The organism is Paenibacillus sp. LK1 (assembly GCF_002750415.1).
Taxonomy (GTDB): Bacteria; Bacillota; Bacilli; order Paenibacillales; family Paenibacillaceae; genus Paenibacillus; species Paenibacillus taichungensis.
This window is the reverse complement of record NZ_PEII01000004.1, coordinates 230,687-346,029: the sequence shown is the minus strand read 5'-3', so window position 1 is coordinate 346,029 and position 115,343 is coordinate 230,687. Positions and strand designations below refer to the sequence as shown.

The window sequence follows — 115,343 nt, the reverse complement described above, 5'->3', positions numbered from 1 at the left end:
ACCTGAATTATCCAAATCATCAGAGTCGAAGCTGGAGCATCGACAGATTAGCTATCGCCGTTTCACGGCTATATGGAAAGGAGTACTCTGTCTTCTGTTCTTGCTGTTATGTGTCACCCTGTTATGGATCATCTATGACGATCATGCTGGACAACTCGAGACGTTGTATTATTCCATCGCAGCCATTCTTGGCATGTGGTTTATCGGGCCTTTATTTTTTATGTTTCTATCCCGCGCAATCGCGAGTTCTCCTGTGTTATTATCCTGGAATGATGAAGGACTTCATACCCTTAAACGGACCATTCCCTGGAATGAGATTCGTAAAATTGAGGTTGGCTCTCCCGCCTTCAGCAAATGGATATTGTCTGCTTCCCCCATGATTGCCCTGTATTTGAAAGACGGCACCCGGCGTCATATCCAGACCGATCATTTACTAACCAAAAAAGAGCTCAGTCAAGCAGTTGTCCTTCTGCAGGAGACGCTCCGAGAGAAACAGCAACAGGACATCTGAAATCCAGCTCACATCATTCCGACTTTTCGATACCAACAGACAGGTTCATTCTATAATTTCCATACGGCAAAATGGCTTCCAGCAAACTGCCAAGCTGCTCCATTGTTCCTGTGCGTACGATCATCAGATAACAGCCCTCTCCGCTGACACGGTGAACCTCCACGATGTCTTCACGCGCAGCCATAAATTCACGGAAGGCGGCATGTCGGTCGCCGGAATTCAGCAAAATCGTTACAAATGCCTGCAGGCCCAAGCCGAGGCGTTCCGGGTTCCATTTTACCGTATAGCCTTCAATCACACCCAGATCATGCAGCTTACGCACTCTCGCACCTACAGCCTGTCCGGTCAGATGCACCTCTTCGCCGATCTCTTTGTGAGAGCGTTTGGCGTCCCGGATCAGGCTTTTCAGTATGCGTATATCTGTATCATCAATCGTCTCATTCATCTATTTTGCAATCCTTTCAACTTGAAATTAAAGTGGTCTGTTTTCTTTCAGTGTGTTATTTACGCCCATAAACGGGTTGTATAACATATAGGATAATAACATTAATTCCCGAAGGAGTGCAGGTTCGATGAAAATTCAATTGATTCGTAATGCTACATTATGGTTGGAATATGGGGGTCTGAATATACTGGTTGATCCCATGTTGATGGATAAAGAAGTGATGCCTGCTTTCCCGAACACGCCCAATAAATTACGCAATCCTAGAGTCTCCTTACCCGAGACGGAAACGGATTATATGAATCCGGATCTGGTGATCGTTACGCATACCCACCCCGATCACTGGGATGAAGCAGCAGCGAAGCAGCTCCGCAAGGATGTACCTCTTCTGTGCCAGCCAGGAGATGAAGCCGTGTTCAATGGAGCCGGATTTACTAACGTTACCGCCGTGGATGAGAAACACGAGTATCATTCTGTCCGTTTTGCCCGCACTTCAGGACAACACGGAACCGGAGAAATCGGCGAACGTATGGGCAAGGTGTCTGGTTTTGTATTGGAAGCTGACGAAGAACCTGTCGCCTATATCGCCGGGGATACCATCTGGTGCGAAGAACCAGCCGAAGCCATTCGTCAATATCAACCTGAGGTGATTGTGGTGAATGCTGGCGGTGCCCGCTTCCTGCAAGGAGATCCGATTACGATGGACGGGCCTGACGTCGCTGCCGTGAAACGCCATGCACCGGATGCACATGTGATTGCTGTGCATATGGATGCCATTAACCATTGCATGATGTCCCGTGTGGACCTCGCCAGTTATCTGGCATCCGAACAATTGGACGGACAGGTGCTCATTCCACGCGATGGCGAGAGCTTTGTGTTCGGACCGGATACGGAGTTAAAATAAAGTAGTTCATTGATGAGATGAGTGATTTTTAACAAATGGAGTCTTCTCTAGTAGTTCTCTCCAAGAAACACGAAAAAGCTGGATGTGATTTGTTCGCATCCAGCTTTTATTTACGTTTATAGTTGAGGAACACAACGATCCCAAGTTATCTCCACCACCGGAGTGCTCAGTGTAACCCTGAATGATTCCTCGACTCATTTCACCTATTATTGAACTTTCAATCGAATTACGTTCCACGAAGCTTTGGCCAGGCTTGCCGTGATCAGTGTATCAGATACTTCTGCATCACCACGATTATGCGGAGCAACGCGATTCGGCTGTGCTGCGGTATTGGCTGCTTTTAGATCATCACTTTCCAGCACAATATGCTCAATCAAGCGGCACTTCCCAAAGCTGCGCAGATCCACTTCAAGTGGAAGTGATTCTTCCAGATGGCGGTTTACAGCGAAAACAGTTACTTCACCCTGCTCTTCGTTATGCACCGCAATGCCCTCCAGATAAGGAACATCCGTAATTTGTTTGGTGTCATATTTCGGGGACTGGATCAACGGTACAAGTGCTGTTCCACGTCCAAACACGGAAGCATGCATGAACGGATAGAAGATCGTCTGTCTCCATGCAGCACCACCATTATCGGTCATGATTGGAGCGATCACGTTGACGAGCTGCGCCAGACACGCCATCTTAACTCGGTCCGCATGTTTCAGCATGCTGATCAGCATACATCCCACAAGCAGGGCATCTTCATGGTTGTATACGTCCTCCAACTGTGGCGGAGCAATCTGCCACGGGTCCAGCTTCTTGTCACTTTCATTAGAGTGGTACCAAACGTTCCATTCATCAAAGGACAGGAACATCGTCTTCTTGCTGCGCTTCTTCGCTTTGATATAATCGCAGGTCGCTTTTACCGTATCAATAAAACGATCCATCTCAAGGGAACGCGCAAGGAATGTCGGCGTATCCTGCTCAGCATTACCGTAATACTGATGGAGCGACAGATATTCAACATGATCATACGTATGATCCAGTACCGTTGCTTCCCATTCCGGGAAGGATGGCATACCCAGGGATGAACTTCCGCAAGCGACCAGCTCAATCGTTGGATCTGTCCACTTCATCACTTTTGCCGCTTCAAGTGCAATCCGTCCATACTCTTCTGCTGTTTTGTGACCAATCTGCCACGGACCGTCCATTTCGTTGCCAAGACACCAGGTTTTGATGGCATGAGGCTCTTTGTATCCATGTTTAATACGCAAATCACTATAGTAGGAACCTTCAGGATGATTGCTGTACTCCACAATGTTGCGGGCTGCGTCTACACCCCGTGTTCCCAGATTGACGGCCATCATCACTTCCGAATTCGCCTGTTTGGACCAATCCACAAATTCGTTAAACCCAAATTCATTGGTCTCGATTGTTCTCCAGGCGAGTTCCAGTCTGCGTTTGCGTTCAGACACAGGACCAACAGAATCCTCCCAATTGTAACCGGATACAAAGTTACCGCCAGGATACCGCACAATCGGGACCTGCAGCTCCTTAACCATCTCCAGCACATCTCCACGGAATCCCGCTTCATTCGCTGTAGGATGACCCGGCTCATATATTCCACCGTATACGGCACGTCCCAGATGTTCAATAAATGAACCGTATAAACGTTTATCAACTACGCCAATTGTGAAATCCTTGTCTACCGTCATTTTTGCTTTTTCCATCGTGAAGTTCAGCTCCCTAAGATTAATATAAAAATTAATTGATAATCTATGGATCAACGTTCATATTTATATTAAAATCGATTACGGCACCAATTTCAACCTGAATTTTGCAAAATGTTATTCTTTTGACTGGATTTATGTTTAACTTAATTCTATAAATCAAAAATGGAGGAACAGATGTGATTAGAGCAAATACCGATGCAGAATGGTTGCCCCTATACGAAGCACTCGCGAGTGAAGTGCGTCTGCAGATTATCAGACTTGTCGCGGAGACCCCTATGAACGTGAAGGACATTGCCGCATCACTCGGCCTGAGCAGCGCAATTGTAACCATGCATGTTCGCAAGCTTCAGGATGTGGGCATTATTCAATCTAAAATGATTCGCAAGGATGGCGGCACGCACAAAATGAACAGCCTGGCAGTCGACTGGATTGGCATCTCTATGCCACAGGAAACGGGAGCTTCCCGCAAGCTTCATGAAGTGGCAATCCCTGTCGGGCATTATACCCATTTTGATGTGTATCCAACTTGTGGTCTGGCTACATCCAATCAGGTCATTGGACAATATGATGATCCACGCTATTTTCTGGATCCCGAACGCATGCATGCCCATATTCTCTGGTTTGGACGCGGATTCGTAGAATACAAAATCCCAAACTATATCTTGTCAGGTCAACAGATCAGTGCCATTGAATTGTCACTTGAAATAGGTTCAGAGGCCCCTTCGGTCAACCCAAATTGGCCCTCGGATATTACCTTCATGCTCAACGGAATTCGACTAGGTGAATGGACAAGTCCTGGAGATTCCGGAAATGGACGAGGCATGTTCACCCCGGAATGGTGGAGCGACAGTGTCAATCAATACGGCATGCTCAAAGTGCTGCGTATTACCCATGAGGGCACATTTATTGATGGACAGCTTATGTCCGAAGTTACGCTTGCTGATATTCCCGTGGAACGCAATCAGTGGACATTACGCCTCTCCGTGGAGGAAGATGCGCAGCATGTGGGCGGGTTGACGTTGTATGGTCAAGGATTCGGCAACTATGATCAGGATATTCTGTTCCGTCTGTACTACCAGGACTAATAAACAACAAAAAGAACCTTCCATCCCCCGTATAAGCAGAGATGGAAGGTTCTATATATGTTCATTATTTAATAAGCGTGCTGGAACTTAAAGTGCACTCCCACCAAACAGGAAACGGTACTCCCAATGTTTGCCGGAGATATCACTAATCGTTACACCGCCGCCAGCATTGGAATAAGTGTGCAGAATTTTGCCATCACCCAAATAAATTCCCGTGTGGGTAATCGTAGCAGTGGATTTGTTCACACTAGAATACGATGAAGCCGAGCTGCCTTTGTAGGACATAAAGTACATCAGGTCACCACGCCTCAGATTTTTCCAATTGGTCTGAACGGTACCATTAGCTTTCACATAAGCACCTTGTTTACGCGAATCGGATGGAAGCTTGATTCCAAGTGCATCAATAAATGCCTGGCGGACAAAGCTTGAACAATCGAACGTAGCCGTACTATTACGACTTGCCCCAAATTCATAAGGCGTTCCCCAATATTTCATACCAGCAGCTATGACTTTCTCTACAGAAGCACTGCCTGTAACTGAACTTCCTGTTGTCGTGTTGCCTTTCACGGCTTGTGTATATTTTGAAGAAGATGATATGTATCCTGTCCGGTTACCGGAGTCCGTAACTTTATACCAGCCTGATCCGGATTTTTGCACTACCGTGACAGTCTCTCCTTTTGGCACCAAACGAACAATGCTTGCGGAAGAAGATGGCGATGTACGCAAATTAACGCCCCAGATGACTTTAACTTTTGAATTATCAACTGCCGCTGCTGATGCAGGTGTCGTTAATGCTCCTGTTGTCAGACTTCCCATCAGCATCGTTGCTGTTACACTTGCAGTAATGATCTTGCTTTTCCAGTTCATGATGTCGTGTTCCCCCTGATGTTACAGAATTTTAACCTGGCCTCATTCGCCGGGCTTGCCCCATTGTAAAACGGGCTGTCCATAACGATCATCAGTCCAAAGTCCTGTATTCGATCAGGCAGGCTTGAGCACTAAGAATCAGGGATACCTCTCACATCAGTTGGCTAAAACTGCCGCAAATCTCTTCTTTTTCAAAGGTTAAATTATTGTAACTATTTGCTGTGCTTCGTTTTAAGCAGAAATGAGACCTAAACCGAGCATCACTTAGGACATGCGCCATACGACCTATATTTTAATGTTTAAATTCTATATTTGGTAAACATTACTATGGTTCATTTCCCGATTATGAGTACCTGTTATCTCAAAATCATCACAAAAAAGCCGGAGATCTCTCCCCGGCTTTACTGTGTCTCAATATAAATCGATTATGGCTCAATCCCCCAAGCATTAACTCCGCCAATATAAGCGGTCACTTTATTCCAGGCGCTAAAGGACGTTTTGGAAGCATCGAAAGAATAGTCATTGGTCTGATCAAAATTCGTCCAGTTGTTCTTCGAGAAGCGACCCTGGATAATTCCCGTCTCTGCTCCGGCAGCCAGACTGCCTGCCCCGGATTTGAAACCAATCTCCAGATACGTATCCGCTGTCCCTTTAGCCGGATCTACCGTCACAAAGTGAGCTTCAACGTTGGCGCTGCCAATCTGAGCGTAATCACACCAGAAACTCAGATCGGATGCACTATCCTTTGTAAAGTAATACCGCACCTTCACCTGGCTCAGATCCACTGCTGTCGTGCCTGTGTTCTTGATATTGAACTGTGGGGTCACCGCGTTGCCTGACGTCCCTGAACCACCATTGCGGTATTGCACTTCAAGTGCACCTGTCGTTACAGGAGGCGCTGTGGGTGTCACCGTCACTACATTGGACAAGGTCTGACCGCTTGCATTCACTGCCACCACTCGGTAATTGTATTCGGTACCGTTCACGGCCGTGGCATCTGTGTATATCAGTGCCGTCAGACCTGTAGCCAGATCGGCGTAGGTTCCACCTACAACCGAGCGTTGTACCTTGTAACTTGCAGCCCCGGTTGATGCGGTCCATGTTAGCACAGCCTGATTATTGCCTGCCGTTCCTGTAAGGGTTAACACTCCCGGTATGGATGTTCCCGCTTGCGGTGTTGCAGAGGCCTGAGCAGAAGGTGCAGATTCACCTGCCGTATTCACTGCGGTCACCACATAATAGTACGTTTTGCCATTAGTCAGTCCTGTATCTGTGAAGGTCGAGCCAGTAACCCCCGTTGCTACGGAAGTATACGGGCCACCGTTTACCTCTGCACGTTTTACCGTGTAAGAAGCGGCACCAGTGGATGCTGTCCAGTTCAGAACAACCTGTTCACTGCCTGCTGCAGTTGTCAGACCAGCTGGAGCTCCCGGCACCTGAATTCCTGGGTTTCCGGCTTCACCCAGGAGACGATCATATTCTCCATACGCGGTAGCCATATCTACCTGTGACCAGAAACGGTGATACGTAAAGGTTGGTGCGCCATTTTCCCATTTTTTCGTTGTTGGATTATAAGACGTTTTGTACAGATTATCCAGATAAGCCCAAGCCGGATCTTGCTTGATGGCCGGACGCAGGTCAGAGTAACCAATGTATACGCCATTACCACCTTTGGCGGGGTCAGAAGGTACGCCAGCTGTACCCGGTATCGTGTTCCCTTGCCCGAAGGTTCCCGTCCAGTTCGCCGGAATGTAGATCTCTTTGGCGAAGAAGCGGAAGTAGTCTTTACGGACTTCTTCGGTGACAATTCCCACACCATCATTGTAATCCCAGGCTGTATTCAGCAGTTTCTCGGCCATATCTTTGGCTTCCTGTCCATTGGTACTGAGTACGCCTCCTTCGGCTTGAGTCCCTGCAGCAAAGAACGTCAGGGCTTTGATATAACTCCCCAGTACGCCTGTGTCCTGAGCAGGATCTTTGGTTACCACATGGAAATTAGGATTATTCGTAAAGGAACTGAACCCATTCCATTTATCCGGTTGCCCCTGCCATTCCTGGCTGCCTGGTATCCAAAATTCGCCTGGTGCAGGTGTAGTTGCAACCTGTGCATTGGTACCACCAAGAATACGCTGACCTGCCGCATTCAAATAATATCCTTCAGCATCTGTAACTGGACGTTCATCCACAAACACATAATCCTTGGACCAGTCAATCCACTTGGTAATGACTTTTTTGGCCATCTGGAAGTTCTCAGAGCTGAGGTCCCCGCTCTCGGCAAGAATGTAATACATCTCAGCTACACGCTCCAACGACCAAGCCTGGAAACCAAACCACGTGTTGGAGTCCGGGTCCCGATAGACTGGAGCTTCCTGATAAGCCATGTCGTAGAACGTACTGGTTCCAGTAGGATAAGCTTTGTAAGCGCCATCAAAACTGTTCGTCGCTCCCCCTCCAATCGCTCCTTCGTGAGACTGTAGCCAAGTGTAGAATTCCAGTTGGCGCTTCAACGATGCATTCCAATCTGCCTTGGCAGTTGCTGATTTTGGAATCAGGCCGCCTTCCGGATCAGATAAGGCATACGCTGCCACTGGATTCTGGTAAGCCTGATGCGTGTGACTGGCTCCAATCCGCCAAGCCCAGTTCCCACCCTCGCCAAGGCCGCCGCCCCATGAGGTATACCACGCCATCAGATACATATTAGAGTCTTTGCCTGTACCGGCAGTTGGTGTACCGTTCTTGGCACTTCCGATCTTCTGAAAGTACTTGTCGTGCATCCCATAGCGCAGATAGTCACCCATCTTCTTCGCTTTGTCCAGATACGCTGTATTGGTATAGCCCATCTCCTTCGCCCAATACAGTACCTGTACCGCACGTGCGTCAGCATCCGTTGCGTTGGTATAACGCCACTGGGCTGCTGGCGCCTGGGTCTCCTTGGTGAACAGGCTCATGAAACCTTCGCCCGTTTTGCCAAACGTTTTATTGTCCTGGGAAGGATGAGGGATGGCCTCCCATACAGACTCCTGCTCCCCACGCTGGAATGTATTCACATAAGCTGCCGTATGATTCGGATTCAGCAGGTTACCATAGCCGTACCAATTATCCACATCCAGCAGCCAATGCATCAGGTATGTCTGATTGTTGCCGTAGGAAGCTTTCAACTCGGCATCAAGTGGGTCTTTTCCGGCAGCATATTGACCATTAATGGCAGAAGGATATTGATCCGGATAAGGTTTTTCCGCTGCATAGGTGGCCGGGCTGTTCGGATTGTAATAACTCATCGTAGGCTGCTCTTCCTTGCCGTCACCTTCATTGACTGGGATGATGTATTTCTCCATGCTGTCCCAAGCGGCTTCCAGTTTGGACCAATCACCCGTATAGTGACCGTACATTGTTTCCAGCCAGAGCCAGTAACTGTATGCCTCGGATGTCGTCATGTGCCCATAATCCGGTGCCTCGCTCATCAGCGTTTCAATCGAGTGATACGGAATGCCCTCTGGAGAAAAATAACCGTTCGCCGGGTCCTTCAGTTGATCATACAATTGCAAAAATCGAGCTTCGTTTATTCCGTCCGCCTGAGCATCAATGGTCTGCTCTTCGGCATAAACCGTTTGGGGACCCGCCCACAAGCCGGTGTACCCGGTTAACATAACGGTGCCTGCTAGCATGGCAGACAAACTTTTTTTAGCAGCTGATTTCAACATGTACTTACCTCCCTGGAATGGTGAAATTCAATTAGAATTACTGCGGGTCTGCCCTTGCTGTTGAACTCCCTTAGGTTACGGCTCCATACCCCAGACTTTCGTATCTCCCTGAAACCCAGTTACCTGATTCCAAGCGGTAAAAGCCGTTTTAGTTGCATCATAGGAATAGTCGTTGCTCTGATCGAAATTGCTCCAATTGTTCTTGGAAAAGCGCCCCTGGATCACGCCCGTCTCCGCTCCAGCAGCCAGGCTGCCAGCCCCGGATTTGAAGCTGATCTCCAGATACGTATCCGCTGTCCCCTTTGCCGGAGTCAGCGTGACAAATTTGCCTTCAATATTGGCCGTGCCGATCTGAGCATAATCACACCAGAAGGTCAGATCGCCTGCACCGTCCTTGGTAAAATAATATCGGAGCTTCACGGTACTCAGATCAATCGCCTGAGTGCCTGTGTTTTTCAGATTAAACTGCGGAGTCACCGCATTACCGGAAGCACCTGACCCTCCGTTACGATATTGCACCTCAAGCATGCCCGTCGTGGCCGGAGGCGCACTCGGTGTCACCGTCACGATGTTGGACAACGTCTGTCCGCTCGCATTCACAGCGGCGATTCGATAATTGTACGCCGTTCCATTTACCGCTGTTACATCGATATAATTCAATACTGCCAACCCAGTTGCCACATCGGTATAAGCACCACCTACAACTGAGCGCTGTACCTTATAAGACAAAGCTCCCGTTGCTGCCGTCCAGGTCAGAATCGACTGTGCATTGCCTGAAGTACCGCTTAATGTCAGTGCACCAGGCAGCGATGTTCCAGCCTGTGGCGTGGCAGAGGCTTGTGCAGAACCGGGAGATTCCCCGGCTGAATTAACAGCCGTCACTACATAATAATAGGTTTTCCCGTTCGTGAGCCCCGTGTTCGTGTATGTCGATCCATGCACACCTGTCGCTACAGAAGTATATGGACCGCCATTCACCTCGGCACGCTTCACGGTGTACGATTCTGCCCCAGGTGATGCTACCCAGTTCAGGATTACCTGAGCATTCCCTGATACAGCCTGCACTCCCGAAGGTGCAACAGGAGTGACGACCGGTGTAACACCTGGTTCCTGACCGTATATCCGTATTCCCGCATCGTAGACTGGAAGATATACACTCGTGGCCACATTGCCTGTACCCAAGCCCTGGAATGAATGATCATTATTCGCATGCCAGGCGCCTTGCGGGCCGGTAATGCGGAACTGTACCTCTTTGCGATAATGTCCTTCCCCGCCTGGATATATCTTGGTTCCAGTAAAGTCCGCTGTAACAGCGTAGATTCGTTTCGCTGCATCAAACACAACCGGTTGGGATACAGTAGCCCCCTCGGCATATGCGGTTGTAACATGGACATCGGAAACGGTGTATCCTGCAGCATAAACTTCACTCAGATCCAGGAAATAACGAAAAGACAACTTATCCCCCATCCGCGCAGGCCAGCCTGAACGATTGTTCAGTTGAGCCTTGATTTCCGTGTAATTGGAACCGGATGCCTTCACAGCAGCTTCGACAAAGAACTCATCTGTCTTCACTTCCGGAGCCGGAAAATTCGCGATGGGCTGATCATTCTGGCCGAATAACAGATTCATTTTGGCTAACGCGCCTGTAAAACCTGCATTGTAATCGGTTGCCACCTCATTGCTGACATAGTCCCCAATGGAATCGGTATAGGCATCCGTTCCATCCGGTCCCCCAACCATCGCGCCGTATAACGTGTGACGGTGCTTTGAAGGTACATTTTCATTGTTCGTCCATGAACTGTGGGAGGTCCGGTGATGAGGGTGCTTAGGCGGATTCTGACCATAACCGACCACATAACTACTTTGGCGAGGATTATCTCCCAGAATGTAGTTCATTTGAGAGACGGCAAAGTCCTGATACCTCGCCTTCTTCACCGGATCACTGACCCAGTCGGAGTACACAAAAGCAATAAACGATGCATTCGCTGCATACCGGAGTGATCCCCATGTATCAAGCCAGGCAAGCCCGCCCGGTGTATACTTAATCCTTTGTCCATTCGTGCCTACAGACCAATAATCCAGATTGCGCTCCGTGGATTGAATGAACCGCGTCGCTTCCGGCATGTTCAGACTCGAAGTAATGCGGGCCAGCAGAATCTGTGCTCCGTAATGTTTGTCATCCCAGCCTTGGGTCCATGTATAGGCCCAGTTCCCGTTCTGTCCATCCGCTTGCCACAGATTTGCCGTAGCAATCGCTTTGGACAAGTAAGCGCTATCATTTGTCGCCATATATAACCATGTTGCTGCCCAGGCGAGTTCATCATAGTAACCTGTCCATGAATTGTAGAACGATTGAGCATCTGTAATGCAATCCGAGTATTTGCCTCGATACGTATCCGCGAAGTTGTAAAGTTCCTTCGCATGCTGAAGCAGTTTGTTGGCATAAGCCGGGTCACTGTCACGGAACACAATGGATGAAGAAGCGAGTGCAGCTGCAGTTTCTCCCGCAAGTTCACTTCCCGGACAGGATGCATCGATCTTATAAGCAGGACGGTTCATCTGCATCACTTCAGCAGGGCCCCACCAGGCATGGTCTGTATTGCCTGCTCCAACCTGTCCCCATAATTCATTTGGTTTCGTATGCGCTTTCACAAAATAGTCTGTAGCCCATCTCAAGTTATCCTTAATCTGCTCCAGTTGCCCTGCCTGCTCGTATCCCTCACGGTATTCCACAACAGACCAAGCTAACATCGTAGCCGAATAGGCCATGGGCAGACCAAATTTCACATGATCTCCAGCATCGTACCACCCTCCGGTCAAATCAACCCCAACATCCGCTCCGTCATTTAATCCAGAATCACCACGCCATTCCACCCGATTGTCTTCGGGCAAAATCCCTGAACGCTGTGTTTCATAGAAATAAACCGCCTTTTGTAATGCCTCCGCATAGTTATGATTCCCGGCAGCCGCATCTGCCTTACCACTCCATGCCTGTATGGATGTACTTCCTGCCAGTAGCCCTACCGATAACGCGAGGATAGCGATTCGTCTCCACCAGCTTCCCTTCATCTTCAACCATTCATCTCCTTTTGCAATAGTCGTCTCGTAATTTTCCAATTACACTGATGTAATGACCCGCTCCTTTCTATGGTGTGACTCCATGTATTTCCACCATTAATTACCATTATATCCTTTTGCTCCAGTTGCAATATCAGCGCTGGTGACTTCTGAAATAACATTGTTGTGACATGTTTGGGTAGTGATATGACAAAAAAGACTGTTTCTCATATCGCTTGAACGCAATATGAGAAACAGTCCTGATATTTTGAATAACCCGTGCTACAGGTTGCATGATGATCCATGGTACTATCCAGTCTGAACACCCTACTTTTGGATCGTTTACACTCTGAATTTGTTGATTTGCTCCTGCAACTCTTCAGCCATTTTGGACAAAGAACCTGCGGAGGAAGCGATCTCTTCCATCGAAGCCAGCTGCTGCTGGGTTGCTGCGGATACATTATGCACCCCACCTGCTGCTTCTCCAGCGATGTTAGAGATCTGATCCACATACCCTACAACTTCATTCGTACTTGCTGACATTTCCTCCGAACCTGCAGATACTTCCTGGATTTCACCAGCGACCTTGTTCACTGCATCCGAAATCTGCTCAAAGGCTTGTCCAGCCGCTGTTACAATCTCAATGCCGGCTTCCGTTTCATTGCTGTTCACTTTCACAGCCTGCACGGCATGATCTGTATCCTTCTGAATCAATTGGACAAGATCCGTAATCCGCTGCGCGGATGTAGAAGACTCCTCTGCGAGCTTCCGTACTTCTCCGGCTACAACTGCGAAGCCACGTCCGTGCTCACCTGCACGTGCCGCTTCAATTGCTGCATTCAATGCAAGCAGATTAGTCTGACGGGCAATATTGTTGATAACCTCGGTAATGGTACCAATCTCTGCGGAACGTTCTCCCAACCCTGTAACCAGTTCTGTCAGTGATGCAATGGAGTTGCGAACAGATCCCATCTGTTCAACAGCCTGCTGAATAATCATATTTCCTTCGGCTGACTGATTCGCTGCATCAACAGCAGATACGGATACACTTTGAGCAAGCTCAGCGATTTGTTCCGAACCAAGAGCCATCTCACTCATCGCCTGTGAAGAACGTTTCACCATATCTACTTGATCCGATGTGCCTACAGCCAATTCCTCAACCGTCTCGGAGATCTGTTCCGACGCCCTTGTATTCTGCTCAGCACTCGCGAGAAGTTCTTCCGAGGAAGCGGCTACCTGTTCGGATGTCATCGATACAGATTGAATCATCTCCCGCAGGTTGCCAGTCATCACATTGAAGGAATCGGCCAGCGTTCCCAGCTCATCCTTGTTCTTGAGAACAATCTTCTCACTGGTCAGATCCCCATCTGCAATCAACATCGCTGCTGCATTCATCTTCTGAATTGGACGCGAGATGATGCTTGCAATGAAGAAGGCAATAAACATGGCCACCAGGAAAGCAACAATAGTGACTCCCAATATAATATTAAATGCTTGTTCAGCAGACTCAACCGATGTATTCGTTGCTGCATCCGACAGTGAGTTCCCCATCGTGATTAATTGGGCAATGGTATCATTCGCTGTATACCATAACGGATAGGCCTCTGAATGCAATCTGCTGGCTTCTTCGTAATTGTTAGCCATGCCCAATTTCATAAATTCCGGCATTTTCGCCAAATACGCCTCATAGTTCGTGCTAAATGTATTGTACATTGCCACTGCTTCGGTATTGCCTGCGATAAGTGAAACCAGTTCCTTGCGCTCAATCGCAATCTTGGCTTGGAGCTGTTCCAACACTTCATTCATCTTGGTGATTTCAGTTGGATTTGTTTCGACAATTACGGCAAGAGCAAGCCGCTCAACGTCCGAAATATCACCATTCATCATCCCAAGCAGGCTCACACTGGGCATCCACATCTTATCGATTTCATCGGCCTTTTTGGACATATCATGAATTTGGGTTAACGCATAAATGCTTACAAAAGCCAGTAAAGCCACTACCATTAGAAATCCAGTCAGTAATTTCATTCGAATTGTTAATCTCAATTTCCCCTTCACGTTTCCCCGCGTATCTTTCATGTTCCCCACTCCTCAACTAGTACATATTTATAGTATATCGACACGTATCGTCATGAATTGTATATATGAGAATTCGATTTTTTGTAAATTTCAGTTAACTTCGAAATAAACACAAAAAAAACCTTAAGTCTTTGGCTCACCAAAGACTTAAGGCTTTCATATCCGAAACTTCTCTTCCAATCCCTACTATATTCAACCATTTCTAACGGAAAATCCGCCGATGAATGTTAATGAAGAAATCAGGAATCGACTTGGTATAATTACGCGTAGCAATCAAGATTACACTGACCAGGCTACCCAGAATAAATCCACCGAGGATATCCCCAGGATAATGTACACCTACATAAACCCGCGACACTCCTGTCAGCACAGCAAGCAACAGCATCCACATACCGAAGCGACGTCCAATAAAAAACGAAGCTGCAGCTAGCGCAAATACAAAGGAAGCATGTTTACTTGGAAAAGATGGATCTGGCACATGCGGAACCAGTTGATTCACCGTGCCTTCCATAAACGGCCTTGGATGACCTACCACAGGTGAAATTCCCCATTTTGCCAGAACAAGTGCTACGATTGAAGCTACACACGCATAAAACACAATTCGTTGCTTCGACGGGTTGCCAAGAAACCACACAATCACAAGAAGCCCTATCATAACCCAAACGGCATATTCAGCGGATGTAATCATAAACCAGTCCAGAAACGGAATACGATCAGCAAACTGGTTGATCCAATTAAATACAGATTGATTCATAACAGTCGTTTAATACCTCCATTACACAAATCACGATTATTTTTTACATAATAAATATACACTAACTATTTGTCAAACATGTAGCCTAGCAACCGAACTTTCGAAATCAAAGAGGACATTTCTCTTACTTTTTGTTAAACTAGTTTGGGTTACATAATAGTTCATTCATAGAAAGGTGAAGATTATGCTTAAGAAATGGTTATGGGGAACATCCCTAACCCTGGCACTTGCCATAGCCGGTGTCATTGTATATTACGGATACTCGATCGTTCATTTTGCCAATAGCATCTCAACTGCTTCCGAGACTTCCACTTCTGACACAAACCAAAATACGGACACTCCAACCACCCCTGTTCCTAAATGGGAAGGGAAGGAACGAGTTAACATTTTGCTGCTTGGAGGTGACACCAGAGGGGATGATGCCGGCCGTTCAGATTCGGTCATGGTCGCTTCCATTGATCCGGTATCCAAGAAAGCCCATCTCTTCTCTGTTCTGCGTGATACATATGTTGATATTCCGGGACACGGAAAGAGCAGACTCAACGCGGCCTTCTCCTACGGCGGAGCGGAATTAACCAAACAAACGGTCGGTGACTTGCTCGGCATCCCTATCCAGCACTACGTGTATACCGATTTTATCGGATTTATGGCGCTGGTTGATGCTGTAGACGGGATCGATATTGATGTAGAGAAAGACATGTATTATACCAGCAAAGCAGATAAACATATGTACGATATTGATCTCAAAAAAGGACTTCAGCATATGGACGGTAAGACCGCCCTCCAATATGTCCGATTCCGGCATGATGCCACATCAGACTTTACGCGTACCGAACGGCAACGGATTTTCATGACTGAGCTGGCCAAGAAGATGCAAAGCACGACTTCATTCTTCAAGATTCCTGAAATATTGGAAGCTGTCGCTCCATATATCGAGACAGACCTCAGTCCAACACAGATGTTAAAATTAGCTTCGCTCGGATTCGATATTAACGTGAATGAAATCGATAAACAGCAGATCCCTCCTAACAAGCTGCTTACCAATGAGCTTGCAGGCTCTGCCCAGGTACTCGGTGTTAATAAACCGAAACTTCAAGCATACATTCAGAATTTGTTTGAGGAAGATGCAAAATCTTCAGAGGATGAATCAACAAAAGTACAAGACTTAAACTAAATGGAATGGAAACAAAATGAGGCAGGTATCGCAAAGATACTTCGACTAAAAGATGGCTGCTGCCATCTTTTTTTGTACCTATTTCCCCCATTTAATGCAGTCTTAATGTTTAACAGGTACCCTTAAATGATGAATTCCGGTTACACGAAGGAGGGTTACACGTGAATAAACCGCGAATCGTGGAATGGACTCAACTGCGCGCCCTTGCATTTCTCGCTATTGTGATGCAGCATAACATTGCAGAATATATATATCGCGCTGATATTGAACAACCTGATTCCATCATGCTGACCATGATTTATCATCTGACTCGTTTTGGTACACCGACATTCGTCTTTCTTTCCGGTGTAATGCTGTTCTATCATCATAGTCATACCAAACCGGATTACCCCAAGTTTATCCGTAAGCGGTTTGGAGATATCTATGTGCCCTTTGTGGTATGGACATTCATCTACTGGTTGTTTGTCCGAATATTCACGCCAAAGTTCTGGAATTCGGGTATGCCAGACTTCCGTAATCTTGTTCGTGAACTCTTCCTTCCCCAGACGGGATATCATCTGTGGTTTGTGATTATGGTGTTTCAGTTCTATATTCTGTTTCCCCTGTTTCTTGCGGGAGCCAAGTTCATTCAGAGACGTATTGAAAAAGTTACACGCTTCACCCCGATGCAATCCGTCATCACGCTGATTCTCATTGGGATGGCATTATACACTTTACTTATGAAATGGTCCTACTACGATATGGGCGGATGGACAGCTTCCTTACCCCAACCTTGGTCGGGTTTGCTGCAGTATCGCTCTTATTCATGGGTTATGTACTGGTTTTACTTTTTGTTGGGCGCAGTCTGTGCCTGGTCAGTGGATAGTTGGAGAAGTTGGACCGCAAAAGTATTGCCCTGGATGGTCTGTCTGTTTATCGGCATGTACATGTGGCTTGGGTATGATGTGCTGCGGGGATCGGGTGATGTCGTTAACCTGAATATATCAACCTATCTGAAACCAACAACATTCATCATCATCATGGCCCAGATGTTCATGTTCTATGGGTTCCTTGTACTGCTGCGTGGCAAAGATTCACCATTTCAGCGTCTCCTGACGTGGATTGGCCGATATTCCTTTGGTGGCTATCTGGTTCATGCACTGGTTATCTACTGCATTGCGTATATTACCCGACCACTTACGCTAACCGGATGGCATCTACCGATTACATTACTTTCGTTTCTTGTCACCGTGGCAACGTCTCTTGCAATCAGCTGGGGACTTTCCCAACTTCCTGGCTCTCGCTTCACCATAGGATTACAACGGAAGAAACGCCCAAGTCCCCGTTTGCATGATACTGTTTCTGCAATCAGAACAAGTTCCCCCCAGCGTAATCCGTCAACTAGCGCAAAACGCAGTCTGGAAACCAGATAATCCTGGTTGAATATAGAAGAAGCGTCTCCCTTCGTGGAAGACGCTTTTTTCTTACTTCACTTCTGTGGAAGCGGATCGACCGGGTACAGGTTCGTGAGGACCAGGAGCTTGATGTGCATTGCCCTTCTGATTAACGAACCTTTTCAGGTCACCCGTCAACTGCTCCTTCAGCTTGTCTACCAACTGCGTTTCACTGATGCCTTTTGCCTGAGCAATCTCAGCTAGTGATTTCCCACTTTGAAGCTGCTGATGGAGCTGCTCCGGGGTGATGCCGAGAAAACGTGCAATAGCGCCCTTGTCCATCATTGAATGTCTGTTGCCATGGTGAGCGAACTCACGTCTTAACTCCCGCAGTGGTGTGTTGATTACCTTCTTCAGCTTTGTATCCATACCTGCTTTGGCTGCTGCTGCCTGCTCTTTTGTGAGACAGCCTTCTTCGGCTGCTTTATCCAATCGCTGAGAGAGTGAAGGCTTCAGCTTCTCCAACAATTGATTTTCACTAAGTCCCTTGCGTTCCTTAGCAATCTGAGTCAACGTTTTGCCAAGCTCCATCTGTTCCTTTAAATCACGTAGCCCAATACCGAGCAGGTCTGCGGTTTCTCCAATCATAAACAGGCCATGACCTGCTTGCATGCATGGCTTCTTCTGGTTTGTGGAGGAGGATGGTGTAGCCCCATCTTCAACAGATCCATTTGGATCAGCGGATGCCGTATAGCCGGTTGATGCTGTTATAAATACGGCTGCCAGTCCGGCTGCCACCCATTTTTTCCATCTGTATTTCATTTCTCTTCTTCCTTTCATATGTCAAAATCTTGTGCTCTCTTAGTTTGAGCCTAACTTCCGCTTTTTTATGCCATAAAAATACAAAATGTCATTGTTTTTTTCACAATTCATCACAAAACCTCCTATTTTTTTCAATTCATTTCCGGTATACTGAAAGTAACTTCATGATCTAGTCGAAAAGTCCTTAATTACTTTATTATGGGAAGGGCGTAACCAAACGATGCGGAGAGAATGGTTTGATCCGTTTAGATCCGATGTGGAGGTGGTGTTCGCTGCAGCAGAGCAGCTGGTACAGAAATATCCTGAACCAATGTCAGAACATGCACTAGAACAACTTCATTTGGTCAATCCGTTGTTACGAGATTCAGGTCACAGCTACATCGGCTACATTATTCCATTGTGGATGCAGCTCTCAGATGGTCTACCTCCAGAGAAGGCACACAAACTAAGTACTGCTTGTCTCCTGCATATGCTATATTTTCTGAATCAGGATGAAGTTATGGACGAACAGCCAGAAGATGTAACACTGAAATTATCACTGGGTAATCTTTACTACGTGGATGCGATCTGTGCCTATTCAGAGCTATTCAGCCTTTCTTCCCCGTTCTGGACGTATTTCAGACAGTATGTGGAGGATTGGGCCATGAGCGTCACCGGTGAGAATTCCATCGATTATTTCAAGAGAAGCCCGCTATTAATCGCCCAAAAAGCCGCCCCACTTCAACTTGGAGCTGCTGGCTCACTCCTTCTTTTGGAACAGGAGCGTCGCATTACTCCGGTATGTTCTGCCGTCAACATTGCACTGATGACTCTCCAGATGACAGATGACTTCACAGACACGAAACAAGATGCTGTGCATGGAAATTACAACAGCTTCCTCTCCCACATATCCGCAGCACTGGAACATAACTACCCAGCTCATCCTGTAAGCGAACGTGTACATGATAATGTATACAATACCCAATTGATGAACTCCTATGTAGACATTGCTCAGCAATATAACATCAGACTAACATCTTCTAACTCGGGAATTTCGCATCTCGAAGCATTTAATTCCTACTTATGCGGCATTCTGGGACAAACTGTTCACGACATTGAACAACACAAAAAAATGCTTTTTCAAGGCGGGTTTCATTACTGGATCAGCGAGAAACAACATTTGTCCTAATCACCAAAGAAGAGCTGATACAGTTGAATTTTAAATATGAAGGGAATGTTGACGATGATGGTATCAGAGAAAACGTTGCACGAGGATATTATTGAAAAGGCCTGGACTGATGAGCACTTCAGACAACAACTGCACTCCAACCCGAAGCAAGCGCTTCGCGAAGCATTTGGCATTGATATTCCTGAACACATTCAAGTCCGTACCGTTGAAGAACAACAGAACGATTATGTTCTCGTGATTCCTCCCAATCCATCCAAAGTGGATTATGACGTAAATTGCGGACCGTGGAGAAGCTAAACGGATTAGATTGAATATGTGATTGATCGACATCAGGGGTAGCGAACCAAAAAGCCATCGTACACTTCTGCCGCTCGTCATTCGACGAACGCAGCAAAAGATACAACGGCTTCTGTTCCTACCCCTTTTGTGCTTGTAAAGCTGATCTGTCCATGCATGGCTTCAACGATTCGGAAAGTCACCATCATGCCAAGGCCTGTCCCCTTAATTTTATTCGAGAAATAAGGCTCCCCAAGGCGGACCAGCGCTTCCTCATCCATGCCCTCTCCATTATCTCTAACATGTACCTTGATGATCCCGTCTTGGGCATAAGCCCAAATATCAATCTGACCCTCTCCTTGCAGAGCTTCTATACTATTCTTAATAATATTAATAAAAGCCTGTTTGAACTTGGACGAGTTCCCTCTAATCCATAGATTTGGTGGAATATCAGTTGTTATTTTGCCACCTTCCAGATTAGCCATCGGTACAAGAATGCCTTCAATATGATCAAATTCATCCGCGATATTTAGAGAGACAATATGATCGAACTCCGGTTTGGCAAAGGTTAGGAAGTCGGTAATAATGCCGGATGCCCGATCAAGCTCCTCCAGAGCTATCCGCACATACCCTTTGTTTTTGTTGTCTTCCTGCTCTGTCATAAGCTGAAGGAATCCTCGTGTCACCTGCAGTGGATTACGAACCTCATGAGCAACCGACGCCGCCAGTTCGCTAATGATCTCCATTTTCTCGGATCGCTGCAATTCATTATTGAACAATTCCAACTCTTTCGAGTATTCAAGCACTTTGGTATGTTTTTCAGCAAATCGGCTTCCCAGTATGGCAATAAGTGAGATAATAAAAGCAACCATGGACCATTTCCACCATATCAGATGATATGTTCCATTACGCTGGTAATACCAGAGTAGTTCAGCAACACTGATTAAGGCAAATGTGCCAAATCCCGTAGCCAGCAAAAGAGCTTCCCGGCTCCGTTGAAGTGCTTTGGAGATGGTGCCGATCATTAAGATGCTCAACAGGATTACGAGAACAAATCCAATTACATTCTGAACCAACAAACTATAGAGCATGTCCCATTGACCGCCTGAAATAAAATCAATCATCAGGGCAGCCACAGCTACTATAGAATAGATGAATTGGAATTTTCTTAGTTTGGTAAAGATGCCATAACGACCTGGTCCGATAATTTGTTCAAAAAAATAACAGAGTGCAGGCATGCCCATCAGCATAGCCAGGTCAAACAATACGGAATACAGATTACCGTAAACCTGATAGAACGTATATAAAAACTGTGAATAGGTGATAATCATCGTTCCGATTGAACCCATCACGATACATAGCGAAATCCACAACCCTGTATGGAATTTGCCCAGGAAAAAAGTGCAACTCAGCATCGTTAGAGCCGTGAACACAAAGGTCGCTCCCAATATTACATCAAGCAGTCCATTGTGAATGTATTTTTCCTGTAATGTAGCATAAGGCCCAACCTGAACTGTTCCGTAGATGCCAAGTCTGCCTTTTTCATTCTCGGACCATACATACAGTTTGCTACCTGAATTCTCACTCGAAAGGGGTAACAACACAGCGTTGTTATCATAATTGTAATGATAATTCTCATACACCCTACGATCATCCAGATAGATTACAATGTGGTTCCCTTTAATATTTTCAAAACGGATTGCCGAGCTATCTTCATTTATTTTTGGAATGGTCAAACGAGTCCACATGGAACCCGAAGGAGCCTCTTCGCTGCTATATTCCAGCTTTTCTGCACCTTGCTTCTCCCAGATCTCCTCTGAACCTTGAACCTCACTGATGAATCCCTGATCGTGTACGTTCCCCCATTTTACTTCCCATCCCGTAATGGATACAGGTTTGTCAACTTCTCCTGCAGTCGCTGAGACGAAATCATGCGGCAAGCAAAGAATATTCAACATACTTATCCATAAGATGATGATAGCTTTGGGCACATTTTTCATTCACAGCACCTCAAAGTTCTTATTTTCTCTATCCCTCAAGTTCTCTCATTTATCATTCGCCACAGTTTGACGTGTCACCTTCTTGTAGGGAAATGAAAATTCACATTTTAGTAGATTTATAGTTTTATTTCCATTTTATTGATAGATTTCGAGTGTTTTCTCCATTATCCGCGCAGATCTTCGAACTGGTTCTCAATCATTTCGCGCTCTTTCTGTTCAATCTTCGTACGATATTCCAACCACTGCTCCGTCTCCTCATCGTCATAGATCGTCCATATATCCGAGAAAAGATAATCCCGCAACTGGACAATCTGTCCTGACCATATCCCGCCTACCCAGAACAGCCCGTCCGGTCGGCGTATAACGGTACGGGAAAACCCGGGCGTAGACGCTTTTTGCCCGATTCGGATTTGAATGATCATATTGCCCAGCGTATACCAATCCAATTGGAATCCCTCCCTCATATATCCATGTTTCATCATATCATAGGCCAAAGATGAAAAGCTGTAAAACTGATCTCTGCGATTCAATCGTCCCTTCCGGGTGTAATGTTCCTCAAAGCAAACACTTACCATTGAGGAGTGATTCAAATGAATGAGCCACACAGAACGGTAGAGGTAGAACATAAGGATGTCCAACACAAATCGGATTCAAGTATGGTCGCTTCCACGTTTATCAAGTATGCGGCTTATATCATTATTTTCTTTGGATTTCTGTACTTTCTGGTCAAATATGTATTTCCAAAATTTTAAAGCCTATACGTTGAATCTGTAATCCGTACATTGTTCACTTTCATCTTATATTCATATTTTGGGAACACAAGGGAATCATAAGTTGTGCGAGATTACAATGTTAGCCCTTTGGGTAACTACCGAATAAGAACCTTTACTAGATAACTGCCCAATTAAACAAACAACCATTAAATATAATCCACTAAAAAGGAGTGCTACTTATGTCAGACAGACCGATTAGTAATGAAGAGAGCGAACGTTACTACGACCGTTATCAGAGGTCACGTGATATTCCACTGGAAACCGAAGTTCCTGAAGGTGACATAGACACTTTTGATGAAGTTACGGGGAAACGTATCGATACCGAAAATACAGTGAATCCGCCACTTGTAGCAGCTACGGAAGAACCGGAATTGGAGTCACGAACAGCGGAGCCTGCACTCGAATCCGTCCCTGATGCTGATCTTATCCAACCGAATAGTCCAGTTGATCCTGCCGCACCCGATCCCAATGCGCTTCACGGGACGGACCTGTTAAACGGCGCTGGGGCAGATGCCAAACCGGAGAGCGATATTCCACCACGGCGCTAATCCTCTTGTCACAGCCTGAATTAGGAGGTGCAGTCACGATGAAGGATAATCATAAGCGACAAGTACATGAGCCCGATAATCTGGTAACCGAACGGGATATTGATCCGAATTTTGGATTATTCACGGAAGATTCCTTTCCGGAAGCCCTAGCAGATGAGGATCAACTTGATGCTGTTGAACATGCCATTCCAAAGGAAAACAATGAAGGCGTTGAAGGTCCACGAAAAGATTCATCCTTGGATGAATAGGAACGCATTACAGATTCATTAAGAATATAGGAAACCTCTTGCTCAAGAGGTTTCTTTTTGCTTTAATTTCGTAATAACAAAGGCTGTATCCTGAAAAAGAGATGGCTACCGTATCCGTACGGTGCCATCCCTATCTCTTCTATCTGATAAACCGTTTAACGTTTTACGTTTTTGATTACTTCGCCAAAGGTTTGCCCGATCCCGGCAACTTCTCCTCCAGTCGGGACCATTTCGCTACAATCGCGGTAATCAGCAGCGCCACTCCATTGATGATAAAAATCCAACGAATCGGCAACCAGCCACCCAGAACACCACCGATTATCGGCCCCGCCATCGTACCGATCTGGGAAGCCGACTGATTCAGGCTGAATGCTCTTCCCCGGAAGCCAGGTTCAGTCACTTGCACAATCATTGCATTAATCGCCGGGAACACCGCAGCAAAGAATAATCCATACACAAAACGCAAGATGCCGAATCCAATATAACCTGTAGTGAAAAACTGCAGCAGGTTACCAATCGCCCCACCAACGAGGCCAATGATCAGAACTTTGCCATATCCGATTCGTGAACCGATCTTACCCCAGCGCGGCGCCATAATAACCGTAGCTACACCAACCGCAGAGAAAATAATTCCCGAGCTAAGAGAAGCACGATCGGGCTGAATGCCCATTTCCATCACGTATACGGTCAATAATGGCTCCAGAATCATCACGGAGAAGGTACAGATGCCCATCATGCCAAGCACCGTAATAAACAATCGATTGGCCCTGGCTTCACGGATGTCATCCATCACATGAGAACGTGCCTTGTTCCTGTTGAAGTTCTCTTCTTTGACCCAGAAGGTTGCGATCAACGCCGAGACCAACACTACGATGCTGGAAAATAAAAACGCATTCCGGTTGCCATAATAGTGGCTTACGACCCCACCAATCAATGGACCGATTATACCTCCTGTTGCCCCGGCTGTTGACATGATACCAAGTGCATACCCTGTCTTCTCTTCCGGTGTATTGGTACCGACCAGTGCAATCGCCGCCGGAACAAACCCCGCGAGCAACCCCTGAAACAAACGAACCACGATTAGTGAATAGGGGTCCTGCACAAAATAATTGATCAAATACAAAACCGCAAGGCTGTACCCCGACCGGATCAGCATTGGCTTGCGCCCGTATTTGTCAGCCAGTGATCCCCAGAAGGGAGACACCAGCGCACTTGCCAGAAACGTGATGCCAAAGGCAAGCCCTGACCAGAACTCCAGGTGATCACGAACGCCCAGATCGCCACTCAGAAACAAAGGCAGAAATGGGATGGAGATTGAATAAGCGGTGCTACAAAAAAACACACCAATCCACAAAATCACCAGATTACGCTTCCACGAGAAGTCCATATACCCGCACGCCCTTTCCGTTAATGACGTCGGGACTGCCGTGTATTGGAGCGGACGGAACAGACCCGTACGTCCCTGACTGCGGAAGCATTTTCCTTATTTTACACCTCTGTAAGCATTTACACCATCCCTTATCTCCCATAATATCCTGCCTTGCATTGCCATCTTGTCCGCAAAAACGGTATGATAGTTGAGGGATTATCCGAAAATAATTCTGACTAAATATATTATGCAGAGATGCAAGGGGGAACGTTCTCATGTCTTTTCGGTGGAAAAAAACAACAGCTGTGTCGCTGGTTCTAGCGATGCTGCTTATCGTCATTAGTGGTTGTGGGCGCCCTGCAAGCAGCGCGACGGAAACACCTGCTCCAGTAGAGCCTTCTGGTCCAAATCCTGTAGCCACAATTGAAATGTCAGATGGACAGAAAATTGTCATCGAGCTCTATCCGGAGATTGCACCAAACACGGTGAACAATTTCATCTCACTCGCCAATAAAGGTTTCTATGACGGCCTGATCTTTCACCGCGTCATTCCAGGGTTCATGATTCAGGGTGGTGATCCCGATGGCGACGGTTCAGGAGGTCCTGGTTATGCCATCAAAGGAGAATTTACATCCAATGGTCATAAAAACCACCTTAATCACACGCGTGGGGTTATCTCCATGGCGCGGACAAATGATTTGGACTCCGCAGGCTCCCAGTTTTTCATCATGTTAGCTGATGCCGATTATCTGGATAATGCATATGCCACATTCGGTAAAGTTACAGAAGGTATGGAAGTCGTTGATGGAATCGCTGCTCAGGAAATAGGCGCACAAGACAAACCGGTTACCGATCAGGTGATGAAAAAAGTCACTGTCGACACCCACGGTCTGGAATATCCAGAACCGGTAAAAATGCCTTAACCTTTGGAACGGATTTTAGTTATCCAACTTAATTCAAAAACCTGTAAGACAAACAAAAGCTCTGTCCTGCGTATTCACGCAAGGCAGAGCTTTATTCAATGTTAGCGTTTACATAAATGACTTTATATAAAATGTCCTCTTCCGGCACAACTCTATATGCAGCAGCTCTGCAACCCGCTGATCTCAATACATCCATCCCATCAAACGCAACCAACCGATGATCGCAATCCATAGCGGACAGCTGAAAGCAATACCCCATGCAAGCCCTTTCAGTAAACTACGGTTTACTTCCACGAACAACGACTCCTTTCTCCAGGGAATAGTCGCAGTATCGGTAATAATATATGAATTTATACCCGTTTTCATTCGTCAAGTAACCTCCTATTTCCTGCTTTTGTCCCGCAGTTTCATGGAATGGGTTTGGTGAACCTGATATAATAAGTTTACTGAACGATAATGGAAGCTGATTCATGTTTTTGAGAGGAGATTATTCTATGGCAAAATCTAAAAAACACACCCCTGCTCCCAAAGCAGCACAGGATAAACCGACTACCCTAAAGGATCTGCTGAGCAGTGATGTGTTAGAGAAACTGAAAGCTCAGGCCGATGAAGCCAAGGCTGCGGAGGCAGACCGGAAAGAGCAGGAACGCCTGCAGGCGGAAGAAGCGCGTAAAGCTGAACAGAAGCGAAAAGATAATGATTTTGAGTACCTGTTGAATAACAGTTCGATGGACTGGAAGAAACATAAGTAACTTTTGTAGCAATCAGATCATCATGATATCTAAATGATAGAAACAGGGCCGTTGAACGGTCCTGTTTTTTTGTATCGTACATTTGATTCATCACTCTTTAGTCGGGTATGTAGAAGTAGAGAGAGAGTTACTGATAATTCATACGATACGGAGGGATCAGGATGACAGAACAACGTTTGCAAGGGAAAGTTGCGATTGTAACCGGAGGTGGCTCAGGAATTGGTCAGGCAACAGCCATTCGTTTCGCTGAGCATGGGGCCAAAGTGTTCATGCTGGACCGGACCCCGGAGAATGCGAAGGAAACCAAACAGACGATTGAGAACGCAGGCGGAGAAGCCCACGTCATTGAATGTGATATATCCAAACCGGACAACGTGCAAAAAGCAATCAATCAGGTTGCGGAGCAAGCTGGACAGCTCGATATTGTATTTGCCAATGCGGGAATTAATGGCACGATGGCTCCCATTGAAACGATGGAACCGGAGGACTGGGATCAGACGATGGGCATCAATATGCGCGGCACGTTCGCAACTGTGAAGTATGCCATCCCCCATTTGAAAGACCGCGGAGGTAGCATCATTATTACGAGTTCCATTAACGGTAACCGTGTATTCTCTGGAATCGGGTTCTCTGCATACGCTTCCAGTAAAGCAGGTCAGACCGCGTTTACGAAGATGGCTGCATTGGAACTGGCCCGTTACAAAATCCGTGTCAACGCGGTCTGTCCGGGGGCCATTGATACCAACATCGGTGACAACACCTATCCTTCGGACGATCTGAAAGAAGTACAGATTCCAGTTGAGTTTCCGGAAGGTCATGAACATCCACTCAAAGGTGAACCCGGAACGTCGAAGCAAGTCGCCAATCTGGTGCTCTTCCTCGCTTCCGATGAATCTTCCCATGTGACCGGTACCCGGATCTACGTGGATGGAGCGGAATCTTTGCTCCGTGGATAAAAATTAGAAACATGTCCCATGTGGAGTTAATAGCCAAACATCCCGCAAACGATCTGGATATCCAGACCGCTGCGGGATGTTTAGTTTGAAATATATCTTTATAGAAGAACGAAGAACAGCTCCCTCTGCCTACCATTGGTATGGGATGACTTTTAACTAGAGCGCAGAACTCTTTCCTCTCTTCACTCGATTATTCAGCCGCTCCGGAATCGCAAAGAGCAGGACGTACATTAGGGAGAACATGACTAACGCCAGTACCTCTTCCCCAAGAATGTACAAAGGATAAGGTCCCAGCATGTCGAGAACTGAAGGTGTATCCGGTTTGTGTCTCAGGAACATATAATTAGCGTCAAGCAGGACGTCCACACCGTATACAACTAACGCAGCCACATTCACAAATATCATCGACCCCACAACAGTTCTCCAGCTTGGACGAAGCTGTTCCACCCAAGTCATATAGAGCAACGCCAGAATAATACAAGCGTGAGCCGTAAAAAATTGAATGAAACGAAAATGTTCATAAGCATAGCCAAGATTAGGCGTTACGATCGCCATCAAGGCACCAGCTATTCCTGCGAACAGCAATGCAGAATGCAGCAGTCTGCTGCGTGTCAATAATAGCAGCGCAGATAACAATAGTGACAAACTGCATAACTCCAGCGGCAATGAAGTCTTTAGACTCCACACATCCCCATATATGTACCATATCTGAAGCACAATCTCACAGCCGAACATGACACATGCCAGAGCAATCCGAAAGCTACGGCGTGTGTTCGGTGCCCAGGACCGCAGCCAATTCCGAAACAGGAACATCAATATAATTAATGCAGCAATAAGGCTAATCGCCCATAGGTGCGAAGTGGAAAACAGTATAAACGGTTCTGCGTCATAAGGGTCCAGCCACGGTGGATAAGCCACGCTCCTCTTCACTCCTTTATGTTACACAAACACAATATATCTCTTTAATGTTAACTTTTTCATTTTGTCATTGAATGAGTGTACTGTCCAGATGGAATTCTAAATTAGGATTGTATTTTAAATATCTTTATGTTAAGATAAATTCAACAACAAAACAAACTAAAAGTTAGTAACTTTCTTAACGGAATATTATAAAAAATAAATTAACCACCAGGAGGAATTTATAATGCAAATCAAAGGACTTCATCATGTATCTGCACTGACCGCACACGCCGCTGAGAATTATCGGTTTTACACCAACGTCATGGGTTTGCGATTGATCAAAAAAACAGTCAATCAGGATGATGTTTCGGTCTATCACCTCTTCTATGGAGATGAAAAAGGGAATCCCGGTACCGAGCTTACTTTCTTTGAAATTCCAATGGCCGGACAGACACGTGAAGGCGTGAACAGTATCTCAGCAACGTCACTTCGTGTTCCTAACGATGCAGCCCTTACGTACTGGCAACAGCGTTTTGACGAATTCGAGGTTCCTCATGGAGAAATCACTGAACGTGGGGGGCGCGCCACTCTCTCGTTCACGGACTTTGAAGGACAACGTCTGATCCTTGTTTCTGATGAACACAATACAGGTGTTGCCGGGGGCAAACCTTGGGATCAAAGCCCTGTGCCTGTAGAGTATGGCATTGTCGGCTTAGGCCCAGTCCATCTTACCGTTAGAGATGCGTCCCTTACCGCTCCAGTTCTTACCGAACTACTCGGCTTCCGTCAAAAAGGAACCTATCCTGCTTTTGTCGCAGGCCAACCCGATGTACTCGTCTTCGAATCCGGTGAAGGTGGTAGCGGCTCCGAGGTGCATGTCGAAGAACGAAATGACCTTACCCAAGAACGCCCTGGACGAGGCAGTGTGCACCATGTTGCCTTCCGCGTCGATAATGAAGAAGAACTGAAACAATGGGTAGAACGGGTTCACAATTTCCGATTCCCGAATTCCGGTTTCGTAGACCGTTTCTACTTCCGCTCCCTGTACTTCCGTGAAGCTAATGGCATTCTGTTCGAGCTGGCAACCGATGGTCCCGGCTTCGACACGGATGAAGAACTGGCTTATCTTGGAGAGTCCCTGGCATTGCCTCCATTCCTTGAAGGTCGTCGTGCAGAGATTGAAGCGAATCTCAAACCGCTCGATACCGTAATTCGCTAATCTGATCATACGTCCCAAAAGAACAAAAAAACGATTATCGTTATGCCAGTCCGGAATAACCGTCCGGCTGATGCATAGGCGATAATCGTTTTTAATATCTCGTTTATTTTTTGGTTAAATATGAGGTCGTCAATGGAACAAACAGAGAGGAGCCCGGGGCCTCATCAACGATTTCAACAAAGATGAAATCCGTGCTTGCAACATCCACCTCTACACCAATCAATCCGTCTTCAGGGGCAAGCGATACTGTCTTGAGCGTTGTATTGTTTTCGTCCATAATCTCAATCTTCTGTGAACCGCCAAGAACAGCCAAATCGAGATGCAGCTTGGCATACTTTTTCTGGGTCATGACTTGGAAGCTCTTGCCTTGCTTGGCTGTGTCGGTATGCAGGTATACATCTTTGTAATCTTTGCCTTTATATGCCGTTTCGGCCGGATCCTTGGTATGCCAATCCGAGGTGCCCAAGGCTGCAGTTCCGAGCGAACTTAATGTCAGCTTGCCGGTTTCGGATGGTGGTACAGATCCATTATTGCTGCCAATGTTAACGGATGAGGTTACGCTATCATACGTAATTTCTGTACCCAGTAGCGTGCCGACTGCACGCACTGGCAAATAGGTCGTTCCGTTATAAGTAATTGGCAATACCGTTTTGCCATTGGCATCTTTGGCTGTTACCGTTGTCCCATTTAATTTCAAAGATATCTTGCTGTTCAAATACGCTTTGATCGGTTCCAGACCCGTTGCTGCAAGTGCCCCAGTGCCGATGCCGAGTGTTAGTGTACCCACCATTAAACCCAATACGACCTTCTTCTTCATGAATGATCCCTCCTAAAAGTATGAAATAGATGAGTTCCATCCTTTATACATTTAAACGACTAAAGTGCTTGTGTCAACCATTTCATGGTAAATTCTTGGAATGAAATTCGATTTTGGATAGCACAAAGTGAGGCTAAAAGTACATCATTTTTTTCAGCCTCACCCGTTTCCCTCTGTCATTTCAGATCGTGGGGACATATTTTTTTATCATTGTTCTCAGCAATCCCGCTCTTCTCTAAACACTCGATTCAATCAAAAGATTCATAGTATTCATCTTCATACTCTTCCGTACTGTATTCCAAGTCCACGGCCTGCCACTCGCCATCTTTATAGTCATAGGCAAAGTTCAGATCACCGTCATACAAGCCCATACCGTATGCTCCAGATGCCGACACAAACAACTTGCCATTCTCCACACTGTAATAAACAACACCGCCGAACTTGAGCTGCTCGTTATACACTCCCTCGCTCGTGTCTTCCTCCATCAGGGAAGGTTCTGAATGAACACCATCAACGGTAACGTTGACCGTCACCTGACCTGGTTTAATACTGACTTTCGAATTTACATGCTGCTTCACAATCTCATCCAGTGATTGCATCTTCATCTCTTCCAGCGTTTCTGGATCGATAATATGCGCTTCACCCAGATAGATGCCTGTTCCATGACCGGCTGTAAACAACACAACAATCTCCTTCTGGCCATCTCCATTCAGATCCAGTTCGTGCACTTCGGGTTTGTAGGATCCGCCTTCTCCTTGCCATTTACTGAATTCACGTTTCTTGCCGTTCACTTCTAGCACCATTCCGTTATATATATATCCTGAACCTTCAACTTTCATGGGGTATAGTCTTACATTCTCATTTTCCGGAGCAACCGAGACGTACTCTCCCTTAACAGGAATTGATTCCTTCGTTGTAAACGCTGCTTCATTCATTGTTTCTATATTGGAAGCCACGACCGCTGAGGTCTGGCTGGATTGATCATCTATGTTAAGCTGTTTTTGCGATTCATTCATGGTTCTGGCAGACGAAGTTGTACTAATCGTCGCTACCGCCAAAATAATCATCAGCAGGATACCTGTCCAAGTTTTCAATATGCTGGGCTCCTTAATCTGTAGTGGAATACTACCATTATATCTTCATTTATCGCCCAAGCGTTGCGAATTTGTTAATGTTTCATAAAAAAATCTTTACATATTTCAGTTTCTACGAAAGAATGTTCGGCTTTAACCATAATAAGCAAAAAAACACCCCGGAAACAGCTCAAGGCTGCATCCGAAATGCTTTCGTTTTGTCCATTAATCGATCTGTTAACTGTCTCAGCTCTTCTGCCGAGGATGAAATCTCCTGCATGATTGCCGTCTCTTCATGTGCTGCATCCATAATCCGTCTCGCCTCATCCGAGAATGATCCGGCTTTCCCTTGAATCTTTTTCACATGACCGTGCGTTTGTTCTACGCGGCTGGTCTGTTCCCCAATTTTGGATCCGATTTCATAAGCGCCCTTCATAAACACTTCTACCGTACCTGTAAGTTCCTGCAACGTCTGATCAACAGAGATCGTGCGCTCGGATTCATTCACGACGAGGCCATGCTGTTCATGAATCAGTTGAGCTGTATCTTTAATCCGCTGCTGTACGCGGCTGATCAGCTCATTAATCCGATGCACCGATTGTTTACTCTCATCTGCCAGCTTACGAATCTGCTGAGCAACGACAGCAAATCCTGCCCCCTCTTCTCCCGCACGCGCAGCCTCAATGGAAGCATTAAGGGCGAGTAGCCCTGTTTCCTCTGCGATGTTTTTGACGGACTGAGTAATGGCTTCAATATCCGAAGCTTCCTTCTCGAGCAGCACCATGATGTCCCGGGAACGGTTGTGAGATTCCGTCAGCTCGTCCATTCCTTTCATCAAAGAAGAGAAGGTCTGCTTCGTATGATCTACCGAACGTTCCATCTGGCCGGACATCTCTGTCATCCCAATCGACTGACTGTGCATACGCTGAAAATCGTTCAACATCTCATCTGCTGTAATCAACGATTGATGTGAAGTCGTCTTCTGCTCCTCCACACCCACAGCAATATGATCCACCGCATCAGACATCATCTCGATCTGCTCCGCTGCCTGGGCAATTGCTTCGCTTAGTGACTGGGCATTCTGAGAGGTTGTACGTGTACTATCTGTAATATCGTTTACAATACTTCTCAAATTGAAAACCATTACGCGAAAAGCATCATATAATACAGTAATTTCATCCTGTGTTCGCCGCTCTGGAATCTCGGCCGTCAAATCCCCCGATGAGACTTGTTGAGCCGCACGGGACAAATGCACAATTGGACGAGTCAACCACCGAGAGGCAAACCAGCCCAGGATCGCGTTCCAGCATACGCCCATGACAAGTACGATAGAGATATATAACCAGCTTGGCATGGAGAACGAGAGCCAGTCCTGAAGGAAAAATATAAAAAAGCCGCTAGTTCCGTACGTAATCAGTGAAATCAGTACCAAACCTGCGACGGTTTTTGCGCCTAAAGTCCATTTCATATTCACACCTCATAGTCCTTTTTTCCTATTTTACCAGTAGATAACCAAATAACATGTGATTTAGATCACTGAAAACGACAAATTAACCCCCATCTTATTCTTCATGCATGACTTCTCCTCTAAGTGGAGCATAATTGATAAGACGAGTTTTGACTGACTGGTTCCTTTGTAGTCTGCCAAGGTGATATCCTTAATTTAAATTATTTATCGGCAAGTAGGGTGAAATGATTTAGCTTGGCATCCATTTTGCTTAAATGATATACTGAGTGCGCTTCGGCATTGCCGGGGCTGACCTATTTTTGGATGCCACTGGAGGCGAACGAAATGTCTACATTGTCCACAAGGACGGAGAAAGATTTTATTGGAGAAAAAGAAATTCCTGCTTATGCTTATTACGGAATACAGACGGTTCGGGCTGTAGAGAACTTCCCGATTACCGGCGTTCCTGTACACCGGGAGCTGATTACAGCTCTGGCTGCGGTGAAAAAGGCTGCAGCAATCACGAATATGGAGCTGAAGATGCTGCCACGCAAAATTGGCGATGTCATCGTCATGGCTGCTGAAGAAATGATGAAAGGCCATCATCTAGATCATTTTATTGTTGACTCCATTCAGGGCGGTGCAGGCACCTCCATGAATATGAATATGAATGAAATTCTGGCCAATCGCGGACTGGAACTGTTATTGCAGAACAAGGGTGACTATTTCCACTGTAACCCGAATAACCATGTGAACATGTCCCAATCCACCAATGACGTAATCCCAACTGCACTGCGTATTGCTGCGTATCGGTTGTCCGAAACGCTGCTGGATACGATGAAACGTTTGCAGGATGCGTTCCGCAAAAAAGAACAGGAATTCAACGATGTAGTTAAGGTAGGTCGGACACATCTTCAGGATGCTGTGCCTATTCGCCTTGGACAAGAGTTCGGTGCCTATGCGCGCGTTATCGGACGTGATATTGAGCGTCTTGAGTTCGCAAATCGCCGCCTGCTCACCATTAACTTAGGTGCGACGGCTGTAGGTACAGGCCTCAACGCGAAACCGGAATACATCGTCAAAGTCACGGAGCATCTGTCTGATGTGACAGGATTGAAATTGCAAACGGCCGAGGATCTTGTGGATGCCACACAGAATACAGATGCTTATTTGGAATTGTCGGCCGCACTGAAAGTATGTGCTGTCAGTCTGTCCAAAATCTGTAACGATATTCGCATGATGGCTTCTGGCCCACGTGCAGGATTCAATGAGCTGCGTCTTCCACCGCGTCAGCCAGGTTCGTCCATTATGCCAGGCAAAGTGAATCCGGTTATGGCGGAAGTGATCAATCAGGTATCATTCCAGGTTATGGGCAATGACCATACGATCTGCATGGCCTGTGAAGCCGGTCAATTCGAATTGAACGTCATGGGCCCGGTTATTGCGTTCAACTTGCTGCAATCGCTGAAAATCATGAATAACGGCATCGACGTCTTCACTCGTTATGCCGTTGAAGAAATGGAAGCGAACCGTGAGCGTTGTGCATTGATCATGAAGCAGAGCTTTAGTGTAATTACAGCGCTCAATCCACATCTGGGCTATGATGTGGCAGCCTCCATTGTGAAGGAAGCGTTGAAGACTGGAAACACCTTGCAAGAGATTATTCTGGAACGGGGTCTACTGACACCGGAAGAACTGGAAGAAATTTTGCATCCGGAGCAGATGACTACTCCTGGTATTGCAGGTGAGCACTTCCTGCACAATATGGAACGTTAGTACGCTGTTTAAATTCAACTAATGAGTGTTTACATTGACACTTCGATGATAGAACAACCTTCCGATCGCTGTTAAGTCGGAACAAGTAACCCCCGCAGACCGTTACCACGGCTCGCGGGGGTTACTTGTTTAGAATATATAATGAAGGCATACGTCATTCATGCCCAGCGCTTCCGTTCAAGTGAAGGCAATATCTGAAGCTCTTCCCTGTATTTCGCAACCGTTCTGCGGGAGATAACGATGCCTTCATTCGCGAGCAATGCCGTGAGTTGGCTATCCGAGTATGGACGTTCCGCCCGTTCAGAACGAATCAGCTCTTTTAATCTGAGCTTCACCGCCGGCGCAGAGGCCATTTCTCCGTTCATTGTTTCCAGACCTGAGGCAAAAAAAGCTTTGAGTTCAAAGACACCATGCGGTGTCTGAACATATTTGCCATTGACTGCACGGCTCACCGTCGACTCATGCATGCCGATGACCTCGGCAATAATCGCCAGATTGAGCGGCTTCAAACCGGCAGGTCCTTCACGCAGAAAAGATTCCTGTTCAGTCATGATCGCCGCCAGAACACGCATCAGAGTTCGGCGACGCATACGCACGCTGCGAATGATCGCTCTCGCCTCTGCTGCCCGGCCTGACCAGACCTCATCTGCATCAATCTCCCTGATCCAGCGGCAACAAGCTTCGTTCAAGGATACCCGCGGCACAACCGCTGAATTTAACCTTAGCGAAAGCTCACCATTTCTTATCTGCACAACGGCATCCGGAATAATATAATGTTCACGTTCCGTACACCCGATGGATCGGCAAGGTTTCGGGTCAAGACAAGCAATATAGTCATAGGCTGCCTGAGCCTGTTGTGACGTAATCCCCAGTCTTGTTCCCGCTCTGCCTGGATGGAAACGAACCAACTCTTCCAGACCTTCCTCCACCATGTGCTCCGCATGATGGTTAGCGAATGGATCACGCCTAATCTGAAGCAACAAGCATTCACGCAAGTTACGCGCTCCTACACCTGCCGGGTCCAGCGACTGGAGTATGTCCATGGCTGCTTCAGCCTGAGGCATCGATATTCCCCTTGCTGATACAACCTCAGTCATTTCCATCGTCAGATAGCCATCTTCATTGACACAACCAGCCAAATATACAGCTGTTTTCTCCATTGCAGGCGGAAGATTCTGCAACCGAAGCTGAGATATCAACAGTTGTTCAAGTGTAGGTTCGGCCCCTTTCATCTGCAACAGCGGATCATAAGAGGAGAACCTCTCCTGATTCAATCGTCGGGGAAGACGGGGGCGCAGGGTAAAGGGCTCTTCTAGCTCAAGCACCGGATTTTCATCCGCGGCTTCCTGCAAATAACGAGCCAATTCCTGACCCGATAAGGTCAGCAGATGAATGGATTGCTTCATCTCCGGCGTAATAGATAATCGAATACGCCCCTCCTGCACCAACTGAAATCCTAACATCCGTCTCCCCCCTTAAGCGCTGCTCAAGCTACTACAGTATACTGACGAACAAAGACTATTTTCAGGAAATGATAGCATACAAACCAAACGATTGTCAGCGGGCCCAAACCCAATTTCTCAACTTAATATTTCTCCGATACCAACTTCGCTTGGGTGAACAGCAGCAAGTAATCCCTTCCCCCTGCCTTGGAATCCGTTCCCGACATGTTAAATCCGCCAAATGGATGTGTACCCACCAGTGCACCTGTACATTTGCGGTTAAAGTATAGATTACCCGCAAAAAATTCCCGTCTGGCTTGTTCCAGATGTTCGCGATTGCGAGAGATCACCGCACCTGTCAGTCCATAATCGGTATTATTGGCAATATCCAGTGCATCCCCGAAGGATTCTGCCTTGATAAAGGCCAACACCGGACCAAAAATCTCTTCCTGTGAAATCCGCGCTTGCGGGTCCACATCGGCAATAATGGTCGGTTCAATGAAATAACCTGCCTCGTTCCCTGTACTACCCCCGAGTACAAGGCGACCTTCACCCCTGCCTATTTCAATATATTCTGTGATCTTGGCGTACGCCTTATCATCGATAACCGGACCTACCTGATTTCCGACTTCAAGTGGACTGCCCATGCTCAGCAGCTTGGTTCGTTCAATCACTTTTTGCAATACCTCGTCATATACATCTTTATGAATAATGGCGCGGGAACACGCGGAGCACTTCTGTCCCGAGAAACCAAACGCGGAAGCCGTGATGGATTCCGCAGCCAATTCCAGATCACTGTCGCTATCTACGACAATGGAATCCTTGCCGCCCATCTCAGCAATCACCCGTTTAATCCATTTCTGCCCTGGCGCGGTGCGTGCTGCACGTTCATTGATCCGCAGACCGACATCTCTGGAGCCTGTGAAGCTGATAAAGCGGGTGAGCGCATGGTCCACCAGATAATCGCCAACTTCACTGCCCGGTCCTGGCAAATAGTTCACTACGCCATCCGGCACACCCACTTCTGCAAGCAGCTCCATGAATTTAGCTGCAATAACCGGGGTTGTACTGGCTGGCTTCAATACAACCGTGTTGCCCGATACCAATGCAGCAGAAGTCATGCCTGCCATAATCGCGAGTGGGAAGTTCCATGGTGGAATGACAATCCCCACACCAAGCGGAATATAACTCAATTCATTATCTTCGCCTGCAATTCGTGTGAGCGGCTGTGGTTCACTCAGACGCTGCATCTCACGGGCATAAAACTCCATAAAATCAATAGCTTCGGCTGTGTCCGCATCCGCTTCTGGCCATGTTTTGCCTGCTTCGTACACCATCCAAGCGGAGAATTCATGCTTACGACGCCGCATGAGCGCTGCCGCTTTGTACAAATAGCGGGCACGTTCATTCGGGTCCGTATGTTTCCAGGTGCGAAATGTTTCCGCAGCCGTTTGAATGGCCTGCTCGGCAAGCTCTTGATCGGCCTGATAGATCTTTCCGACGATCTGATTTTTGTACGCAGGATTCACGGAGGATAACGTGCGGGCGCTTGTTATTTTTTGTCCACCAATAATAATGGAGTATTCCTGGCCAAGTTCAGCCTCCACCTTACGAAGTGCGTTCTCAAAAGCTTCCCGGTTGGCCGGGACTGCAAAGGATGTGAATGGTTCGTTAACAAAAGGGATATTCATGAATGATTTCCTCCTTCAGATGTGGGGGTTCGCTGGCTGTTTGCCTGAGTTGCCATGCATTTTACTCATCACCCAATATATGTAGCAAGATCCGTGCCAACTCCGGTTGAAGAAGGAATATTTTTATAAATAAATGTTTTTCTTCAAAATTACCGCCCGTTTTCTTCTATGCAGAATAACCTTGGCATGATTATTGCTTGGTAACTTTGTTATAAAGAAACATGATCCATAAGGAGGAACCCCGATGAGTATCGGAACCGAAATGTACCGTAAAACGCTGCTGACCGTCGCAGGTAATAAAGCTGTGGAGAATCTCTCCATCAAATACGGCAAAAAGCTGGCTGGCAAATTTATTGCAGGCAACACACTGGAAGAAGCTCTCGAAGAGATTCGGGTACTCAACAACAAAGGCATTATGGCTACACTGGATCATCTGGGTGAGGGCATTACCCATTTAAGAGAAGCTGCGCTGTATCGGGATGAGTATATACGTCTGGTGGAGGGCATTGCCCGTCAGGGTGCGGACTCCAATGTCTCGCTAAAACCAACCCAAATGGGACTCGCGCTGGACCCTGAGGAAGGTTATCGAAATATACGAGCGGTTGCCACCCAAGCGAAGCTGCATAATCTGTTTGTGCGGATCGATATGGAGGACAGCCCGTTTACCCAAGCGACTTTGGATATTGTGCGCCGTTTGCACTCGGAAGGACTGGATAATACAGGTACGGTACTGCAAGCTTACTTGCATCGTACCGTGGAAGATACACGTGATATGATTCGGGAAGGCATCCGGCTGCGTCTGGTCAAAGGTGCTTACAAGGAACCTGCATCCGTAGCTTATCAGAACACTTCAGAAGTGATTGATCAATTCAAAACGATGATTCGCAATCATCTCGATCAGGGGGTATACACTGCGGTTGCTTCACATGATGACCACATTATTTCCTGGACCAAGCAATATGCGAAGGATCGGGGAATTTCCCCGGAGGCATTTGAATTTCAAATGTTGTACGGCTTGCGTATGGGCGAACAGGAACGTCTGGCCAGAGAAGGATACCGCATTCGTTGTTACGTGCCCTATGGAACCATGTGGTACCCGTACTACACCCGCCGTCTGGCTGAGAAACCCGCAAATCTCTGGATGGTGGTCAAAAACATGTTTAGATAATTTCCCGGCTGGATTCAGTTATATAAAATACAACGAGAAAAACAAAAACCATGCTGCCACTTTCTTTCAGGGCACATGGTTTTTTCTGTACAACACAACATTCCAGACAATGTCTAAAATATGAACATTCCCAATTTAAAATGTCTAATTTTATGGACACCAATTGATTATCTGCTCAATTGTTGAATGAGAATAGAAGCATTTGCATTGATCTGTGATCCGCCTGCTAGTGTTTGCAGATCAACAGCCGAGGCACTGGAATGATTTCGTAAAGTTATCACATCGCCGGGAGCAGCGGTAATAATAATCATTCCTGGATTCGGTTGAGTACCAGCTCCTGAACCATAGACACTGCCACCGACAGGGGCTCCGTTTTGATAAAGGGTAAATTGGTTTGCCTGAACACCTGTAATGATAAAGAACACCGCATAGTCCCCAGCATTACCAATATTAATTTCAGCCGTGCCAGGTGTATGAGTAATGTTGGTAAGGTTTTCGTTGCTATCGAAGGTTATATCCGTCTCGGTAGCTACAGACTGAGCTGAGGTGTTAAAAATATAGCCATACGATGCCAAACCTTGGCCTGTTGTACCGGTTGCCCCGGTAACTCCCGTTGATCCCGTAACCCCAGTGTCGCCTGTAACTCCTGTAACTCCAGTGCTGCCTGTCGCTCCCGTCACCCCAGTGCTGCCTGTTCCTCCCGTCACTCCAGTGCTGCCTGTTCCTCCCGTCACTCCAGTGCTGCCTGTTCCTCCTGTCACCCCAGTGCTGCCTGTTGCTCCCGTCACCCCAGTGCTGCCTGTTGCTCCTGTCACTCCAGTACTGCCTGTTGTTCCTGTTACTCCAGTGCTGCCTGTTGCTCCCGTCACTCCAGTACTGCCTGTTGTTCCTTTTACTCCAGTGCTGCCTGTTGCTCCCGTCACTCCAGTGCTGCCTGTTGCACCGGTTGAGCCTGCCCCTACACCTGTGGCACCTGTCGCACCTGTTACTCCTGTGGCTCCGGTTACACCTGTTGTGCTCAGTGCATCACTCAGTAATTCCTGGGATACCAATCGGTGAGCTGTGACTAACTCGCCTTCCGCGTCTTTGCCCCATACGGAAATTTGCGCTTCCGGGGCAGCGAGGTCTGCTGTGGAAAATATAAACTCGAACGCATCAAAATTTGCATTATAGTCTTTGGTTACGACCTGATTGGGAAGCACATTAAACATTTCTTCCACATATAACGTTCTGACTCCATCGAGATAGTAACCCAAAAGAAGAACGCTATATACATCTATTGAATCCCGATTATCGATTTTGACGGTGACGAATTGAGTGGGGCGGGTACCGGTTACACCTGAAATATTATTTTCAATGGGGCCGGTTGATAGAATGGCCATTTCATCAGCCTCCTTTTTATTTTTCTTCATGCGCATTGAGCCTTCTTATAGCATTATTCAGAAGTTTCTTAACGGTGTGGACCATTTATGTTCTATATGAATAATCACTTTAACAGCCCGGTACTGGGTGAGAGATAACAGTGTAGTTCACTGTTTCTTATGTTAGTTTTAATAACTCACATCTCACCAAAAATTTTAAATCGCCCATTTTAATTAACAATTATTCCTAAACCATAAAAATGAAAGCGTATAACAAAAATAACAAATCGATATCCCTCTCTTCTGCGCCGATACCATGTACGCTTCATGTCAAAAAATATATACACACTTCATTTGGAAAGCTATAATATGGGTAACTATCATCCCCACAATCATTTCATCTGGGGGCCGCTTGTAAGCAGCTCTTGCAACAGGTATAGTTTCCGAAAGTTATGCCCTAACTGAGGTGATATTGATGAAACATTTACTTCCAGAATTAATGACCTTATTACGTACAAATATGAGTATCCTGGATTCGGGCCTTTCCATGCCCGTTATCCCTTCAACCACTGGACTGGCCGAAGCCATCCCCCTATTTAATACCAGTCCTTATCTGTTAGTTCAGGATGATGGACCTCTATTGGGCTATATCGCTGTATCTGATGTTTTACAAGAAATGATGCATGCCCATCGGCTTATGGAAGCTTATTTCGAGACTACTCTGGAAACGGCAGGCTCCGCTCTGACATTGATTAATGAAGAAGCAAAGGTGACCTACTGGACATCGGGTGCGGAGCATGTTTTTTCCATCAACAAAAAAGATATCATTGGGAAACCGGCAGCGGATTTCTTTCCGCCTGATCGCCTTCAATCGCTCAAAACGTTATACACAGGGGAAACCGTGTATCGAAAGCAGCACCAGCCAAGACCCGATCTATTCGCCCTGATTAATGCACGTCCAGTGCAACTCGATGGACGTATTGTAGGCGCGGTTGCAGCTGAAGTGGATATAACAACCGAAATCCGTCTGCATCAAGAGTTATTACATATGACATCCAAAGTCCAACATCTGGAGAAAGCCGTTGCCCGTCTGCGCCCGGATTCCGATCCATTTTCCAGAATCAAGGGCAGCAGCCCAGTAATCAACCAGTGTCTGGAGACTATTCGCAAGATCAGCACCACCTCAGCTACCGTGCTTATTCTTGGAGAAAGCGGAACGGGCAAAGAGCTATTCGCCAAAGCCATTCATGACCTGCGTGAACCGCAGACAGCGCCGTTTATCGCTATTAACTGCGGAGCTATTCCTGGTTCATTATTTGAGAGTGAATTATTCGGGTACGAGAAGGGTGCATTTTCAGGGGCTGATCCCAAAGGAAAAAAAGGGAAGATTGAACTGGCCGAAGGCGGCACGCTCTTTTTGGATGAGATAGGTGAGATGCCACTGGAGCTTCAGGTGAAGCTATTGCGTGTATTGCAGGAGAAAAGTTACTTCCCTGTCGGTGGAACACGCATGAAACAGGCCAGCTGCCGGATTATCGCCGCAACCAATCAGAATCTGCTGGGCATGATCGCCCGCAATCAGTTCCGGGAGGATCTCTACTATCGACTGAATGTCATTAACCTCGTCATCCCTCCCCTGCGTAAGCGCAAGGAAGATATTTACGAGTTGACACAGACTTTCCTGCAAGAGTTTTCCTTGCTCTATAATCGTCATATTGAACTGGTTCCTCCTGAGGTGTTCAAGCTGTTATTCCAGTATGACTGGCCGGGTAATGTACGGGAATTAAGAAATGTGATTGAGCGGATCACCATTCTCACCACGGATGGCGAGGTCAAGCCCGAATATCTCCCTGACACCTTCATTGCATCCATGGATCAGGAACAATCCATTTTGCACGAGGCAGTACAGCTTCATCCACAGCCTGGTCTGGAATCAGTCTCTTCTAGTTCACCTGAAAGCTCGGACCCATCTGTTCCGATACATGAAGTAAAAAAAGAGGAGCCGCTGGATACTTCGACCCTATCCTATCAGGAGAAGTTGGACACCTACGAGTCGGATCTCCTGCTGCAATATCTGAAAGCCGCTGGAGGCAACAAAAGAACGCTCGCCCGGCAGCTAGGCATCTCCAGAGCAACGCTCTATAACCGCATGAAGAGGCTCGGTCTATGACCAGCCTCTTCTTGTCGTTATAATGAATGATACATAGAATTGTTAAGCCTCGATGAAGAAGGTTGGTTGTAGCACATGGAGATACAGAATCACATGATGTTGTGGAATCACGCTTCCTTCAACATATTTGATATCCGCCGCGTGGTAGTCCAAGCAGGTCAGACTTTGCGTCCCTATGTCTTGCCAGCCAGTGTCTTTATCATGTCTGTCCGCGGAAGTGCTCAGATTATACTCGATGAGACATCACACAATACACGACGTTTTCAGATTTTCCATGCGGGTAAAGGAAGCATTCTGAACGTAGAAGCCGGACAAGAAGAGTTCGAATATTATTGCGTTTATTATAAAGCAAAACTTTCACTGCCAGCCCATAGCGAACTTGCAGCACTAGCTGAACGTCTTCGTCCTTTCCACGTTACCTACAGCCTAATCCCTGCGGAACCCGTTATACTCTATCGCTGTTTGACGGACATGCATAAGGAATGGAGCAAAGCCGAAGCGCTTGGACATTTGCGTGCCAAGAGCCTGCTTTTTCAATTCATCACTGAAGTGATGAATCAGATGCAGACTCAAGGTGTACGTTCTCAGAAACGCGATCTGGCTGCGCAAATCATCACGATTATTCAGTCTCGATTCGCCGAAGCCATTACGCTGGAATTACTATCAGAAAACCTGAATTATAGCGTTCCACATCTCTCCTCCTATTTTAAAAGCCGGACCGGACTCAGCCCGATTGATTATCTCATTAAAGTACGGATCGAAAAGACGGCAGCATTGCTGCTGGAGACGGATGCCACCTTAAAAGAGATTGCATCCAGCGTTGGTTATCAGGACCCCTACTATCTGGGCAGACTGTTCAAAAAGTATAAAGGCGTCTCTCCCTCACATTTCAGAGCGGAGCATAGAGCCACCCAACGAGAAGATAGTCCTTCTACAACCATGAGATTATCCATTGGCCCTCCAAACCCCCTCAGCTATACTGTTGTAGATGATAATGATTATCAACGAGTTGGGGATGGAGAGGACGAATTGTACATGTACAGAGGATCAAGACCACCTATTACGGCGGTATTATTGCTTAGCTTTATGCTGTTGATCAGTGCTTGCGGGACGGAGGCTACAGGTAATAGTTCCTCGGGAGCAGCTGAGAATGCGACAACTCCGACCAATACCAAACAAGGACAAGCTGCTGGAACTACAACTGCCGAGCAACCACAGACCAAAACCGTATCCACGGTTACAGGAGATATCGAAGTCCCATTGCAACCCAAACGAATTGTAGCGGGTGAATATCTGGGCAGTCTGATCGCTCTGGGTGTAACTCCTGTCGGAACATCAAGTCACCACATTGCGAACCCCTACCTGCATGATGCGCTGAAAGACGTGGAGGATCTGGGAGATGGCAACGGCAACTTGGAGAAGATTGCTGCCATGGAGCCGGATCTGATTATTATGGATGATATGTACGCTGAAATGAATGAGCAGCTAACTAAAATTGCCCCGACTGTAATCATACCCTATGCCTCATTCAAAACCGTGCATGAAGAAGTTAGCTATTTCGGTGAGCTACTAGGTAAGCAAGAGGAAGCACAGGCCTGGCTTGCTGATTATGACCGCCGTACAGCCGCAGCGAAAGAACGAGTGCTCCAGGTTATACCTGCGGATAGCACATTCTCCATTCTGGAATATATGGGTAAAGATATTTCAACCGTTGGCGCCAACTATGGCAAGGGCGGACCCGTAATATACAATGTGCTTGGCTTCAAACCTCCAGCTGAGGTAATCGCTGAGTTAACCGATCCAGGCTGGGCGAGCCTCTCCACGGAAGTTTTGCCTAAATATGCTGGGGATTATATCGTTCTAACAACAGATAACCAGACGATGGAGGATTTAAAGGCTGACCCCATCTGGGGAGGATTGGACGCCGTCAAAAATGATCATGTATATATCTGGGGTGCTGATCGCTCCTGGTATTGGGACCCCATTGCCATTCTCACCCAAACGGAAGAACTGGTCGATTGGTTAGTGGAAACAAAGAATTAAAGCTTCAATTTCACTAACCAATCAGCATCATGGCCTCTGGATTTCATGGTCATCTGCTTGAGATTTATTTCAATCAAAAAAACACGCAGGACTGGCTCGATAAGCCGGTTACTGTGTGTTTTTTGGTTTATTCCAATGATATTAATTTATGATTGATGTTAATTTCCCATGAATCCATATTATTCTTTCAATCACGCTACAGTACTCTTGCCAGCCGGATCAAAGCCGCTCGTAGATGCCGATAGAATGTCGCCCGGCTCATTGAGCATGCCTGTGCTGCGGCAGTTGGATTGCCAGCATATGTCCAATAGGCCGCGTATAACAGCTTCTGATCCTGCTGCGAGATACCATGAACCCGGCCCTCCAGCAAATCCAGGATATGCGACTGTAGATGAATGCCATCCGTCATGCCATTCACTCGCCCTGCGGACTCATGCAATTCTCCGGGAGAATGCAGATGAGTCAGCATTTTGCGTAAATCCTGTTCGGACCAGGGTACCTGACTCACGCCAGATGTCCCCTGCTGTAACCCGCCGTTCTTTGCATCAGGAATCAAAAGAGACATCACCCAATCACCGAATTGTCCACTGCGCAAATCCAGATCTAGCACATCTGCCTGATCTGCATACAGGTCACATAAACGAGTACGTGCTCTCTTACTCCGAAAACCAATACTCTGCAAAAACAGCTTCAGATACGGATTGGTTGCGACCAGTATGACCCTGGCCCCTTCTCCCAGTAGGGACAACCGATCCAGTGACATATAACCCACAAGTTCTTCACGTTTGTAGCCTGGCACATCATCCCTTGCTGCAGCGAGTACCGCAAAGTGAGTATCCGTCTGGTCTGGATCACAATCCAGCTCTTCCGATGTGAAACATTCCTGCATCTCGGCTGGAAAATACTTGGACAACATCCCGCTGCTCTCCCGGTGCACGAGTACCGTAATGAACATCGCGATCGGATCGCCCTCCTTGTCTCGCATCAGTACAATCCCCTCAGGATAACGCTGTGCAAGTTCGTCTAAAAAAGCAGGATAAGACGGCGCCTGCCAAGGCTCCACACTATACTCACACCACTGTTGGAGTAATTTGTGCAACGCTGGCAAGTCCTCCGATCGCATCACCTCCATCGGAGAAAACAGTGAATCCGCAGACACATCAGCGTACTTCCGATGCTGGAGCATGGATTCCTGACACAAAAGGAGCATTTTCCTCGTAATCTGGCGTCTCTCATGTGGACCCGCTTGTTCATGGAGCGGCTTCAGCAGCCCCGCTATTCGCACACGCATAGCTTGCAGACGCTGTGGTTCACGTTGACGAAAATCCCGAAGCAGATGTAATCTGGCCATATCATGCAGCGCCAGACCATTAGGACCGGAACGGATGAACGACATGCGTCTCAAGACGTTATATTCCTCAAGCGTCACCTCTGTTTGCAGCACGGATGCCAACAATTCCTGATTCGCCGTTTCCAGCAGCGTTAATACCTCTACCATTGGGTGCAGGCGGGGAAGCGTCAATTCAAGCAGCAGCCTGGCACTAATCATTTGTGATACTTCGGTCCAATCGGAGATGGGAATATTCCTGCGCTGATCCGCAGCCTCTACAGCAAGCGCTAACCCGAGCGGATGTCCATCCGTCATACGCGCAATCGTCCCCGCTATGCTCCTGTTCAATGATCCCGCCACTGCAATATATTCGGACACTTCTTCACCCGTAAAATGTTGAAGAGGCATCTGCACGAGGCGCTGCCGCAACCTTGGATGTGTCCGCCACGCTGAAGCAGGCTCCGGTCGTGAGGCCAGAATAATAAGTACTCCATATAACGGAAGCTTGGATACAAAGACTTCCATAAACCAACTCTCCAGAAGAGCCAGTTCTTCATAGTTATCCACAGCAAGGACCAGCCGCCTCTTTACTGAAGTCTCACTCAGCAGGCTCAATGGTCGCGTGTGACCATCACTCCCCATTGTCTCTAGTCCCAATGTAGAGGAGAGATACTCCAAAAAGACCGACGGTGTAGAGCCGCAGGATCTGCCATCCATCCATATGGCGGTTGCTCCATGGTTCCGAGCAACGGACAACATCTCAGACAGCAAGGATGATTTACCGATTCCTCCCATACCCGTAACCGAAAAAATGGTTAAAGGTGCTTCCGGATTGTTGAGCCATCGGTCCAACACCATCAGTTCCTTGGCTCGACCCACAAAACGTTTTCCATGACCATAATGGCTATCGTATTGAATCTCACTACTGTTTTCCATCTGTGTCCTCCGCACTAGATACTGGTACTTTCCTTAACCGTATTTTCTCACAAATTGAGACTACATTGAGACGCACAGTTACATATGAAGTGATAAAATCTAGATAAAAGCCAAATTATAGTAAATATACAAAACAGCTGTTTGCAAACGTTTAACACAGGGTACATACATCTTTCATGAGGATGTTCAACATAATTCGCCATTCCGCTAATCGAGCACACCAATCAAGTGGGCATCCACCCATTTCGAACTTCATGCTTCCCTTTCAGAACCTATACAGCCCGATATTCCAGGAAAGGCGGATTTGTGTGAGAAAAAACCTCGATATCTGTAATCTGAGCGGACAACTAGGAATCAACCGTGAGCGACTTGATGAATGGTTGCGTCAAACCGGTGTTTCGTCCCAAAAAATGGAGACGGAGACTTTTCCGGAGCGCAGTTCTTCGCCATATCGCTTGGCCGCTCCCACCTCGTTATCCCTTGCACCTTCCTCCGGCCAACCCAAACTGTTCCGTGGCCGCCGTCCAGCTTCTGAAAACTCTGTATTACCAAGAGCATTACGACACGCTCGGCGCATCAGTAAAAATTGCTAGACTGTGCATGCTTTTCAATAATGCACAGTCTGGACTGTCACCAGCCTGATTCATCAAGACAGAAATTCCTGTTCCTCCTCGATCATGGCATGAGCAAGCAACGCCATCTCCAGGCAGATTCTTCTTTCCTGATCCATAAAATCAGGTCCCATTAATTCTTCTAACTTCTCCAATCTATTGTACAAGGTTTGCCGATGTATGAACAATTGAGCAGCCGCATCCCGCTTGGAACCGAAGTTTTGCAGGAAGGCATCCAATGTCTCCACCAGCCTTAGATGATGTGTCCGATCGTAGTCAATCAGAACGCCCAGATGATCATTCACAAAAGGCTGCAAAAACGATTGGGGCAATGCTTTAAGCATTTGATATATACCCATACGTTCGTAAAAATGAATATGTTTCAGCCGATCCACGGATCGTGAAACTTCGATGACCTGGTACGCTTCCCGCAGACTGTCCGGCAATCCTGTTAGTCGGTTACGCACCTTGCCAAATCCGGCATGGATCGTAACCTGCTTCAGGTTGCGACTCGCAAATCTCTTCACATCACTAATAATGCCTTCAAGTGATTTTACCAGTTGATTTCGTGTAGATGTCTTGTTCTCTTCCTTGGCACAGCATACATATACCTGATTATTTTTCAGCATGATGAGGCTGGCGAGATTGTTCTTTTTGAGCAAGGAACGCAGCAGCACCAGAATATCCTGATGATTGGTTTCCATTCGCTCACGCCCAATGCCTTTCAGACGGTGCTCCATCTCAATAACTCCGCCGGCAAACCAGTACTGTCCCTTCACCAACAGACGGAGCCCCATTCGGGTCTGCGCCTGCTCCTCTTGAAGAATGTTACCGTTCATCAGATCCTGGATCAGCTCATTCTGGTTGCGTACCATCTTCTCCTCCAGAAACTGAGAGCGCAAAGTCAGTGCGGCCGCAGCCTTCGCTGTATAATCGAGCAACAACTTAAGATACTCAACGGGTGCTGAAGGATGTACAACCATACCTACCGCGGAAAAGACCTGACCAAAACATACGACCGGATGACACAGTAACACCTGTTCCTCATCCAGATGGAACCATAACTCCGTGTCTGAATCATTGAGATCCAGATGCTCAACCTCCTGTTCATACCATGTGTAGATCGCTTGCTGTGTCTCGGAGGGTAACTCCGGCACAAAACTGCCCGGTTCCATGGATGAGATATACACAACCGGCTTGGCCGCATATTCATGCAGAAGGTTAAGCACAGCCGACATGTCTGTACTCTGTAATGTTCGCTGCTGAAGCTGACGGGAATAGGTTTCCAGACTCTTCAGCAGCTGGTGCTGATGATTAATAAGCAAAGCGTGAATATCTTGCGTGATCTCAACAAAACGGACCGGTTGCTCAAACACGATAAGTGGGAATTGATGCCTGTCAGCCAGTTCAATCAATTCTTCGGGAATGCCATGAATGCTCGTACCAAACTCCACGCAAAGCCCCGCCGCTTCGCTCCGGATTAACTGGAGCAGATATTCTTCGCGCCCTTCTTCCGATTGAAGCCATAGTCCAGTGGATAAAATAAGATCATGGGGACTTACAAAGGGAGAAACATTGGTGATCTCCAGCACATGAACCCATCCAACTTGACGTGATGTTCCTTCTTTCCCCGCAGCAAGCCGGGCTTTGGCAAAGACAGGGCGAGCCAGAATATCCTTTATCGTAAACACGCGGTCATTTCTCAATATCGATCCCTCATAGTGTCATTTTTTCTTACATTATAAGCGATGGACAAATGTCCTGAATAGTCTTTTCTCGACATTATGTTGAATCAATACTTCAAAACATAGACATGAGGTAAGGTGCAAAACGATGATCCAGGTCATAAACTTGTAGTATAAGCTAACAACCATTAAATGGACGAGGTGCATGGCGATGAGAATCGGAATTCCGAAAGAAATCAAAAACAATGAAAATCGTGTAGCAATGACCCCTGCTGGAGCTGCTGATTTTGTCAGAGCCGGACATCAAGTCATGATCGAACGTGGCGCAGGATTGGGCAGTGGATTCACTGACAACGAATATCAATCGGCGGGAGCGGAGCTTCGGGATACAGCTTCAACTGTGTGGGCAGAGGCAGATATGATCATCAAGGTCAAAGAACCCCTTGCCAGCGAATACGCCTATTTTCGCCCTGGCTTGATTCTCTTCACCTACCTGCACCTCGCAGCGGAACCTGCACTGGCAAAGGCACTGATTGAAAGCCGGGTGACCGCCATTGCGTACGAGACATTGGAAGTTAACGGGACGCTGCCTCTGCTCACCCCGATGAGTGAAGTTGCCGGACGGATGTCGGCTCAGATTGGAGCGCAGCTGCTGGAGAAAACGGAAGGTGGCAAAGGCATTCTGTTATCCGGCGTACCCGGCGTAAGCCGTGGCAAGGTCGTTGTTATTGGTGGCGGCACGGTGGGCACCAATGCCGCCAAAATCGCGATTGGTCTGGGCGCGGATGTGACCATCCTCGATTTGAATCTGAATCGTCTGCGTCAGCTGGATGATATTTTTGGTAATCAGATTCATACGCTGGTATCGAGTCCATCCAATATTGCGTCGGCTGTTGCGGCTGCCGACCTGCTGATCTGTGCGGTGCTGATTCCAGGCGCCAAAGCGCCAACCCTAGTCAGCGAGCAAATGGTTACCACCATGGCACCCGGTTCGGTCATTGTGGATGTGGCGATCGATCAGGGCGGAATTGTGGAGACCATTGATCATATCACGACCCACGATGAACCGACCTATGTGAAGCATGGTGTGGTGCATTACGCGGTAGCGAACATGCCAGGCGCGGTGCCGCGCACGTCTACGGTGGCACTGACTAACGCCACTATGCCTTATGCGCTGCAGCTGGCGAACCACGGTGCAGCAGCCGCGATTCGCGGCAGTGCGTCCATTCGCAGCGCGGTGAACGTGCTGAATGGACATATCACGTATGAGGCGGTTGCCCGGGATCTCGGGCATGCCTATGTTCCCGCAGGACAGGCGCTGGAGAATACCGCCACGGTCCAGTAATCTTGATATGACCGTTCCACCTGGCGCCTTGTCGCCGGCCTGTGGAACGTAATAGAAGCGCCAGTCCGGGCAGATCCTGTCCAGGCTGGCGCTTCTTGTTTTATTTTCATATGAAATAGGAATGAGTTCTGAAGATGCTTCGGGTGGCGCTCTATACTACACGTTCGCTGCACACCTCACGAAAATTACAGTCCCGGCAAACACGGCGTGAAGGCATTGGCGTGAAATACGAAACGTCCTTGGGACGGTTGTAATACTCATCATCCACACAGGAGCGCATCTCCGCAATATACCGCCCCACGTTCTCCTCCACCTTCAGGATATCCTCTTCCGTTGCCGTAAACTCTCGGTGTGTTCCGGTTAACAGGTACTCCACCCTCAGCTCAATCTGCTCCAGTGGAACCCGGTAATGCTCCCTCACATAGGATGCGTACAGCATCAGCTGATCCGAGAAGTCATCCTCCTTGCCCGTCTTCCAGTCCACAATGACGATGTTGCCGTTGCTGCGACGATATAACAAGTCCATCTTCACATACACACGCGTATCGTGCAGCATCATCGTATCCCATTTCTCAATCTCCAAAATATCCGTACTTGCACGGGACAGGTCCTCCCACGTGAGCGTCTGGTACAAATTACCGACACAGGCCGAGGCTCGTTCTTTAATTGTCGCAATCCGGTCATTCAACGTGTCATCCCCGTAATACATCTCAGACAACATCACCCGGTTCTTGGGATCGAGCCGCCACTGATCTTGATCCATTGATTCCACATACGCCTGATTCAGCAGCTTGCGCATCGTCAGTTCCAGAAAGTGCTCACGAGGTTTATCCTTGCCTTCTTCCCTGCTGCGAACCGCCGATTCACACATCCGATGCGCGAGGTCACCGAATACGAGGTATAGATTACTGAGCTGCTTCAATCGATACAGACGTACCTGCATCTCATCAGCTGAATCTGCCTTCCAGCCGTTATGGGCTCCATAATAATGATAATAATATTTGCGCAGGCACTCATCGAACATACTCGCCCGCGACTGCGAATAAGACCACTGCGGGTATTGTGCCATAAGATATTCTGCCTTTCTGTATGCCGGATCTGCATGAGATCCCTTAATGCTCACAGTATATAGGAAAGAGCAAAAACGTCGCAAGCACCCCTTCCGTAATTTTCTTCTATCCGCAACCGTTTCCGATTCAATGCGTAACGTTTATATAGTAACATCACCAAAAGATGAAATTACAGAGCAGAACGCATACTATTCTAAATAGAGTACAGGATTTTGCTTTGATATAAGATCAACCATAGATTTACACTAAAACGGAGAGGGCAGAAAAAATCTGGGGGTAACAGCGATTGAAAGATTATTCTGCACGCGGAGCGGCCGAGTGTAAACCTCATGAGTTGATCTTATATGAAAAAATATTGTACAGGCATATCCTAAAAGGAGGCACCACCCATGAATCGACCGGATTGGTTCCAGGCGGAAGAGGCATTACAACAAATCCAAGTCATCGGAAGCGACCGGAATGAGCTCGTTAACATCATTGGCCATGTAGAAGGACTGAATTGTATTGGCACAGGAACGGATGCGGCGGTATTTACGTATGACGGATTGCCGCAGTATGCCTTCAAGATGTACTCAGATCATGCCCTGGACAAACTTGAAAATGAAAAACAGGTATATGAGCAGCTCAAAGGCCTGCCCTATTTCCCTACCTATTACGGCAGCGGCCGAAATATTCTTGTGATCAGTTTTGAAGCGGGAGATACCTTGCTCGAATGTTTGGAAAAAGGAATCCCTGTCCCTGAGCAGGTCATGCTCGATGTGGACGAAGCGCGTGAGGCAGTACGCAGCCGTGGCCTGAATCCACGGGACATTCATCTGAAAAATGTCATTCTCCAGAATGGACGCGGTAAAGTCATCGACGTCTCGGAGTATATTCAGGACGGTAACGATAATCGCTGGGAGCATCTCGTCTGGGCCTATCACAACATTTATCCACGGATCAAAGGTACGCCCATCTCCCCACGCATGCTGCAAACGATCAAATGGGGATATAATCAACTGGATCAGGCCAATATCAAATTGGACGACCTCTCCAAAAAGGCTAATCGATTATTCTCCAAATTCATGAAATAAGCATCTTCATAAACAGATCAAATGTTTGTTCTGATATTTGATATTCATAAAACAATCCGGATTACTCGCGCAACTCTGGCGGTGATCCGGATTTTTGTATGTACCCTGTTGATGCAAGGCCTTCTTATTTTAACCGCCCCTGCGAGGGTGTCATCCCTTTGTATTGTTTATACAGCTTCGTAAAATAGTTGGCGTTATCACAGCCAACCTGGGCAGCGATCTCGGTAATGGTAAGGCTGCTCTCCTGCAGCAACTGTTCGGCTCTCGTCATTCGGCACCCATTCACATATTCCACAAAGGTGCGTCCAGTTAGTTTTTTGAACATTTTGCAAAAATGATATGTGTTCAGCCCTACCTGCCCGGCAGCCTCGGTCACGGACATTTTCCCTGTTGGCTCCGCTTCAATCTGCTCAATCAAAAGCTTAAATCGTTCCCGATTGGGAAAATACGATCCCGTTGTTTTATCAGGGAGATGGTGTGGCATAAATGTGCGGGCAAGCAGAGTGAACAAGGCATGCAACTTGGATTTCACAACCAATTGATAGGCCAGCGGCTGTGAGGCCATCTCCTCGATAGCTTCATCCAACAGGGAGTAATAGCCTTGGCAAGCTATGTCGTGCTCCGCCGGTTTTACCGGAAACCTTACCTTCCCTTCCAGATAGGGAGCAACATATTTCAAGTGAACGGGGTCATGGGTAAAATCATGAAATAACGCACTGTTGAGCACAACCGAATCATAGTGGATATCCCCTTCCTCCAGAGCATACCCGACATGCAGCGCCCCTCCTGGAATGATAATGACCTCACCTGCTTGAGCTACATAGGGCCTGCTGTCGATATGAAACAGTGCACTGCCCTTCCGCATAAAAATCAGTTCAAAGTGTTCATGCCAGTGCAAGTACAGAATGCATTCTTCCGTTTTCATCCCCCAACAACGATTCTGGAACAACTGAAATGGATGTGATTTATGGTCAATGCGGGTATTTTCGTGAAGCGCTTTCAGGTCCAGCACGCTGTCTCCTCCTTTCCCCACAAGATCAGACTAATATTGCACAAGATTGTATAGAGCCATGCGGCAGATGCCCGGCTATAATGAGTGTGTCACGAAGTACTATAAGCCAATATTGGAGTGAAATTCAACCATGAATAATCCGTTACGCATAGGCACCCTTGTGGGTGGACACGACGCAGTCCGCGTCATTCCACAGATCATGAAACATGGCTTCGAATCATTCAATCTGACCTTCTGGCAAACAACTGGTGATCTGGACCTCGCCGAAACAGCCAAACGTGTCCGTGAAATTGTGGACGAACAAGGAATTGTCATCTCTGCAGTAAGTGTGTTTGGCAATCCGCTCACCGGAGCCGGGGATAACGCTGATACACTGGCCAGTTGGGAACGGGTGATTGACCATGCCCAGCTCTTCGGAGCGGATATCGTCTCCGGGTTTACCGGACGACTGACCGATCAACCGATTGACCAATCCATCCCACGGTTCAAGGAAGTGTTTGGAGAACTGGCACGCCGGGCTGCAGACCGGGGTGTACGCATTGCTTTTGAAAATTGTGATATGGGCGGCACATGGCAGACAGGCGATTGGAACATTGCGCATAATCCAACGGCCTGGGAGATGATGTTCGATGCAGTTCCTGATGAAAACATCGGATTGGAGTGGGAGCCATGCCATCAAATGTCCAGCCTGATCGACCCAATTCCTCAGCTGCGCAAATGGGCGCCTAAAGTGTTCCATGTGCACGGCAAAGATGCCACCATTGCCTGGGACATCGTCAAAGAATATGGCGTGCACGGCCCACGTGAATTCGTCTGGCACCGTACCCCCGGCTTCGGGGATACCAACTGGTCCGACATCATTACAATTCTGCGCCAAAACGGGTATCAGGGAACGATTGATATTGAAGGCTGGCATGATCCTGTCTACAAAGATGAACTCGAAATGACCGGACAGGTGCACGCACTAAAATATTTAAAACAATGTCGCGGTGGAGATTTTGTTCCCAATCCGGTATAGAAACGGGATTAACATGGAGTTACATGATGTCCATTGCACAAACATTGAAAATGAAAAGTATAAGGAGATGATAGGATGAGTCATCCTTATCGGGTAGTTGTAGCAGGCTGTGGGGCCATGTCCAATACCTGGGTTGATTACGCCATGCAAAGGCCGGACACGGAAATTGTAGGGCTTGTCGATCTGTATGAACAGACTGCCGTTGCACTCGCTGCACGGCACGGCCTCTCCTGTCCCACGTTTACAGATATCAGTGAGGCCATTCGAGCAACAGATGCCAATATCGTATTTGATGTCACCATTCCAGCGAGCCATCACGGCATTGCCATGACGGCGTTACAGCAAGGATGTCATGTATTTGGCGAAAAACCTCTGGCGGAATCCTTCTCTGATTGTGAAGATATTGTTCAGACTGCACGCCGTACAGGCAATATTCAGGCTGTGATGCAAAATCGTCGTTTCGATCCACGTATTCGCGCCTATCGGCAGTTGATTTCCGACGGATCGATTGGCCAGGTCGGTTTTGCAGGGGCAGATTTCTTCCTGGGACCTCATTTTGGAGGATTTCGTGACCTGATGGATAGTCCACTGCTGCTGGATATGGCGATCCACACCTTCGACCAGGCACGTTATATTCTCGGTGCCAACCCGGTCTCGGTGTACTGCCACGAATTTAATCCTCCAGGGTCCTGGTATCAAGGTAATGCGATGGCACTATGCATCTTCGAAATGTCCGATGGCTCCGTGTTTAACTATCGCGGGTCCTGGTGCACAGAAGGTGTGCCTACTTCATGGGAAGCATCCTGGCGTGTAACCGGCGAAAAAGGAACCGCGATCTGGGATGGACATGATGACATTTATGCTGAAGTTGTCTCGGCACAGCATCTGGATGCGGACGGCAAACCATCCTTTTTCCAACCATGTGAGCGGATCGAAGGAGAGCAGCCTGTCATGGACAAAACAGGACACCACGGCTGTCTCGAAGACATGTTCGCTGCACTGGAATCCGGACGACTGCCTGAGACCGATTGCAGTGATAACCAGTTCAGTATGGCCATGGTCCTTGCATCCCTCGAAAGTGCCCGCACAGGTCAAAAGGTGCTCATTGCGGATCTGCTGAAAACTGTATAGTGAAGCCGTGAGTCAAATAGCCTTCCTCATAAACCAAGCCCAAACTGCGAATCTTTTGCAGTTTGGGCTTTTTGTCTACTCACTCTTCTATTCTAGAAATGATGTAGCCGAAAAAAAGTCATGCCAAATAGCAAACGCAGTGCAGGGGACGAAATCGATTCTGGAGAAACGAAGTGCTCGCCTTTATCACCGGATTTCCCCTTACAAAAAGGGAATCAAAAAATCCGGGGATAACAGCGATCGAAAGAACGATTCGTAACCGGAACGACTGCTTTGCAGGCAGTTATTTTTTTGAACTTACATCATTTTATAGAATTCCTTTTTTCATTGCCTTGTACACAAGCTGCGAGAACAGGCTGTTCGACCAAGCAAACCACGGCCTTGTGAACGTATTGGGATCATCCGAATGAAAACCTTCATGCATGTACCCAGTGCCTGCATCCGTGTTCTCCAGCAGATCAATCATCTCCAGCATTTCCTTATCATTGTCTGCGGTCAGACCTTGCATGGACAGCGCCATATGCCAGACGTAGCCGGGAGGAGTATGAGGGCTGCCGATGCCTTTGGCTGCTTGTCCTTCATAATAAAACGGATTTTCCTTGCTCAAAATAAAGCGCCGTGTATTCTGGTACATGATGTCCTCGGTGGAAGCATACTCCAAATACGGAATAGACATAAGTCCCGGGGTACCTGCATCATCCATTAGGCAAAAGTTGCCGTAACCATCCGTCTCATAGGCATAAATCTGCCCATACTCGGGGTGACGGTAAGTACCGTATAAGGAAATACCGTGTCGTATTTCTTCTTCCAAATGAGCCATCTCGCTGACCAGCTTCTCATCTCTGAAAACCCACCTTGCAATCTCCCCCATTTGGCGCAAAGTCACCGCTGCAAATATATTTGCCGGGATATTATAATGAAAATCACATGCATCATCACTGGGGCGGAAACCGGACCAGATCATCCCGGTATAGTTTACCGGCATCCCCAATCCTTCGTTACGGAGCGTATCATGGGCTGGACAATTCCGGCGCATGAATCGATATGGGGACTGATCACCATGACGCTGCTCCGTTTTCCACAGACGTACTACGCTCTCCATCACCCTCTTGAAACGCTCGTCAAATATATCCGTCAATTCCGTCTCACGCCAATACGCATAGGCGAGCCGCATAGAGAAACAAAGTGAATCCAGCTCAAACTTGCGTTCCCACACCCAAGGCGACATCTCTGTCTCATCATTCGCATCCCAATGCCATCCATTAGCCGTTTCGTTAAACGCATTGGCATAGATATCGATGTCCGCATAGAATGTATGCCGTTTGATCAGCCCGCCAATGATCCGCTGCAGCTGTTCGTCTTCCTTTGCCAGCGGAACGTAGTGCATCACCTGCTCCACTGAATCACGCAGCCACATTGCCGGGATATCCCCTGTAATAACAAAGGTTGTCCCATCATCCAATAGCTTTGTCGTCGTTTCCAACGTGTTGGGAAAACAGTTACGGAACTGTGCCAGCAATCTGGGTCTATGTTGCAGTCGTTCCTCGGCCTCGGTAAGAATGTTCTGCACAGCTTGCGGTAATTCCAGATGCGGCATGGGGATTTTCGGTAATCTGAACTGTTCCATGGATGTCGTCTCCTTTGAATTGAAGTTTCCATATTTGTTTGCATCGATTCATTCAATGATCTGTGTCGCATTGTTATTTTCGTTATGATAAATTATAATAACATTATTATTTGTAAGTGTACTGTGCCGGAAGATGATCGTCAATTCATAACGGATGGTATATTAAAAAATAAATTGGATCATATCTTGTAGATTGAAATGGCTCGTTAGTTTTATGCAAATTGTTTACATATGAAGGAGTAATGAAATGTCACGTAAAGTATCTATCCAGTCGCTGGCCGACCAGCTTGGATTATCCAAATATGCCGTCTCCCGTGCACTCAGTGGCAAGACAGGTGTCAGCGAAGCGACTCGCGCCCGTGTGCTGGAATTAGCCCGTGCCTTGGGATATCGCCAAAGCACCCCAGGAAGCAGCACTGTCACAACTGCAACCCATACAGAACAATCCGGACCCCCATTTGCTCTCATCTGCATGAATCAGCTCAACCGGGGTGAGCCCCACTACTGGCAGCGCGTCCTCTCAGGCATGATCTCTGCCTGTAATGAGAGAGGATGGCATCATGCCATTGTATCTCCCTCTCTGGGAGTCGCTGATGAACACACGCCGCCAGAACGGGCAATCGCTCCTCACTTGGATTGGGAACGTTGTGCAGGAGTCATCGCCATGGGCGCTTTCCCCCATGCAGTCCTGCAACGACTGACCCAGACAGGCCGCCCCATTGTGCTCGTGGATCATCAGGAGCCACTATTGAACTGCGATACGATCAGCCATGATAACCTGGAAGCAGGCATTACTGTGGCTAGATATTTAATGTCGATGCAGTGCCGCCGTATCGGTCTGATTACGGATGATGGCCGAGCTGCCAGCTTTGCGCAGCGGAAGATCGGCATCGAACTGGCTTTGAACCATTTCCACGCAGATAGCAGTCGGTTGACCACGTTCAGAGAATGGAATATTCCTTATGAGAACGGCGAATGGATCGACCAATTGGCTGCCACAATCAAAAACATGCCCGCGAACGAACGGCCCGATGCCTGGATTGGCGTCAATGATGATATCGCCTTGCAGTGGATGAATAAGTTGCAGGAAATGGGATTCTCCACACCTGAGGATTGCCTTGTCATCGGTATCGACAATGTGCATGCCGCCGCCACATCGTCACCGCCCCTGACCACAGTCAACCTGTGCAAAGAGGAACTCGGTCAGCGTGCGATCGAAGCGTTACAGCGCAGAATTGAACGCCCGGGAACACCAAAGGAAACGGTCATGTTATCCACATCCCTTATTCCACGGGAATCGGCGTAACTCAATGTGCACAACTTCTTTAGCATCAGCAGGACTTAACTTTATTGAATATCAAAAAGGCTCAGCATTTTATTATGCTGGGCCCTTCTATCTCTATCTTGTTATTCTTCCAAGCTTATTCCGTTCCGTTTCTTTATTTCTGCCAAGGCAGACTGGTATACGATGGAAGATCTACTTCCCAATTCACGTCTCGATACTCACGATTAACTACGGTTCGTTTTAAGGTTAATTTTGTTCCATCTTCTTTGTAAAAACCACGGATGACCAATTTCAGATTGTCTGCAACGTATTCTCCGTCATTATTAGGCTGGTCTGGATAACCGATTACTTGAACAGGATACTCTTTTCCTTCCGGATCTACAGCCACCCAGCGATCGCCATTAAAAGCATTTCGGAACGTCCCTCTTCCCTCCAGGACTAATGAGTAGTTTTTGTCATAGGATTCCCACACCGGTTTGAAATTGAAATCAGAAAATAAAATTTCATCTCCATATTGTTCAAATTGCAGTACGTAGGTGTAAATTTCAGCATCCTTACGCATCTTTTCCAGATCCACTTCCACCGACTTCTCTCCCCACACTGGTATGGTGTATCCTTCCAGGACAAAGCGAATCTTCTTCGCATCCACCGTAACAAAAGCAGGGTCCCATGTCTCCGATAACTTCAATGGACCACCATCCATTAATCCACTCAAATCTCGGAACCGGAACTTGGCTTGACGGGCATCTGGTCTGCTCCCGTTGAATATTCGATACTCATTCGTTTCAGGAATTTCGATGTGATACATCAGGTCCATATCATCTGCCCAATCTTCTCCGACTTTGGCACGAAGTTGATCATCCAGACTGATGTTCATGTCAAGGCGGGTCCCGTTTGGCGTACGTACTAGCTGTGTCATGTCCAGTTTCAAACCCTCAGGAGTGGTGTAGGTATTGTTCATAGGAGCCTCAACAGCCAGTGATTTGGCTTTGGTCATATCGATGTTGAATTGAAAGCTCCAATCTATCACAGCATTTTTATCTTCGTATGATTTTGTCTCAAAATTATAATAGCTTCCTACTTTTAGATGCCCAAGTTCTCCACGCACGATCACCTGATCCGGGATATCATCATGCAACTGGTATACCAATCGTTCAGCTGCCGAACCGCTTGTTCTGGTATCCCGCGCGAGAGTTGCAACCTGTCGCCCCTGATCGTCCGTAATATGAATTCTCCCCGCCTCTGGAGATATTGCAAAAAGCCCTAGCCCATCAGGTGTTGTTTGTTTCAGTGTGATCACGATTTGAGAGCGATCTACCAACACATCTTTGATCTTAAGCGTGTAGCCCTGATCCTCAATGTTGATATTCGGATTAACCACTAGACCGAGTGGCTTCAAGCGTTTGTAATCATCGGCAAAATAGGAATACTTGAGTTCTTCTGGAACAGGTATGTTAGGTAGTGGCGGGTTATTTACGGCATTTACCGTGGATTGAGTCGATTTTGCTGTGTGATCAAAAGCAAACCATGCCCCTCCCACAAGGATCACAACTGCCGCCGCTGCAATCCCAGTACGGCGCATCCAATGGGATTTGGAAGCCTTTTTCGTAAATGGATCCCCGTGCTCTGCGCTTTCCATGGACACGCCTTCCAGTTTTCGCATCACCTCAAGTGTAAGGTCCGCATCCGGCTCCTCACGAAAGAAATGCTGTTCCCACAATCGATCCTCATCATTTGGAATAGGCTTCATACGTCGATAAACCTCCTTTGCGCTCCATTTGTTTCTTCAACGTTTTCTTCCCTCGATAAAGTGCATTACGCACTTGTGCGGGGCTCATGTCTGTGATATCTGCAATCTCTTCGTAGCTCAGCTCATTCGTATATTTAAGCAGCAGCACAAGCCGATACGACTCTGGCAGTTGGTCCATCTGGCGATATATTTCACGCTGCATCTCCTTATGCAGCACATGTTTCTCTGGCGTCTCACCATTGGTTTGTTCCAAGACTGTATGAACAGCGGTCATGACCGGTTTCTGTTGCCGCATAAAATCCCGCATCCGATTCACAGCGATGGTGTATACCCAAGATGAGAAACTGCTTCCTTCCCTTCGTGTCGGAAGAAAGCGGTACATCCGAAGAAACGTATCCTGAGCGAGATCCTGTGCATCCTGATGACTCGCACCCATTCCGCGTAAAATGCCGAAGACTTTATTTTTATATCGATCCACGAGCACAGCAAATAGCTGTTTGTCCCCTGCCATAATACGCTGAATGAGCTCCTCCTCTGGTATCTGTTGAGTCATGTAATCCCCCTTCTCTACAGCTTCCATGCATGGTTCTGTACTATATAGACGGAATCACTTCCTGAAACCTCTCACTTTATCCAAAAAAAAGAATTCGCGCCACCCGGTGTAAACCGGATAGCCGAACTCTGCAACCATTGAAGGTTCATTGTTACTGCTTCACTTGCTGCCATGTGGAGTTTCAGTTTTGCTTCGTTTTTCAGTCCTCTCTGCTTTTTTCTGAGACAAAATCACTAAGCTGGGAATAGATCGCTACGATCTCGTCCATCGACATACGCACTAACCCACTGGATGAAGGGGCTACAAATTCATGAATTTCCTTGACGACCGGGTCGTCCTGAAATCCCCATTCCGCTTTGGCACGCTGACTGTACTGGGTGTATACCCCTTTCCCCACAAAACAGGCGATGTCTGGTCGGTATTCCTCCAGCTTTTGCCGTAAAATCTGCCGTCCCTCTGCATATTCTTCCTTTGTAATATCGTCCATACCTCTTGTTGGCCGGGCAACAATATTCGTAAATCCGTACCCCAGCTTCAGCAACTCTCCATCCTCTTGTGCATCATATAAACGAGGAGTCAATCCGGAACGTTCAAGAATGCGCCAGAAACGGTTTCCTTTATAAGCATAATGATGACCCGTCTCTCCAGACGTGATGCTGGGATTGAATCCAATAAATAATATCGATAAACCATAATCCAGATGATCTGGAATCATAATGAAAATCCCCCTTATCTTTTTTAGTCATTTACATCTTTCATCTGTGTATAAAATGATATAATGGTTGAAGTATTTTCGAAATCGGACTGAAATTTTCATGAAAAAGGAAGCTGAACTGATGATTGCAGACATCATGCTTGAAGTCGTCCTGCCCGTCTTTCTCCTGATTGCCGTCGGGTCCTGGATGCAAAAGGTGTTCAAGTTGGACTTGTACACCCTCGCCAAAATCAATTTCTATTGTATTACCCCCGCAGCCGTCTTTATGAGCATGTACCACTCCGATATGTCGGGGGAATTGCTCGGAACTGTCACGCTTTTTTACGCCTTATATGTACTTATTCTCTATATTGTGGGGTCTGTGTTCGCACGCTCGCTTCGCATGAACAAAGGCATGAAGGCTGCCTTCAACAACAGCATCATGCTGGACAATGCAGGCAATTATGGTCTGCCCATTAACTCCCTGGTATTTCGTGGTGATCCGCTGGCCTCTTCCATCCAGGCACTGGTCATGTCTTTACAGGCATTACTGACTTTTACCTATGGTGTGCTGTCCATTCAGGGTGCCAAGCTCAAAGGCAATTACCGTGCGGTGATCATTGGATTTCTAAAAATGCCCGTTCCTTATGCACTGTTGCTCGGCATTTTGTTTCATATGGGGAATATTCCATTGCCCACTTTCCTGTCCATGCCGCTGACTTATGCGCAGCAAAGTATGGTCGCTGTAGCACTCTTGACACTCGGTGCCCAAATTGTAAAATATCCAATTCGCCTGTATCGTCTTGATGTGTATATTAGCACATTTCTGCGTTTGCTGATTGGCCCGGCCATCGGGATTTCGATTGTACTGCTGCTCGGTTTGCAAGGTATCGCTGCTCAAGCCCTTATTATCGCATCCGGTATGCCTACCGGAGTCAATGCGTCCATTCTGGCCGAGGAATACGATAACGAGCCAGACTTTGCCGCCCAGACGGTTCTGATCTCGACGTTGCTTAACATCATTACGATTACCGCACTGATTTCGTTTGCGAAGACGTTCTGATACTGGCAAATCAAACCTGCTTCTCCACTTCATGTTCCGTTTCCAAAAAAAAACAAGTCCATAACCCATGATATGGGTTATGGACTTGTTTGGTTCATTAGATTGGTGATGAAACAGCAACAACACTAATCTGATATTGCCCAGCCGAGTTGAATGTAATTTTGAATGTCGAATCCATGCTTGGACTCGTTATAGTACTAAAGTTTTTGGAATAAATTAAAAGTAGCTCCCCATCCACACTACTACTTAATGCGGTTAGACCACCACTATCTCTATACTGGGACAAATCCAAATCACTTTTGGTGATGGAAGTTCCGTCTGTTCTGGTAATCTTAAAATAATATTGGATATTCTTAAAGTCCTGGCTAACGGTTGCGCGAAGCTTGAGATCCTTGCTGTCCCCGCTATTTACGGTTTGAAGCGGAAGTGTCTCCAATTCATGGTTGCTTGAATCCAACCATTTCAATACATAGGTAGGTTCTGCCGGGGCATTCACCTTGAAAGTTGCTGTAATTTTATTGGATAAAGGCGTGTAAGAATAGTCGGCATACGCTGGGGCCGCCATAGTAAACAATGCGGTAGATAGAAGTACTGCCTTAACAAATTTCGGGATTCTCATAGGTATTGATCTCCTTTTTATCTCCAAGGGGAAAACCGGATTCTCCCGGCTCTCTCCCGCTATTGCAGACTTTTCACAATCTTGACTTAAGCTGGTGAATTTAGAGCAACTACGCTGATCTCGTACTCACCCGTGTTGTTGAATTTCAGATTGTACAAGAAGTCATGCACTGGTGAAGTGACCGTTTGATAATACCTTGTATAAATAGTCAGTTTACCATCACCGCCAACTTCTCCGGTTCTTGGCGATCCAAGCGAATTGTTTACGTATTCGTTCAATTCCACATCATTTGCAGTAATTGCAGTTCCGTCTGTACGGGTGATGGTAAACAACAATTGGATATCTGTATAGGTCTTGGATGTCGTTGCACGAACCTTAACATCCTTGTTTTCTCCGCTAGTCACAGTTTGCAACGGCAGCGTTTCCAGTTCTGCGTTCGCATTATCCACCCACTTTAGCACAAAGGATGGAGCAACAGGATTTACCTTGAAACTGGCCGTAATCGTATTGGATACCGGTCTTCCGGAAGCTGCATACGTAGGGCTGGCCGCCAAGAGCAAGGCAGAGGATAATAACAGAGCTTTTGTTAATTTATTCCTTTTCAACATGAGAGAACACTCCTTTTTCTTAATCAAAATGTTTATGTTTCACAGCACTTATCTGCACGGAGTATGTCCCCGGAGCATTGAATTTCACCTCAAACGAGATTGTTTCCTTGCTGACAACGGCAGCATCATCGGACTTCGTAATAAGCCAGCCATTGCCGACATCGTATGATGTATATCCTGGCGTACTGATCAGCTCTATATCAGATGAAGAGCCGTTTTCATCAGTCCATTCAAGCAAGTAACTGGCGTGATTAACGGTCGTTGCTATTTCAGGAACAGGCTGAGATGTGAAGGATACCGTTTTGCTCACACCAGGCGTGGTTACGACAATCCCCGAATTTTCTGACCCTACCTGCAGTTTCAATGGCAGTCTAACATCCAATTTCAACTGAGATTTTTCGGAGATACCTTCAACCTGACCTGTGAACAGATATATTCCTGGTTCATTAATGAGGACTTCATTATTCGTGATATGCACATCTTTGGGTGCAGTCCAAATTACTGTTTTCATAACGGTACTGCCATCAGGCATCCGGACAGACACTTGCGTCGGAAGCTGATAGGCCTCAGCAACCTCCTGAATTTTGGCGATTGTTGAAACCACTGGTCCTGTTGGACTTACACTTCCCCCAGAACTGCCGCCAGTAGTTGTTCCACCCGTAGAAACCGTAGGTTGTACGTCTCGAGGTTTCCCATTAATGAGTTGGATCTTGCCCTGATTCCCACTGTAATCCTTGACCAAATTCGGAACGAGCTGCTTGTCCGGAACAATAATATCGTTGATTACGCTAGTTTGCTGGAGAACAATCTCAGAATCCTTAACCGCTTTTTGTGCCACAGTTAATGAGTCAACGGAAGTCGTGCCTGTCAAAGTTAACTTGGTAGCCACATTCAATTCCATTCCTTTGATCTTGGCATTCTCAAAAACCAGCGAGGTTTTGGTATTCCCATTAGTCAATACCTGTCCATCCACTGAAAGGTTTTTGATGGTTAGTTCATCACCCAAAATGATCAAATTCCCCGTAATATGCAGATCTCCACCATCAAATACAAGATTCTTTTTGGAAGCAGGCACCGTTAAATCCACAATGTTCTGAATCTTGTAATCCGGTGTCAGCGCGACCTTCAAGGTCGCCCCTTCGAGGAACTGCTTGTTGGCAGCGGTCAGCAGTTTTTGAATCTCGTCTGTCACCGGATATTTGAAAGCACCGATACGGACAGTACTCTCATTAATAATGGTGAGTTCCATCTCCCTCGTTTTCGGTTCTTCAAGTGCCTGAATCAAACGAGTCAAAAAGACAGCGATTTCCTGTCGTTCCGTTGGTCTATCCAAAGCCAACTTTTGACCATCCCCCTGCAACAAACCGATTTCCATGGATGTTTCAATGCTTTGCTTGCTGACAGGATCACTTACTTCACGATCCGACAGTACGGCAGTCCCTTTTCCTTGGGCTCCAGTGGCTTGGACAAAGATGGACAACAACTCTTCCCGAGTTACCAGATCTGTTGGCCGAAACGGCTCATTTGGATTGCCCATCAGTCCTTGGCTCTGAACTCGTTGGATGCTGTTTGCAGACCAACTGCTTGCACGAACATCCGGAGGCAGCACGGATGTAGATTCATTGGCCGGTAACTGGAGAGCCCGTACAAGCAATTCAGCCACCTCTTGACGAGTAATTTTTTTGCGCGGTTGATACGTCCCGTTATCATAGCCCTGGGTAATGCCCAGTTCGTTCAGATAAGCGATTGAGGCCAGAGACCAATTGGAGGCTTGATCTATATCCGAGAAAAGTTTTTCGGTAACTTGCGCGGATACAGCAGTCGCATGAAATTGACTTAACAAGAAAACACCAAGCGTTGTGCGTAAAAGCCATTTATTCAAAGATTTTTCTCTCCTTTTCGATAGTAAATTAGAGACCTAGAAATGTTGTGCTATATACAATGAAAGTTGAACCAATACATTTTCCATCCATGTTTTATCAATATATCAGGTCGTTCTGAACGGATTCTGAACAAGTTAATCTCGATATGGAATACAAAAAGAAGTCCAGATACACCCTTCAACGGATGTGCCTGGACTTCTTTATTAATGAATATATGATAGAAAATTAGAGCTAAGTCTCTATGACTCATTTGAATTGACTACTAAGATTCACATGTCGTCCGTTCAGGGAACTTGCCACCTTCTCTGAACAAACATCGAACCAGTCGCTGCGCGGCCCGATTAAAATAAAAACTCGGACTGACACCCTCCACCTGAACAGGTTCCAGTTCCTTCACACTTTCCTTGACCTTATTCATTTCAATGAGTCCCATCTTCCGCTCATTCGGTCCGAATCGATAAATAACCTTTTCATCGTCTTCCGTCTGTTTCACCAGCAGAATCATTGACGCCATACAGGTTACCCCCTATCGTTACGTTGTGAGATTCCAATGACCACTTGCTTACTATTAATTATTACCCAGAATGGATTGGAAACATATAGGGCTTTAGTTATTTATATTAACGTTAAAACTCCTAATTTTAATTATCTTGAATGAAATATTTTGACGAAAAATAAACAAAAACAGGCTTGGATATACCAAACCTGCCCTATTACCTTGCATCTAAAGGAATCAGAAGTCTCATGCTTCATCGATCCTGTTACAAACGTGGGTCCACCGGTTCAGACTCCAGAGCCAATGTCCCGAGAACACATTCATGCACCCTTTCCACGGGCTCCATGCGCACAAAACGCTCGATTCCCTCCATGCCCAAGGCACTTTCCATCAGAGCGTGGCGCTCTTTTTTGGACGTTTTGCGTTTGCTGAGCCGGGACAAATTATCCGGTGCAAGGTAATCCATGCCATAAATGATGTGCAAATACGCACGACCTCGTACTTTAATCGCAGGTTGGATCCCACACCTCTTGCAGTGCAAAACGGAAAATCCGGTCCAGTTCTTCATATTGAATAATCTGTTCATTCTCCAGCTGGGCGGCCAGTTGTTCAAAATGCGCGATCTGCTCTGCCAAAAAAGCATGTATCGCAGGTAGCTGCGGTTCCAGGTCGAGTTCCTCACCCGCCTTTTTCCGGCGCAGCAGTTCATGGATTTCCGTATAGAGCGGCGAGCTCTGAGGAACAAGCTCCTGCACCAGCTCTTCAAATGCCATCGGCGGCATCGCATCATAACGTTCGATCCAGCCACAGGCGAGCAGTGGGCGCAGCACATAGAAATACTTTTTGATCTTCACCTGCTCACCCTGCAGATAATCACGGAAATTCCCCTTCGCCATATTCAGATAATGGTACATACAGGACTTTGGCGAGAAGGTCAAAGGCGATAGTGCACGAATATGCTCTGCCACGCTGTACGGTTCGTCATACTGAATCGGGGATTGCAGCCACTCCAGCAGTGGTGGATTCGACTTGCGAAACAGCTTCAAAGCTTTGCGTAAATCCCAACCATTAATATCAAGCTGATCACTGATCGGGCGTTCGATAACATCCCTTTTATCTTCAATGGACAAGTACCATTCCAGCGATCTCACATACAGGAAACGAACATCATAATCGCTGTCCTGTGAAGGAAATCCCCATGCCCGGCTGCCCGATTCACAGGCATAGATGATCCGCACCTGCTCCTCCTGTTCGATCTGCTTCAGCTGCTGTCTAATCGTATCTCTCATCTCTTCATGAACATGAGTCATCTCTGTGGCCTCCACATTTTCCAATTTAAATCTCTATCTCTCTCACCCGGCTCGCAAGTGTATCATATCCCGCTACAGTCTCAGCAATATACGTCAGTACCGTTTCACTCCACCCATAGATATAAAAGGTATTGCCGTCCCGTGGCGGCACCATTGCCTGCTGATAAGGTGCAATATCCACAATAAATGCTTTCAGGTCCGGATTCATCATCCGCCGATAACGTACAAGCTCAGCATATAACGGACTGCCTTCATTCTGCTGTTCATCGGTGATCATAATGATCTGATCCACTTTCTCTCCAATATCCCGAAGCTCTCGTACAGGCCGTCCCGTGTCGGTTCCACCTTGTGCGCGAATCCGATGAGCTTGGGAAAGGATACTTTCATCCATCTTGGGACGAGCATCCTCAACTATATGGTCGAATAACCAAAACAGCGAGTTGCCTCGTGTTTGTTTATATAGCGCCAGTGCCAGCACCGATCCAATTCGCAAATAATCCCCTTGCATGGAACCGGAGCGGTCCAAAAAAATGGCGGTTCTTCCCGGCAACGATGGCAGGTTGCCAATCGATAGCTCCACCGCTTCCCGCAAAGCAGAGCGCAGCTCTTCTCTTGCGATCATTTCATATGCACTGGCGAATCGGAAAGGTAAGATGCGCGACTTGCGCAGGGCTTCTGCATCCGTTAGACGACCCGTTACGTAATCGATATTTTTCGATTTTTCAAACACTCCCGCCCGATCCATTGCATTCAGATGACGTAACAATGCAAAGGTCGGCATCTGAGACATCAACGCCTCCCATACCGTACGTGTCGGCTGCATGATCGATGTGACCACCGAATACGGCAGTTTTCCTTTTTCGATCAGATGCATCCGACTTGCAGGGTTTGGAGTAGCCTTCAGCTTTTCCAGCGCCTGTAACTGCGGCAGGTCTGTAAGATCCACTTCATGTCCTCGCAAATAACGGAACAAGGCTTGCTGCTTCATATCTGTCGGCTTGGGGTGTGCTGTAGCGATCATATCGCCCAGACTGTATCCACGTCCGCGCCCGTTGTATTTGATTGCCCAATATTCAGTGATGCCGTTCAAAAATTGACTCACCTGGCGCTTCACCGCTCGACCGCCCTGTCCTCGCCCCGTTCCTCTTAGAATCGTCAGAAAATCGGCCAAGTCAGCCGGTGTCTGTACCACCTTGGAGAATACTTTCGCAAACTGATCCGGGTCCACCTTGGACAAGAGTGCCAGCCCGTATAGAGGCTGTAACCGCATCAAGCCTTCATTACGAGCATAGACCAGCGCCCGCGCCATAAACCCTGCATCGACCTCAGCCATCTCCTGATGACTGACCATCGCATCATCCATCAGTTGCTGTGTGTCTGCATAAAACGTATTGTTCAATGTATTGGTCATCAACATCTGTATATATTGTTCCTCCACCAAACGGTCATAGGCTCCGTAGCCCCCATGATTACGTGTCGTTGGCTGAGGTTGACTAAATAATTGTTTTGCTCTGCTCATCACTCATGACCTCCCGGTGTGAGTCTATTTACTGATATTCCATAATAAAATGTTCCGAGGAAAAAGGTGGGAAGGTATAATACCCGCTCTACCGCTGAGCTACACCGCCATGAACGGCGGCGATTGGATTCGAACCAACGACCTGGTCGATTAACAGTCGAAGTAACCCTCCCTGGCGCCTCGGAACCTTGATCCGCAGAGTTTGTTGCTGCCCCGCTTCACAACCTTATTATGCCTCACACATTTGCACGCGAACATGGCGAAAGTATGGCGACGAATCAATTTCATAACTCATTAAATTATCGTTTTGTAACGATTGAAGCAGCTAAAGGTATTAGGAAATTGATTCAAACATCCATAAGTTTAAAATGAAACCAACCACTCATCCTGATACAATGTAGGGATATAGTAAATGGGCAGATCACCAATGTTTCTATATAACGAAGAATTGTTCTGCCAACATAGTCATCCATACATCCGCCTGACTCCAGGCCACCAAGGAGTGAATATTCATGGCTAAAGAAAGCTTTGACAAAGAAATTCAATTCCTGCGCATGCTGTCCCTGACAAGTGGTGCGTACAACCGTAAACAGTATGCCGAACGGCTCGGCATCTCCGTACATACATTTGATAAAACCCAGCGTAGATTAAAAGAAATCATGCAGACCGTCGCTGACCAACGCTCAGGTTCGGAACCAAACAAAGAAATGGCGGACCTTGTTCGCTTCCAGTACGGAGAATCTGCTGAGCCTATGCTGCTCTTCCTCTTTCGAGCCAAGTCGATGAAAGAGACTGAAGTGCAGCGACTTTCTGTCCTTTTGCATACCCTGCAAGATCAAGCTTTAACCGCAATGGAATTACTGGATGCCTGCTGCGCTGAACTTCCAGAGGAACTGGCGCTGCCTGACGAAAAGACCATTCGCTCCGATCTGAAGTATCTGGAAGAAGTGGGGGTGATCCGCAAGGAACCTGGCGGCAGGCCATATCGTTACCTTTTGCAGCAGGACGTACTTACGGGTCTATCCGTGGAAGAACAGTTGGAGTTGTATGATTTTGTGGATATTATGGCAAACACTCAGGTTCCGTCCGTACAAGGCTATATATTGCGGGACAGTCTCAAAAAGGCCATTGCCGCAAGCTATCCGCAGGAAGAAGCCATCGAGCCATTCATATATAAATACCACTATTATTCACGCATTCTGGACGAAGCACATCTGTACACTCTGCTTAGTGCAATTCGCCAACGAAAACATGTCAAGTTTCTGTACTATTCACCCAAAAAACCGTCCAGCTACAGCTCGCAGAATACGAATCCACGCTTTGAACGGGAAGCAGGCGGACGATCCAACCGGATCGTACCACTTGAAGTGGTCTATGACCATCAGTATGGTCGCTGGTATGTCATTGGATATCAGGGACGCCGTGGCTTTGTGAAATTCCGCATGGAAGGCATTACACAGCTGGAGGAACAGGATTCGATTGAAGAAGGATATATGCTCGAATTGAAACAACAGTGGGCCGAGATCAGCCGCTACAGCTGGCTAGTGGATACGGGGAACACCGTAACGGTTCAAGCCCGCTTCTTCCATCCTCAGGACAGCCAACGTAACTTCATTCTGGATCGGGTTCGTTTGCAAGGCCAATGGGGAACGATTACGCCCGAAACGGAACATACCTTTCTGTATGAAATCCAGGTCAACGGTATCACCGAGATTAAGCCGTGGCTTCGGAGTTTTGGCTCAAGTTGTGAGGTGATCGCTCCACAGAGGCTGCGTCAGGAGATGATTAAGGAATGGAAGGAGATTGCGCAATATTATGAATCTGTTCGAGAAGATGTTCAACTACCAGATGATGACGAGATTGAATGAAACCGGACTGTTCACCTGGACATCCCAGGAACGGGCCTGGCTGCGCATGATGCTGAATCACCCTGCCGCACCAGAAGCACTAAACCCTGACACGTTGCACAAAATGCATGACATGCTGGATGCAGAGCAGGATCTGGACCTTCAGGATTACCTGACCGAAAAAGCCAAAAGTGAAGAAAACAGTGTCTTTCATCCGCTGCTCAAACCATTACGGCAGATGATTTTGCATCATCAGGGGTTTCGCTTGACAGGGCGTGTACGCAATGGACGAATCAGCCAGGATCAGTTTGGATACCCCTACAAGCTCGAATATTCCATGGTCAAAAAAGAATGGTACGTACTCTGGTATGCTCCACTCTACAACAAACTGATGTCCACCAAGCTGCACAGCATCATTACCGCGGAAGCTCAGCCGCTTCAACCGGAAACTGCTTCTCAATATGCTGCCAAAATCGCGATTTTAACGAAAAACCGGAAGACGACCGTAATGATCGAAGTGCTGCCGGAGTTCAATCAGGAGTTGTCCCGAATTCTGTATGCCTTTTCCTGCTTCGAGAAGCAGGTGGAATTTGTGGAAGCCCAACAGACGTACCGCATTAAACTGACCATCCCGCGGAATGAGATGGATTATGTGCTGTCCAAAATGCGTTTTTTGGGCAAAAGAGTACGGATTGCAGACAATGCTGCGCTTCGAGAGCGAATGTCCGAGACAGCCGCCAAAGTATTGGCACGCTATGCGGAAACCGAACTTGAAGCACTGCCTGAACGGACTTCTGGAGGAGTGCGCAGCCACATTGAAAAGCCTTTCGCCAATGCAGACGGCAGTGATTCTGCATAGCTCTTGTTAGTTGTGATTCGTTAAACGTCCAACTTATGCATAGGGGGACAAATAGGGTGTGTTCGTTTCATTAGAATAATATAATACAAAAAGGGCTGTCCCCCGTTATACTAACGACCTGAGGGACAGCCTCTTTGTTCATATGTTTTCTCTACGCGCCACTACCGGCAGCCGAGTTCCTTCTTTTATTAATCGCATGCACACCCATCACAACCGCTATCAATTCATACGTGTCCAGATGTTCTGATTGGTTGTCTAACACAAATGCGCCTGAACCGAACCAGCCACTTGTACGCCTGAAGCTTGCCACAACTTTACCGCCCATCCCGGTGATATCATAATCATGTGAAAACGCCGGCGCGGAGACATCATACACACCACGCGGTCCTGCATCGTACTCATACTTCTTACTGAAAAAGCTGAACCTCGCCCGTAAGACACCCCACTCCCTTCCATCGGCTGAGGTCACATCCCAACGGTTACTAAACATGCGGAATTTACCACTGCAAATGAGTCCCGAGTTATCGAATACATCAAGCGATGAACCAAAGGCACTTTTCAAATCGAGATGACCTGCCTGTTCCTGTTCATGGTTCATAATCTCGGTGTACCCTGCATTAAAGAAATTATCTCTGAAATAGAGTTCCATGGAATTCCTCCCTCACAAGAAATAAACCTTCTCCCATATTGTAAAACGACATATATCCCTATTTACGTATAAGAACTGGGAATTGCTTCAAATAAAAAAATCTGCCAGCTAAATTGCAGCTGACAGAATCTTATCTTAAACTTCAACTTTTTTATTATTCAGATACACAGCAACACCAACCAAAATCACAGCCACGATGATTTCAAAAATAATACTGGCCCATGTTCCATCTGACCATGTAATCCGATTGGACGTAAAGGAGAGCGCTGTGCTTTCTTCAGTGAAATGAAATAATTCGTTCGAATTAAAACGACCCGAGAAGATGATATTCTCCAGCCAGCTAATGACATTGACTAGTACGAAAAATGCGACAATACTAATCCACGGTCCTGTTTTAAAGCGGAAGCTGCCTCCGATAGAAATGGAGAGAAAGATGATTATGATACTGAACATAGCCACCCACCAGAGAAACAGCAACACATTGAGAATCTCCGAAAGATGAATACCCGAATCGTTAATGTAGCTGGTAAAGTTAATCCCTGTATGCGTTGTACTGTAAATAAAGTAGTGAATGGCAGCAACAACCATTAAGCCCAGCCAGCAGAGTGTTCCGAATATGATCGGAGACAAGACGTGAGACAGCCCTGTTACCGGCACAAGACGGCGGTTGAACGAACGGATATTGGATCGGTATGTCTTGATCATTTTCACATAAATAGCCACACCTGCTCCGACATATGCAATGACACCTACAACACTCCCTGTTACTTCAGAAAAAAACAATGCCAGCCCAATCTGAACGATAATCAATACGGCTAGCCCAGCCAACAATGTATTCCAATTCCTTCTAAAGTCATACTTCAGCAGTGTCATCATTCCGCATAGACCTCCTTGAACATTTCATCCACACTTTTACCGTACTTGAGACGCAGTGTCTCCACTTCTTCCCGCATTACCAATTCCCCTTCACGGATGAAGATCACTTCATCAAAAATTCGTTCAATATCCGTTACGAGATGTGTAGAGATGATCAGACTGCTGTCTTCGTCATAGAACTTCACAATCGCATCCAGAATTTTGCCACGTGCAACCGGGTCTACCCCGCCAATCGGTTCATCGAGCAGATAAAGACGAGCTTTACGGGAAAGAGCCAGTGTTAATTGCAGTCGTTCATTCATGCCTTTCGACAGATGTCTTACCTTATCTCCCTCTCCAAGCTTCATGAAATCAAGCATCTCTCTCGCTTTCTCTTGATCAAAATCAGCGTAGAAATCGCGGTAATACGCAATCGCGTCCCGTACCTTCATCCAACTCTCGGTTAATGGGCGGTCCGGCATAAAGGATACCAGCGACTTCGTTTCCAAACCTACCGCTTTTCCCGTAACACGAACATCTCCACTACTGGGGTGCAGAAGCCCTGCAACCAGCTTCATCAAAGTACTTTTACCGCTGCCGTTACTGCCCAGCAGACCTACAATTCGGCCTGGTGCGATATCAAGCGTGATGTCATGAAGTGCTTTCTTGCCGCCATACGTTTTGCTCACATGGTTCAGCTCAAGAATATTACTCATTCCCTGTTCCTCCTCTTCCATCACGATGCAGTGATTGCTTTCCCTCTGCAACGGCATCCGCCACGATATTTACGATATCCTGTTCTTCGATGCCCAGTTCCTGCATTCCTGTCAGAAAACGCTCCAGCAATTCACCAGCCATCTCTTTTTTGATCGTCATAATTTTCGACTCCTCACTTGTCACGTATCGACCCAGACCTCGCTTGGTTTCAACCACTTCTTCCCGCTCCAACTCCTGAAATGTTCGCTGTACTGTATTGGGATTGATCTGTAATTCGGCCGCGAGCTCACGAACCGAAGGAATTTTATCGCCTGCCTTAAGTGTTCCGGTCACAATCTGTCTTTTGATGTACTGCATAATCTGCAGGTAGATTGGCAAGTTGTTGTCAAATTCGATGCTCACAATGTCCTCGCTCCTCTCTGTATCTGTGTGTTAGTTACATAGTACACTAGTGATTTGTTGTTGTAAAGCCCATTTATTTAAAATGGCTTCAAATGCAAAAAAAAGAACAGATCCTCAGATCTGCTCTTATTACTCTTGATTCTTTCAACTTCGTTCATTGTATGATGTAATCGGTCTGACAAGAAGTTTTCTATACGATATCCAAAGGCACTTTGCCCTTAGGTGCAGGGAATGCCTCATTCAACCGAACCATTTCATCTTGGGTCAAAATAACATCCATCGCCGCAGCATTTTCTGCAACATGATTCAGCTGTACAGCTTTCGGGATCGCCAGTATGTCTCCATCCCTAATAACCCAGGATAACGCAATTTGCGAAGGACTGACTCCTCGATCCTTAGCAATCTCACGGATGACTGAATGCTCCAGTAACTCTTTACGAAGCCTTCCTCCCTGGGCCAGTGGACAATATGCCATCACAGGAATACGGCGTTCCCTCAACCAGGGAAGAAGCTCGTATTCTATACCACGAGAAGCTGCATGATACAGCACCTGATTCACTGCACAATGCTGACCACTTGGAACGTTCCAGAGCTCCTGCATGTCCTCTGTATCCAGATTCGAGACACCCCAGCGCAGAATTTTGCCTGATTGTTTCAACTGTTCCAGAGCTTCAACCGTCTCTTCCAACGGCACACCTCCACGCCAGTGCAGCAAGTACAGATCCAAGCGATCTGTACCCAAACGCGAAAGGCTGCGCTCACAAGCGGTAATCATCTGCTTCCGATCCGCATGGTGAGGATATACCTTGGATACCAGAAATACATCATCGCGACAGTCTTTTATCGCTTCACCAGTGACCTCTTCCGCCCCGCCTTCAGCATACATCTCAGCCGTATCTATTACTGTCATTCCACGTTCAATACCATGACGCAGTGCCTGAACTTCTTCTCTCCGACTGGATTGTTTCTCACCCATGTACCATGTTCCCTGTCCGATTGCAGGTAATGTTGTCCCATCGGGTAGCTGGATCGTACGCATCTGATTTCCTTGTTGCATCTGTACTCCTCCAATCTGAGAATACTCTTCTTCCTATCTATTGATTATTAAACAGATCAAAGCTACTCCCTTCACTCGCCCTTTCATTCGATCGCTTCCAACGCTCCACCATCATGATATACAACTGATCCAGTGGTAACGTGAGGCTGCTCTGGGCAATGCTTACCGTAGCATCGACCATGCTGCTATTTACCGTCATTAATTTGCGCTTCATCCCATTCTGACGATCCAGAAACGCTTTCTCGTCCCACAATTTAACCCCAATCATCTTCTGTCCCATGAATTCATACATAAAAATATTCTCAACATCTTTCCAGGCAATTAACCCTCCTGATGTGTAAGAAGATGAATCCACAAACCCATGTTCATCGACAACAAAGGAAGGTTCCTTCTTAATCATCTTCACCAGGCTGTAGCAGAGACAAAGCCCAAAAAATAAAATGGAGAACAAGCCTATAACGGAAGAAATGGCAGATCCCTTGGCTGAAGAATCATCAAACATCAAAAAAAATCCGGCTGCTACAAAAAGTGCCGCCCCTACTGTAAGCCATGCCATTCGTTTCCGGCTCGGGTATTCCACGTGCTGTTGATCATAGGATGTGGACAAAGTGATGCTCCTCCTTCATGGTGACTGAGACAAGAATGATCTATATAAAAGGGGTACAGCTCATTAAATGAGCTGGATTACCAAATATACTTAAATAGCATTGTTCATTAAACAGATTCAACTGACATTAAACATCATTTTCAGACAGCTTTTCGTCTATTTCATGACTATTCAACATTAGGATTCGTCATGCTTCCAATAATTCCTTTCGGGCCCAGGCGATATTGTTAAGAAATAGGAGTACGTTCGTTAGAATCGTGTTGTCCTGCCTCATGCTTTCCGTTAATATAAATGGAAAGGTTAGGAAATTAAAACAATCTGAATCGTGGTGGGAGGACAAACAATGAAGAGTCTGCGCGGCATAACATCGGAAGATCTTTTTCAGATTACATGGGTTAATGATCCAACTCCGTCTCCTCAGGGCGGACAATTGGTATATGTAAGTCGGAAAACAAATGAAGCACGAGACGGTTATTCTTCTCACCTGAGACTCATTAACCTGGAGAACCAGAAGGAAAGACCTTTCACATCTGGGGATAAGGATCACGCTCCTGCTTGGTCGCCGGATGGTTCACAGCTTGCTTTTTTACGAGAGCATGAAGGCAAAACACAAGTGTGGCTGATCGCCTCAGATGGTGGAGAAGCACAGCAAATCAGTCATTTGAAGCATGGCGTCAGCTCCCTGCTCTGGTCACCAGATGGGCTCAATTTGCTTGTTAAGTCATCTGTGGACATGAGTAAAAAAGACGAAGATGAAACGGAAGACATAGATAAAAAACTGCCGCAAGAACTTGTCGTGGATCGAATTCGAATGAAATCTGACAGCGGCGGACTGTGGAACGGTCGACGAACCCATCTCTTCCGTGTTCCAATCGAAGGCGGAGAAGCGATCCCTGTAACTACAGGCCATTATGACGTTGGGGATTATGCGTGGTCGACGGATGGAGAGTCCATTGCCTGGATCGCTCAGTTTCCGGAAGAGGGCGAGGAGCATAACGATTACACCCTGACGAACCATGTGTATCGCGCTAAGGCTGACGGATCTGACGTGCAGCAGTTGACCCCAGAAGGATACTCTTTTGGCCGGCTGACGTACGCACCTGATGGACAATCCCTTGCACTGCTTGCTAGCGACCGCTCCTATGGAAATGCTACGTTGGTCAAGCTCTATACCCTTCCGATCTCGGGCGGCCAACCCGTATGTCTGAGCAAGGATTGGGATGTCCAGATCAATCACAGCCTCGTTGGTGATATGCGTTCACACCTGACTAATACGGGCCCGGTATTCAGTCGTGATGGTTCATCCATTCTCTGTCTTGCTACTATTGAAGGTAGCGTTCGGATTGCTCGATTTGCACGGGACGGCAGTCATGCCGAATACATCTTGCCGGACGAGAAAGAGTTCTATCAATTTGCTGAGCTGGAAAATGGACAGATTGTGGCAGGCGTAGCAGACGCACTTCATCCTGGTGATCTCTTTCTGTATACCCAACCTGATGAAGTTGGGGCCGAGCCTATACAATTGACCCATAGCAATCCTCAACTGGATGAAGAAATCCAACTTAGCACACCGGAGACCTTCTGGTTCGATTCCTCTGATGGCCTGCGACTGCAAGGCTGGATGCTCAAACCGGCTGGCATGGTGGAAGGGGTCAAAGTCCCAACTATCCTTGAGATTCATGGCGGTCCACATATGATGTATGGCTTTACATTTATGCATGAGTTCCAGATCCTCGCAGCACAGGGCTATGCTGTTGTATATATCAATCCAAGAGGTGGGCTCGGATACGGGCAGCAATTCGTGAATGCCTGCCGGGGTGACTATGGCGGCGGGGATTATCGTGATCTGATGGAAGCCATGGATTATGCGTTGTCCCGATATTCGTTTATCGACGAGTCCCGTCTGGGCGTCACTGGCGGCAGCTATGGTGGCTTTATGACCAACTGGATTGTTGGACATACTGACCGTTTCAAGGCAGCCGTCACTCAGCGCTCCATCTCTAACTGGCTCTCGTTCTACGGAGTCAGTGATATTGGATTCTTTTTCACGGAAGACCAGATTGGCGGTAATGCATGGGATGACACCGAGAAGTTATGGAAACACTCCCCGCTTGCATATGTGGGTAATGTCAGCACGCCGCTGCTGATTTTGCATGGTGAGCAGGATCTGCGTTGTCCGATTGAACAGGCTGAACAACTGTATGTTGCCTTGAAGCGGCGCAAACAGACCACTCGGTTCGTTCGTTTCCCGGGAGCCAATCACGAGCTGTCCCGTGGAGGTCACCCGCACTTAAGGGTACGTCGTCTGGAGCATATTGCCGGATGGTTTAACGAACACTTGTAACGCCATCATAAGATCACATTTATGAAATAATAAATAAATATTCTTCCTCCTGCTCTTCATGTCTGCCTGAGCGAGAAGAATTCAGGATCAGCAAAAAAACACCAGTAGAATCGGTCATATCCTGACCTTCTCTGGTGGTTTTTACTGTTTGGACGTTTGGAAACAGGGTAGATACTGCGTTCTACGTTCCTATCCCATGTTTATTTTTATCAAAGCATGGCTACGAGTACTTGTTGTCACGCTTTCTTATTCATCTTCCCATACAACAGTTATTTCGTTAATGTCCTTGTCGGTTGTGGAAATGGAACCAGTAATGGATACGGCAAATTTTTCTTTTTTACGGGCAATAATGCTGAATCCTTCACCCTGTACGTCTTTGCTGTATTGAGTCAGGTCTTTGTTCTGGTAATAACTTTTGTAAGATGCCCCTACCGCGAGCAGCGTTTCTTTTGTTGTATATGTAAAGATGATTTTGTTCTTGCCGCCGTCTACACTAGACTCTATCAGGCTAATTATCTTGGCATCCGTTGGTAAAGGTAAATCAGCTGGTAAATACTTGGCCTTCACAATTTCAGCCTGATTGTTTTTATCTGTTGATGCTGTTGAAGTCGAACCACTGTTGCTTGTGGAACTGGACCCACTGGAGGAGCTTGTGGAACCAATGCTTACTTTATTGGTTTTCGAATCATACGTTATTTCCGTGTTCAACGCATCTGCAATGGAACGAACCGGCAGTAAGTACTGCCTTGATACGTAATGGAGGCGAGATTCTTGCCCTTGTCACCTGTCGGTGTGAACTTCTGTCCATTCACTTCAATACCTAACCCATGGTTTAAATAAGCCTTGATGGTTTCCAATTGTGTTCCTGCATATACCCCCGCTGATCCCGTTAGTACCATGCCGAAGACACCAGCGGTTAAAATCCACTTTTTATTTTTCATCCGAAATACCTCCTGATTGTTTTATTACCGAAAATATATGTACGGTTGCTGCTTCGTTGTTAAACCAAAGGTTGGAATCATAATACCATCTGGTGAGAGCTTGTACATGATTTAAGAGGAAAACAGGACCAGCGGCGCACAAAATTAGTCGTTTCATTATTTTGTTTTACGCACGCTCGAATCATTGTTATTACATGAATATATTCCTTGATGCAGCTCTATATAAGCTGGAATCCATCTGGCGGTTACAAGTTGCGAAATCACCAAATTTATTAGATAATAATCTGTCGATTGTAGTCGAAGGAACGGATTTCAAGGGGGATTTAAGCAATGAGCAAGAACAATAATCATACATTTGACGAGCCGATTAATCGGCTCTCCACGGGATCAGAGAAATGGGATGCGCTTGAGGAGATCTTTGGTGTTGCAGATGCACTCCCCATGTGGGTTGCTGATATGGATTTCGCCGCTCCACCATCGGTCATTCAGGCGTTGAAGACTCGAATGGAACATGGGATTTTTGGTTATACAGTGCGAACAGATGCGTATCATGCAGCGCTATCGGGATGGATGGAGCGACGTCACAACTGGAGCATTAACGATGAATGGGTTGTATTCACCCCAGGTATTGTGCCTGCACTCAGTATTGCTGTACAACGGTTCACCCAACCGGGAGATGCAGTAGTAATTCAGACTCCGGTATATGCACCCTTCTATGATGTGGTACGTGGTCAAGGCAGAGAACTGATGACCAATCCGTTGGTGGAGAACGATGGACATTACTCCATGGATTTGGAACATCTGGAATCCTGCCTCAAGACGGGTCGGGTCAAAATGTTAATTCTGTGCAGTCCTCACAACCCGGTTGGACGGGTATGGACTCATGAAGAACTTCAAAACCTTGCTGCACTCTGCGTGCAATATAATGTAATTATCGTTTCGGATGAGATTCATGCCGATCTGGTACACCAACGTGGCGCGCATAATCCGTTGGCCCTTATTTCTGAAGCTGTCGCTGAACTCAGCATCATCTGTACAGCACCAAGCAAAACGTTCAACATTCCAGGTCTCTGCACCTCCAATATCATCATTCCAAATGCCAAGCTGCGGGAATCATTCATGCAGGGCGTGAAAACGATGGGACTTGCCAACATCAGCACGTTGGGAGCAGTTGCATCCGAAGCGGCCTACAACGGTGCTGAAGAATGGCTGGATGACTGTCTTGCCTATATCCGCGGAAATATGGAATACGTGCAGGAGTATGTCGCAGAGCATATGCCGCAAATCGGAATCCGGCTTCCAGAAGCGACTTACCTGCTGTGGATGGATTTCCGGAAGCTGAATATTCCGCATGCACAGCTGTGTACGATGCTGCTTAAGGAAGCGGGACTCGCCTTTAATGATGGAAGTATCTTCGGAGCAGAAGGCACAGGATTCATGCGAATGAATGTAGCCTGCCCACGTTCAACAGTGGAAGAAGCCATGCGCAGATTGTCTGTGTTAATGGGCAGGCTGTCGACCAAGTAAGTTGAAATACGTTAAAGTAAATTAAAGACGCTAACGAATCAGGCATAAGGTGTCTTCAATTCGTTCCAACAACGAAACTAGAATTTCGTCTAATAACTCGCGCTCGTTTCATTTAAGCGCTGAGTTCGGTAAAATTGCAAAAGGGGCTGTCCCTGTAGTCAAATCCATGATTAATGTTCATGATGGACTACTCGGACACCCCTTTTATATTGTAAAACGGTTTATACACCATAAGCTATGAAGTTGGCATCTGCACAATCCGATCGCATAACCTGTCCAGTAACTCCCGATCATGGCTGATGATCAACAGTCCCAGGTTGCGCTGACACGCGATATTCATCACGGTATGCCAGATCTGTGCCTGTGTGATCGCATCCAGCATGGTGGTCATCTCATCAGCGATCACGTAACAAGTTGCTGTGCCGAGTGCACGTGCAACGCAGAATCGTTGCAATTCTCCGCCTGACAACTCACCGGGCCTTCGATCCAGCCAATTCGTCTGGATACCCAAGTCATTGAGCAGCTCCTGATCCTCGATCATGGCTTCCTTCAAGACACGGCGCATTCGCCAGCGTGGATTCACCGCTTTCTCCGGATGCTGGAATACAAGTTGGACCGGACAGGCCCCGGTTTTGGGCAGCGGTTTCCCATCCAGCAGCACTTGACCTGCCAACGGTTCCACATACCCTGCAAGGATACGCCCAAGACTTGTTTTTCCACACCCACTGGGCCCCCACAAGCCAACGACCTCCCCCTGCTGTATTTTCATATTTATATCCTGAAGTACCCAAGCGTCTTTACCATAACGATACCCTGTCTTTCTAGCTTCAAGTGGCATGAACGCACCTCACTTCCCCACCACGAACTTTGCGCAGCTCAGGACGTTCGTTCGTGCAAGCCATCGTCGCTCCAATGCAGCGTGGTGCAAATGAGCATCCTTCTACCTGCTGCCGACCTGCTGCAGGCTGGGTACCAGACAGATGTTGAAAATCATTTTGCGGCAATGCATTCCAGAGCGCCTTCGTGTATGGATGTCTTAATCTTTCGCCCTTTCCCGTAAAATCACAAACCTGCGCCGTCTCCACATTGGAGCCTGCGTAAAATACGGATATGCGGTCTGCTGCCGTCAAAGCAGTCGTAATATCATGGGTAATCCAAAGGATGCCGACGCCTTCATTGGCCAGTTGTCGAAATTGCTTCATCGTTTCAGCCAGCACTTCGGGATGAATGCCAGGTGTGGGCTCATCTGCAATAATGAGCTTCGGATCACCGGAGGTGGCCGTTGCCATCAACACCCGCCGAGCCATGCCACCTGACAGCTCAAACGGATATTTGCCCGACGTGCCCTGAGGCAATAAATAACGTCCCGTCAGTTCCTGCTCTGCCTTTTTCATCGTGGATCGGAGCGTCGATCGGTGCTTACGCCCTGTCTTTTGGCTTACAGGTTGAACCTGCCTGCCCACCTTCAACAACGGATCCAAATAACTGACCGATTGGGGAATGTACACCATTTTATCTCCACGCAGATGAAGCTTCCGGTCCATGGTCAAGGGTTCGCCTGCATAGCTAATCCGGCCTTCTATCGTCGCATTGGCAGGAAGAATGCCCATGATTGCCTGCGCCAACACACTTTTGCCTGATCCACTTGCCCCTACGACAGCGACAATCTCCCCTTCATTGACAGACAGATTCAGATCCTGAATAACTTGGGTCTCCTCGTGCCCAAACCATCCCCGAGCACGCCGGAACGAAACCGATACTTCCTCCACTTCAAGAAGCGCCATGTCTACACCACCTCCCTTGAACTGCCGGTTCCCGTTAATGTCTTCAGACTGCCCCCCAACACATCAAACGCACGAACAACCAACAACAATGCGAGACCTGGGAAAAAGGCCAACCACCACATCCCTGCGGACAAATATCTCATCGACTCTGATAAAATAATACCGATCGCTGGCTGCTGCGGTGACAGCCCCAGCCCCAGAAACGTAATCGCTGCCTCATGCAGAATGGCATGAGGGAAGATCAGCAGCACTCCCACGAATAGCTGCGGGATCAGATGAGGCAGCATGTGTTGCACCGCAATACGAATTCGCGAATGACCCAATCTGCGTGAGATGTGAATATACTCTGCTGATCTCAGCTGAATCATCTCTGCCCTTACAATCCGGGCCAGATTCGGCCAATGAGTCAGGGCAATGGCTAACGTCACCCCAGGCAACCCTCCACCGAACACAAATGCTAGCATTACCAGCGACACCAAGTGGGGAACACTCAGAAAGAGGTCTATGATCCATGAAATGACCCGGTCCACAGCTTTCCCTGAAGCAGCTGCAAGACCCAGCAAAAGTGCGATAAGTCCGCCGCCACAAGCCGCCAGTAATCCCACCTGAATGCTCGTTGCCAATCCTTTCAATGTGCGCAAGAACATATCTCGTCCTAGCCAATCCGTACCGAAAGGATGTGCCCAGGCTGGAGCCAGATTCCGATCCATTAATGAGGTCAGCGTCGATTCTGCGGGAAGCAGTCTGCCTGTCAGCCACACGGTGGCAATCCAGATCACACCTAGGCCACCCCAGATTATCGCCCATTTGCGCGGATTACGAAAACGAGGAATACCGCCACCTGAATAACCTTTCCCACCATGAATACGTGGATGTACTGGCCTCCAATTTCTCTTGTTCCCCGCCTCACTTTTGGGAGAGTTAACTTTCAGATGCTGTGCAGTCTGAGCCGCAGGCCGGGAGGGACGTTCTAATGTCTGTTTCATCCTATAGCCTCCTCCTTCATGCGCGGATCAATGATACGGTACAGAATATCGGCCAGCATATTGCCTGTAAACACAAATATCGCACTGCACAGCACAAGTCCCAGCAGCAGCGGCACATCACCGCGTAATCCAGCCTGGACTGTTGCTTGCCCCAATCCGGGATAGGAAAACACTTGCTCCGCAAGCACAGCTCCACCGAACAATTCACTAAATGAAGCAAATTGCAGCGTCAAAGCTGGCAGTACCACATGTCTGAACCCATGACGACGAAACAGTTGAAGACCTCTCCCACCTCGTGCCCTCGCAAAAAGAATATAATCGGAGTCCAGCACATCCACGAGCTTCTGCCGGGTATGTAAGGCAATAGCGGCTACGCCCGTCAGACTCAACGTCAGCGCAGGCAGAATCATGTGCATGGCCCGATCTCCCCATGTCACTTGATCTGCTGCCATGCCCGCAGGTACACCAAGTCCGATTGGCAGCCAGCCAAGCCATACTCCGAATACCATGAGCAGTAACAGCGCAATCCAGAATACCGGTGTGGAAGCCAGTGTGTAACAGTACCAACAGATCAGACGATCCAGCCGCGAATCCCGCCTCATGGCAGCAGCGACACCCAGACCGAATCCAATCAGACCGGATAACACCCATGCCACCGCCATAAGAGCGACAGAATTCATGAATCGTTCCTGGATGATGTCCGCAACCGGCTGTCTATAGATCATCGATGTTCCCAGATCACCCTGAACTAGTGCCTGCCCCCAAGAAAACAGCCGTTCTACGGGTGAATCATTGAGTCCCCAACGTTCTTCAATAAGACTGCGTTGTTCTGCGCTCACCCTGATCATATCTCCACCAATGTAAGCCTCCACCGGGTCCACTGGAGAGAACTGCATTAATATAAAAGACACCACGCTGACTCCTGCCAGCAAAGATAACAGCCGCAGCATTTTAAATCCGACAAATCTGGCCCATCCCATCCTGTCCTCCATCCAATCTCTCCCCAATTTAGGCTAAAGCTACCGCAGCGTTTCTATTTCAATTCTTCCTCCCAGGACCATTCTTCCAGGTTGGATGTCACAGGCCACCCATGACCATGTGGATGGATCTGCTGTTCACCTATATTTAAACCATTCTTGACCAAATACAGATGATCAATGTTCACCAGCCATGCCCATGGCGCATCGCCTTGGTAACTAAATCCTGTCGATCCATCCCACTCCGCTTTCTGCCAGAAGGGCAGTGCTTCTTCTTCCGTTGTCGCTTGGAGAGCTTGTTGCATCCAGTTGTCCACAGTTGGGTTACTGTACAATCCAGTGTTGTAGTAACCCTCCCCTTTATGGGTACTACTGTAGAGGTTGTATGTCTCAAGCGGATCATGACTTCCCCACCCAAATAATACGGCATTAGTATAGGCTAGCTTTTTCGTCTCTTCCCTGCTCTTTCCCTCTACATTGACCTTGATCCCTGCCTGGGCCACCATATCCGCAGCAGCCAGCGCTAAAGATTGTCTCGTTAGATCCCCTGCAAAATAAATCAGATTGAACTCGGCCTTTGTGCCGTTCTTTTCTACAATTCCATCACCATTTGTATCCACCCAGCCGCCATCAGCCAGAATCTGCTTCGCTTCATCGGGATTCCCATCTGCAAAAACAGAATCCGGATTGCTCCACGGCAGGTCGTCGCTGACCGAGTAGGCTGGACGACCTTGCCCCTCCAGTACCCCCTCCACCAATGCAGTGCGATCAATCGCGACATTTACCGCTTTTCGAATGGAGATATCGGATGTAACATCATTGCCTGCCGGCAGGCCGTCACCAGACTTAGCTCCTGTGGGTTGCATCGGGAACATGATGCCCCGGTTATCGACTGTTTTCACTGATTCCAGCTTCATGCCGCTTACCTGCTGCTTGCTGAATGCCGCCGGGATAGCCGCAATATCGACTGTTCCGGCTTGCGCCGCTGCAAAGGCTGCATCCTCATCCAGATAGAGGAACGTCAGTTTATGGAATGTGGACTTTTTCCCGTAATATTGTTCGTTAGCCTCGACGATCGCCTGCTGACCCTTATCCCACTGCACCAGCTTGTATGGACCAGACCCAACCGGATGCTCGGCATAATCAGGACCATAGGCGTGCTCAGGCACAATACCGAGTGTAGTCAGAAGACTGATAAACGTGGACTGCGGCGACTTCAATGTAAAGACGACAGTTATTGAATCCGGTGCTTCCACATCAGCCATATTGGTAAGATCAATGACCGAACCGCTCTTGGCAGCCGTTTCAAACGTAAATCTGACATCTTCAGCCGTCAGTGACTCACCATCAGAGAACTTTACATCATCTCGGAGTGTGACGGTCCAAGTCATCCCATCTTCACTGACGAAATGCTCTGTCGCCAGATCATTGACCAGTTGGAGCTTGGCATCCCTTTTCAGCAAAGTGCTCTGAAAGAGCGGCGAACCATACTGCCCCCAGCCCGTAGTGGGATCAAATCCACCTTCCGGTTCCGTGCCAACGGCCAGCACCAATTCGTCTTTGGGAAGAGAAGTCGCCGCCTGATGGACGCTCTCTGTTGAAGATGTCCCCTGTGTACATCCTGACAACCCAACTGTGCATATCAGTAAAATGCCTACTCCCGCTCTAACTGATCGTTTCCCCCATGAAAATCCACGCATTTACGTTGTTCCCCCTCTAACTTTTACGATTCAATCCAATTCTGTGTTACTTTTTTTGAAAATTGTAGCACAAAATAGATTTATTGTGTCAACAAACTTAACTTCAAAATCCATTTATTTTCATTTACAGGGAATTTAAATGAGATTAATAGAGGTATAAATAGACGACACCCTGATTGGAGTCAGGTATTATAACAACACAAAAAAACAACAGATTATCGGTATTGGACCAATAATCTGCTGTTCTAAATACGTGCTATGGACAAAGTGGGCTAAAGCCAATGAATCGGTTATTGAATTTTTAAAAGTTAATCCGTTGAGGAATCAGGATGATGGTGATGATTATTAATTTTGGCTGTGATCATGATTGTGAGGACTGTGGTGGCTTGCCATTTTGTTGAGCTCATCCACATACGTTACTGACAGCTCTGCATACAGTACTCCTTTTTGAACCTGGATCTGCTGATGCAGATGACGCAATCGTCCTAGGTTGCCCCGTACCGCAATGACCTCCAGACACTGATCATGGTTTAGGTGCACATGCATATTGGAGATGATGTCATGGTGCGCCTCGTGCTGCAGCTCCATTAATCGAATAGGAAGATCACTGATATGGTGGTCATACACCATCACAATGGTTCCAGCTACATCCTGCTCGGAATGCAATGCAGAGGGCTCCAGCAATGTTTTACGGACCAAATCACGAAAAGCTTCCGAACGGTTCTTGTATCCCTGCTCTTCAATATATCTGTCAAACTGTTCGATCAGAGGCGTGGGAAATGCCACACCGAATCGGGTCAAATCTTCTTTGTCTGCCATTCATATCCTCCTGCCGCCTCGTTTGCTTCGAGTGTACCACAGTCCTGTCTTCTCATCGACTATACTGTTATTTCTCGGTAGCGGCAAAAAGGATAATGTAGCTCGCTTTTATTTAGGTCTCTTGGTCAGTTCCTGTCTGACTTTGGCATAGGTAGCACTTACCTTCTGTTCCAGTGTATAGATATGTTGTTTGGAGCCTGCCCATTTCTCCGCTGCTGCGGATAAGGAGTTCAACGAGCTTAATACGCGTGATGACTGGCCTAGTTTTGTACTCTGTTTAAACTGCTGCAACGCGTTTGAATATCGCTCTTTCGATAGGCTCGCCTGTTTTTTGCCCGTTTGAATCTGCTTCTTCACCGGATCAGCTCCAGCCAGTAAAGTACGCAAGCGTTTCACTTCTGTGCTCTTTCGTTTGCGTGCTTCGGCAAGCTCCTTTTTCTTGAAACGAATGTCTTGTCGGGCAAGCTGAACAACTGGTTTCAACGTATCCGCTTGGGTGCGAATAGCCGCACTCCATTCCTTGTTTTTGATCGCTTTGGCAGCATCGAGCTGCCTATTCACTGAACTGTACAAGGCAAACAAAGACTCATACCGTGCCTCGGTTTGTTTTACCTTTTCGATTAAACCAGCGATCTTTGCATCATCGATTTGCCTTATACTCACACGTAATTGTTCCAGCTCCTTGGTATTGGCGGCATGAATGGTCTTTGTCTTTTGTTCCCAAGCTTGTTCCTGAGTCGTCCAGTTGCCAACGTTCTCGTACGCTCGTTGCAGGGACAACTTGGTCTGCGAATCGGCCTTGCTCAGCACGGTCTCCCACGCCTTCTGGGCTGTTACGCCAAGCTCAGGACCCGCCGCTTCAGCAGCGGAGGAATAGTAAATCACACTGATACTGAAGATGATGATGAGTCCCAGGCTCATACGGGTCCAAACGTTAGCTCGAAGGTTTGGGCGTGCCCCGTATCGGTTGCTCATGTTGCTCATGAAACTGGGATTCTTCATGCTCCTCATAGAGGATTGACTCATAGTCTTTTGTTTGTCATCATTTCCCTCAATTATGCGACTTTGCCTGGCTTGCACTGAACATGAACAAAGACCCACCTGATGACTTGCATTGTCCTCCAAAATTCCAGTTTGCATTCTCTTCTGCTCCCTTCCATATGAATTGATAGTTAGAACCTGCTGGAGTATCTGTGCGGTGATTCAATTACGATCCCTGATATACAAACTGGCAAAAAACAAAAAAAGCACCCGCAAGTCAGGCGTATTGCCTGCTCTTACGGGTGCTTCCCTCATAAGCCGTTCCATATGGGATTCGCCGAAATGGTCATCATCTCGAATCGAACCACTACCTTTTTCTAATATATTCCATGTGTTGTATCTGGTCAAGTCAGATAGAGAAATCAGCATATTTACCGGGAGAACCCTTCCCGCTTGCAGATTATCTTACTGTCCGGCCAGGATGGCTTTCATTTCTTGTGTCAGGTCTTCTTCTTTCAGGATCATGTAGATGTTCTCGCCCTGGGTAACATTCAACTTGATCTGATAGATGGTATCTCTCTCTGTTTGATAACCGGACCGTTGACGTTTGAGCAGTTGGCTGATAATTTTTTTGTTTTTGGTTGCGATCTGTTTATTGCCAGTAGCATTCCCGTCCACATACTCTGACTGAGGATAGAGCAACTGTGGATTCCCAGGACTGTTGACCTCTTGCTTCACAAACTGCGCGGAAGCCACCTCATCTACTGAAAATTCCAGTTGTTCGTATAATTTGTTTTCTTTCAGCCAACCCAATACCCGATCATAGCTTGGTTTGATTTCAAAATTCCACATCTCTTTAGGCTGAAAAGGATCATTCGATGTAGACTCCTGATTCATTTCCGCAAATGCAAAAGACTGCCACGGGGAACGTTGCTCCTCGTATGTCTGGTCCATGATGTCCTGCTTCAGCAATTCCTTGAACTCACGAACTTGCTGTGGATTACTGATATATACCTTCAGATAAGGACTAATGGTTGAGCGAATTCCAATACTCAGCGCGTCCTCTTCCAGCTTATACGTATCAAATGCAACTCTTTTGTAGTCCTGGGTCTGTTTCAGAGTCATTAATTCCTGACGGAACTCAGCTTCGGGAATGTAATATTTGCGTTTCATCACCTTGCCGTTATCCAGCTTGTAATTAATAAATACATACTCGTCATTACGCATACCAGGATTGATGGGATCATCCAGCAAAGACAGATCAGAATCCACGATCTTCTGATGAAGAGCAATAACGGCTTTCATATATTCAGAATCACTTGAATAGAAAGGGCCATCATCCAACTTCGATGAAACACCGTTAGTATAAGTGTATCTCTCTCCACCAAGCTTGATACTGTTGACCTTGTTCAACTCAGGCACTCGTGCAGCATATCCATTCCAACTGGCAACAGGCACGTACAGAATCAATCCGGCAACAATACCATATAAAGCCATCTTGGGCAGCAGCTTGCTGCTCCAGATCAACCACGTCTTGCGAATAATCATCTCGGCAACAATATAACCGACAATTCCACCGAGGATATATCCGAAGATTCCCCACCCCGATGATCCTCTTGGAGCAATAATGGTGAAGTAGGCTCCACTAATTAAAACCAGCGTAAACATTAAACCAAATCGGAATATGGGTTTCACAAGCGTAAACGTCACCGCTTGGGTAGCAGATTCCACCTGTCTCTTCGCATAGAATACGTAAGACAACGGGATGAATAACAGTGTCAATATCGAATAAATAATGAGTTCCCAACCGATCACAGGAGCTCCACTAATCGAAGCCATGCGAAGAACTAAAGATATTTTTTCTGCATTTCGCCCAACCTCATCGTACGGATATCCAAGCAGGTAATGTTGAAGATGCAAGGAAAAAATGAACCATACAACAACAGGCAACAATAGAAGCACATACACGGTGAGTCCCTGCAACACGGACTGTCCAATGCACATACCAACCACCACGGTCAGCATGAACATAAACAGCGAGTAGATGCTCATACTGAGGCCCCACATCCAGATTGAACTAGCTTCGAATATAAATGCGGGCTGATCCAGTGCTGCCCATACCCAGCCTGTAATGGCAGTCGTTATCCAGATCGGAAGCAAGATCATCATAAATCCTGTCAACAAATTAACGGTTAACAGATGCTTGCGGCGCAGCGGCAAACTGTGGAACAGATCTGAAGGTGCACCGGATTGCACATACCGGAACAGAAAAATGCCCGCAGCTACCGGGAACGTAATGGCAAACAGAATTTGTACTTCTCCATTCGCCTGAAACAAACTCGTAATTTGCTGTGGTAAATCCCGATACTCTGTACCGATATGGAGCGGTAGCGAAAACAACAACGTGATCAGGTACAAGATGCCGATCCATCCATGCTGCCTGAAATTTTGGAACAGGATGCCCCGGTTACAGAACAATCGGTTGAATATCATATCCTGCATCCTCCATTTCATAGATAAATATTTCTTCCAGCGTCAGCGGCAGCACATCCAGCAGATAGGGGTCAAATGCACGGAACTGTTCCGTCACGACCTCGCGATTGCCTTTCACAATAAACAGGGATACACTTCCACGCTGCTCTTCATGTAAAATATTCACCTGTTCGTCCATAGCCTTGGCATGATCAGGATGACGGAAAGCGACCTGAATTTTATGTGTATCGGCCTTTAGATCATCCAGATCTTTCTCTACAATAATCCGGCCTTTGTGCATTATGGCAACATGGTCGCATAGGTCTTCAATCTCGCGCAAATTATGAGACGAGATCAGAATTGTCACCTGACGCTCCGCTGCTTCCTGGAACAGCAGATTTTTGATCTGCTGCCGCATGACCGGATCAAGCCCATCAATTGGCTCATCCATGAGCAGTACTTCAGGCATACAGCTAAGTCCAAGCCATACGGCTGCCTGACGGCGCATGCCTTTGGACATGCGATGCAGTTTACGTTTCACGTCAAGTTTAAATACACTGCCGAGCTGTACAAAACGCTCCTCATTCCAGCGCGGATAAACTGAACGATAGAAGGCAGCCATCTGATGGATGGACGATTGCGGGAAAAAGTATGGCGCGTCTGCCATAAAAATGGTACGTCCCTTGAGCTCCATATTTTCATATATTTCTTGTCCATCAATGCGAACCGTGCCGCTATCCTGACGATAGATGCCTGCCAGTATTTTGAGCAGCGACGTTTTGCCTGCCCCGTTGGAACCGAGCAAACCGTAGATCGCCCCCTTATGTACTTGCATCGTGACGCCATCAACGGCTTTTTCCTGTTCAAATGCCTTAATGACCTGATTCAGCTCAATCATGTGGCTCCCCCTTCTCTATACGGGCCATCGCTTCCTCAAATAAAAGCGTCATATCGGCTTTGCTCAAACCGGAATATGAAGCTTCCGCAATCAGCTTCACCAGAGCGGCTCTGATTTCATCTCTCATGGCTGCATTCGGATGTTCCACGGACGATGATACGAAGCTCCCTTTTCCCTGCAATGAATAGATATAACCTTCACGTTCAAGTTCCCGGTACGCCTTCTGAATCGTATTCGGATTAACCGTAAGCTGCCCGGACAGTGTGCGAACGGAAGGCAACTGCTCATCGGGTTGGAGAACACCGTACACGATCATTTCTTTGATTTTGTCTACTAGTTGCTCATAGATCGCCTTACGGCTGCGTACATCCAATTCGAACATCCCGCACCTCCTCTCTATAAAAGTTGTAATACCCTATTGATGAACGATGACTGTATTTTGAAGTGTATGTATCCAACACTAAGGTGTATTAACTGTACTACTATTATTAATACAGTTCATACAGATTGTCAACCATTTACTTTGACTTCTTATATGATTCGCGTTAGGTTTATATATATGATCAAAGTGACATATAGCCAGGTGAAAATAGATTATTCTGTTATATGAAACGCGTAATTTCAGGGTTCAGACTGGTTCGGGCGGATAGCTGCTGTTCGTTAAATCACTTATTCGGCTAAATACGTTCAAAGCTTGTTCTGATCTTTCCCCTTCCGTTATGATGGAGAAGAACGTTGTGCTCGTTCGCTGGTTCACGTGCTCGCTTCGCTCGTGTCAGTACAGTTGTCACTCCGTCTGGCCTATGCGTACATATTTTATAGATGGCTTTATAAAAACCTCATGAGGGAGAATTCGGGATGAATGAACAGAAAAAGAATGATTCTATAGATCGTAATCGCCCAGAAACTACAACCTTGTCAAGTAGCTTTGAAACAAACTCGACATCCACAGCTTCGACACAACGTGTATTAATCGTAACCGCAGTTGATGCGGAAAAAGAGGCTGTACTGCGCGGCCTGGGTGACCAAGCTGCGCACTTTGATGTGATTGCTGCTGGTGTAGGCCCTGCCTCGGCCGCAGCAGGAACCGCTGCCGCGCTGGCCTTTGCCTCAGCAGCGGCTGGCGCAAATGCGCTGGCGCAGGGCTCCGCCGCGCCAAGCGAACCCGATGCGGCACAAGCATCTGCCGCATCCTCAAGGCCGGGGCCCCTGGCCGGAACCGGACTGACCCCAGCGTACACGCTGGTGGTCAGTGCCGGCATTGGCGGCGGGTTCCCCGGCCGGGCGGACGTCGGCTCACTCGTGGTGGCCGACGCTATGGTTGCCGCCGATCTGGGCTCGCAGACGCCAGACGGCTTCCTCAGCGTGGACGAGCTCGGTTTCGGCTCGTCCCGTGTGGCGGCGGACGGAGTGCTTGCCGCGCGCCTGCGCCATGAGCTGCAGCGGGCAGGGCTCGCTGTCAGCGGAGGCACGGCGGTCACCGTATCCACGGCGACCGGAACTGCCGAGACGGCCGCGGAGCTGCTGCACCGCGTGCCGGATTCCTCCGCCGAAGGCATGGAAGGCTTCGGCGTAGCAACTGCAGCCCAGCAGTTCGGCGTGCCAGCACTCGAACTGCGGGCTATATCCAACGCGGTCGGTCCACGCGACCGCGACGCCTGGCGCATCAAGGATGCTCTGGATGCGCTCCAGGCTGCAAGTTCCATTTTACGGGAGGTACTTACATCATGAAAATTGCATTTTCCCCTTGTCCTAACGATACATTTATCTTTCACGCCTGGGTGCATGGACTGATTCCTGGTGCACCTGAGCTTGATGTCCGTTATGCAGACATCGATATTACCAACGGCCTTGCGGCAAATCCGGATGGACCAGATACACCTGAAGTTATGAAAATATCCTATGCAGCACTGCCTTATGTGCTGAATGATTATGCGCTCTTGCCTGCGGGCGGCGCACTTGGCAGAGGATGCGGTCCGCTGGTTCTGACCGCTAACGGTACAACCGATCCAGCCTATCTCTCGGGACGCCGAGTTGCCGTGCCGAGCGAACGTTCAACAGCCTACCTGTTATTCCGTCTCTGGGCAGCACAAAATGTTCCCGGCGGTGTAGGCGAGATTGTCGTTATGCCATTCGACCAGATTATGCCTGCTGTACGGGATGGCAAGATCGATGCAGGTTTGGTTATCCATGAAGCACGTTTCACGTACCAGAATTATGATCTCAAACTTATGACAGATCTCGGTAACTGGTGGGAAAGCGACACTGGCCTGCCAATCCCGCTGGGTGCAATCATCGCCCGTCGTAACCTGGATGCTCACGCTCTTGCAGGTTGGGCACGTGCCTCAGTGGAATACGCTTGGGCGCATCCGGATGAGTCCAAAGCATACGTTATGGAACATGCACAAGAGATGGACCCTGATGTAACTGCGCAGCATATTGGCCTGTACGTTAACGAGTTCAGCGCCAACCTGGGCGATGACGGTTACGGTGCAATTACAGCGTTGCTTGGACGAGCGATGAAAGAAGGACTTGTTCCCGAGTTTGACCTGGATTTGTTACGGATCTAATTCGCCAGCATTAATACAAAACATCAATGAGGCTGTATCAATCTCGTTTTTCTATTTTCTATTGGGGATAAATCTCAGCGAAAAGACAGAAAAAAACAAATGAACGGCAAAATAACGATTCTGGAGTTCGTTAGGTTCCATTATCTGCGGAAACCCGCCCATTAGCGTGACTCTATTTCGTTAGATAATACAAAGGGCTGTCCTATAAAGTCATATTCATGACAATAGGACAGCCCTTATTAATTTACTCCAACAACAAACCAAACCTATACAAAATGTTGATCCAAACTCAATTACTCCGCCACTACCGTGCGAATCATAACCCGCAGAGCATCCAGCATCATGGGGATGGGCAGTGACGGCACCGAAGGCTGAAGCACAGCCATCTCCGTTGAAGCTGGAAAATGTACAAATCCGGCACGAATCGGAAGCTGCTTCAACCGAATATGATCCAGCACCCGGTACATCGTATTGTTGCAAATATACGTGCCTGCTGTATTGGACACCGCAGCCGGGATGCCTGCTGCCCCCATGTTATTCACCATTGCACGAATGGGCAATGTGGAGAACAGACCGTCTGGGCTGCCCTTCACGATGAGCTCGTCCACGGGAAGCTGGCCTTGGTTGTCCGCATAGGAGCCTGGAGGAATATCTTTGACGTTAACAGCAATCCGTTCAGGTGTAATGGCCGTCCTGCCTTTGGCCAAACCACAGGCGATGACGACATCCGGTTGAGAGGATTCCATCTCTGCGATCAGCAGATCCGCACATTCATCGAAGTGTACAGGCAGCAGTACTGTTTTCAGCTCCGCTCCCTCTATTACTTCCTGCGCAAGTGCCTCCATCAGCTCTCCCGTTGGATTCACTGCATCCCCGCCAAAAGGTTCAAATCCGGAGATCAGTATTTTCACGATCGCTTTTCCACTCCTGTCTATTTACTCGGATTTGTAACGCAGGCCCCACTGCCCACGAATCGTGTCCATCAACTTCATGATTTCCAGGGATTCGTCCAGTTGGATCGTTCTGCTCTCCGTACGTCCTTCCAGAATGCAGCGCCCTGCTTCCTCCGCTTCAAACGCATATCCAATACACGTCCGGTCATCGATAAATGTCTCCGGTTCGTCCTGACCGTTCACATGCAGATAAGCTTCTTTGCCTGCCAGGAAAAGTGGTAAACGAATGTACCCTTCCGTGCCATATATGATCGCTTCGTTACTCAAGTTAAGACGAATGGCCCCATTCAGCGATGCAGAACGACCTTCGGAATAAGACAAAAGTACGGAGAACTGTTCGTCCACACCCGTCTGTCCAATGTTCGCCGTACTCCACACATGCTGAGGCTGCTCGCCAAAAATCATGGACGCGAAGGAGATCGGATATACCCCTGCATCAAGCAGAGCCCCCCCACCCAGATCAGGGTTAAGCAACCTGCCTTCCGGCTCCCAGCCTACGCGGAAACCAAAGTCTGCTTTGACCAAACGTACCTCGCCGATTCTGCCTTCCGCAATCCATGCTCTCGCTTGGGTGATCGGTGGCAGAAAGCGTGTCCACATGCCTTCCATAAGAAAAAGATTGCGCTCACGCGCCTTCTCCACCAATTGTTCCAGCTGACGGGCATTCATCGTAAATGGTTTCTCACAGAGTACTGCTTTGCCCGCTTCCAGACAAGCAAGTACATTTTCCTTATGTAGCGGATGCGGTGTTGCCACATAAATAATATCCACTTCAGGGTCCTGAAGCATCTCTTCATATGAACCGTAAGCGCGTGCAAAACCATATTCAGCTGCAAACTTCTCTGCGCTTCCGGATGTTCGTGAACCAACCGCCGCTTTTACAGCGTTTCCGGCATGCTCCAGATCTCGTGCGAACTGGGATGCAATCCATCCTGTACCCATAATGCCCCAATTCACTTTGTCCCGTCCAACAACTTTCGTCATCATAAAGCCTCCCCTGATATCAACATATTTTAAAAAGATCACGATCTCGATTAGGCCAACACGGAGTCTTCTTTATTTTACCAAAAAGAACCGCTTGCGTCAGACCCGTTTCATCTCTTACATTCCATGCTCTAAGTTCAATGATCTAATTGAGATTCACTCTCATTTCAATTTTTTCGTATTTTTGCTAAGATGATTGCAGATCACGGATGAAAGGACGACCCGACTTTGTCCACACTTTTAACCATTGATAAACTAGTAAAACGTATCGGTTTAACCGAGCAGCGTATTTTATTTGAACATGTGAACGCAGAAGTGGATCAGGGAGAACGTATTGCCATACTCGGTGCATCCGGCCAAGGGAAGAGCACATTGCTCCGCATTCTCGCCCTGCTGGATATTCCTGATGAAGGAGACCTGATCTGGAAAGGAATTTCTTATCGGGATTCGGACCCTCGTATCTGGCGCACACGCATGACTTATGTCGCACAGCAAGCTGTCATGCTGGCAGGCAGTGTGGAAGATAACCTGAAAACAGTGCATCTGCTTCACAGGCAGCCATACGATCAGGATCTCGCCCGACGCCTGCTTACAGGTATGGGATTGGAGAATCTTGATATTCATAAGCGGGCCATCGACCTCTCCGGTGGGGAGAAACAGCGCATAGCTCTTATTCGTTCCATGATGCTGCGTCCTGAGGTCCTGCTGCTGGATGAAGTGACTGCTTCCCTGGATCGGACCAACGCACGCCTGGTGGAAGAGCAATTGACCCGCTGGAGCCAACAGGAAGGTACTTCGCTCGTCTGGGTTACCCATGATCAGGAACAGGCACAATCATTCAGTACAACCACCTGGTTTATGGGCAATCAGACACTGCTGGAACGCCAGCCGACAGCTCATTTTTTTGACAATCCGGCCACTGACTTGGCCAGACAATTCATTATGCACCCTGCCCCTGCGGCAGAATAAGGAGAAATCATGTCACTCATCGCTTTGAGTTTTACCATTATATTTGTGATGGTCACCATGCTCATCTCTGTCTGGCAGAAGCTTGATCTGGAAAAGGATATTGCTATAGGCACCGTTCGTTCCGCTGTACAGCTGTTGCTTGTCGGATATGTACTTCAATTTATATTTAACTCGGACCACCCCGTTCTTATCATTGCCATTGTCGGATTCATGATAATAGTAGCCTCCATTAATGCTGGCAAACGCGGCAAAGGACTTCGCTGGATTTCCTTGTATATTGCGGCTGCAATTACGGTTACGGAGCTGCTCATGATGGGACTGTTGTTGGGACTTGGGATTGTAGAGCCTACTCCCCAATACATTATTCCATTGAGTGGGATGACCATCGGTAATGCCATGGTAGTGTCCGGGCTGTTCCTGAATCAGATGAAACGCGAGGTCGAGTCCTCCAAAGGAGAGATTGAATCCCTGCTTGCACTGGGCGCAACGCCAAGACGTGCTTTTCAGGACGTATTGAAACGTTCTGTAAAATCCAGCATGATTCCCACGATCGATGGCATGAAAACGGTAGGACTTGTACAGCTTCCTGGCATGATGACAGGCATGATTATTGCGGGTGCTGATCCGGTTGAGGCCGTGCGTTACCAGATTCTGATCGTGTTTGCTTTTACAAGCTCAGCCGCCATTACCAGCATTCTGCTCAGCATGATGACGTACCGACAGTGGTTTACATCGGATATGCGGCTGCGCTCGCTATGATATATCAACCTCGCGAGGAAAGGAGGTCACACCATGTTAACCCATCCAAGCACCAATAATAACCGCAATACCTCCCACACGTTGACCCAACCGGATCAGCCGAAAAGCTCGAATGAATCCATGACACGAACGGAAATGGATGCTTTTCTGAACGATGCGCTGCTTGAACTGCGTCAGGCAGAGCTGGTTACCATGAATACGCATTGGCAATGGAGTCAGACTGAGCTCCCTCACCATACCTTTGTCTACATGCATAAATTCACGGGCAAGCTGGTAGCAAACGGTATCGAATCCCTTGTCACACGTAAATCCGCCTTCTTGTCTATACCGGGAACTTCTCTGGAGCTTTTCTCTGATGCGGACCATGAGATTGAATTGTATATCATTCATTTCGATCTGTTTCGGGTTGCTGAGAAAACGGAAGAACGACGAATATATGAGCGAGAGCTTGGTTCACCTGTAACAGGGTGGATTCAGGGCCCTTACTATGGGATACAGCGAATAGCCGCACAATTAACAACCGAAGCTTCACAGACCAGCCTGAAAGTGCAGCTGCTTCTGACCGATCTTCTTCATACCCTCTGGCCACAGGAAGGTCCGGTGCATGCGGAAGCACAGGACGAGCCTGAACAATGGCTCAGATCCACCTTGCAGTACATGCGGGAAAACTATATGAACGAAATCAAGCTGGAAAAGCTGGCCGAACTGGCAGGTATGCATCCGTCGTATTATTCACAGCTATTCAAGGGCCGGATGCAGAAAAATCCAATCGAATATATCACTCATTTACGAATGAATCGGGCCAAGGAATTGCTCATGACTTCAGAACTGCGAATTCGTGATGTAGCTCGCCAAGTAGGCTATCGGGACGAATTCTATTTCAGCCGCCGGTTCAGAAATCACGCCGGTTATGCACCAACTTCCTATGCCAAGCAGGTACATCGAAATATCGTCTCACTCTCCTATCCTTACACCGATCACCTGATGACTCTTGGCATCACACCATGTGCAGCGCAGATCCAGGGCCATCTGCCCCATGTTCCCAAATCGTTGACATTGCCATTCCATGCCTATGAACCATGGGAACAGGGACGTCAGGCATTTCTTGATGTGAATCCCGACCTGATTCTGACTAAGGACAACGCCGCCGCTAAGGCGATGGAACATATCGGAGATGTCGCTCCAATCATTACCGTCCCTTGGAATCAGACAGACATGTTTGGTCATTTGCAGAAAATAGCCTCTATCGTGGATCGTACTCAAGCGGCTAAGGAGTGGCTGGATCGGCATGAGCGTAAGGCGGAGCGGGCTCGCAAAAAGATCAGAGATACAGCAGGTCAGGTCACCGTGGCGATCTGTACCTTAACTGCAAAAGGACCGCGCATGTACAGCAATCGCAACTTCGGTCATGTATTTTACCGCAGCCTGCAGCTGTCACCTCCAGATCGAATTCAGAAAGAACTGACAGGCAAACCTTCCGGTGTGGGATTCAACTGGATGTCCTTCACGCCTGGAGAATGGGATGGCCTCGAAGCGGATGTGCTGCTGATTGCGGTTACGTCCATGCACGAACGTACTACTCTGTTACAGCAGATTACTGTTGATCCGTTGTGGGAAAACTATCCTGCGGTAAAAGCTGGGCGTGTGCATGTCATAGACTGGAATTCATGGGTGGTATACGCTCCGTATTCCATCAACATCCAGCTCGATGAAGCGCTCTCTATGTTGACGAACAAACCAGCATTTCTGTAATCTAAAAAATGTCCATCTCTATAATCTTAATTTATGCCATGTACGGGCCTGAATTAAGATTTTATAATGTTCACTAATTGATAATGATAATCAATAACAACAGCAATGCGTTGTTGGTACCAAAGGAGTGACCCGCATTCAACATCCGGGATTGTCACAACGTCCATCCAAATCACGAAAATCCGCAGTGACGGTTGGCCTGATGTTTTTGGCGGCCATTGTCGCACTGCTGCTTAGTATGTTTGTCGCCATTTCTCTTGGTGCCAAGGGACTGACACTGGAAACCGTATGGACTGCTATATTTCAGTACAACCCGGCTTTGACGCCGCATCAGATTATTCACGAGCTACGGCTGCCACGTGTCATTGCTGCTGCTGTCATTGGCGCAGCCTTTGCTGTGGCGGGAGCGCTCATGCAGGGAATCACACGTAATCCGCTGGCAGATACCGGCATTCTGGGGATCAATGCAGGCGCTACCTTTGTCGTGGCGCTCAGCTTCGCCTTCTGGCCAGGATTGCCTTACGGCTGGATTATGTTCCTGTCATTTGCAGGGGCTGTGCTTGGCACGCTGCTCATTTTCCTGCTGGGAATGGCGGCCCCTGGAGGGCTGACATCCATCAGGCTTACCGTTGCGGGTGCCGTTATTGCAGCCATGCTGAGTTCGCTCAGCACTGGTGTCGCCATATATTTTGACTTGAGCCAGGATTTGGCCTTCTGGTATGCGGGTGGTTTCGGGGGGATTGAATGGCGGCATCTGAAGTTGATTCTGCCTGTTCTACTGGTTACTCTCGTGCTCACTTTACCTATGGCCCGTCGGATATCTCTCATGTCGCTAGGAGAAGAAGTTGCGATTAATCTCGGAATCAATCTCCGCTGGACCATGCTGTTTGCCTTGACGGCGGTTGTTGTGCTGGCTGGCGTATCCGTTTCTGCTGTAGGCTCGATCGGCTTTGTTGGACTGGTCATTCCACATATTTCTCGCAAATTGGTTGGCGTGGATTATCGACTCATCATTCCGATGTCCTCCCTGCTCGGAGCCGTCTTGCTGGTGCTCGCCGATCTGGGATCACGCATTGTGAACCCGCCTCAGGAACTGGCAGTAGGCATTATGGTCGCCTTTGTCGGTGTACCCTTCTTCCTCTATCTGGCCCGTAAAGAAAGGAGGGCCCTATAGCGATGAACACCAATGCACCTTCACGAGGTAAACGTTCCATAGCGGTCAGCGTTGCGCTGCTCTGTATCGCCTGTGCCGTTATCGTTATCAGCCTCAACTCGGGAACAATTCGCCTGTCACCAATAGCCGTGCTTCACACCCTGCTTGGCTATGGAACGCCGGATGATCAGATTGTATTGTTCGACTATCGACTGCCACGCATTCTGGTTACTGTGCTCGCCGGAGCGGGACTCGGTGTGGCTGGTGCAGCGTTGCAAGGCATTACACGCAATCCATTGGCCGATCCGGGCATCCTCGGCTTGCATGCAGGAGCGGCTTTTGGATTGATGGTATTCGTAAGCTTCTCCCATTCCATGAATGGTTCGGTTGCCTTGCTGATTCCGTTGTTTGCTTTTGCAGGCAGTGTCGCCGCGGCATTAATTATCATGCTGCTATCCTATGACCAACATAACGGAGTATCCCCCATTAAGCTTATTCTGGTGGGTATTGCCGTAGCAGCCGGTTTCCATGCCCTGACGCTCTATCTGTCCCTGCGTTTGGATGAAGACACCTATTCCTTCGCCGCCCGCTGGCTGGCAGGTAGCGTCTGGGGCAGAGATTGGGTACATGTTCAGGCGCTGCTTCCATGGGTTGTGCTGTGCATCTCGTACATATGGAGCCGCTCCAAAACGCTGGATGCCTTCAATCTGGGAGATGCTGCCGCGACCAGTATTGGTACACCCGTCAGATCCCAACGCGTTATTTTGCTATTGTGCACGGTAGCATTATCTGCCGTCAGTGTGTCCATGGCTGGCGGGATCGGATTCATTGGTCTGGCGGCGCCACATCTGGCCCGCAGACTGGTTGGCCCGATGCATCGCCATCTGATCCCAGCCGCCGGACTCATCGGCATGGTGATCCTGGTTGCCGCCGATACGGTCGGGCGAACGATCTTTCAGCCCAATTCCATTCCGGCAGGCGTCGTGGTCGCGGCGATAGGCGCACCTTACTTTTTATATCTGCTGGTACGAACCAAGTAATGGCTTTATCGGAACAATCCGAATATTTTTACCGGTACACCCAACATAAAAACGACATCCATGAGATGTTCAAGGAGATTGAGATTACCCATGTTAAAGAAAAACCTTATGCTCTTCATGAGCATCTGTCTTGTGCTTGTACTCGCAGCCTGCGGGAACGCCAATAATTCATCTTCTGCGTCGGAAGGTTCTACTACGGACACTTCGAACGCTACACAGGATAGCAATTCCGCTTCCGGGGATCAACGCATTGCATCCATGTCGATCCATCTGACCAATGACCTGCTGTCTCTCGGCATTACACCGGTTGGTTCGGTGATCGGCGGGGAAGCCAAAGCCTTCCTGTCCCATGTGGCTGACCGTCTTCAAAATACAACGCCGCTCGGTCCCGTTAAGGACCCGGACATGGAAGCCTTACTTGCCCTGAAACCAGATGTCATCTACCTGGACGAAGAATTCTCCGGTGATGATATTGCCAAATTCGAGAAAATTGCTCCTGTACACGTCTTCAATCTGGATGATGGCACTTGGCGCGACCACCTGAAAGACATTGGTAAACTGGTCAACCGCGAGAAAGAAGCAGAGCAATACATTCAGGATTATGCAACTGAAACGGAAGAAGTGAAATCCCTGATTCACGATACAATCGGTGACGGCACCGTAATGGCTATCCGTGTTACCGCCAAAGAACTGCGTGTATTCAGTACACGCCGCCCAATGGGCCCGATTTTGTATGAAGATCTGGGGTTAACTCCGGCTAAAGGCATTGAAGAATTCGATTCGTCCAAACCGTATCAAGTTGTTTCACGTGAAATACTGCCGGACTTTGATGCAGATGCGATCTTCGTTGTCGTGAACTCGGATGATGAAGCTCAGAACATGTTCAAAGAACTGCAAAACAATCCGATCTGGCAAGGACTGAAGGCTGTCAAAGCAGGTCATGTCTACCCAATCGGTGCTCAACCTTGGTTGGACTATTCTTCAATCGGCAATAAAATGGCCATGGATGAAGCCAAAGAAATGTTTTCTAAGAAGTAAAATGATCCTTACGCACAACATTTAAAAAAACACCAAAAAACCTCTCTTTGCAGATCGGAACAGAGTAAGCTAACATGCTCTCTCCATCCGCTCAAAGCAGAGGTTTTTTTGAATCCAAATTGGTATTCCTGTAGGTAAAAGTCCGTCGGCATGGCCTAATCACAAGGTACAAACGACGATCTCAACATCCGTTTCGGCAAAAGCATCTTGAATAATGCCCCTCACCTTATCCCACTTCAACCTGTCCAGCCCGCAGCCGATTTGTGGCATCGCCAGTTTGTTGAGCCCATCTCTAACGCATATGTCACGCATGGATTCAACGGCTCGGGTAAACGACTGATAGGTTGGTTTGTTAGAGAACTTGGCCTTGGTGACCAGATTCAGTGTCCGCCCCACCGAATAACATTGTCCGATCTCAAGCGGCTCCTGCTGCGCCTGCTCCTGGAGAATCTCCAATCCAAATCGCTGCCGAAACTGCACAGCAATTCCTGCACCCATGCGGGCATCCGCAGAAATACAGTGTGCAAGCGTGTAGTGATCATCCATGGCAAACAAATCCTGCTGTATTTCGCGAAAATCCATATTGTCTTCTTCTCCCTTACAAATTTTATTTTCCACCTTTTTCCAGTTCACTTTCCCGCCAAACGATCCTCAAACGCCTTGATTGTTTTCTGTCCTGATGACCGGTCCAATACGGCAAATACGATTCGTTCAAAGGAATGCCTGAAGTTCTCTTCCACCAATACATCATGGAAATACTTCGCTACGTCCGCCGGATCATTCCTGAATACTCCGCAGCCATATGCACCTAGTACGATGGTTCGATGTCCATGCAGCGCGGCCACGTCCAGAATATAGCGAATGCGCCCTTTCATGACGGACTCAATCTGCCGATCATCGGCATCTTCCCGCTCTCTCACTACTCCCGCATTTACAGCAGGCGCTGTGATGAATGATGTCAGATAGCATTTGTCGAGCAGCCGATCCTCGTCATCACGGATCACCGGAACTGCAGGCGAATAGATCATATAATCCGAGTAAAGACAAGATCGCTGCTTACGATTATAATCATACATTTCGTTCATTTGGGCGATACATGGGTACAGTCCCGTCGCCCGAGCCAAGCTTTCCTCCTGTGCCTGACTGCCTCCCAGGAAGCCACCACCGGGGTTTTTCGCCGATGCAAAGTTTAGGCAAACGATATCTTTCCCTCCTTCATCCACAGAAAGACGTGAAGCGGCTGCGAGTGTGGTCTCACCCGTAACCTCGATGCGAACGACTGAAGCTTCGGCGCGAGGTTGCAGCTGAACCATTTCTTTACTTCGTTTTTCTCGAAGAGCGATAAGTTCCGTCGGACGATATAATACCGAATCTCGGATCGCTCGCTGTAAATCCGTACCGATCTGAACCCTGCGATCATATCCGTTCACGTATTCTCCTTCTTCCAGAATAGCCAGCGTCTGATGGGCGATTTGGGATCGTCTGGAACGTTGATTCGTACTGTTGAAGCCAGTTGTTTTACTGCGATTGTTGTTCTGAATATTGTTCTTATGTTGTTGATCGTTCATCTTCATCACTTCCTATATTTTCTCTAAGACGGGTGAGGATCTCACCCAGCCAGTTGGTTCCCCGCCACGTCCTTCTATTACGAATACGCGAGTCTTCTTCCGCCAGTCCAACACCCCAAATGCGGTCATCCGGGCTTGCCTCCACAAGGGTCGTGCCGCGGGTGGCGAGCAGCGTGGTCAGCAGTTGTTCGTTTTGGGTGAATTTGGCTTCGTTGCCCTCATAGACAATACGTTTGCACTCCGCTTCCCATACAGTCTGGTCGAATCCTGCGACCTGTCTGCCCAGCTTTTTTTGGACAGATGCGGAGCTTGCTTTCAGGATCTTATCTGCAATAATCTGATCGCCGAACAGCAGTGCTTTCTGATGCATCATGTATTGCTCTGCACTCGTGTAGTGAACGCCACTCACGGTAAAATCCGCCGGGTGCCACTGTGAGAACGGAGACGCTGTACGCCAGAAAAATGTAAACTTCTCCATCGATATTCCCTCCTAACTTTATGGGGCCAATCTTTCCGGGTTCAGTCTGTATAAACGGGATGGGCGATGTCCAGCATTCCCTGTATACTCTCCCGTTTCGATGACCCAATCGGCGATTTTGCGCCGGAAGCCGGCAGCCAGCAGTTTTTTGCCACTGATGGTCTCGTATACTTTCTGAAGAGCAGTTAGCGTGAATGTCTCCGGCATCAAATTGAAAGCAATATCCGTATACTCCACCTTCGCCCGCAGACGTTCCAGCGCGTAGTAAATGATCTTCGCATGATCAAAAGCAATTCCTTGAACTTCGTTCACGGTAATATGGCTGCTGCGCACTCTGCCTTCCAACGTTTCCTTTGTCTCAATGACCGCCGACAATTCCTCTGTTCCATTGGTCAAAATCAACTGCACCCTGCGCTCCGTCACACGTCCACGCTCATGGATATGGCGTTTCTCCTCCAGAAGCCGCTGCTCCATTCTGAACCAGTCTGCTTCGCTGGCATCGTCGCCAGCCTGAAGTTGCAGTTCGCTGCTGTCAACCAGCGCCATGTAAGAACAGCTGATAACACGCGTACGCGGATCGCGATGCACATCTCCCCAGGTATACAGCTGCTCCAGATAAATATCATCCAGTCCGGTTTCGGTGAACAGTTCCCGCCTAGCGGCATCTTCCAACGATTCCTGTATGGAAACGAACCCACCCGGAAGAGCCCACTGCCCCATATAGGGATGACCGCCACGACGGATCAGCAGCAACTGGAGCTCAGGTTCCGCAAGCTTGCGATAGTTCTCCTGCGTTTCACTTCGTATTGTAAATACCAACATATCCACCGTAACGGAGGGACGTTCGTAATCGCCCGCGTCATAGGTTTCAAGAAACTGTTGTTCACTTATATTCACGTGATTCTGATGATCTAATGGATTTTGATCAGAATTACCTGCATGTGTCATTTCGAAAAACCCCATTCTGTTATTAACATTTTGTTATTAACAATAAGATAATAACAATCTAACATATCTTTTTGTCCTCGGTCAATATTTCCCATCTCCTTAAAAAAATCCATTAGAGCACTCTCAGATATCCTTCCTTGGGATGTCAAAAATCGCTTGACGATATGTCAAATGAAACTTATCATTTAGTTAGTCGACTAATTAAAAGGATGGAAGCGCTTATGAAATCAGATCGAAATGAACGGTTAATGGGACAGTTATCAGAACTCGTCAAGCTACAGCGTTACAAGGCTCATGAGAAGCTTGTCAACCACCCTGAGTTATATCCTGGACAACCGCCGCTGCTGTTCCAGCTTGAACGGGAAGATGGTCAGACCCAGAAACATCTGGCCGAACAGCTTCGCCGCGCCCCTGCAACGGTAACGGTAATGCTGAAACGTATGGAAAGCTCGGGGTTTATACGGCGTGAAGCTGACCCGAAAGATCTGCGCAGTCTGCGTGTCTATCTGACCGATCAGGGCCGTGCTGCGCTTAAGGAACTGAGAGAAGTATTCCAGGAGCTTGATCGCCAAGCCCAGAAAGATTTTACACCTGAAGAATCGCAACTCATGGCAGCGCTCGCCCAGCGCATGGTTCAGAATCTGCGAGAATATTAATTGAGATTCATCTATCTTCATCAATATTTGCAACATGATTATTTCATATCGAATGAGGTGATTTTTCCCATTGTGGACGTTAAAACGATTTCTTACCCCGTATAAGTCAGCAGCTATTCTTGCTCCGCTGCTCATGGTCCTTGAGGTTGCCATGGACCTGCTTCAACCCAAGCTGATGTCCAGCATTGTGGATGATGGTGTTCTTGCAGGGAACCTGTCCCACATCGTGACTACAGGTTTATTTATGCTTCTTTTTGCGTTAATCGGATGGGTTGGCGGTGCAGGCTGTACGCTGTTTTCAAGCAAAGCTGCCGTTGGATATGGCACTGATCTGCGCCAGGAATTGTTTGATCATATCCAGAAGTTTTCGTTCCGTAATCTGGATACCTTCCAGGAGGGCTCGCTTATCACTCGCCTGACGAGTGATATCACCCAGATGCAGACCTTTGTACAGATGCTTCTGCGTATGTTTATCCGTTCGCCGATGCTGATTATCGGCAGTATTATTATGGCGTTTACAATCAGTGTCAAACTGGCGCTCATTCTCATTTTGTCCGTGCCGATTCTTTTTATCATCTTATATATCCTGATATCCGCTTCCTATCCGCTGTTCGCCAGCGTTCAGAACAAACTCGACAAGGTGAACGCGGTTCTTCAAGAGAATCTGGCCGGCATTCGTGTCGTCAAAGCTTTTGCACGTGCGCGTCAGGAGAAGAAACGTTTCCAGCAAGCCAATGAAGATTATACCCATACGGCAGTGAAAGCCTGGCGCATCGTATCGCTGAATGCACCGGTATTAAGCCTGATGCTGAATGCAACCATTGTAGCGGTACTGTGGTTTGGGGGCTTTCAGGTAGTAGGAGGCGATATTGCCGCCGGAGATTTGATTGCTTTTATCAACTACGTAACGGTTGTACTCTCGTCGCTCACTTCAATCGGCATGATGATGATGAGCTTCTCCCGCGCCAAAGTATCTGCAACACGAATCAACGAGGTGCTTCACACCCAGCCTGATATTCAATCGGGAGATGATATGTCTCGTAAAGGAGCAGGTCAGGTGGAATTCAGGGATGTCTATTTCCGCTATGATGGAGAACATACGCTCTCTGGAATTACACTGACGGCTCGGCCGGGAGAAAAAGTGGCCCTGCTCGGATCTACAGGATCAGGCAAAACCTCGCTTGTACAGCTGATCCCCCGCTTGTATGATGCCTCACAGGGTGAAGTGCTCGTGAATGGAGTGAACGTGCGTAACTGGGATCTCCAGGATCTTCGCAGCCGTGTGTCCATCGTATTACAGGAATCCATCCTGTTTAGTGGCAGCATTCGGGATAATATCTGCTTCGGCAGACCTGATGCAACGGAAGCTGAACTACGTGCCGCAGCTCAAGCGGCAGCGGCCGATGATTTTATTATGAATCTGAAAGATGGATATAACACGGAGTTGGGCCAGCGCGGGGTCAATCTCTCAGGTGGGCAGAAACAACGGATTTCTATTGCCCGTGCCCTGCTCATGCAACCGGAGGTTCTGATTCTGGACGACAGCACCAGTGCCGTCGATCTGCGTACCGAAGCAAGCATTCAGAAGGCGCTGCATTCACTAATGAAAAATAGTACGACCTTCTTGATTGCACAACGGATCTCTTCTGTAAAAGATGCAGACTGTATTTACGTGCTTGATGAAGGAGAGATCGTGGCAAGTGGTACACATGAACATCTCATGGCCCATTCGCCACATTACCAATCCATCTATTATTCGCAGCAACGGAAGGAGGATGTTCAATTTGGCTAAAAACGCTTCTTCCTCCAACCATCAGACCGTTGTCCCACCGATGATCGGAAGACCTGGGCCACCCGGCCGAGGTCCGGTTCCCAAAGTAAGAGCCAAGAACGCCCGGCACGCCATCATTCGAGTGTGGTCATACATGGGACGTCATCGCAAAGGGGTTATCACCGCTCTAATACTGACGGCTCTTGGAACGTTACTTAATCTGGCAGGACCTTATCTGCTTGGCCGTGCGGTCAATGAACATATCGTTCCCAAAATTACGGACGGTCTGCTGAAAGACTGCATGTTATTACTGTCCGTATACGTTCTCGGCTCGTTTATGATGTGGGCTCAATCCTATGTCATGATCGGTGTCTCTCAACTGACTGTGAAGGATTTGCGTCATGCTCTGTTTTCACGGCTGCAGCAGCTGCCGATCAGCTTTTTTGACAAAAATCAGAGCGGTGATCTGATGAGCCGGGCTACCAATGATATCGATAACGTGTCCACGACGCTGAATCAAAGTGTAACTCAATTGATGTCCAGCGCCATCTTGCTGGTTGGCTCCCTGTCGATTATGTTAGCCCTGGATGTCCGTCTGACACTGCTCAGTCTGGTCACGGTTCCCCTGATTACGATCGCCACTCGGCTGATCGCTTCAAGAACACGCAAACATTTTACCGCCCAGCAAAAGTTGCTTGGTGAGCTTAATGGCTACGCTCAGGAAACCATTGCCGGACAAAAGGTGGTTGCAGCCTATAATCGTCAGGAGCAGGCACAAAAACATTTTCAAAATTTGAACGAAAAGCTTCGCACTTCCAGTACCCAAGCTCAAAGCGTATCAGGTCTGGTCGGGCCAACGATGAACGTTATGAACAATATCGGCTTTGCCATACTGGCAGCCGTAGGTGGATGGATGGCTTATCATGATCTGACGTCCATCGGGCTGATTGTAAGTTTCCTTGCTTACTCCCGCCAAATTGAGCGGCCCATCAATGATTTGGCGAACCAGTACAACCTGATTCAGGCAGCTATTGCAGGTGCTGAACGTGTATTCCACATTATTGATACACCAAGTGAATACGTGGAAGAACAGAAGAAACAACTGCAGCAGATTCAGGGTAAAGTTGTATTTAAAGATGTATCCTTTGGGTATAACTCCGAGAGGGAGATCTTGAAAAAGGTCAGCTTCACCGCCAAGCCAGGCGAGATGATTGCACTTGTCGGCCCGACTGGGGCGGGTAAAACAACGATCATCAACCTGCTGCCCCGTTTTTACGAGATTACGGGCGGACGGATTACGATTGATGGCTGTGACATCTCCGAACTGGAGAAAGACCAGCTAAGGCGCGAACTTGGCATTGTGTTACAGGATGCCTATCTGTTCTCCGGCACCATTCGTGACAATATTGCCTACGGCAAACCCGATGCAACGGACGAACAGATCCAGCAAGCAGCGAAGTTGGCAAATGCCCACTCCTTCATCCGCAAATTATCGCAGGGTTATGATACCCCGATCATTTCCGGTGGCAGCAATCTGAGTCAGGGACAGCGACAACTGTTAACCATTGCTCGTGCCATTCTTGCGGATCCTGCAATTCTAATTCTGGATGAAGCGACCAGCAGCATCGACACACGCACCGAAATGCAAATTCAGGAAGCGATGCGCACCTTGATGAAAGATCGCACCAGCTTTGTCATTGCCCATAGATTAAGCACGATTCGTGAGGCCGATCAGATTCTGGTTATTGATGACGGCAAGATCGCCGAACGAGGCAGCCATGATGAGTTGATGCAACAGCAAGGTTTCTATTATCAGTTGCATCAGGGTCAGCTTACCTGATTGGGTTCGTGTTCATTGATGATTAAAACACAGAAACACAAACAAAAACGCCGCATTAGGTTCTTCTGGAATCCAAATGCGGCGTTTATTTTTTATTAGAATTATGCCCCAATAGGTAAATGAAGGGTGAATGTAGAGCCAATCCCCATTTTGCTATGAACGGTAATTTTCCCATGATGATCCTGAGCAATTTTCTGACAGAGTGCCAGTCCAAGTCCTGTACCTTCCTCCTTGGTCGTATAAAATGGATTAAAGATCGTTGCTAGAGAGTTCTCAGGGATACCGCTGCCCGTATCGGTAATTGAGATAAGCGCTTTATCTCCATCATGTAACAGATCAATATGTACTTCACCCGGGTCTTCCATCGCTTCAAAAGCATTACGAATCAGATTAATCAGAACCTGCACGATCTTATCCCTATCCATATTGACTACGACCGGCTCGCTAGTCATCTCCAGTGTAATCCGGTGACCCCGAGACGCTGCATCCGATTCGGTTAACGACATGACCCGTTCAAGACAGAGTTCCACTCGTTCAGGTTTCATGTGATTAGCCTGTGGTTTGGAGAACTGTAAAAACTCAGCCGTCAGCTCTGTTACCCTTGTAATCTCTCCCATTATGACCTCATACCATGGTGCGATATTGAAGGCCTGTCCCCTTGAAAGCTGTAGGAAACCTCGAATGGCAGTCAGTGGGTTACGAATTTCATGAGCCATGCCAGCTGCCAGTTCACCAACAGACCGGAGTCTTTCGGAACGGAAGACCTCCTCTTCATTTTTTAACCATTTGCTCCGCTGCTGCTGAAACAGCCTGTCCTCCGCCACCGTGATAAAGTGCTGCAACGTCTCGGACATCCCAGGGTATAGGGAAATGCTGTAGTTTACTTGTAAGCCCCTTAACTCCCCGGACAGCAGTAACGCCATGCGTTCTTCGATATTTTGTATTTCAGGCAAAACGACAGCATACCGATCCCCAGCATACCGAGAAACGCCATATGCATCTGCAAACTGTTTTGAAACACTCTCGCCTGTCGCTTTGATTACATGACTCCAGTTGTCATCGACCTCTTGATCAAACCCGTTGAAATTCTGAATGTTCATGATAATCAGCAAAAATGATCGTTGCTCGTCCACCGTTTCCTTCAGTACATTCATATATCCCTCGTAGTTTAGCAATCCGGTAAGCGGATCATGGAGGGTTAGAAAATGATTTTTCTCCCGAAGTTTGCGCTTCTCTGCTTCGCTGTTAATCAAGGTATGATACAAAAAGATAATGACAATTGCAGTTAACATGTCAAACATGGACACCAGCAAATTATATGTATCTATCGTCACATACGAAAGCCGAATCACAGTATATTCAAACACAATCAACATTGAAATGGGTAACGTCTGCGTAACACGCTGTTTATCCTGAATCATCGACATGATGAGCAGGTAATACAACATATTACACCAGTTAAGTTCACTGAAATAATGGAATATGCCAAGAAAAATCCAATGGATGTTACGCAATACCGGATACTGTTTTTCCTTGTATATACTTGCTACAAATAACACACCAGCACATATCATTAACGCGAGATGGGAAGTAAGCCCTAGAAAATAAGAGGACAGGATAACAAGCAGACATCCGAGCGGGAAAATAACCATTTTCATCGTGTAACTCAGCAAACAGCCTCGCCCCCTTTGACAATACTCACATCTAAGATCCTATTCACATGTATTATATCGATAATGATTAGCTGATGTTGTCGATTATTGGAGGTTCGTCAAATTCACATGAATGTATAAATTTATAATTAAAATAGGACAAACGGTTTATAGGAAATGCACATTACGAAATAATGATCCAATTACAATGGTCATTACTGTGTTACAATACATTTAATGGGTTTATATAGAATATCACCCTGGTTATGGAGGGATAAACATGATACAACAAAGAAAACCTTTGGGCATCGGGACACTTTCTTTGCTTGTGCTTGCTATAGGGTTTGCCTTTAATTTTTCCTGGGGCACAGCAAAGGTGCAAATCAGCCACTATTTGTTTAATCTACTGAACTTGCCTATCTATAGCGATGGTCATCAAGGATTTCACATTCCCTTTATGGTAGCTATAATCTTTTGGTTATCTTCCGTTTTGATCGCACGCAAATACCATTCTCACTTTGGTACAAAAGTAGCCTACAAGGTCGGTGGTTTCATGCTGATCTTTAGCGTTATGATCTTTCCACTTTACGGTATAATATGGGTTATATTTCATTAAAAGAGCAAACAAGCATAAAGCCAGCTCCCCTGTCATTTCAGGAAGCTGGCTTTATGCTTCATTACTAAACCTCTATTTTTTCGCCATATACTTGCGGATATCAAATGCCACCGCAGCCACAATAATCAACCCTTTAATAATTAGCTGCCAGTAAGGACTTACACCGATAAAGGTCAGACCATAGTTGATAACTCCAAAGATCAGCACCCCTGCCATAACACCAGGCACCGTACCGATACCACCCGCTGTGGAGACGCCCCCCACGACACAGGCCGCAATAGCATCCAGCTCATACATGTTACCGTAATTGTTCGTTGCCCCGCCCGTACGCGCGGCTTCCAGCACACCGCCCAATCCATACAGGGCACCTGCAATGGCATACAACGCAATCAGGTTGCGTGCCACATGAATGCCGGACACATGCGCAGCCTGAATGTTGCCACCGATGGCATACATGTTCTTCCCGAGACGGGTCTTGTTGAAGACCACCCAGCAGATCAGCGCAACCGCTACAGCAATCAATACGATATACGGAATGGAATAACCACCGCCAAGATCAATGTAACCAGAACCAATAACAGTAAAATCGGGCCTCAATCCACCAATGGGTTGTGACTGATTGGGCTCTGTATCAAAATAAATCGAGTTCAGGCCATATACCGCAACCATCGTACCCAGTGTCGCGATAAAGGGTGGAACATGTAATTTGGCTACAATGATGCCGTTGACGAGACCCACTGCCAAGCCTGCGATGATTCCGATAGCGATTGGCAATCCTACCCAATACTGTGGCAGATCGGGAAAGAACCGATTGGCATATTCGTCGATTTGCAGCATGGATGCGGAGACAACAGCCGTTAGCCCAACGACCCGTCCTGCCGACAAATCGACCCCGCCCGTTACCAGGATAAACGCCGCCCCCAGCGCAATGATGGCCCGTGTGGAGGACTGTTGTAATATATCCCGAAGTGTAGAGAAAGCAAGAAAGTGCGGATCGGCAATGGCAATGCCAATGACGAGCAGGATCAGCACAATAAAGATCGCGCGCTGCGCTACATACTGCTTCACCTGATTGATAACCTGTGTATTCATATGTTCCCTCCTGACTAAGCCATCCGCTGCTGTGCGGCCAGCCTCATGATATCCTGCTCTGTTGCCTCGGCACCGTCCACGATTCCGGTGAGCCGCCCTTCGCTCATGACCATAATTCGATCCGACATGCCCAGCAGTTCGGGCATCTCCGAGCTGATCATAATAATGCTTTTGCCCTGGCGGGCCAGTTCCGTAATAATGGTGTAGATTTCAAATTTGGCACCCACATCAATCCCACGTGTCGGTTCATCGAGCAGTAGAATTTCAGGGTCAGTCAACAACCATCTGGCCAGAAGTACCTTCTGTTGATTACCACCAGAAAGGTTTCGAATCAGCGTGTTAACTGAAGGCGTTTTAGTTCTAAACTTCTGAGTTTGTTCGCGTGCCTCATCTCGGCCTTTCTTCTCATCCAGCAGACCAATCCGATTCCGGTAACGTCCGAGACTCGCAATAATCGTATTTTCATACACAGATAACACTGGAAAAATTCCTGTGACTCTTCGCTCCTCGGTAAGCAGGGCAATGTTATGACGCTTTGCTGCGGCAGGTGACTTAATCTTCACCTTGCGCCCATGAATGGAGATCGTCCCTGAAGCAAGTCCGCGCAAGCCGAACAATGACTCGATCAATTCCGTCCGCTGTGCCCCAACAAGGCCGCCGATGCCAAGCACTTCGCCTTTCCTCAATTCAAACGTCACATCACGGAACGAATTCGGCTGGCTCGAGGTTAAGCCTTCTGCCTTCAAAATCACTTCTCCAGGTACATTCGTCCGTTCCGGGAACCGTTCATCCAGATCACGTCCAACCATGCGGGTAATGATCAGATCAGTCGTTAAATCGGCAGCATCCCAGGTACCCACCACAAAACCATCCCGCATAATCGTGACCTCATCCGAGATCGTCAGAATTTCCTCCATCTTGTGCGAAATGTAGATAATAGACACCCCGCGACTGCGCAGCTGATTAATAATGGCAAAGAGCTGGTCCACTTCCTTGCCCGTGAGCGAGGATGTTGGCTCATCCATCACGATGACTTTAGATTGAAAAGAGACCGCTTTGGCGATTTCCATCGACTGTATTTTGGAAACGGATAAAGTCCCCGCCTGAGCCTTCGGATCAATGTCCAGATTCAAGTCCTTGAACAGAGCCAGTGTATCGGCATACATTCGTTTCTCATCCACCAACAACCCCCTCATTGGAAAGCGTCCCAGCCAGATGTTTTCCATCACCGGACGATGTGGCACCGGGTTCAGCTCCTGATGAATCATCGATATGCCATGCTGAAGCGCCGCTTTCGAACTCGGAATGTCCACCTCCTTGCCGTCCATCCGAATCGTCCCTTCATCCGGGCGGTACATACCGAATAGGCATTTCATCAGCGTGGATTTGCCCGCTCCGTTCTCTCCCATCAGCGCATGAACCGTACCCGGCTTTACCTTCAATGTGACCTGACTTAGTGCCTGCACACCCGGAAATGCTTTGGATATTCCGTCCATCTCCAGCAGGTAAGGTGATTCCATCTTTCATCCTCCCCTTCCTTAAACCCGGCAAAAAAAGGACGCCATCTCATGACGGACGTCCCTGTTTGCTGCTGTTATTGGGCGTCGGCAATGTTGTCTTTCGTAATTTTTTTGTAGGCAATCCAAACATATTTGCCATCCGTAATGTCATAACCCGTATTTTCCTTCGTTGGTGTCTCACCTTTCGCGAGTACGGAAGCGAGTGCAACCGTTGCTGCGCCCTGGTTCTTGGCATCATTCAACACCGTGCCCAACATCGTACCGTCCTGAAGGGCCTGAATAGCCGGAGCAGTTGCATCCACACCCACAACAGGCATCGTTTTGCCGTCTTTGAAGTATC

At 47.6% G+C, this 115,343-nt stretch carries 101 protein-coding genes and 1 pseudogene (2 of these 102 running past the window's edge); 40 read left to right on the top strand and 62 right to left on the bottom strand.

Translation table 11 applies throughout. From position 1 onward, the window contains the following. Nucleotides 1-511, top strand: the 3' portion of a protein-coding gene (locus CS562_RS11335; protein WP_099855726.1) for a hypothetical protein. 5 nt of this gene lie to the left of the window's left edge; 511 of the gene's 516 nt are visible here — the last part of the coding sequence; its start codon lies beyond the left edge, outside the window; it ends in the stop codon at nt 509-511. Between the two features lie 13 nt (nt 512-524). On the opposite strand, the gene CS562_RS11330 is transcribed toward CS562_RS11335, so the two are convergent. Further along, nucleotides 525-956: an Lrp/AsnC family transcriptional regulator gene (locus CS562_RS11330; RefSeq protein ID WP_099855724.1), complete on the bottom strand. Its 432-nt coding sequence runs from the start codon at nt 954-956 to the stop codon at nt 525-527. Between the two features lie 127 nt (nt 957-1,083). On the opposite strand from CS562_RS11330, the gene CS562_RS11325 reads away from it, so the two are divergent. Then, nucleotides 1,084-1,857 carry an MBL fold metallo-hydrolase gene (locus CS562_RS11325; RefSeq protein WP_099855722.1) on the top strand — a complete coding sequence of 258 codons (774 nt, stop codon included), beginning with the start codon at nt 1,084-1,086 and terminating at the stop codon, nt 1,855-1,857. 206 nt (nt 1,858-2,063) lie between these two features. Here CS562_RS11325 and arfA read toward each other — a convergent pair whose 3' ends face one another. Further along, nucleotides 2,064-3,569, bottom strand: coding sequence for an arabinosylfuranosidase ArfA (arfA, locus tag CS562_RS11320; RefSeq protein ID WP_099855720.1), 1,506 nt, complete (start codon nt 3,567-3,569; stop codon nt 2,064-2,066). A gap of 179 nt (nt 3,570-3,748) precedes the next feature. On the opposite strand from arfA, the gene CS562_RS11315 reads away from it, so the two are divergent. After that, the gene (locus CS562_RS11315) at nt 3,749-4,657 is read left to right on the top strand and encodes an ArsR/SmtB family transcription factor (protein WP_099855718.1); all 909 of its coding nucleotides are present in this window, start codon (nt 3,749-3,751) and stop codon (nt 4,655-4,657) included. An 87-nt stretch (nt 4,658-4,744) separates the two neighbouring features. On the opposite strand, the gene CS562_RS11310 is transcribed toward CS562_RS11315, so the two are convergent. The 5 genes from CS562_RS11310 to CS562_RS11290 all read right to left on the bottom strand — a co-directional run bounded on the left by CS562_RS11310 (nt 4,745) and on the right by CS562_RS11290 (nt 15,115). After that, the gene (locus CS562_RS11310; protein ID WP_099855717.1) at nt 4,745-5,524 is read right to left on the bottom strand and encodes a C40 family peptidase; all 780 of its coding nucleotides are present in this window, start codon (nt 5,522-5,524) and stop codon (nt 4,745-4,747) included. 425 nt (nt 5,525-5,949) lie between these two features. Continuing rightward, complete coding sequence (locus tag CS562_RS11305) at nt 5,950-9,225, bottom strand: glycoside hydrolase family 48 protein (protein ID WP_099855715.1); 3,276 nt, start codon at nt 9,223-9,225, stop codon at nt 5,950-5,952. 75 nt (nt 9,226-9,300) lie between these two features. After that, the gene (locus tag CS562_RS11300; protein WP_099855949.1) at nt 9,301-12,294 is read right to left on the bottom strand and encodes a glycoside hydrolase family 9 protein; all 2,994 of its coding nucleotides are present in this window, start codon (nt 12,292-12,294) and stop codon (nt 9,301-9,303) included. A gap of 330 nt (nt 12,295-12,624) precedes the next feature. Continuing rightward, a complete protein-coding gene (locus tag CS562_RS11295; protein WP_257219455.1) occupies nt 12,625-14,361 on the bottom strand; it encodes a methyl-accepting chemotaxis protein in 1,737 nt (578 codons plus the stop codon). A gap of 202 nt (nt 14,362-14,563) precedes the next feature. Next, nucleotides 14,564-15,115, bottom strand: a complete 552-nt coding sequence (locus CS562_RS11290) for an undecaprenyl-diphosphatase (protein ID WP_076290195.1) — start codon at nt 15,113-15,115, stop codon at nt 14,564-14,566. Nucleotides 15,116-15,299: 184 nt separating this feature from the next. Between CS562_RS11290 and CS562_RS11285 the strand changes: the two genes are divergently transcribed. Beyond that, nucleotides 15,300-16,289, top strand: coding sequence for an LCP family protein (locus CS562_RS11285; RefSeq protein ID WP_099855713.1), 990 nt, complete (start codon nt 15,300-15,302; stop codon nt 16,287-16,289). A gap of 161 nt (nt 16,290-16,450) precedes the next feature. Continuing rightward, nucleotides 16,451-17,701 (top strand): acyltransferase, encoded by a 1,251-nt coding sequence (locus CS562_RS11280; RefSeq protein ID WP_099855711.1) that lies wholly within the window; start codon nt 16,451-16,453, stop codon nt 17,699-17,701. Nucleotides 17,702-17,752: 51 nt separating this feature from the next. Here the strand turns inward: CS562_RS11280 and CS562_RS11275 are convergent, their stop codons facing one another. Continuing rightward, entirely contained in the window at nt 17,753-18,484 is a 732-nt protein-coding gene (locus tag CS562_RS11275) for a hypothetical protein (RefSeq protein ID WP_099855709.1), read from the bottom strand. A gap of 220 nt (nt 18,485-18,704) precedes the next feature. Here CS562_RS11275 and CS562_RS11270 point away from each other — a divergent pair, with 220 nt between their 5' ends. Together CS562_RS11270 and CS562_RS11265 are read left to right on the top strand one after the other, a co-directional pair. Further along, nucleotides 18,705-19,652, top strand: a complete 948-nt coding sequence (locus tag CS562_RS11270; RefSeq protein ID WP_099855708.1) for a hypothetical protein — start codon at nt 18,705-18,707, stop codon at nt 19,650-19,652. 54 nt (nt 19,653-19,706) lie between these two features. Further along, nucleotides 19,707-19,949: an NHLP leader peptide family RiPP precursor gene (locus CS562_RS11265; protein ID WP_099855706.1), complete on the top strand. Its 243-nt coding sequence runs from the start codon at nt 19,707-19,709 to the stop codon at nt 19,947-19,949. Between the two features lie 77 nt (nt 19,950-20,026). On the opposite strand, the gene CS562_RS11260 is transcribed toward CS562_RS11265, so the two are convergent. Next, entirely contained in the window at nt 20,027-21,928 is a 1,902-nt protein-coding gene (locus CS562_RS11260; RefSeq protein WP_099855704.1) for a sensor histidine kinase, read from the bottom strand. Between the two features lie 164 nt (nt 21,929-22,092). After that, the gene (locus tag CS562_RS11255; RefSeq protein ID WP_099855702.1) at nt 22,093-22,374 is read right to left on the bottom strand and encodes a hypothetical protein; all 282 of its coding nucleotides are present in this window, start codon (nt 22,372-22,374) and stop codon (nt 22,093-22,095) included. Between the two features lie 144 nt (nt 22,375-22,518). Here CS562_RS11255 and CS562_RS32895 point away from each other — a divergent pair, with 144 nt between their 5' ends. The 3 genes from CS562_RS32895 to CS562_RS11245 all read left to right on the top strand — a co-directional run bounded on the left by CS562_RS32895 (nt 22,519) and on the right by CS562_RS11245 (nt 23,497). Then, a complete protein-coding gene (locus CS562_RS32895) occupies nt 22,519-22,680 on the top strand; it encodes a hypothetical protein (protein ID WP_017690239.1) in 162 nt (53 codons plus the stop codon). 200 nt (nt 22,681-22,880) lie between these two features. Continuing rightward, nucleotides 22,881-23,249, top strand: a complete 369-nt coding sequence (locus tag CS562_RS11250) for a hypothetical protein (RefSeq protein ID WP_076290202.1) — start codon at nt 22,881-22,883, stop codon at nt 23,247-23,249. A 38-nt stretch (nt 23,250-23,287) separates the two neighbouring features. Continuing rightward, nucleotides 23,288-23,497 carry a hypothetical protein gene (locus CS562_RS11245; RefSeq protein ID WP_099855700.1) on the top strand — a complete coding sequence of 70 codons (210 nt, stop codon included), beginning with the start codon at nt 23,288-23,290 and terminating at the stop codon, nt 23,495-23,497. Between the two features lie 175 nt (nt 23,498-23,672). On the opposite strand, the gene CS562_RS11240 is transcribed toward CS562_RS11245, so the two are convergent. Then, entirely contained in the window at nt 23,673-24,884 is a 1,212-nt protein-coding gene (locus tag CS562_RS11240) for an MFS transporter (protein WP_076290204.1), read from the bottom strand. Nucleotides 24,885-25,141: 257 nt separating this feature from the next. Between CS562_RS11240 and CS562_RS11235 the strand changes: the two genes are divergently transcribed. Then, nucleotides 25,142-25,789 carry a peptidylprolyl isomerase gene (locus CS562_RS11235; RefSeq protein WP_099855698.1) on the top strand — a complete coding sequence of 216 codons (648 nt, stop codon included), beginning with the start codon at nt 25,142-25,144 and terminating at the stop codon, nt 25,787-25,789. A 183-nt stretch (nt 25,790-25,972) separates the two neighbouring features. Here the strand turns inward: CS562_RS11235 and CS562_RS11230 are convergent, their stop codons facing one another. Then, nucleotides 25,973-26,155, bottom strand: coding sequence for a hypothetical protein (locus tag CS562_RS11230; RefSeq protein WP_099855696.1), 183 nt, complete (start codon nt 26,153-26,155; stop codon nt 25,973-25,975). Between the two features lie 128 nt (nt 26,156-26,283). Between CS562_RS11230 and CS562_RS11225 the strand changes: the two genes are divergently transcribed. Next, nucleotides 26,284-26,541 (top strand): YqkE family protein, encoded by a 258-nt coding sequence (locus tag CS562_RS11225; RefSeq protein ID WP_024632484.1) that lies wholly within the window; start codon nt 26,284-26,286, stop codon nt 26,539-26,541. Between the two features lie 161 nt (nt 26,542-26,702). Further along, nucleotides 26,703-27,497, top strand: coding sequence for an SDR family oxidoreductase (locus CS562_RS11220; RefSeq protein WP_099855694.1), 795 nt, complete (start codon nt 26,703-26,705; stop codon nt 27,495-27,497). Nucleotides 27,498-27,653: 156 nt separating this feature from the next. On the opposite strand, the gene CS562_RS11215 is transcribed toward CS562_RS11220, so the two are convergent. Then, nucleotides 27,654-28,415 carry a YwaF family protein gene (locus CS562_RS11215; RefSeq protein ID WP_076290208.1) on the bottom strand — a complete coding sequence of 254 codons (762 nt, stop codon included), beginning with the start codon at nt 28,413-28,415 and terminating at the stop codon, nt 27,654-27,656. Between the two features lie 226 nt (nt 28,416-28,641). On the opposite strand from CS562_RS11215, the gene CS562_RS11210 reads away from it, so the two are divergent. Then, complete coding sequence (locus tag CS562_RS11210) at nt 28,642-29,616, top strand: ring-cleaving dioxygenase (protein ID WP_099855692.1); 975 nt, start codon at nt 28,642-28,644, stop codon at nt 29,614-29,616. Between the two features lie 103 nt (nt 29,617-29,719). Here CS562_RS11210 and CS562_RS11205 read toward each other — a convergent pair whose 3' ends face one another. The 3 genes from CS562_RS11205 to CS562_RS11195 all read right to left on the bottom strand — a co-directional run bounded on the left by CS562_RS11205 (nt 29,720) and on the right by CS562_RS11195 (nt 32,974). Then, nucleotides 29,720-30,433: a stalk domain-containing protein gene (locus CS562_RS11205; RefSeq protein ID WP_099855691.1), complete on the bottom strand. Its 714-nt coding sequence runs from the start codon at nt 30,431-30,433 to the stop codon at nt 29,720-29,722. A 248-nt stretch (nt 30,434-30,681) separates the two neighbouring features. Beyond that, nucleotides 30,682-31,527, bottom strand: a complete 846-nt coding sequence (locus tag CS562_RS11200; protein ID WP_099855689.1) for a hypothetical protein — start codon at nt 31,525-31,527, stop codon at nt 30,682-30,684. 169 nt (nt 31,528-31,696) lie between these two features. Beyond that, nucleotides 31,697-32,974 (bottom strand): methyl-accepting chemotaxis protein, encoded by a 1,278-nt coding sequence (locus tag CS562_RS11195; protein WP_099855687.1) that lies wholly within the window; start codon nt 32,972-32,974, stop codon nt 31,697-31,699. Between the two features lie 324 nt (nt 32,975-33,298). On the opposite strand from CS562_RS11195, the gene CS562_RS11190 reads away from it, so the two are divergent. Continuing rightward, nucleotides 33,299-34,729 carry an aspartate ammonia-lyase gene (locus tag CS562_RS11190; RefSeq protein ID WP_099855685.1) on the top strand — a complete coding sequence of 477 codons (1,431 nt, stop codon included), beginning with the start codon at nt 33,299-33,301 and terminating at the stop codon, nt 34,727-34,729. Between the two features lie 158 nt (nt 34,730-34,887). On the opposite strand, the gene rpoN is transcribed toward CS562_RS11190, so the two are convergent. Beyond that, entirely contained in the window at nt 34,888-36,192 is a 1,305-nt protein-coding gene (gene rpoN / locus CS562_RS11185) for an RNA polymerase factor sigma-54 (RefSeq protein WP_099855683.1), read from the bottom strand. A 122-nt stretch (nt 36,193-36,314) separates the two neighbouring features. Further along, nucleotides 36,315-37,862, bottom strand: coding sequence for an L-glutamate gamma-semialdehyde dehydrogenase (gene pruA, locus CS562_RS11180; protein WP_076290215.1), 1,548 nt, complete (start codon nt 37,860-37,862; stop codon nt 36,315-36,317). 244 nt (nt 37,863-38,106) lie between these two features. Between pruA and CS562_RS11175 the strand changes: the two genes are divergently transcribed. Further along, nucleotides 38,107-39,030 (top strand): proline dehydrogenase family protein, encoded by a 924-nt coding sequence (locus CS562_RS11175; RefSeq protein WP_076290216.1) that lies wholly within the window; start codon nt 38,107-38,109, stop codon nt 39,028-39,030. Between the two features lie 167 nt (nt 39,031-39,197). On the opposite strand, the gene CS562_RS32890 is transcribed toward CS562_RS11175, so the two are convergent. Further along, entirely contained in the window at nt 39,198-40,412 is a 1,215-nt protein-coding gene (locus tag CS562_RS32890; RefSeq protein WP_180287101.1) for a BclA C-terminal domain-containing protein, read from the bottom strand. A 454-nt stretch (nt 40,413-40,866) separates the two neighbouring features. Between CS562_RS32890 and CS562_RS11160 the strand changes: the two genes are divergently transcribed. Further along, nucleotides 40,867-42,561: a sigma-54 interaction domain-containing protein gene (locus tag CS562_RS11160; RefSeq protein ID WP_099855679.1), complete on the top strand. Its 1,695-nt coding sequence runs from the start codon at nt 40,867-40,869 to the stop codon at nt 42,559-42,561. Nucleotides 42,562-42,654: 93 nt separating this feature from the next. Then, entirely contained in the window at nt 42,655-44,604 is a 1,950-nt protein-coding gene (locus CS562_RS11155; protein WP_257219454.1) for an AraC family transcriptional regulator, read from the top strand. Nucleotides 44,605-44,800: 196 nt separating this feature from the next. Here the strand turns inward: CS562_RS11155 and CS562_RS11150 are convergent, their stop codons facing one another. After that, nucleotides 44,801-46,870, bottom strand: coding sequence for an nSTAND1 domain-containing NTPase (locus tag CS562_RS11150; RefSeq protein ID WP_099855675.1), 2,070 nt, complete (start codon nt 46,868-46,870; stop codon nt 44,801-44,803). 646 nt (nt 46,871-47,516) lie between these two features. Next, entirely contained in the window at nt 47,517-49,187 is a 1,671-nt protein-coding gene (locus CS562_RS11145) for a PucR family transcriptional regulator (protein WP_099855673.1), read from the bottom strand. 190 nt (nt 49,188-49,377) lie between these two features. Between CS562_RS11145 and ald the strand changes: the two genes are divergently transcribed. Next, nucleotides 49,378-50,511: an alanine dehydrogenase gene (gene ald, locus CS562_RS11140; RefSeq protein ID WP_099855671.1), complete on the top strand. Its 1,134-nt coding sequence runs from the start codon at nt 49,378-49,380 to the stop codon at nt 50,509-50,511. A gap of 151 nt (nt 50,512-50,662) precedes the next feature. Here the strand turns inward: ald and CS562_RS11135 are convergent, their stop codons facing one another. Continuing rightward, nucleotides 50,663-51,580, bottom strand: coding sequence for a PD-(D/E)XK nuclease family protein (locus tag CS562_RS11135; RefSeq protein WP_099855945.1), 918 nt, complete (start codon nt 51,578-51,580; stop codon nt 50,663-50,665). A gap of 390 nt (nt 51,581-51,970) precedes the next feature. Between CS562_RS11135 and CS562_RS11130 the strand changes: the two genes are divergently transcribed. Beyond that, nucleotides 51,971-52,654, top strand: a complete 684-nt coding sequence (locus CS562_RS11130) for a serine/threonine protein kinase (protein ID WP_076290223.1) — start codon at nt 51,971-51,973, stop codon at nt 52,652-52,654. Between the two features lie 124 nt (nt 52,655-52,778). On the opposite strand, the gene CS562_RS11125 is transcribed toward CS562_RS11130, so the two are convergent. Further along, nucleotides 52,779-53,666, bottom strand: coding sequence for a helix-turn-helix transcriptional regulator (locus CS562_RS11125; RefSeq protein WP_076290224.1), 888 nt, complete (start codon nt 53,664-53,666; stop codon nt 52,779-52,781). A gap of 130 nt (nt 53,667-53,796) precedes the next feature. Here CS562_RS11125 and CS562_RS11120 point away from each other — a divergent pair, with 130 nt between their 5' ends. Together CS562_RS11120 and CS562_RS11115 are read left to right on the top strand one after the other, a co-directional pair. Further along, nucleotides 53,797-54,684 carry a sugar phosphate isomerase/epimerase family protein gene (locus CS562_RS11120; RefSeq protein WP_072735191.1) on the top strand — a complete coding sequence of 296 codons (888 nt, stop codon included), beginning with the start codon at nt 53,797-53,799 and terminating at the stop codon, nt 54,682-54,684. 75 nt (nt 54,685-54,759) lie between these two features. Next, nucleotides 54,760-55,815, top strand: a complete 1,056-nt coding sequence (locus CS562_RS11115; RefSeq protein WP_099855669.1) for a Gfo/Idh/MocA family protein — start codon at nt 54,760-54,762, stop codon at nt 55,813-55,815. 307 nt (nt 55,816-56,122) lie between these two features. Here the strand turns inward: CS562_RS11115 and CS562_RS11110 are convergent, their stop codons facing one another. Then, complete coding sequence (locus CS562_RS11110; protein ID WP_099855667.1) at nt 56,123-57,442, bottom strand: glycoside hydrolase family 125 protein; 1,320 nt, start codon at nt 57,440-57,442, stop codon at nt 56,123-56,125. Nucleotides 57,443-57,689: 247 nt separating this feature from the next. Between CS562_RS11110 and CS562_RS11105 the strand changes: the two genes are divergently transcribed. Beyond that, the gene (locus CS562_RS11105) at nt 57,690-58,748 is read left to right on the top strand and encodes a LacI family DNA-binding transcriptional regulator (protein ID WP_099855665.1); all 1,059 of its coding nucleotides are present in this window, start codon (nt 57,690-57,692) and stop codon (nt 58,746-58,748) included. A 133-nt stretch (nt 58,749-58,881) separates the two neighbouring features. Here CS562_RS11105 and CS562_RS11100 read toward each other — a convergent pair whose 3' ends face one another. From CS562_RS11100 to CS562_RS11090, 3 genes are all read right to left on the bottom strand, one after another. Next, a complete protein-coding gene (locus CS562_RS11100; RefSeq protein ID WP_099855663.1) occupies nt 58,882-60,477 on the bottom strand; it encodes a DUF4179 domain-containing protein in 1,596 nt (531 codons plus the stop codon). Continuing rightward, entirely contained in the window at nt 60,458-61,030 is a 573-nt protein-coding gene (locus CS562_RS11095) for an RNA polymerase sigma factor (protein ID WP_099855660.1), read from the bottom strand. Before CS562_RS11095 ends, CS562_RS11100 begins: the two co-directional genes overlap by 20 nt. Before the next feature lie 199 nt (nt 61,031-61,229). After that, complete coding sequence (locus CS562_RS11090; RefSeq protein WP_072735185.1) at nt 61,230-61,745, bottom strand: mismatch-specific DNA-glycosylase; 516 nt, start codon at nt 61,743-61,745, stop codon at nt 61,230-61,232. A gap of 121 nt (nt 61,746-61,866) precedes the next feature. Between CS562_RS11090 and CS562_RS11085 the strand changes: the two genes are divergently transcribed. Continuing rightward, nucleotides 61,867-62,787 carry an AEC family transporter gene (locus CS562_RS11085; RefSeq protein ID WP_063567676.1) on the top strand — a complete coding sequence of 307 codons (921 nt, stop codon included), beginning with the start codon at nt 61,867-61,869 and terminating at the stop codon, nt 62,785-62,787. Nucleotides 62,788-62,884: 97 nt separating this feature from the next. Here CS562_RS11085 and CS562_RS11080 read toward each other — a convergent pair whose 3' ends face one another. The 7 genes and pseudogenes from CS562_RS11080 to CS562_RS11055 all read right to left on the bottom strand — a co-directional run bounded on the left by CS562_RS11080 (nt 62,885) and on the right by CS562_RS11055 (nt 69,222). Next, nucleotides 62,885-63,406, bottom strand: coding sequence for a hypothetical protein (locus CS562_RS11080; protein ID WP_076290231.1), 522 nt, complete (start codon nt 63,404-63,406; stop codon nt 62,885-62,887). 86 nt (nt 63,407-63,492) lie between these two features. Beyond that, nucleotides 63,493-64,014, bottom strand: coding sequence for a hypothetical protein (locus CS562_RS11075; RefSeq protein WP_099855658.1), 522 nt, complete (start codon nt 64,012-64,014; stop codon nt 63,493-63,495). A 19-nt stretch (nt 64,015-64,033) separates the two neighbouring features. Further along, a complete protein-coding gene (locus tag CS562_RS11070; RefSeq protein ID WP_099855656.1) occupies nt 64,034-65,896 on the bottom strand; it encodes an S-layer homology domain-containing protein in 1,863 nt (620 codons plus the stop codon). A 263-nt stretch (nt 65,897-66,159) separates the two neighbouring features. Beyond that, nucleotides 66,160-66,411: an RNA-binding protein gene (locus tag CS562_RS11065; protein ID WP_063567677.1), complete on the bottom strand. Its 252-nt coding sequence runs from the start codon at nt 66,409-66,411 to the stop codon at nt 66,160-66,162. 247 nt (nt 66,412-66,658) lie between these two features. Beyond that, nucleotides 66,659-66,913, bottom strand: a pseudogene (locus CS562_RS32885) (polynucleotide kinase); the annotation flags it as partial. Beyond that, a complete protein-coding gene (locus CS562_RS32880; protein WP_180287099.1) occupies nt 66,897-67,703 on the bottom strand; it encodes a nucleotidyltransferase domain-containing protein in 807 nt (268 codons plus the stop codon). The pseudogene CS562_RS32885 and the gene CS562_RS32880, both read right to left, overlap by 17 nt. Nucleotides 67,704-67,728: 25 nt before the next feature. Beyond that, the gene (locus tag CS562_RS11055) at nt 67,729-69,222 is read right to left on the bottom strand and encodes a TROVE domain-containing protein (protein WP_099855652.1); all 1,494 of its coding nucleotides are present in this window, start codon (nt 69,220-69,222) and stop codon (nt 67,729-67,731) included. A gap of 512 nt (nt 69,223-69,734) precedes the next feature. On the opposite strand from CS562_RS11055, the gene CS562_RS11050 reads away from it, so the two are divergent. Both CS562_RS11050 and CS562_RS11045 read left to right on the top strand, forming a co-directional pair. Further along, the gene (locus CS562_RS11050) at nt 69,735-71,090 is read left to right on the top strand and encodes a helix-turn-helix transcriptional regulator (RefSeq protein WP_099855650.1); all 1,356 of its coding nucleotides are present in this window, start codon (nt 69,735-69,737) and stop codon (nt 71,088-71,090) included. After that, complete coding sequence (locus CS562_RS11045) at nt 71,038-71,928, top strand: WYL domain-containing protein (RefSeq protein ID WP_099855648.1); 891 nt, start codon at nt 71,038-71,040, stop codon at nt 71,926-71,928. The genes CS562_RS11050 and CS562_RS11045 overlap by 53 nt, the downstream gene beginning before the upstream one ends. A 151-nt stretch (nt 71,929-72,079) precedes the next feature. Here CS562_RS11045 and CS562_RS11040 read toward each other — a convergent pair whose 3' ends face one another. From CS562_RS11040 to CS562_RS11015, 6 genes are all read right to left on the bottom strand, one after another. After that, the gene (locus CS562_RS11040; protein WP_076290238.1) at nt 72,080-72,577 is read right to left on the bottom strand and encodes an LURP-one-related family protein; all 498 of its coding nucleotides are present in this window, start codon (nt 72,575-72,577) and stop codon (nt 72,080-72,082) included. 135 nt (nt 72,578-72,712) lie between these two features. Beyond that, on the bottom strand, nt 72,713-73,453 hold the full coding sequence (locus tag CS562_RS11035; protein ID WP_099855646.1) for a hypothetical protein: 741 nt from the start codon (nt 73,451-73,453) through the stop codon (nt 72,713-72,715). Then, on the bottom strand, nt 73,450-74,148 hold the full coding sequence (locus tag CS562_RS11030; RefSeq protein WP_063567684.1) for an ABC transporter ATP-binding protein: 699 nt from the start codon (nt 74,146-74,148) through the stop codon (nt 73,450-73,452). Before CS562_RS11030 ends, CS562_RS11035 begins: the two co-directional genes overlap by 4 nt. After that, nucleotides 74,141-74,551, bottom strand: coding sequence for a GntR family transcriptional regulator (locus CS562_RS11025; protein WP_063567685.1), 411 nt, complete (start codon nt 74,549-74,551; stop codon nt 74,141-74,143). Before CS562_RS11025 ends, CS562_RS11030 begins: the two co-directional genes overlap by 8 nt. Before the next feature lie 190 nt (nt 74,552-74,741). Next, nucleotides 74,742-75,608, bottom strand: coding sequence for an aldo/keto reductase (locus CS562_RS11020; protein ID WP_099855644.1), 867 nt, complete (start codon nt 75,606-75,608; stop codon nt 74,742-74,744). A 37-nt stretch (nt 75,609-75,645) separates the two neighbouring features. Next, nucleotides 75,646-76,215 carry an STM3941 family protein gene (locus CS562_RS11015; RefSeq protein ID WP_083678977.1) on the bottom strand — a complete coding sequence of 190 codons (570 nt, stop codon included), beginning with the start codon at nt 76,213-76,215 and terminating at the stop codon, nt 75,646-75,648. A gap of 343 nt (nt 76,216-76,558) precedes the next feature. Between CS562_RS11015 and CS562_RS11010 the strand changes: the two genes are divergently transcribed. Continuing rightward, nucleotides 76,559-78,559, top strand: a complete 2,001-nt coding sequence (locus tag CS562_RS11010; RefSeq protein WP_099855642.1) for a S9 family peptidase — start codon at nt 76,559-76,561, stop codon at nt 78,557-78,559. Nucleotides 78,560-78,805: 246 nt separating this feature from the next. Here CS562_RS11010 and CS562_RS11005 read toward each other — a convergent pair whose 3' ends face one another. Then, entirely contained in the window at nt 78,806-79,267 is a 462-nt protein-coding gene (locus CS562_RS11005; protein WP_099855640.1) for a hypothetical protein, read from the bottom strand. After that, nucleotides 79,264-79,500, bottom strand: a complete 237-nt coding sequence (locus CS562_RS11000) for a hypothetical protein (RefSeq protein ID WP_099855638.1) — start codon at nt 79,498-79,500, stop codon at nt 79,264-79,266. Before CS562_RS11000 ends, CS562_RS11005 begins: the two co-directional genes overlap by 4 nt. A gap of 330 nt (nt 79,501-79,830) precedes the next feature. Here CS562_RS11000 and CS562_RS10995 point away from each other — a divergent pair, with 330 nt between their 5' ends. Next, nucleotides 79,831-81,027 carry a MalY/PatB family protein gene (locus CS562_RS10995; protein WP_099855636.1) on the top strand — a complete coding sequence of 399 codons (1,197 nt, stop codon included), beginning with the start codon at nt 79,831-79,833 and terminating at the stop codon, nt 81,025-81,027. A gap of 235 nt (nt 81,028-81,262) precedes the next feature. On the opposite strand, the gene CS562_RS10990 is transcribed toward CS562_RS10995, so the two are convergent. The 10 genes from CS562_RS10990 to CS562_RS10945 all read right to left on the bottom strand — a co-directional run bounded on the left by CS562_RS10990 (nt 81,263) and on the right by CS562_RS10945 (nt 92,026). Beyond that, a complete protein-coding gene (locus tag CS562_RS10990; protein ID WP_099855634.1) occupies nt 81,263-81,865 on the bottom strand; it encodes an ABC transporter ATP-binding protein in 603 nt (200 codons plus the stop codon). After that, nucleotides 81,855-82,811: an oligopeptide/dipeptide ABC transporter ATP-binding protein gene (locus tag CS562_RS10985; RefSeq protein WP_099855631.1), complete on the bottom strand. Its 957-nt coding sequence runs from the start codon at nt 82,809-82,811 to the stop codon at nt 81,855-81,857. Before CS562_RS10985 ends, CS562_RS10990 begins: the two co-directional genes overlap by 11 nt. A 2-nt stretch (nt 82,812-82,813) precedes the next feature. After that, complete coding sequence (locus CS562_RS10980; protein ID WP_257219453.1) at nt 82,814-83,797, bottom strand: ABC transporter permease; 984 nt, start codon at nt 83,795-83,797, stop codon at nt 82,814-82,816. Continuing rightward, entirely contained in the window at nt 83,794-84,789 is a 996-nt protein-coding gene (locus CS562_RS10975) for an ABC transporter permease (protein WP_099855629.1), read from the bottom strand. The genes CS562_RS10980 and CS562_RS10975 overlap by 4 nt, the downstream gene beginning before the upstream one ends. A 41-nt stretch (nt 84,790-84,830) precedes the next feature. Beyond that, nucleotides 84,831-86,474 (bottom strand): ABC transporter substrate-binding protein, encoded by a 1,644-nt coding sequence (locus CS562_RS10970; RefSeq protein WP_099855627.1) that lies wholly within the window; start codon nt 86,472-86,474, stop codon nt 84,831-84,833. Nucleotides 86,475-86,819: 345 nt separating this feature from the next. Further along, on the bottom strand, nt 86,820-87,293 hold the full coding sequence (gene nikR, locus CS562_RS10965; protein WP_076290249.1) for a nickel-responsive transcriptional regulator NikR: 474 nt from the start codon (nt 87,291-87,293) through the stop codon (nt 86,820-86,822). Between the two features lie 108 nt (nt 87,294-87,401). Next, the gene (locus tag CS562_RS10960) at nt 87,402-88,295 is read right to left on the bottom strand and encodes a hypothetical protein (RefSeq protein WP_180287098.1); all 894 of its coding nucleotides are present in this window, start codon (nt 88,293-88,295) and stop codon (nt 87,402-87,404) included. A 444-nt stretch (nt 88,296-88,739) separates the two neighbouring features. Beyond that, complete coding sequence (locus tag CS562_RS10955; protein ID WP_099855622.1) at nt 88,740-90,767, bottom strand: hypothetical protein; 2,028 nt, start codon at nt 90,765-90,767, stop codon at nt 88,740-88,742. After that, nucleotides 90,742-91,644 carry an ABC transporter ATP-binding protein gene (locus CS562_RS10950; protein ID WP_099855620.1) on the bottom strand — a complete coding sequence of 301 codons (903 nt, stop codon included), beginning with the start codon at nt 91,642-91,644 and terminating at the stop codon, nt 90,742-90,744. The genes CS562_RS10955 and CS562_RS10950 overlap by 26 nt, the downstream gene beginning before the upstream one ends. Further along, nucleotides 91,637-92,026 (bottom strand): GntR family transcriptional regulator, encoded by a 390-nt coding sequence (locus tag CS562_RS10945; RefSeq protein ID WP_053783970.1) that lies wholly within the window; start codon nt 92,024-92,026, stop codon nt 91,637-91,639. Before CS562_RS10945 ends, CS562_RS10950 begins: the two co-directional genes overlap by 8 nt. A 476-nt stretch (nt 92,027-92,502) precedes the next feature. Between CS562_RS10945 and CS562_RS10940 the strand changes: the two genes are divergently transcribed. Continuing rightward, nucleotides 92,503-93,375 carry a futalosine hydrolase gene (locus tag CS562_RS10940; RefSeq protein WP_180287097.1) on the top strand — a complete coding sequence of 291 codons (873 nt, stop codon included), beginning with the start codon at nt 92,503-92,505 and terminating at the stop codon, nt 93,373-93,375. Further along, nucleotides 93,372-94,214 (top strand): 1,4-dihydroxy-6-naphtoate synthase, encoded by an 843-nt coding sequence (locus CS562_RS10935; RefSeq protein WP_063568235.1) that lies wholly within the window; start codon nt 93,372-93,374, stop codon nt 94,212-94,214. The genes CS562_RS10940 and CS562_RS10935 overlap by 4 nt, the downstream gene beginning before the upstream one ends. Before the next feature lie 293 nt (nt 94,215-94,507). On the opposite strand, the gene CS562_RS10930 is transcribed toward CS562_RS10935, so the two are convergent. Together CS562_RS10930 and CS562_RS10925 are read right to left on the bottom strand one after the other, a co-directional pair. Beyond that, entirely contained in the window at nt 94,508-95,125 is a 618-nt protein-coding gene (locus tag CS562_RS10930) for a pyroglutamyl-peptidase I (protein ID WP_099855618.1), read from the bottom strand. 24 nt (nt 95,126-95,149) lie between these two features. Beyond that, nucleotides 95,150-96,151 carry a Gfo/Idh/MocA family protein gene (locus CS562_RS10925; protein ID WP_076290255.1) on the bottom strand — a complete coding sequence of 334 codons (1,002 nt, stop codon included), beginning with the start codon at nt 96,149-96,151 and terminating at the stop codon, nt 95,150-95,152. Between the two features lie 228 nt (nt 96,152-96,379). Here CS562_RS10925 and CS562_RS10920 point away from each other — a divergent pair, with 228 nt between their 5' ends. From CS562_RS10920 to CS562_RS10895, 6 genes are all read left to right on the top strand, one after another. Further along, on the top strand, nt 96,380-97,120 hold the full coding sequence (locus tag CS562_RS10920; RefSeq protein ID WP_076290256.1) for an ABC transporter ATP-binding protein: 741 nt from the start codon (nt 96,380-96,382) through the stop codon (nt 97,118-97,120). Nucleotides 97,121-97,129: 9 nt separating this feature from the next. Further along, complete coding sequence (locus CS562_RS10915) at nt 97,130-97,879, top strand: ABC transporter permease (RefSeq protein ID WP_064640349.1); 750 nt, start codon at nt 97,130-97,132, stop codon at nt 97,877-97,879. Nucleotides 97,880-97,912: 33 nt separating this feature from the next. Further along, nucleotides 97,913-99,631: a helix-turn-helix domain-containing protein gene (locus tag CS562_RS10910; protein ID WP_099855617.1), complete on the top strand. Its 1,719-nt coding sequence runs from the start codon at nt 97,913-97,915 to the stop codon at nt 99,629-99,631. 202 nt (nt 99,632-99,833) lie between these two features. Beyond that, nucleotides 99,834-100,805: a FecCD family ABC transporter permease gene (locus CS562_RS10905; protein WP_180287112.1), complete on the top strand. Its 972-nt coding sequence runs from the start codon at nt 99,834-99,836 to the stop codon at nt 100,803-100,805. Between the two features lie 2 nt (nt 100,806-100,807). Beyond that, entirely contained in the window at nt 100,808-101,824 is a 1,017-nt protein-coding gene (locus tag CS562_RS10900; RefSeq protein WP_099855615.1) for a FecCD family ABC transporter permease, read from the top strand. 90 nt (nt 101,825-101,914) lie between these two features. Next, nucleotides 101,915-102,862 carry an iron-hydroxamate ABC transporter substrate-binding protein gene (locus tag CS562_RS10895; protein WP_076290259.1) on the top strand — a complete coding sequence of 316 codons (948 nt, stop codon included), beginning with the start codon at nt 101,915-101,917 and terminating at the stop codon, nt 102,860-102,862. Nucleotides 102,863-103,021: 159 nt separating this feature from the next. On the opposite strand, the gene CS562_RS10890 is transcribed toward CS562_RS10895, so the two are convergent. Genes CS562_RS10890 through CS562_RS10875 form a run of 4 tightly spaced genes read right to left on the bottom strand, consistent with a single transcriptional unit; the run spans nt 103,022 to nt 105,856 of the window. Further along, nucleotides 103,022-103,444, bottom strand: coding sequence for a macro domain-containing protein (locus CS562_RS10890; protein WP_099855613.1), 423 nt, complete (start codon nt 103,442-103,444; stop codon nt 103,022-103,024). Between the two features lie 47 nt (nt 103,445-103,491). After that, nucleotides 103,492-104,430: a TIGR02452 family protein gene (locus CS562_RS10885; RefSeq protein ID WP_099855611.1), complete on the bottom strand. Its 939-nt coding sequence runs from the start codon at nt 104,428-104,430 to the stop codon at nt 103,492-103,494. Then, nucleotides 104,411-104,908, bottom strand: a complete 498-nt coding sequence (locus CS562_RS10880) for a riboflavin biosynthesis intermediates N-glycosidase (protein ID WP_099855609.1) — start codon at nt 104,906-104,908, stop codon at nt 104,411-104,413. Before CS562_RS10880 ends, CS562_RS10885 begins: the two co-directional genes overlap by 20 nt. An 18-nt stretch (nt 104,909-104,926) precedes the next feature. Then, the gene (locus CS562_RS10875) at nt 104,927-105,856 is read right to left on the bottom strand and encodes an NUDIX hydrolase (RefSeq protein ID WP_099855608.1); all 930 of its coding nucleotides are present in this window, start codon (nt 105,854-105,856) and stop codon (nt 104,927-104,929) included. A gap of 221 nt (nt 105,857-106,077) precedes the next feature. On the opposite strand from CS562_RS10875, the gene CS562_RS10870 reads away from it, so the two are divergent. The 3 genes from CS562_RS10870 (at nt 106,078) to CS562_RS10860 (ending at nt 110,123) form a co-directional block, all read left to right on the top strand. Beyond that, nucleotides 106,078-106,512: a MarR family winged helix-turn-helix transcriptional regulator gene (locus CS562_RS10870; protein ID WP_076290263.1), complete on the top strand. Its 435-nt coding sequence runs from the start codon at nt 106,078-106,080 to the stop codon at nt 106,510-106,512. A gap of 70 nt (nt 106,513-106,582) precedes the next feature. Next, entirely contained in the window at nt 106,583-108,304 is a 1,722-nt protein-coding gene (locus tag CS562_RS10865) for an ABC transporter ATP-binding protein (RefSeq protein ID WP_076290264.1), read from the top strand. After that, the gene (locus CS562_RS10860; RefSeq protein ID WP_099855606.1) at nt 108,297-110,123 is read left to right on the top strand and encodes an ABC transporter ATP-binding protein; all 1,827 of its coding nucleotides are present in this window, start codon (nt 108,297-108,299) and stop codon (nt 110,121-110,123) included. Before CS562_RS10865 ends, CS562_RS10860 begins: the two co-directional genes overlap by 8 nt. A gap of 101 nt (nt 110,124-110,224) precedes the next feature. Here the strand turns inward: CS562_RS10860 and CS562_RS10855 are convergent, their stop codons facing one another. After that, nucleotides 110,225-111,796, bottom strand: a complete 1,572-nt coding sequence (locus tag CS562_RS10855; protein WP_257219452.1) for an ATP-binding protein — start codon at nt 111,794-111,796, stop codon at nt 110,225-110,227. A 259-nt stretch (nt 111,797-112,055) separates the two neighbouring features. Here CS562_RS10855 and CS562_RS10850 point away from each other — a divergent pair, with 259 nt between their 5' ends. Next, on the top strand, nt 112,056-112,391 hold the full coding sequence (locus CS562_RS10850) for a hypothetical protein (protein WP_076290269.1): 336 nt from the start codon (nt 112,056-112,058) through the stop codon (nt 112,389-112,391). Between the two features lie 72 nt (nt 112,392-112,463). On the opposite strand, the gene mglC is transcribed toward CS562_RS10850, so the two are convergent. The 3 genes from mglC to CS562_RS10835 form a co-directional block, all read right to left on the bottom strand. Then, complete coding sequence (gene mglC, locus CS562_RS10845; protein ID WP_099855604.1) at nt 112,464-113,483, bottom strand: galactose/methyl galactoside ABC transporter permease MglC; 1,020 nt, start codon at nt 113,481-113,483, stop codon at nt 112,464-112,466. A gap of 14 nt (nt 113,484-113,497) precedes the next feature. Next, nucleotides 113,498-115,003: a sugar ABC transporter ATP-binding protein gene (locus tag CS562_RS10840; RefSeq protein ID WP_099855601.1), complete on the bottom strand. Its 1,506-nt coding sequence runs from the start codon at nt 115,001-115,003 to the stop codon at nt 113,498-113,500. Between the two features lie 74 nt (nt 115,004-115,077). Further along, a protein-coding gene (locus tag CS562_RS10835; protein WP_076290272.1) for a galactose ABC transporter substrate-binding protein crosses the window boundary here: on the bottom strand, nt 115,078-115,343 show its final stretch. The gene runs 796 nt beyond the window's last position; the window shows 266 of its 1,062 coding nt (coding positions 797-1,062); its start codon lies off the right edge, out of view — the gene reads right to left on this strand; the stop codon is at nt 115,078-115,080.

What these genes read in the sequence shown, in the direction of transcription:
- CS562_RS11310 (WP_099855717.1), bottom strand. Translation starts at nt 5,524, where the DNA reads ATGAACTGGAAAAGCAAGATCATTACTGCAAGTGTAACAGCAACGATG.
- CS562_RS32895 (WP_017690239.1), top strand. Translation starts at nt 22,519, where the DNA reads ATGAATGAGCCACACAGAACGGTAGAGGTAGAACATAAGGATGTCCAA.
- CS562_RS11155 (WP_257219454.1), top strand. Translation starts at nt 42,655, where the DNA reads ATGATGTTGTGGAATCACGCTTCCTTCAACATATTTGATATCCGCCGC.
- CS562_RS11230 (WP_099855696.1), bottom strand. Translation starts at nt 26,155, where the DNA reads ATGAAAACGGGTATAAATTCATATATTATTACCGATACTGCGACTATT.
- CS562_RS10995 (WP_099855636.1), top strand. Translation starts at nt 79,831, where the DNA reads ATGAGCAAGAACAATAATCATACATTTGACGAGCCGATTAATCGGCTC.
- CS562_RS32890 (WP_180287101.1), bottom strand. Translation starts at nt 40,412, where the DNA reads ATGGCCATTCTATCAACCGGCCCCATTGAAAATAATATTTCAGGTGTA.
- CS562_RS11175 (WP_076290216.1), top strand. Translation starts at nt 38,107, where the DNA reads ATGAGTATCGGAACCGAAATGTACCGTAAAACGCTGCTGACCGTCGCA.
- CS562_RS11120 (WP_072735191.1), top strand. Translation starts at nt 53,797, where the DNA reads ATGAATAATCCGTTACGCATAGGCACCCTTGTGGGTGGACACGACGCA.
- CS562_RS11295 (WP_257219455.1), bottom strand. Translation starts at nt 14,361, where the DNA reads ATGAAAGATACGCGGGGAAACGTGAAGGGGAAATTGAGATTAACAATT.
- CS562_RS10990 (WP_099855634.1), bottom strand. Translation starts at nt 81,865, where the DNA reads ATGCCACTTGAAGCTAGAAAGACAGGGTATCGTTATGGTAAAGACGCT.
- CS562_RS11080 (WP_076290231.1), bottom strand. Translation starts at nt 63,406, where the DNA reads ATGAGAATCCCGAAATTTGTTAAGGCAGTACTTCTATCTACCGCATTG.
- CS562_RS11210 (WP_099855692.1), top strand. Translation starts at nt 28,642, where the DNA reads ATGCAAATCAAAGGACTTCATCATGTATCTGCACTGACCGCACACGCC.
- ald (WP_099855671.1), top strand. Translation starts at nt 49,378, where the DNA reads ATGAGAATCGGAATTCCGAAAGAAATCAAAAACAATGAAAATCGTGTA.
- rpoN (WP_099855683.1), bottom strand. Translation starts at nt 36,192, where the DNA reads ATGTTAGGATTTCAGTTGGTGCAGGAGGGGCGTATTCGATTATCTATT.
- CS562_RS11065 (WP_063567677.1), bottom strand. Translation starts at nt 66,411, where the DNA reads ATGGCGTCAATGATTCTGCTGGTGAAACAGACGGAAGACGATGAAAAG.
- CS562_RS10955 (WP_099855622.1), bottom strand. Translation starts at nt 90,767, where the DNA reads ATGATATTCAACCGATTGTTCTGTAACCGGGGCATCCTGTTCCAAAAT.
- CS562_RS11010 (WP_099855642.1), top strand. Translation starts at nt 76,559, where the DNA reads ATGAAGAGTCTGCGCGGCATAACATCGGAAGATCTTTTTCAGATTACA.
- pruA (WP_076290215.1), bottom strand. Translation starts at nt 37,862, where the DNA reads ATGAATATCCCTTTTGTTAACGAACCATTCACATCCTTTGCAGTCCCG.
- CS562_RS11190 (WP_099855685.1), top strand. Translation starts at nt 33,299, where the DNA reads ATGTCTACATTGTCCACAAGGACGGAGAAAGATTTTATTGGAGAAAAA.
- CS562_RS11305 (WP_099855715.1), bottom strand. Translation starts at nt 9,225, where the DNA reads ATGTTGAAATCAGCTGCTAAAAAAAGTTTGTCTGCCATGCTAGCAGGC.
- CS562_RS11040 (WP_076290238.1), bottom strand. Translation starts at nt 72,577, where the DNA reads ATGGAACTCTATTTCAGAGATAATTTCTTTAATGCAGGGTACACCGAG.
- arfA (WP_099855720.1), bottom strand. Translation starts at nt 3,569, where the DNA reads ATGGAAAAAGCAAAAATGACGGTAGACAAGGATTTCACAATTGGCGTA.
- CS562_RS11075 (WP_099855658.1), bottom strand. Translation starts at nt 64,014, where the DNA reads ATGTTGAAAAGGAATAAATTAACAAAAGCTCTGTTATTATCCTCTGCC.
- CS562_RS10850 (WP_076290269.1), top strand. Translation starts at nt 112,056, where the DNA reads ATGATACAACAAAGAAAACCTTTGGGCATCGGGACACTTTCTTTGCTT.
- CS562_RS11160 (WP_099855679.1), top strand. Translation starts at nt 40,867, where the DNA reads ATGAAACATTTACTTCCAGAATTAATGACCTTATTACGTACAAATATG.
- CS562_RS10895 (WP_076290259.1), top strand. Translation starts at nt 101,915, where the DNA reads ATGTTAAAGAAAAACCTTATGCTCTTCATGAGCATCTGTCTTGTGCTT.
- CS562_RS11285 (WP_099855713.1), top strand. Translation starts at nt 15,300, where the DNA reads ATGCTTAAGAAATGGTTATGGGGAACATCCCTAACCCTGGCACTTGCC.
- CS562_RS11290 (WP_076290195.1), bottom strand. Translation starts at nt 15,115, where the DNA reads ATGAATCAATCTGTATTTAATTGGATCAACCAGTTTGCTGATCGTATT.
- CS562_RS11135 (WP_099855945.1), bottom strand. Translation starts at nt 51,580, where the DNA reads ATGGCACAATACCCGCAGTGGTCTTATTCGCAGTCGCGGGCGAGTATG.
- CS562_RS11270 (WP_099855708.1), top strand. Translation starts at nt 18,705, where the DNA reads ATGCGGAGAGAATGGTTTGATCCGTTTAGATCCGATGTGGAGGTGGTG.
- CS562_RS11195 (WP_099855687.1), bottom strand. Translation starts at nt 32,974, where the DNA reads ATGAAATGGACTTTAGGCGCAAAAACCGTCGCAGGTTTGGTACTGATT.
- CS562_RS11000 (WP_099855638.1), bottom strand. Translation starts at nt 79,500, where the DNA reads ATGAAAAATAAAAAGTGGATTTTAACCGCTGGTGTCTTCGGCATGGTA.
- CS562_RS11130 (WP_076290223.1), top strand. Translation starts at nt 51,971, where the DNA reads ATGAATCGACCGGATTGGTTCCAGGCGGAAGAGGCATTACAACAAATC.
- CS562_RS11050 (WP_099855650.1), top strand. Translation starts at nt 69,735, where the DNA reads ATGGCTAAAGAAAGCTTTGACAAAGAAATTCAATTCCTGCGCATGCTG.
- CS562_RS11220 (WP_099855694.1), top strand. Translation starts at nt 26,703, where the DNA reads ATGACAGAACAACGTTTGCAAGGGAAAGTTGCGATTGTAACCGGAGGT.
- nikR (WP_076290249.1), bottom strand. Translation starts at nt 87,293, where the DNA reads ATGGCAGACAAAGAAGATTTGACCCGATTCGGTGTGGCATTTCCCACG.
- CS562_RS10840 (WP_099855601.1), bottom strand. Translation starts at nt 115,003, where the DNA reads ATGGAATCACCTTACCTGCTGGAGATGGACGGAATATCCAAAGCATTT.
- CS562_RS11225 (WP_024632484.1), top strand. Translation starts at nt 26,284, where the DNA reads ATGGCAAAATCTAAAAAACACACCCCTGCTCCCAAAGCAGCACAGGAT.
- CS562_RS11100 (WP_099855663.1), bottom strand. Translation starts at nt 60,477, where the DNA reads ATGAAGCCTATTCCAAATGATGAGGATCGATTGTGGGAACAGCATTTC.
- CS562_RS11300 (WP_099855949.1), bottom strand. Translation starts at nt 12,294, where the DNA reads ATGAAGGGAAGCTGGTGGAGACGAATCGCTATCCTCGCGTTATCGGTA.
- CS562_RS10945 (WP_053783970.1), bottom strand. Translation starts at nt 92,026, where the DNA reads ATGTTCGAATTGGATGTACGCAGCCGTAAGGCGATCTATGAGCAACTA.
- CS562_RS10950 (WP_099855620.1), bottom strand. Translation starts at nt 91,644, where the DNA reads ATGATTGAGCTGAATCAGGTCATTAAGGCATTTGAACAGGAAAAAGCC.
- CS562_RS11035 (WP_099855646.1), bottom strand. Translation starts at nt 73,453, where the DNA reads ATGATGACACTGCTGAAGTATGACTTTAGAAGGAATTGGAATACATTG.
- CS562_RS11030 (WP_063567684.1), bottom strand. Translation starts at nt 74,148, where the DNA reads ATGAGTAATATTCTTGAGCTGAACCATGTGAGCAAAACGTATGGCGGC.
- CS562_RS10910 (WP_099855617.1), top strand. Translation starts at nt 97,913, where the DNA reads ATGTTAACCCATCCAAGCACCAATAATAACCGCAATACCTCCCACACG.
- CS562_RS11085 (WP_063567676.1), top strand. Translation starts at nt 61,867, where the DNA reads ATGATTGCAGACATCATGCTTGAAGTCGTCCTGCCCGTCTTTCTCCTG.
- CS562_RS10970 (WP_099855627.1), bottom strand. Translation starts at nt 86,474, where the DNA reads ATGCGTGGATTTTCATGGGGGAAACGATCAGTTAGAGCGGGAGTAGGC.
- CS562_RS10985 (WP_099855631.1), bottom strand. Translation starts at nt 82,811, where the DNA reads ATGGCGCTTCTTGAAGTGGAGGAAGTATCGGTTTCGTTCCGGCGTGCT.
- CS562_RS11150 (WP_099855675.1), bottom strand. Translation starts at nt 46,870, where the DNA reads ATGGAAAACAGTAGTGAGATTCAATACGATAGCCATTATGGTCATGGA.
- CS562_RS11115 (WP_099855669.1), top strand. Translation starts at nt 54,760, where the DNA reads ATGAGTCATCCTTATCGGGTAGTTGTAGCAGGCTGTGGGGCCATGTCC.
- CS562_RS10935 (WP_063568235.1), top strand. Translation starts at nt 93,372, where the DNA reads ATGAAAATTGCATTTTCCCCTTGTCCTAACGATACATTTATCTTTCAC.
- CS562_RS10875 (WP_099855608.1), bottom strand. Translation starts at nt 105,856, where the DNA reads ATGACACATGCAGGTAATTCTGATCAAAATCCATTAGATCATCAGAAT.
- mglC (WP_099855604.1), bottom strand. Translation starts at nt 113,483, where the DNA reads ATGAATACACAGGTTATCAATCAGGTGAAGCAGTATGTAGCGCAGCGC.
- CS562_RS11330 (WP_099855724.1), bottom strand. Translation starts at nt 956, where the DNA reads ATGAATGAGACGATTGATGATACAGATATACGCATACTGAAAAGCCTG.
- CS562_RS10885 (WP_099855611.1), bottom strand. Translation starts at nt 104,430, where the DNA reads ATGAACGATCAACAACATAAGAACAATATTCAGAACAACAATCGCAGT.
- CS562_RS11265 (WP_099855706.1), top strand. Translation starts at nt 19,707, where the DNA reads ATGATGGTATCAGAGAAAACGTTGCACGAGGATATTATTGAAAAGGCC.
- CS562_RS11045 (WP_099855648.1), top strand. Translation starts at nt 71,038, where the DNA reads ATGAATCTGTTCGAGAAGATGTTCAACTACCAGATGATGACGAGATTG.
- CS562_RS11055 (WP_099855652.1), bottom strand. Translation starts at nt 69,222, where the DNA reads ATGAGCAGAGCAAAACAATTATTTAGTCAACCTCAGCCAACGACACGT.
- CS562_RS11325 (WP_099855722.1), top strand. Translation starts at nt 1,084, where the DNA reads ATGAAAATTCAATTGATTCGTAATGCTACATTATGGTTGGAATATGGG.
- CS562_RS10975 (WP_099855629.1), bottom strand. Translation starts at nt 84,789, where the DNA reads ATGGAGGACAGGATGGGATGGGCCAGATTTGTCGGATTTAAAATGCTG.
- CS562_RS10960 (WP_180287098.1), bottom strand. Translation starts at nt 88,295, where the DNA reads ATGAAGAATCCCAGTTTCATGAGCAACATGAGCAACCGATACGGGGCA.
- CS562_RS11110 (WP_099855667.1), bottom strand. Translation starts at nt 57,442, where the DNA reads ATGGAACAGTTCAGATTACCGAAAATCCCCATGCCGCATCTGGAATTA.
- CS562_RS10880 (WP_099855609.1), bottom strand. Translation starts at nt 104,908, where the DNA reads ATGGAGAAGTTTACATTTTTCTGGCGTACAGCGTCTCCGTTCTCACAG.
- CS562_RS11205 (WP_099855691.1), bottom strand. Translation starts at nt 30,433, where the DNA reads ATGAAGAAGAAGGTCGTATTGGGTTTAATGGTGGGTACACTAACACTC.
- CS562_RS11250 (WP_076290202.1), top strand. Translation starts at nt 22,881, where the DNA reads ATGTCAGACAGACCGATTAGTAATGAAGAGAGCGAACGTTACTACGAC.
- CS562_RS10900 (WP_099855615.1), top strand. Translation starts at nt 100,808, where the DNA reads ATGAACACCAATGCACCTTCACGAGGTAAACGTTCCATAGCGGTCAGC.
- CS562_RS11090 (WP_072735185.1), bottom strand. Translation starts at nt 61,745, where the DNA reads ATGATTCCAGATCATCTGGATTATGGTTTATCGATATTATTTATTGGA.
- CS562_RS11105 (WP_099855665.1), top strand. Translation starts at nt 57,690, where the DNA reads ATGTCACGTAAAGTATCTATCCAGTCGCTGGCCGACCAGCTTGGATTA.
- CS562_RS10940 (WP_180287097.1), top strand. Translation starts at nt 92,503, where the DNA reads ATGAATGAACAGAAAAAGAATGATTCTATAGATCGTAATCGCCCAGAA.
- CS562_RS10905 (WP_180287112.1), top strand. Translation starts at nt 99,834, where the DNA reads ATGTTTTTGGCGGCCATTGTCGCACTGCTGCTTAGTATGTTTGTCGCC.
- CS562_RS10915 (WP_064640349.1), top strand. Translation starts at nt 97,130, where the DNA reads ATGTCACTCATCGCTTTGAGTTTTACCATTATATTTGTGATGGTCACC.
- CS562_RS11260 (WP_099855704.1), bottom strand. Translation starts at nt 21,928, where the DNA reads ATGAAAAATGTGCCCAAAGCTATCATCATCTTATGGATAAGTATGTTG.
- CS562_RS10890 (WP_099855613.1), bottom strand. Translation starts at nt 103,444, where the DNA reads ATGGATTTTCGCGAAATACAGCAGGATTTGTTTGCCATGGATGATCAC.
- CS562_RS10925 (WP_076290255.1), bottom strand. Translation starts at nt 96,151, where the DNA reads ATGACGAAAGTTGTTGGACGGGACAAAGTGAATTGGGGCATTATGGGT.
- CS562_RS32880 (WP_180287099.1), bottom strand. Translation starts at nt 67,703, where the DNA reads ATGACTCATGTTCATGAAGAGATGAGAGATACGATTAGACAGCAGCTG.
- CS562_RS10980 (WP_257219453.1), bottom strand. Translation starts at nt 83,797, where the DNA reads ATGAAACAGACATTAGAACGTCCCTCCCGGCCTGCGGCTCAGACTGCA.
- CS562_RS11020 (WP_099855644.1), bottom strand. Translation starts at nt 75,608, where the DNA reads ATGCAACAAGGAAATCAGATGCGTACGATCCAGCTACCCGATGGGACA.
- CS562_RS11240 (WP_076290204.1), bottom strand. Translation starts at nt 24,884, where the DNA reads ATGGACTTCTCGTGGAAGCGTAATCTGGTGATTTTGTGGATTGGTGTG.
- CS562_RS11275 (WP_099855709.1), bottom strand. Translation starts at nt 18,484, where the DNA reads ATGAAATACAGATGGAAAAAATGGGTGGCAGCCGGACTGGCAGCCGTA.
- CS562_RS11245 (WP_099855700.1), top strand. Translation starts at nt 23,288, where the DNA reads ATGAAGGATAATCATAAGCGACAAGTACATGAGCCCGATAATCTGGTA.
- CS562_RS11095 (WP_099855660.1), bottom strand. Translation starts at nt 61,030, where the DNA reads ATGACTCAACAGATACCAGAGGAGGAGCTCATTCAGCGTATTATGGCA.
- CS562_RS11235 (WP_099855698.1), top strand. Translation starts at nt 25,142, where the DNA reads ATGTCTTTTCGGTGGAAAAAAACAACAGCTGTGTCGCTGGTTCTAGCG.
- CS562_RS10870 (WP_076290263.1), top strand. Translation starts at nt 106,078, where the DNA reads ATGAAATCAGATCGAAATGAACGGTTAATGGGACAGTTATCAGAACTC.